Below are 114320 nucleotides of genomic sequence, written 5' to 3' on the forward strand. Positions count from 1 at the left end.
CCCGAGGGCTCGTTCGCCGTCGTGCCCCTCGAGGAGTCGACCGAGGCGCTGGTGCGCGTCATCCGCGAGTTCCGCCCGCACGTCATCACGACGTACGACGAGAACGGCGGCTACCCGCACCCCGACCACATCCGCACGCACGAGGTGTCGATGGCGGCGTGGGACGCGGCGCCGGACCCCGACCGCTTCCCCGACGCGGGCGAGCCGTGGCAGCCGCTGAAGCTCTACTACATGCACGGCTTCTCGCGGTCCCGGATGGTGCTGTTCGACGAGGCGCTCAAGAAGGCCGGGCTCGAGTCGCCGTACACCGAATGGCTCGCGAAGTGGGACCCGGACAAGGCCGATGTGATGGAGCGGGTGACGACCCGCGTCGAGTGCGGTGAATACTTCGAGGTGCGGGACGAGGCGCTCAAGGCGCACGCCACGCAGATCGACCCCACCAGCCGCTGGTTCGCGGTGCCGCGGGAGATCCAGCGCGAGGTCTGGCCGACCGAGGAGTACGAGCTGGTCAAGTCGCTGGTGGACAGCACGTTGCCGGAGGACGACCTGTTCGCCGGCATCAAGGAGAAGGTGAGTACATGAGCTTGACGCTGCCGGCCGGCGTGGCGCTTCCGGTGACCGCGTCGGCCCTGGTCCTGACGCAGCAACCGGGCAACGGCGACAACGGCGGGCAGGGGGAGGACTTCGGCAAGTCCTCCCCGGTCGGCTTCCTCGTGCTGATCCTGTTCCTCATCGCGGTGGCGTTCCTCGTCCGCTCGATGACGAAGCACCTCAAGCGCGTCCCGGCCAGCTTCGACGAGCCGGCCGCCGAGGAGAAGCCCGAGGTCGAGGCCGCGGAGAAGGACGAACCGGAGGCGGCCGAGAAGCCCGCGAAGGACTCCTCGGCCACCAAGGCCGACTAGCTCAGAGCCGCGGGTCGACCGGGTCCGACTCCAGCGCGAGCACCGCGAACACGCATTCGTGCACGCGCCACAGCGGCTCGCCCCGCGCCCTGCGCTCCAGGGCCTCGAGCCCCAGCGCGTACTCGCGCAGCGCCAGCATGCGCTTGCGGTTGAGCCCGCGCTTGCGCAGCCGCTCCAGGTTCTGGGGGAGCGTGTAGTCCGGTCCGTAGATGATCCGCAGGTACTCGCGCCCGCGGACCTTCACCCCCGGCTGGACCAGCCCGCGCGGCCCCCGGGTCAGGTTCGCCGCCGGCTTGACGACCATGCCCTCGCCGCCCGCCGCCGTCAGCTCCTCCCACCACGAGACGCCCCGAGCCACTGACGCGGCGTCGAGCAGGTCCACCTCGAGCGTCCGGGTGCGCTGGAAGCGCGGGCCGGTAAGCCGGTCCAGCAGCGCGAGGTGCCACGAGTGCGGCCGCTCGTGGTACGCCGCTCCCTCGGACGCCAGCAGCTGGAACGGCGCCAGCCGCACCCCGTCCAGGCCGGTCGTCGGCCAGCAGTAGCGCCGATAGGCGGCCCGGTAGGACTCCACTGTGGACTCTCGGGTTGCCGTGCGCCGCAACAGGTCCGAGACGTCGATGCCGCGCGCGGCTGCCGTCGACAGGGCCGAGACCGCCGCGGGCAGCGCTGCCTGGGCCGCCGCGCCAACCGACGCGTACTGGTCCGTGATCAGCGAGCCCGCCTTCGCGCTCCACGGCAGCAGCTCCGCGTCGAGCAGCAACCAGCCCGTGTTCAGCTCCTCGAACAGCCCGGCCGCCGCGGTGCGCACGTCCGCCAGCAGCGAAGCGTTCTGCTCCGCCGAGAAGAACGGCCGCCCGGTCCGCGTGTACACCGCGCCGCCACCTTCGATGCCGAAGCGCTTCGAGGCGACGTCGTCGTCCCGGCACACCAGCACCACGGCCCGCGAGCCCATGTGCTTCTCCTCGCACAGCACCGACTGCACGCCGGCCGCGCGGTACTCGGCGAACGCCTCCTCCGGGTGCTCCAGGTAGTCCTCCCGGGACGACGTCGAGCACGGCGCCATCGTCGGCGGCAGGTAGGCCAGCCACCGCGGGTCGACCGCGAACCGGCTCATCACCTCCAGCGCCGCCGCCGACTGCTCCGCCGAGACGCCGACGCGGCCGTGGTGCGCGGTCTGCACGATCCGCTTCCCGGTGACGTCGCCCAGCTCCAGGACCGCCGGCTCCCGCCCGCCGAGCGGCCGCGACGCGTCGAGCGGCTTCGACGGCTCGTACCAAACGTGGTGCGCCTTCACCGAGACGACCTCGCGCTCCGGGTAGCGCAGCGCGGTCAGCTTCCCGCCGAACACGGCGCCGGTGTCGAGGCACATCGTGTTGTTGACCCACTCCGGCTCGAGCGTCGGCGTGTGCCCGTAGAGGACCATCGCGGACCCGCGGTAGTCGCGCGCCCACGGCAGCCGCACCGGCAGGCCGTATTCGTCGGTCTCGCCGGTCGTGTCGCCGTACAGCGCCATGCTCCGCACCCGCCCGGACGCGCGCCCGTGGTACCGCTCGGGCAGCCCGGCGTGCGCGACGACGAGCTTGCCGCCGTCGAGGACGTAGTGCGCGATCAGGCCGTCGCAGAACTCGTGCGCCTGACGGCGGAACTCCTCGCTCTCCGCGCCGAGCTGCTCCAGCGACTCGGCGAGCCCGTGCGCGACGTTGACCTTCCGCCCGTGCAGTGCGCGCACCAGCTTCTGCTCGTGGTTGCCGCAGACGACCAGCGCGTTCCCGGCTTCGGCCATCGCCATGACGCGCCGCAGCACACCCGGGGTGTCCGGGCCGCGGTCGACGAGGTCGCCGACGAACACCGCGGTCCGCCCGTCCGGGTGGACGCCGTCGACGTAGCCCAGCTCGGCCAGCAACTCATCGAGCTCGGCCGTGCAGCCGTGGACGTCGCCGATCACGTCGAACGGCCCGGTCAGCCCGCGCTTGTCGTTGCGCAGCGGCTCGACGACGATCTCCGCTTCGGCCACCTCGGCCTCGGACCGCAGCACGTGCACGCGCCGGAAACCCTCGCGCTCCAACGACTTCAGCGAGCGCTGCAGCTCACCGCGCTGCCGCCGGATCACGTGGTCGCCGAAGTCGCGGTCGGGCCGCGTCGCGTTGCGCGCCGCGCAGACGCTCACCGGCAGGTCGAGCACGATAGCCGTGGGTAGCACGTCGTGCTCCTTCGCGAGCTTCACCAGGCTCGCCCGCGAAGCGCGCTGGACGTTCGTCGCGTCGATGACAGTCGTCCGCCCAGCCGCGAGCCGCTTGCCCGCGACGAAGTGCAGCGCGTCGAAGGCGTCGGCCGAGGCCGACTGGTCGTTCTCGTCGTCGGCGACGAGCCCGCGGAAGAAGTCGCTCGAGAGCACCTGCGTCGGCGTGAAGTGCGTGCGTGCGAACGTCGACTTGCCGGAGCCGGAAGCGCCGACGAGCACGACGAGCGCCATGTCGGGGACGGTCAGCTTCACGCGGCCACCTCCTTTTCGGTCGTGAAGACCGCCAGCTGGGTCGGCGGTCCCGATTCCTGGTCCTCCGGTCCGATCGGCAGATACCGGACGTCGTAGCCGCGCCGGGTCGCGACGCCGTCCGCCCAGGCGCGGAACTCGGCTCGGGTCCATTCGAACCGGTGGTCGGCGTGCCGGAAATGCCCCATTGGCAGGAACTCGAACAGCCGGTTGTACTCCGCGTTCGGCGTCGTGACCAGTACCGTCCGCGGCGCCGCGACCCCGAACACGGCGTGTTCCAGCGCCGGGAGCCGTTCCTCGTCGACGTGCTCGACGACCTCCATGAGCACGGCGGCGTCGTATCCGGCCAGCGCCGGGTCGGCGTAGGTGAGCGCGGACTGCCGCAGCGTGACGCGCGAGCCGTCCTTCAGCCGCTTCTCGGCGATGTCCAACGCGCTCGCGGAGACGTCGACGCCGACGATCTCGGTGAACGACCGGTCTTTCTCCAGGACGCGCAGCAGCGCACCGCTCCCGCAGCCGAGGTCGAGCACCCGCCGCGCGCCCGCGGCCCGCAACGCGGCGAGCACACTGCCGTGGCGCTGCGTGGCCAGCGGCTCCGGCCGGTCGGGCACCTCGGTGACCAGCGCGTCGGCCTCGGCCGGGACGTCGTCCGCCTCGGCCAGCCGCGAGAGGGCGTAGGTGACGACCGGGCGGCGCCGCTCGAGGTAGCGGTTGGTGATCAGCGTCCGCTCGGGGTGCCCGGCGAGCCAGCCGTCGCCGGCGCGCAGCAGCTTGTCGGCCTCGTCCTGGCCGACCCAGTAGTGCTTGCCGCCGTCGAGCGCGGGCAGCAGGACGTAGAGGTGGCGCAGCGCGTCGGCGACGCGGTGGGTGCCGCTGAGCGTCAAGTCGACATAGCGACTGTCGCCCCACTCGGGGAACTGCGGGTCGAGCGGGATCGGCTTCGCCGAAACGCGCCAGCCGAGCGGCTCGAACAGCTTGTGCACGACCTCGGCCCCGCCGCGCGCGGACAGCGACGGCACGCGGACTTCCAGGTCGAAAAGCTCGTCGACGAGGTCGGGACGCGTGGCGCAGCGGCCCGCGAGTGCCGTCGTGAAGGCCGCCCGCAGCGCGACCGCGAGGTACGAGCCACCGGCGTAGGGCCGGTCGTTGACGTACTGCGTCAACGACGTCCCGCCCCCGCGCACGAGGTCGATCGGGTCGATCTCGGCGAACAGCGCGACGGTGCACCGATCCGGCGCCGCCTCCGGGTAGAAGACGTGCGCGATCCCGGCCGACAACGCGACCGACTGCGCTTTCTCCGGGTGCTTGTGCAGGAGAAAACCCAAGTCGGTGGCGGGGTTCCGGGTCGTCGTGATGGTCAGCAGCACCGGCCCAGTGTGGCGGAGCGGCCGCTGACCGCGCGCCCGATTTTCCCGGGTGCGACCCTGGACGCATGAACCGTCTCGCCAGTGCGACCAGCCCGTACCTGCTCCAGCACGCGGACAACCCGGTCGGCTGGTGGCCGTGGGGCCCCGACGCGCTCGCCGAGGCGCGGCGGCGGAACGTGCCCATCCTGCTCTCCGTGGGCTACGCCGCATGCCACTGGTGTCACGTCATGGCGCACGAGTCGTTCGAAGACGCCGAGACCGCCGCCGTGATGAACGAGCACTTCGTCCCGATCAAGGTCGACCGCGAGGAGCGGCCGGACATCGACGCCGTGTACATGGCCGCCACGCAGGCGATGACCGGGCAGGGCGGCTGGCCGATGACGTGCTTCCTGACCCCGGACGGCGAGCCGTTCCACTGCGGCACCTACTACCCGCCGACGCCGCGGCCGGGCATGCCGTCGTTCCGGCAGCTCCTGGCGGCCGTCGCCGAGGCGTGGCGGGAGCGCCCGGACGAGCTGGTCGACGGCGCCAAGCAGATCGTCGCGCACATCGCCGAGCAGACCGGGCCGCTGAAAGAGTCCGTTGTGGACGAAGCCGTGCTCGCCGGTGCGGTCGCGAAGCTGCGGCAGGAGGCGGACCCGGTCAACGGCGGGTTCGGCCGCGCGCCGAAGTTCCCGCCGTCGATGGTGCTGGAGTTCCTGCTGCGCCACCACGAGCGGACCGGGTCTCCGGAAGCACTGTCTCTCGTGGACCGGACCGCCGAGGCGATGGCCCGTGGCGGGCTGTACGACCAGCTCGCGGGCGGCTTCGCGCGGTACTCCGTGGACGCCGAGTGGATCGTGCCGCACTTCGAGAAGATGTTGTACGACAACGCTCTCTTGCTCAGGTTCTACGCTCACCTCTGGCGCCGCACCGGCTCGGCGACGGCGTTGCGCGTCGCCACCGGTACCGCGGAGTTCCTCGCTTCGGACCTGCGTACGCCTGAGGGTGGCTTCGCGTCTTCGCTGGACGCGGACACCGAAGGCGTCGAAGGCCTGACGTACGTCTGGACGCCGTCGCAGCTGCGTGAGGTGCTCGGCGACGGCTCCGCGGCGGAACTGTTCGGTGTCACCGAAGAGGGGACGTTCGAGGAAGGCGCGTCGACGTTGCGCCTCTTCGGCGAGCTGCCGGAGGAGATGCGCGTCAAGCTCCTGGAGGCACGCGCGAAGCGGCCGCAGCCGGGCCGCGACGACAAGGTGATCGCGTCCTGGAACGGCCTGGCGATCACGGCGCTGGCCGAAGCCGGGGTCGCGCTGGATCGTCCACAGTGGATCGGGTGGGCGGTCGGCGCGGCCGAGCTGCTGCTGCGCGTGCACGTCATCGACGGCCGGTTGCGGCGCAGCTCGCGCGACGGCGTCGTCGGGGAGTCGGCCGGGGTGCTGGAGGACTACGCGTGCGTCGCCGACGGGTTCCTGGCACTGCACCAGGCGACCGGTGAGGCGAAGTGGCTCACCGAAGCGACCCGGCTGCTCGACCTGGCTCTGACGCACTTCGCGTCCCCGGACGTCCCGGGCGCGTACTTCGACACCGCCGACGACGCCGAGACGCTGGTCCAGCGCCCGGCCGACCCCGGCGACAACGCGAGCCCGGCCGGGGCGTCGGCGCTGGCCGGCGCACTGCTGACAGCGTCCGCGCTCGCCGGCCACGAGCGCGCGTCGCGGTACCGCGAGGCCGCGGAGCAGGCGCTGCGGCGGGTCGGCGTGCTGGCCGCGCGGGTGCCGCGATTCGCCGGGCACTGGCTGTCGGTCGCCGAGGCGTTGCAGGCCGGTCCGGTGCAGGTGGCGGTGGTCGGCGCGGATCCGGCGTTGCGCCTGGCCGCGGCGCGGGGCGTGCACGGCGGCGGCATCGTGCTGGCCGGCGAGCCGGATGCGCCGGGCGTCCCGCTGCTGGCGGACCGGCCGCTGGTCGGCGGTGCCGCGGCGGCGTACGTCTGCCGCGGGTACGTCTGCGACCGGCCGGTGACGACGGCCGAGGCGCTGGCCGCCCAGCTCTGATCGCCCTGGGTGAACGCCGTGCTCAGCCGCTCGATTTCCGCGTAGCGTGAGTAGCGTTGTAATCATGTAATCGCGGAGGTGGAGTCATGGGACGAGGCTGGAAGGGCGGCCGCGGCTGGCAGCAGGCCGAGGTGCCCTCGGCGGACGACGCGGCGGCCTGGTTCGGCGGGCGCCTGCCCGACGGCTGGTTCACCGGCGCGCCGGAGATCACGGTCGACCGCGAGGAGATCATCGTGGTCGGCGAGCTGCCCGCGTTGACCGAGGAGTACGCCGACGACGCGGCCCGCGCGGCCGCCGAAGAGGGCCGGATCAGCCGCTACCGCGAGGAGACGCGCGACGAGCGCATCGAGATCGCGCGTCAGGCGGAGCACCGCTACCAGCGCAAGGTGGCGTGGGGCGCGAAGCTGGGGAGCACGACCGCGCTGTTCACGACGCATTCGGCCCCGGTGATGACCCGGCTGCGCCAGCCGGAGCGCCTGATCCTGGACACGCTGGTGGACGCGGGCGTGGCCCGCTCCCGCTCGGACGCGCTGGCGTGGGCCGTGCGCCTGGTGGGCCAGCACGCGGACACGTGGCTGGGCGAGCTGCGGGAAGCGATGAGCAAGGTCGACGACCTGCGCTCGAAGGGCCCCGACCTGGCCTGAGCGACTCCGCCGCGGCCGGTCGTGAGTGAGAAACAGGGCCAGAACGCTGTTTCTCACTCACGACGGTCTTGGCCCGCGCCGGTCGTACCCGAGTTCTCAGGTCTGGACCTGGAGCCGCGTTCACGCCTAGAGTGCGTCGTGCCCACGGTCCACACCGGGGGTTCCGCCGTCGCACAGGGTCTTTCACGTGAAGGAACGCGCCCATGGACGGCAGGTTCACCCGGCGGCAGCTCATCAAAGGCGGGCTCGCGGTGGCGGCGGTGCCGCTGCTGCCCGGCATCGCCTCGGCGGCGCCGCGCTCGTACCGCGTCGACGTCCCGCCGCTCCCGTGGCCGGCGGCGAACGACATCGTCGCGAACACCACGATCCCCACCTTCCCCGACCGGAGCTTCCCGATCACCGGCTACGGAGCGAAGAACGACGGCAAGACCGACAACACCGCGGCGATCAAGAAGGCGATCGACGCGTGCGCCGCGGCCGGCGGCGGCCACGTGGTCGTTCCCGCGGGCAGCTTCCTCACCGGCGCCGTCTACCTCAAGAGCAACGTCGACCTGCACCTGGAAAAGGGCGCGGTGCTCAAGTTCAGCGGGGACGCGTCGAAGTTCCCGAACGTCCTGACGCGCTACGAAGGCATCGAGTGCATCAACCACTCGCCGATGATCTACGCGTACCGGGAGAAGAACATCGCCCTCACCGGCAGCGGCACGCTCGACGCGGCGGCGACGTCGTCGTGGAACAAGGGCAGCGACCGCGCGTACCTGGACACGCTGGTGGCCAAGGGAACCCCGCCGGAGAAACGCGTCGTCCCCGGCTCCGGGCACACGATGCGCTCGACGTTCGTCGAGCCGTACGCCTGCGAGAACGTGCTGATCCAGGGCGTCACGCTGAAGAACTCGATGTTCTGGCAGCTGCACCCGACGTTGTGCCGCAACGTCACGGTCGACGGCGTCAGCACCGATCCCAGCACCGCGCACTCCAACACCGACGGCTGCGACCCCGAGTCGTGTGACCACGTCGTCATCGCGAACTGCAGCCTGGGCGCGGACGACGACAACATCGCGATCAAGTCCGGCCGGGACGCCGACGGGCGCCGCGTGAACGTCCCGTGCCAGAACCTGGTCGTCGTGAACTGCGTGATGAACGGCAACTGGGGCGCGATCACCTGCGGCAGCGAGCAGACCGGCGGCATCCGCAACGTCTACGCGTACAAGCTGACCGTGAAGGGTGACACGAAGTTCGCGCTGTACGTCAAGTCGAACACGTTGCGTGGCGGGTTCTCGGAGAACATCAACCTCGACAGTGTGGCCGGCACCTTCGCGCGGAACTTCGCGTACGTGACGTCCACGTACAACAGCCAGACCGGAAGCTACGTCCCGTCGTTCGGGCCGTTCACCATCAGCAACTGCTCGAGCACGAAGGTCGCGGGCAAGACCTTCGACGTCAGCGGGCTTTCCGGCGCCCACGTGCACGGGCTGACCGTGGTGAACTCCACGTTTGCGGGCGTGTCCGACACCTCGAACACGCTGAAGTACGTGGACAACGCCAAGTTCACGAACGTGACGGTGAACGGCAAGCCGATCTGAACCTGCGGGATCGGCGCGGCTGCGGCAGGCTTACTACCAACGAGTAGGAAGCCTGCCGCAAGTCCTTTCCGGAGGTAGTCGTGGACGTCCCCGAAGTGCCCTCGAAGGTGGATCCGGACGCGCTGACCACCGTCCTCGACGGCCGCTGGGCCGAGCTGCGCCGCGGCGTGCGCGCCGAGATGAGCGACGCCGAGTTCCGCGACCCGGTGGACCTCGGCATCGAGGCGCACCGCGCCCAGGTGCTCGACCAGCTGTGCGCGCTCGCCGAGACCGACCGTCCCGGCCTGGGCTTCGACCCGGCGTACGGCGGCGGGGGCGACGTCGGTGGCTCGGTGACGTCGTTCGAGCTGCTCGGCTACGGCGACCTGTCGCTGATGGTGAAGGCCGGTGTCCAATGGGGACTGTTCGGCGGCGCCGTCCAGCTGCTGGGCACCGAGCGCCACCACGCGGCGCACCTGCGCGCGATCATGAACCTGGACCTGCTCGGCTGCTTCGCGATGACCGAGCACGGCCACGGATCCGACGTCCAGCACCTGCGCACCACGGCGACCTTCGTGGACGGCGGGTTCGTCGTGCACACCCCGGATGCCATGGCCACCAAGGAGTACATCGGCAACGCGGCCCGCGACGGCCGGATGGCGGTGGTGTTCGCGCAGCTCGTCACCGGCGGCGAATCGCGCGGCGTGCACGCTTTCCTGGTGCCGATCCGGGACGACTCCGGTGCGCCGCTGCCGGGAGTGTCCATTGAGGACTGCGGCCCGAAGGCGGGCCTGAACGGTGTCGACAACGGACGGTTGAGCTTCGACGACGTCCGGATCCCGCGCGAGGCCCTGCTGAACCGCTTCGGGGACGTTTCCGAAGACGGGACGTACTCGAGCCCGATCGAGAGCGACAGCCGCCGGTTCTTCACCATGCTCGGCACGCTGATCCGCGGCCGGGTCAGCGTCGGCGGAAGCGCGGGGAGCGCGACGAAGCGCGCGCTGGCCCTGGCGATCCGCTACGGCGAGCAGCGCCGTCAGTTCATGACGCCGGACGGCGAAGAGGTCGTCATCCTCGACTACCTCGGGCACCAGCGGAAGCTGCTGCCGGCGCTGGCGAAGACGTACGCGCTGCACTTCGCGCAGGAAGAGCTGGTGTCGAAGCTGCACGACATCGACTCGTCGGCGCCGGAAGAGGAGCAGCGTGAGCTGGAGTCGCGCGCGGCCGGGCTGAAGGCGCTGAACACGTGGCACGCGACAGCGACGATCCAGGCGGCGCGCGAGGCGTGCGGCGGCTCGGGGTACCTGGCGGAGAACATCCTGCCGGGCCTGAAGGCCGACACCGACGTCTTCACGACGTTCGAAGGCGACAACACCGTGCTGCTGCAGCTGGTCGCCAAGGGCCTGCTGACCAGCTACAAGCAGGACTTCGAGGACCTCTCGCCGCTGGCCACGGCCCGGTTCTTCACCGACCAGGTGGTGAGCGCGATCCTGGAGCGGACGTCCGTGCGCAAGGCACTCGAGTCGCTCACCGAGGGGTCCGACGCGGACGTCTTCTTCCGCCGCGAGTGGCAGCTGAGGCTGTTCGAAGACCGCGAAGAGCACGTCGTCGAGGGCGTGGCGAAGCGCCTGCGCAAGGCGGCGTCGGACCCGTTCGGGGTGTTCAATTCGGCCCAGGACCACGTGTTGCGCGCGGGCCGCGTCCACGTGGAGCGGCTGGTGCTGGAGGCGTTCGCGGCGGCCATCGAGCGGTGCGAGGACCCGGACGCCCGCACGCTGCTCGACCGCGTCTGCGACCTCTACGCGCTGTCGGCGATCGAAGAGGACCTGGCGTGGTTCCTCGGCCACGGGCGTCTGACGGCGTCGCGCGGGAAGGCCGTCACGGCGGCGGTGAACAGCCTGTGCGCCAAGCTGCGCCCGCACGCGCGGGCGCTGGTGGACGCGTTCGCCATCCCGGAGCAGTTCCTGGCGGCGCCGATGCTGCGGGCCTGATCTACGCTTGCGCGTCAGCTCCCGCTCCCCCGAAGGACCACCATGGGCTCACGCCGTGACAGACGCGTGCTCGAACTCGCCGCGCCGATGATGCAACCGGGCGAAACGCCCGAAGTGATCTCGATGGCCAAGGTCGGCTCGGTCCGCCAGGTCTTCGGGGAAAGCGTCGCCCTCGGGCTGGCCACGGCCGTCCTCAGCGGCGGCACGATGTTCTCGATCACCGCCCAGCGCGAGCTGTACCTGCTGCTGACCGACCGTCAGCTGATGTTCTTCGAAGCGGACCCCTCGACGGGCGGCCCACGCAAGGCCCTGCTCGGCGTGCCGCGCGGGCAGGTGGCGATCACCGAGCCGACCGGCGGCTTCCTGGTGAAGTTCGAGCTGCACGTCCACGGCTGGGACCGCGCGCTGACGCTGTCGATGCCGCCGATCCCGCCGTCGATGCGGAAGAAGGGCCTGCGGCTGCTGGCGGGGCTGCCGCGCCTGCAGGCCGCTCCCGCCTGAACCCGGGGGCGGCCGGGGTCGGGGCCCGGCCGCCCGCTCCGGGCGGTCAGGACTTGCGGCGCTTGCCGTCGTCGTCGGTGACCTCGAACTGCTCCTTGCGGACCTTGCCGGAGACGGTCTGCTCGTCGGCGACCGTCTCGGTCCGCAGGCGCGCCCGCTCGACCGGCACGGTTTCCTTGCGCACCACGGGCTTCTCCGCGTGGAGGACGACGTCCTGCTCGGCCTCGCCGATCTCGGCCTGGCCGCGGCCGTCCTTGATCGGCTCCCGCTCGACGCGCACTTCCTCGTGCCGCACCGGAACGGTGACCTGCTGCTCTTCGGTGACGACGTACTTGCGCAGCCGCACGTGCCCGGTCTCGACCTGCTCGGTGCCGACGTTCAGCCGTTCCTCCGACCGCGTCATGCTGTCCTTTTCGGACTTCCCGCGCCGCGCACTGTCCATTCCGGACCGACCGCGGTCGCCGCCCATGGCCGGGTCGCGGCCCTGCGTCCGATCACCCGTCCGGCCGGCCATCCGCTCGTCCATCCGCCCGTCCGGCGAGGTCCGCGGCATGGGCAGGCCGTAGTGCTGGTAGAGCTGGGCGCTTTCCTCGGGGGAGAGGTGCCCGTCGGCGTCGATGCGAGGCGCGTCGGAGACGGCGTCCTTGTCGACCCGGACGTGCACGCCGTCCTTGTCGGTGTGCGCACCGGAGAGCGGGACGAAGCTCTCCTTGGTGCCGAACAGGCCGGTCTTGACGGTGATCCACTCCGGCTGGTGCGTCGCGTCGGCGAGGTAGACGTTGCCGACCTTCCCGAGCTTGTTGCCGGCCGGGTCGACCACGGCACTGTCGATGAGCTCCTGGGGCTGCATGGTCTTGGCCATCGCGGTGCTGCTCCTTTCGCGCGTCGGTGTCTTCAGGAGCCACCGTGGGCCGCGCTGATGATCACGGCAACCGTCGTGGTGCTCCGGTGGGTGACCCCGGAAAGTGGTGGTTTGAAGCGCCGTCCGCTGGCGAGATCACCCGGGTTCCCGCAGGTCGCGCCGGGTGCGTTCGCCGTGATCGGCGGCGTGGGGGATGGCGCGAAGGTGTACATGTGACCGGCGCCACGTCCCGGGCTGTCACACCGGCTCGGCGCACGTCGTCAAGGCAGTGACACCGACGAAGGGAACGGTCATGGAACCGCGGTTGAACATGTTCGAGAACGAGGTCGCCGGCAAGTTCGTCAAGCGCCTGATCGCGGCGGCCCGCCCGGTGGAGGAGACGAGCCTCCCGATGGCGACGCAGGAACTGGTGAAGATCCGCGCGAGCCAGATCAACGGCTGCGGAATGTGTCTCGACATGCACACGAAGGACGCGGCGGCGGCCGGCGAGACGGCGGTCCGCCTGGCAATGGTGGCGGCGTGGCGCGAAGCGGTGGTGTTCACCGAAGCGGAGCGCGCGGCCCTGGCCCTGGCGGAGGAGGGAACCCGCCTGGCGGACGCCCACGAAGGCGTTTCGGACGAGACGTGGGCCCAGGTCCGCAAGCACTACGACGACGAGCAGATCGGCGCACTGATCTGCCTGGTGGCGATGATCAACGCCTGGAACCGCCTGAACGTGATCACCCGCACCCCGGCGGGCGAGTACCAGCCGGGCATGTTCGGCTGAGCAGCTTCGCTGGGGACTTCCAGGGGGAGGTCCCCAGCGGCGGCCTACGCGTACATGGCCAGCCAGATCGCGACGATCTGCTCCGGGGGTCTGCTTCACCTCGGCGTCCCTGCCTTTTAGGTGCGCTGAGCTGCGGTTTTGTCTGCCATCAGTTCTCACGGGTGGTGGCCTGTTCCTGACCTCTGACGGCCTGGAGGCGGCCTGGCGACCGACGCCACACCCCGCCCTGCATCCCGATACGAAGCCTCCACGCGGCCGGTGGTGCCGGGTCAAGACACGCTTCACCGTCTTGACGCGGTGCTACCGGCCGTTGTCACGATCAGGCGTCGGGATGGAGGTCTCCTACGACGGTGCGTAACAGAGATCGAGTCACGAACGACCCGAATGTCACCACCGCTCGTAGCTCGTCGAGGAGGCCGGGATGGCTGAGGGTGACTCGCGTGCCGCCGCCGCGCGGCGCTGCGCCGGGTGACCCGCTGGCGGCCGCACCGCCCGGCCGGCGGACGAAGCGGAGCGGCAGCCCGCCGTGTCGGAAGCGGATGCGGCCGCCAAGGCGAGGGGCTACGTAGGCGACAGGCGCGCCGCCTGAGGCGGCGCGCCCTTGATCCCATAGAGCTGAATTCGGCAACAGTATTGTTCTCGACCTCTAGGTGAAGACAACGATATGGCAGACTCTCCACTTGAGTGGCTGACAGATGATGTGCCACTTCCTCGGCGGCTTATGCAAGCACTCGAAGAAGATCGTCTGGTCTTCTTTGCTGGTGCCGGGGTTTCTATTCCTCCGCCCTCTTCGTTGCCTAGCTTCATCGGTTTGGCTAGAACAATCGCCGATCAGATTGGATATCAAACGCCTCTCGGTGATGATCAGCGAATTGACGAGTATCTCGGTATTCTCGAAGAGGCTGGCGGTCAAGTCCACCTTCGAACTCAAGCGCTTCTACTGCGGCCCGATGCCGAAGACAATGTCTTGCATCAAGGTATTGCGACGCTAGCGAACTCGGTTACGTCGCGTATTGTCACGACAAACTATGACCAGCACTTTGAGGGAGCATTCACGCGAATGAGCGTTCCCGTCTCGACTTATGCTGGCCCCGCGCTCCCCCTCGGAGATTCATTCGAGGGGATCGTGCACTTGCATGGCGTCGTGCCCATGTCGTCAAATCAATCTATAGTTCTTACTGATCGCGACTTTGGAAAAGCCTATATAACCTTAGGCTGGGCGGCAAGCTTCCTGGTTAGGATGTTCGAAAAATATACGGTTCTGTTTGTCGGGTATAGCGGCGACGACACTGTAATGAGGTATCTTACACGTGCGCTGCCTCCAAAAACTGAGGCGTACGCCTTCGCTGAAGTTGGCAAAGAAGAGGGTTGGCGGCGTTTGGGCATCACGCCCGTGACTTACCCGCCAGTGGATAACCATCGTGCTCTGCCGGAGGCGATTAATGCCTGGGTGAAACGGGCAACCGCGATGCCGTTGGAGAAACAGCGGCGAGTCAGCTCTATCGCTGCGAGGACGCCTCCTCTGGGGCCGATAGATAGCACTTATATTGACTGGGCGCTTTCCAGGCCGGAAACCCTGCGCTATTTTCTAGATGCAGCAAAACCGCATGTCTGGGTTAACTGGTTGTCAGATAATGGATACCTGACCAGTGTCCTGTCAAGTCGTGAGCCGGATGACTGTGCTCAATTGTGGTCATCATGGCTTGCTGAAATGATGAAGACTGAGCATGCTGGAGATTTGCTCGTCCTATTGCAGAAAAGCGAAGTAGCGTCAGGATCGCTGATATGGTGGGACGTCTGGCGAAGTCTTGCAAGTTCTTATTCGGACGTGCCTAACGCGCGTCAGTATTTGCTCATGCTTATTTCGACTGCTGGCGACGAGTATGCGGAGCGACTGTCATCAATGTTGCCTGAGCTTGTTGAAGCGGACCGATTTGCAGGCTTGCACGCATTTGAGTTTCTTCTTCAGGTAAAAAGTGTCGTTTCCAAAGGGTATTCATTCCTTGTCGAAGGCTGGCCTGTTCAGTTGAATGTCAGCGTTCTTGGTGAGACGTACTGGCTACGGCAAGCTTGGGAGATACTGCGGGCGAGCTTGGAAGACGATGCGGAAAGGCTTATTAGCTGCACATTATTCCAAATCGTATCGGCGGTAAATGCTCACCGCCTATTCGATGGGGTGGATGGTCGAGATGCGATATCGCGTCACCGGCAGGTCGTCGGTGTCAATGTCGATGATGACCAATTCGCTGACAGTGGCGGTATTGATATATTGATCGACGTTGCGCGCGATGCACTTCGTGCGAAAGTTGAAGCTGGACCTTCCAAGACGTTGCACTATCTAGATGAGTTGCTTGGTCATGACTATGACATAGTGCGTAGGCTTGCTGTAGATGCTCTCGGTTACGGTGAGGCCTATCAGTCTGATAAGGCTATTGGTCTGATTCTGAAGCATCGACTGCTTTTTGATCATGAGTTAAAGCCCGAGATTTTCGCGCTTCTCAAGGCCAAGTATGGAAGCGCGAGTCCTGCCGTGAGGCAACGGGTTATTCGAAAGGCCCTGACGGGCCGCGTGGGCTACGATAGGCCGAGCAGTAATCGTTATGTCAGATTCAACTTGTTGTATTGGCTCACTACATGCGCACCGGACGACCGCACCACAAAGATTTCGTTTGAAAAGATTCAAGAGCAGAATCCTACCTTCCTGCCGCGCGAACATCCGAACCTGCACTCATGGATTACTGCAGGTGCCTGGGCGCGAGATGACTTTCAAGCTACAGGTGTTCTTCGGGGTCGAGACTCGTCGGATGCTGTGGATTCCTTTCCTGCTGAATCTGCAAACAGTGTGTCAGGTGACATCGCTGTCATTAATTGGACGAAGGAAGTGCTTTTAGCTTGCGCTGACCGGCCCTTGGGGTTCGTTGTGGAGGTCTTAATCGAACTTTGTCGACGTGAAATCTGGAATATTGATGCTTGGTCTTCTTTGTTGAACTTGCTGGCTGATCGAGAAGGTCTCGAAATCTCGACTGAAGTTCTCGAGTTAGTTTTGCGGAACCCCAACTCTCCAAAGCTTTCCACTCAGGTTCGGAGGATGCAGGAAAAGTATTGGTCGAGTCTGCAAGAGAATTCATCGACGGATGACGAGCTTAGACGTCAACTGCAGATGATATTCTCGCTTTGGGAGGAGGCTTCGGACAATGATCCGCCGCGCGACGCCAGTCTTGGTCCAACGCTTGACTGGGCAATTAATGAGCCTCGGGGTGACCTGACTCTAACTTACCTGAATGGACTTATAAAGCTCGTAAATCGACTAGTTGAAGCTAACGTTGATGCAATACAGAAGTCTGCGCTGGAGGAGATGATAAAAACTTCCAGTTTGGTCGGTGATCCAAGTGCAGTGATTCTAGGTGGGCAGCCATCTTGGTTGCTCGCCATGGAGCGCGACTGGTGTGTGTCACATCTTGTGCCACGCTTCGATTGGTCTCGCTCGGGCGAATACAGTGCTGCGAAGTTCTGGGAAGGGTTTCTGCATTGGGGACGGTGGACTCCGGACTTGGCTGATTTGCTAGCGGGAATTATGCGGGTTTCGCTGCCGCAGATTAGGAGGAATTTGCCTAAGTCCGTTCATGCATTTATCCGACATCATGCAGCGTTGTTTATGTTCTTTCCGAATGATGTTACCGACGTTCACTGGCCAGATGCGCTGATTAATGCAGCGCATTCGAGGGAGTTGACTCAGTGGAATGAGGCTTTGGTTCGACTGCTTGAGTCTGATGATGAACCACGTCAAGTGGAGGTTTGGAGTAAGTTTTCTGGGTATTGGCGTCGAAGGATAGACGGGCTTCCGAAGCCCCTCAAGGCTGACGAAGTTTCGATCCTCGCTAAGTGTCTTTTCGCTAAGGGTGTGAAGGTGGCAGAAGTTGCCGACCTGCTCATGGATAGTCCGCTGTGTGCGCCATCGAGGTCGGGGCATACGCGCCATAAGATTTTTGAAGCTCTGCCGGTCGATGCTGATCCTGCCAGTTCGGCGACAATAATCGCACGTCTGCTAAGAGCGGAGACGCATGCTGGCTACAACGATACGTCTCTTATTGCAATCGCGCGTCGACTTCACGAACTCAAGGCTCCGGATGCTTCGAAGGTTGTTCAAGAGTTGATCCGGTTGGGAGTTTTTGGGGCTGTGGAGTTGGCGGCGGAGATTGAGAACGGTGAATCCGACTGAGGACTAACTGAAGAATACGGGTTGTTCTTCAAGTCCGTGTGCAATCCGTAGTCTAATCGTTGAGTGTATCTTCAGTTCACTGACCGAATCGACCCGTGTCCATAAGGCTTCTTTGCTTTCGCTGCTTGTTTGAAGCTTCCCTCCGGTCGGCTTTGCGCGAAAGCAGATTGAGAACTCCTGCCGGACTTCGCCGTCGTCGTAGGCGATGACGTGCTTGGGGTCTGAGTACAGGCCGATGACCTCTGTGACCTCACATTCGATGCCGGTCTCCTCTCGGACCTCCCGGACCGCCGCTTCGGCCAGGGTTTCGCCGAGTTCCAGTTGTCCGCCGGGAATGGAGTACAGGTCGTTGTCGGTGCGCCTGATCATCAAGATCCGGCCTTCGTCGTCCTGGATGAACGCTGACACTGCTACCGCGATGCTGTTCGCTTTGGGTGCGTTCGGGTCGTTGTAGTAGTCGACTCGGGTCATGCTGCCTCCTAGAAAGTGGCCGGCTTGGCGAGGTTCCAGACTGACTCGAAGCTTTCCGAGTACGTCTCGAAGAGGTCTCCGGCGGACAGTCTCCGCAGGTGAAGGGACGGGGCGTGGGCTCCCTGAAACCCGTACACGTGCGTGTTGATGATCATCTCGTCGTCGAACCGGAAGATCGAGTTGTAGAGCGTCGTGTTGTGGAACCGCATCTCCACGCCGTCGACGCCGACCAACGGCCGGTAGGACGCCAGCGCGTTGCGGATGCGCGCTGCAAGCGTCCCGTCGCCCAGCTGCTCTTCCTCGCCGCGCAGAGCGACGCTCTCCCCCTCGGGGTCTCCGAACACCAGCCGAATTTGAGCGCCGGCCGCTGCCTTGGCCGTCAGGTCCTTAATGAACCGCGGGCGTTCCACCAGGAACAACGCCGCGTGGACCAGGATCTCGACGGTCTCCGCTGCTTCCTTGATCAGCCTGTCCCACAACTCGACGGGAACGGCGTTGCGATGCGGGAAGACCTGCACGATCTCGGCGGCGGCGGTCTCGGCCTTGCGCTCCGGAGCCACCGAGTCCGGCCACAGGTAGGTCTCTGACTCGCGTGCCATGGCGGCGATCTTGTGCCGGTGCTTGGGGTAGGGCGTCCGGTTTTTGGTGATCCAGCGCTCGACGGTCTTCTGATCGACGCCGACCGCCTTGGCGACCTGCTCCAACGTCAGACCGTTGCGCAGCAGCGCGTCACGCAGGCGTTCGTTCGGCATCGGCACCCTCGGGACGTGTAGGGACGTCTTCGACGGTACCAGGGACGTCCCGAGATGTCCTGCCACGTGGTGATCACGTCCCGCGTCTTGGCGGAGATTGGGTGTCAGGTTGCCGGGGCAGGCCCGGTGCCAGGACACCGAGGAGGTAGGCGCGACCATTGCAACCGCCGTTCGGCCGGCTGGCTCGGACAAGTGGGCGGTACCTCGCCGACGTGTGGCGTAGGCGCGGCGTGGCATGCGCGACACGGTTCAGGTCCACGTCACGGCTGGTCTGCCGATCCGTGCCAGGGCGCTGACGTACGCAAACCGCGCGGAAGTCCGGTTCGGCAAGGCGTTCCCGGTGGTCCTGCTCGTGGACTCGGACGCCATCGCCGTACTGCGCAGGGAACTGGACAAGGCGAGCGCGGCATTGGACGCCGCAGCGGCACGAGGCGGAGAGCCGCCAGAAGCTACCAACTAGCAGACGACACAAGGGATTTAGCATGGCTATCGACAAGGGACACCGGTTCGGCATCGACTTCGACGACGCGTTCACTCAGGGCTCGTCATGGTGGGCGAAGTGTCGCCCGACAACGAGTACCAGTCCCGTGAGGACCGGGCGGCGAATTCGTCCGGTGCGGCAGTGGGTGGACGAGGTGACCGGTAAGCGGCAGTGGAAGGTCATAGTCACCGACCCGGCCGAGACGCGGGCGAAGCGGGCGTCGTTCGAGATCACGCTGCCGGTGCCGACCACCTCAGAGGCGCTGCCCGGGATGCGACAGATCGAGCTGGAAGGGCTCACGGCGGAACCGCGCGTGGCGGGGCAGGGCGGTGGGGCCGGTGAGACGCCGAAGGCCGCGTGACAGCGATGAGCTTCCGCGAGCAGGTCGAGGCGTGGGAGCGGGCGTATCGGGACTACATGGCCGCGTGGGAGCACGGCCGTGCGGTGCTGTCGCCGATGAGTGCGACGAACATGGCCAACGCTGCTCGGCGGGTGTCGCGGGCGTGGCACGAGCTGGCGCAGGCGCGCGGGTTGCCGTGGTGGTGCGTGGCGGCACTGGAGTCGGCGTCCGAAGGGTTCGCCGACCTGGCCAGGGAATGGGAACAGCATGACGGCAACGTGGGACGGGCTGGGGCTGCGGTCGACAGTCGGCGTGGGTACCGAGGTGACGGTGGAGGAGACCGGGACGGTCGCGTCACATCCGCCGGTTCTGGTGTTGGCGGGTGGGCTGTGCGTGGTGACGCTGGTACCGCCGGAGGACCAGACCGCCTGGACGGGGTGCGCGGCGTTCCTGCGCAGTCTCCGCGACCACACCGAGGAACTGGCGACGCTGCTGGAAGCCCGCGCGGGGACGCGTGACCGTGCGCAAGGTTGAGCTGAAGACGCTGCGAGACGCCCACGAGGTCGTGATGGACCGCCGGCCGCCGAAGGATGCGAACCCGTCGGTGTGGCTGGCGTTCCGGCTCGGCAACGCGCGGTTGTACAAGGCGATCGCAGACGTCGACCGGGGTCATCACCACGAGGCGCTGTACTGGGCCGGATATGAGGAACGGCAGGCGGGTGAGATCTCGGCGAAACTGCAAGCGGAAGGGAAGCCCGCTGATTGGTCGCATGTAGACGAGCAAGGTCCAAAACCACAAACCCGCAGCTAGGCGTACATCGCCAGCCAGATCGCGATGTAGTGCGAAACCGCCGCCAGCACGGTGCAGGCGTGGAAGTACTCGTGGTACCCGAACGTCTCCGGCCAGTGATTCGGCCACTTCACGGCGTAGAACACCGCCCCCAGCGTGTAAAACAGCCCGCCCACGCAAAGCAGGACCAAAGCCGCGACTCCGGCGTGCGTCAGCAGCTCCGGGAAGACGAACACCGCGACCCAGCCCAGTGCGATGTAGATCGGCACCCCGAGCCAGCGCGGTGCGTGCGGCCACAGCATCTTCAGCGCGACACCGGCGATCGCGCCGCCCCAGACGATCGAGAGGATCACGTAGCCCGTCGGCTTGGACATCGCCAGCAGGGTGAACGGTGTGTACGTGCCGGCGATGAACAGGAAGATCATCGAGTGGTCCGCGCGCTTCATCCACTTGTACGCGCGGGGGCTCCAGAAGCGGCGGTGGTACAGCGCGCTCACGCCGAACAGGCCCAGCACCGTCAGGCCGTAGACCGACGTCGCCAGCGCGGCGATCGGGGACACTGTGGACGCCGCCAGGCTGATCAGCGCCGCGGTCGCCGCGAGGGCGCCGAAGAACGTCCAGAAGTGGATGTGGCCCCGCAGGCGAGGGCGGAGGTCCACTACGGGCTCGGGTGGTTCCGTCTTCAGGCTCACCCGTCCAGGTTACGGGACCGTAGGTTCCCGGGCAGCGGTCGAGTCACGCGCCTCACACCGGGTGCGTACTCTTCCTGGACGTGAGTGTTCGCTCCTTCTTGTCCGACGTCGTGTACAGCGCCTACGGCCGGCGCCTCATCCAGCAGGCCGCCGGGCGGCATCCCCGGCACATCGCCATCATGCTCGACGGCAACCGCCGTTGGGCCCGTGAAGCGGGCTTCGCGGACGTTTCGGACGGCCACCGCGCCGGGGCGAAGAAGATCGCGGACTTCCTGAGCTGGTGCCAGGAAGCCGACGTCGAGGTCGTCACCATGTGGCTGCTCTCGACCGACAACCTCAACCGGGACCCGGACGAGCTCACGCCACTGCTGAAGATCATCACCGGTGTCACCGACGAGCTCGCCGCGCCCGGCAAGACCTGGCAGCTGCGCATCGTCGGCGCGCTCGACCTGCTACCCGCCGACGTCGCGAAGCGACTCAGCGAAGCCGCCGCGCGCACCGAGGGGCGGACCGGCATGGAGGTCAACGTCGCGGTCGGTTACGGCGGGCGCCAGGAAATCGCGGACGCCGTGCGCAAGCTGCTGCTCCAGCACGCCGACGAGGGCACGACCATTCACGAGCTCGCGAAGATCCTCGACGTCGACCACATCTCCGAGCACCTCTACACGTCGGGGCAGCCGGATCCGGACCTCATCATCCGCACCTCCGGCGAACAACGGCTTTCCGGATTCCTGCTCTGGCAGTCCGCGCATTCGGAATTCTGGTTCACCGAAGCGTATTGGCCGGCATTCCGCCGGGTCGATTTCCTGCGCGCCATCCGCGACTACGCCTGGCGGCACCGGCGGTTCGGCTCTTAAAAGGCCCGAAAAACGCCGAAGGGCCCCGGAGCACGCTCCGGGGCCCTTCGCAAGCCACACTCAGCCGTGGTGGTGCTCCAGCGAGTGCAGGATCAGCGCCGGGGTGGTGGCGATGCCCGTGTAGGCACCGGCGACCAGGGAGGCCGCACCGTAGCCCAGGGCGCCGCCGCCTTCGATGAACGTGGCGTAGGCGTCGCCGAACGTCGGGTCCGGGGTGCCGCCGTGGTCGCCCGTCGCGGCGAACGCGGTGCTGCCGATCATCATGAGACCCGCAGCGGTGGCGGCGACGAAACCAGCCTTCTTCAGCACTTCGCACACTCCTAGGTAGAACTATTGGGATCCGGGGCACCGGAGGACCGGTGGTGTGTCCCGCAGTGAGAAAATTACCCGTCTATCAGGCATCTCGTACGGCTTGTACGCCCATTGTGTGAGCCTGATGCAGGCGCTTTCACTCGGACCGGTTCTCTCTTGGCGGCGCGAACTGCGCGGCGCTATCGAACGTGGTACAAGCTGTGCAGTCGATCTTCTGAATACAACGGGTCAGCAATTCTTCCAAGATCATTCCGACGTGGGTGTACCGATCGAGAGATCGATGACGCAGCGTGAGCGTCACCCGACGTCGATGTCAGACGACCGACAGTGAGGTGACGATCTGGCGAATCACCGTGTTGGCTCCCTGCGCGATCCCGCATTCGTGGGTACCTTCCGAGATGAGGGCACGCGTTCCGTGCGGGTCCTCGCGGGAGGCCCTGGTCGTGACGGTGATCGAGGGGGCGGCGCAGCCGCCCACGAGACGCACGAGGGGGCCGGCACCCGGCCCTCGTGGCCGCGCCGACTGACCCACCAGGTCAGGAGGAACGGTCCAGCCAGGGAGGTGCCCGGCCCAGCGAGTGCGGGCGTGAGGTGCACACGCCCTCGAGGGAGATGCCGTCGTGACTGCGCAGCGTTTGCCCCGTAAGGCCTCTGGCCGTTCTTCGACCGGTGCCGTTCCTGGCCCGGAGAAAGCCTCGACCTCGCCCGAATCCCAGCAGCACATGTACGTGCTCGACACGTCGGTCCTCCTTTCGGACCCGTGGGCGGTCACCCGCTTCGCCGAGCATGCTGTCGTGCTTCCGCTGGTCGTCATCAGTGAACTGGAGGCGAAGCGCCACCACCCGGAGCTGGGCTGGTTCGCCCGGGAGTCCCTGCGCATGCTCGACGACCTGCGCCGGCAGCACGGCAGGCTCGACGCGCCGCTCCCCATCGGGGACCACGGCGGCACGCTGCAGGTGGAGCTGAACCACTCGGACCCGTCGGTGCTCCCGTCCGGGTTCCGCACCGACTCCAACGACCACCGGATCCTCGCCTGCGCGCTGAACCTCGCGGCGGAGTTCCCGGCGGTCACGCTGGTGACGAAGGACATCCCGCTGCGGGTCAAGGCCGGGGCCGTCGGCCTCGAGGCGGACGAATACCGCGCGCAGGAAGTGACGCCGTCCGGCTGGACGGGCATGGCGGACGTCGACGTCCAGCAGGACGTGCTCGACGCGCTGTTCGGCGGCAGCACCGTCGACCCGGTCGAATGGGGCATGGACGAGCTCGCCGAGCTGCCCTGCCACACCGGGCTGCGGCTGCTCGCGGGCACCTCCAGTGCCCTCGGCCGGATCACCGCGGACAAGCGCATCCGGCTGGTCCGGGGCGACCGCGAGGCGTTCGGCCTGCACGGCCGCAGCGCCGAGCAGCGCGTCGCGCTCGACCTGCTGCTCGACTCCGACGTCGGCATCGTCTCCCTCGGCGGCCGGGCAGGCACCGGCAAGTCGGCGCTCGCCCTCTGCGCCGGTCTCGAGGCCGTGATGGAACGCCGTCAGCACCGCAAGGTCGTGGTGTTCCGGCCGGTCTACGCGGTCGGCGGCCAGGACCTCGGCTACCTGCCCGGGTCCGAGAGCGAGAAGATGCAGCCCTGGGCGCAGGCGGTGTTCGACACGCTCGGCGCGCTGGTCAGCCAGGACGTCCTCGACGAGGTCTTCGACCGCGGCATGCTCGAGGTGCTCCCGCTGACCCACATCCGCGGCCGCTCGCTGCACGACACGTTCGTCATCGTCGACGAGGCGCAGTCACTGGAACGGAACGTCCTGCTGACGGTGCTCTCGCGGCTCGGCACGGCGTCGCGGGTGGTGCTCACGCACGACGTCGCCCAGCGCGACAACCTGCGCGTCGGCCGGCACGACGGCGTCTCGGCGGTGATCGAGAAGCTGAAGGGGCACCCGCTGTTCGCGCACGTGACCCTCACCCGCTCCGAACGCTCGCCGATCGCGGCCCTGGTCACCGAGATGCTGGAGGACCACGGCTAAGACTCCATGAAGGGCACCCGCATGGCCGTCAAGTCCATGAGGGTGCCCTTCATGGCATTCACCAGCCCGAGGGGAGCGGACGGCCTTCGGCGAACCCGGCCGCCGACTGGACGCCCAGCAGCGCCCGCTCGTGGAACTCCTCGAGAGTGCGCGCGCCCGCATAAGTGCAGGACGATCGGACGCCCGAGCCGATCGAGTCCAGCAGGTCCTCGACGCCCGGTCGCTGCGGGTCGAGGGCCATCCGCGACGACGAGATGCCCTCCTCGAACAGCGCCTTGCGCGCGCGGTCGAAGACGTTGTCGGTGCGCGTCCGCGCGCCCACCGCGCGCTTCGATGCCATGCCGAACGACTCCTTGTAAGGCCGGCCCTGCTCGTCGAACCGCAGGTCACCGGGGGATTCGTAGGTGCCGGCGAACCACGAGCCGACCATCGCCGCGGACGCGCCGGCGGCCAGCGCCAGCGCGACGTCGCGCGGGTGGCGGACGCCGCCGTCGGCCCAGACGTGCTTGCCCAGCTCACGCGCGGCGGCAGCGCAGTCGGCGACCGCGGAGAACTGCGGGCGGCCCACGCCGGTCATCATCCGCGTCGTGCACATCGCGCCCGGCCCGACGCCGACCTTGACGACGTCCGCGCCGGCCTGGATCAGGTCGCGCGTGCCCTCGGCGGTGACGACGTTCCCGGCGACCACCGGGACCTGCGGCGACACCGACCGGACGGCCTTCAGCGCGGCGATCATCTTCTCCTGGTGCCCGTGCGCGGTGTCGACGACGAGCACGTCGACGCCGGAGCCGAGGACGGCTTCGGCCTTCGCCGCGACGTCGCCGTTGACGCCGACCGCGGCCGCGACGCGCAGCTTCCCGTCGCCGTTGACGGCCGGGGTGTAGATGTCCGCGCGCAGCGCGCCGACGGCGGTCAGCACGCCCGCGAGGCGGCCGTCGGCGTCCAGGCCCAGCGCCAGGGACGCGCCGTGGCTGTGGAGCTGCTCGAAGACTTCCCGCGCCGGCGTCGCCAGCGGGACCGCGACGGCGGCAGGCTGCGCGACGTCGGCGAGACGCGCGAAGCGGTCGACGCCCGCGCAGGCCGCTTCGTCGACGATGCCGACCGGGCGGCCTTCGCCGTCGACGACCACGACGGCGCCGTGTGCGCGCTTGTGGACCAGGTTGAGCGCGTCGGCCACGGCGTCACCGCCGGTCAGCACCAGCGGCGTGTCCCACACCGTGTGGCGGCTCTTCACCCAGCCGACGATCTCGGCGACCGCGTGGCTGTCCACATCTTGAGGGAGCACCACCAGCCCCCCGCGGCGGGCGACGGTCTCGGCCATCCGCCGTCCGGCGACCGCGGTCATGTTGGCGACGACGATCGGGATGGTCGCGCCGGTGCCGTCCGCGGTGGCGAGGTCGACGTCGAAGCGGGACTCCACGTCCGAACGGTTCGGCAGCAGGAACACGTCGTCGTAGGTCAGGTCGTGGGCGGGCCGGTGGCCGTCGAGGAAACGCACGAGTCCCCAGGCTACGTGGCCGGGTCGCGGACCGCGAACGTGGGAGTATCGGGGCATGAGCCGCCGCGACCGGGACACCGAAGGACGGGCACGCAACGCACGGCCGCGCGACGGCCTCGGCCGGCCGTTGCCGTACGGCGCCGACGGGGTCGAACGCCAGCCGGAAGGCATCGCGAGGACCCCGGCGCAAACGCTTGCGGAGGCCCAGGAGCTGCTGGACGACGGCAAGCCGTTCCACGCGCACGAGGTCTTCGAGGACGCGTGGAAGACGACCGACGGGCCCGACCGCGAGCTGTGGCGGGGGCTCGCGCAGCTCGCGGTGGGGCTGACGCACGCGGCGCGGGGGAACAACGTCGGCGCGGTGTCGCTGCTGGAGCGCGGGGCGGCGAACATCGAGCCGTTCCGGGACGAGCCGCCGCACGGCATCGACGTCGCGGGGTTGCAGCAGTGGGCGCTCGCGCTGGCCGAAGAAGCGAAGCAGCGAGTCCGGGTGTCGCCGGCTTCGCCGCGGCTGACGTGCTGACAGCGGTCGGTGCCGCGGTGATCGCGGCGGTCGCGTCACTGGTGGGGGTGACGCTGGGAGCGCTGGTCGAGCCGCTCAAGCTCAACGCCGCCCGGCGCGCGAAGCTGCGGCAGGAAAGAGCCGACCGCTGCGCCGGGTTCATCGAGGCCGCCGTCCGCGCGCGGCAGCACAACATCGACCTGAACGTCATCCACCGCCGGCGCGAGATCGGCGAACTCGCCGAGGCGGACGCCGAGCGCACCGCCGGGTACGAGGATTCCTACTACGCCGCCCGCGCGCAGATGCGGTCCTTCTTCGGGCTGCTCGTGCTGAGCGGCCCGGACGACCTGGTCGCCCAGGCCCGCGTGGTCCGGCAGCGGGACTTCGACCTGCACGTCGTCCGGCTCGAGGTCGACGAGGACGGCGGGTTCGACCGGATGAACCTGCCGCCCGTGGTGCGGAAGGCCACCGGAGCGGCGGACCGGGCGATCGAGGAGTTCGCCCTCGTCGCCCGGAAGCACACGTCCTAAGCCTCCTCCCAGCCGCTCGAGGCCGCCTTCTCCGCGCCCAGCGTCGTGCCTTCGCCGTGGCCGGTGTGCACCTTCGTCGCGTCCGGGAGCGTGAACAGCTTCTCGCGGATGGACTTCACGATCGTCGGATAGTCCGAAAAGGACCGTCCGGTGGCACCAGGGCCGCCGTGGAACAGCGTGTCGCCGGTGAACAGCACGCCCAGCTCTTCCGCGTACAGGCACACCGCGCCCGGCGCGTGCCCCGGCGTGTGGACGACCTTCAGCGCCGTGCCCGCGATCGTGATCGTCTGGCCGTCCTCCAGCCCGCCGTCCGGCGCGCGGTCCGGGTGCGTCTGGTCCCAGAGGACGCGGTCGTCCGGGTGCAGCAGGATCGGCGCGCCGGTGGCCGCGGCCAGCTCCGGGGCCGCGTTGACGTGGTCGTTGTGCGCGTGGGTGCAGACGATCGCGGCCAGCTTCCGCTCGCCGACGACGTTCTCGATCGCCTTCGCGTCGTGAGCGGCGTCGATCACGATCACTTCCGCGTCGTCGCCGACGATCCACACGTTGTTGTCGACGTCCCAGCTGCCCCCGTCGAGCTGGAAGGTGCCGGACGTCACCAGGTTCTGCACGATCGCCGTCATGGGCCCGACCCTAACGCGGTCAGCCAGGTCCTCGCGGGGCGGCAGGCGACGCTACGGCTTTGTCGCCGAGATTGCCAACGATTTCTTGGACAGTGGGCGATCCAGGAGGAGCGCGCCGATGGCGAGCGCGGTGAAGAACAGGCCGATGGCGACGCAGTTGAGCGTCACGCGGCCGTAGCCGAGCGCGCCGGCGTCGACGAACGGGTAGGGGTAGAAGCCGGTGACTGCGCCGCGCGGCAGCGTGAAGGCGAGCCAGGCCAGGGGATAGAGCAGCGACCACCAGACCGTCCGCCAGGTCAGCGCGCCGCGCGGGCCGGCGACGAGCCAGCCGAGCACGAACAGGATCGGCGTGACCTTGTGCAGCATGGTGTCGGAGAACAGCGAAAGCCCGTGCAGGTCGTACAGGCCGGCGAGGGCGACCTGGTAGACGATGCCCGTCACGATGATGCCGACCAGCGCGTCGAGCCAGAGCACGGCGAAGAGCTTCTTGCGGGTCACGCCCAGCGCGACGGCCGCCGAGATGGCCGCGACCAGCAGGTTCGAGTCGATGGTGAAGAAGGAGAGCAGGTTCGCGACGCGGCCGCCGGGGTCGGTCGCGGTGGCGACCACCTGCGTGACGAGGCCGGTCAGGGCGACCAGCGTGGTGACCGCGAACCAGGCGCGGGTGAGCTTTTCGCTGCGCATCCCCGGAGGATAGTTCCACTGTGGACCACTCGATCGAGTCCGACCCGTCGAACAGTGTCCCGTACGCGATCCAGCCGGATCGCTGCTGCTGAACCCGGGTGCGTCCCGGTGCTCGTCGGCACCGGGACACACCCGGTGGCCTACTTCAGCGCTTTGACCAGTGCGGGGACGAAGACCGACGCGTCGACCGTGCCCCAGCCGCTTGCGACGTCGAAGCCCTTCGCCGCGGTGAAGCCGACGACGCCGTCCTGGCTGTTGTCGCCTTCGGTCACGTCGACGATGCCCGCCTTGGTGCCCGCCGGGCCCAGCTTCGTGTACAGCACCGGGTTGATCTGGCCGAGCTTGCCGTGCTTGGCCTGCACCGCGAGCGCGAGCACGCCGGCGAACAGCGGCGCGGACTGCGAAGTGCCGTGCACGCCTTCCATGCTGATGTCCGGGAACGAGCGCATCTTGCTGCCGGTGATCTTCTTGACGCCGTCCTGCCAGTTCGGCCGCGCGTACGCCTTCGACAGCCCGGCGCCCTCGGCGAACCCGTCGTCGGCGACGTTCACCAGGTCGTCCGCCTTGGTGCGGGTGCCGTTCGCGTCGAGGTGCAGCTGCGTGCCGCCGAGCGTCGTGACGCGCGGGTCGGACGCCGGCCAGCTCGCGACGCGGTACGGGTAGTTGCCCGGGCCGTAGAGGTAGCCGCCGGTCGGGCCGTCGTCGCCGGAAGAGGCGACCATCGTGATGCCCGCCTTGCTCGCGCGGTCGAGCGCCGGGTCGAGCGTCTTGATCGAGTCGAACGACGGGAAGTTCTCTTCCGTCGTGCCGAAGCTCATCGAAATGACGTCGACCAGCTTGTGCTCGGTCATGTAGTCGACCGCGTGCATCATCTCCGGCAGGCCGGTGAAGCCCTGCGTCTCGGCGACCGGCGTCGCCGCGACGATGATCTTCGCGTTCGGCGCCATGGCGTGCATCATCGTGACGTCGAGGTCGGTCTCGCCACCCCAGCCCTGGCAGGTGGCGGTGTCGACGCCGGGGTCGGTGCACGCGGGCACCGGACCGGACGGCTGGATGACCTCGACGTTCGCCGGCGGCAGGCCGTGGTTCTTCGAGTACGTGTCGAGAACCTGCTTGACCTGGTCGTCACCGAAGGACACCAGCGTCGCGACGGTGCTGCCCGCGCCGGTGATGCCGGCGTTCCACAGTTTCGTCGCGTTGTACGCGGTGCTCTCCTTCGGCAGCGACGCCATCGCCGCTTCGAGCTTCGCGACGCGCTTCTGCACGGTGTCGGCGCCGACGAACGACTGCGCCGCCGGCGAGAAGTGGTGCTTCGAGGGCTGGTGCCCGGCGTTCGGCGTGCTCGGCACGGGCGTCGCGCCGGCGGGCGCGGCGAACGCGGTGACGAGCAGTGTGGCGCTCGCGAGCAGGCCCGCGGTTGCGCGCAATCTCATGCTGTTCTCCCCGGGAGTCGTGGAAACTCCACCCTGGCGAGACCGGCGGGCGCGCAACATCGACTTTCGTCTTTCCTTTTAGGAGGAAAGCACCCCCGACGCGCGAGATGTCGTGATCAAGACTTTCGTCGTCAACTCCCTTCCGAGCGGTCGCCGTGCAGCAGGCCGCGGACCGTGTCGATCGTGTCCGCTTCCGCCGGGTCCTTGTCCGGGCGGTACCGGACCACCCTGGCGAACCGCAGCGCGAGGCCGCCCGGGTAGCGCGTGCTCACCTGGGCGCTGTCCAGCTCGATCTCCACCACGACCTCGGGGCGGACGTACACCGTCCAGTCGTCGCGATGGGTCTCGATCTCCTGGAACGTCCTCGTCTGCCACGCGAGGATCTCGTCGGTCATGCCCTTGAACGTCTTGCCCACCATGATCGGCGGCCCGCCGTCCGGGTCTCGGGCGCCCAGGTGCAGGTTCGACAGCGTGCCCGTGCGCCGGCCGTGGCCCCATTCCGCCGCGAGCACCACCAGGTCGATCGTGTGCACCGGCTTGACCTTCAGCCACGCGCGCCCGCGCCGGCCCGCCGCGTACGGCGACGCCAGGTCCTTCACCATCACCCCTTCGTGCCCGGCCTCCATCGCCGCTTCCAGCACGACGGAAGCCCGCGCGGTGCCGATCTCGCCGGGGATCACGTGCGCGCCGGCGACCTCGCGCAGCGCCGCGTTGCGTTCGGACAGCGGCGCGTCCAGCAGGTCGACGCCGTCGAGGTGCAGGCAGTCGAAGAAGTACGGCCGCAGCAGCAACGCCTTGACCTGCTCCTCGCGCGTGCTGCCGAACCGGCTCATCGTGTCCTGGAACGGCCGCGGCCGACCGGCGTCGGTCAGGGCGAGCGTTTCGCCGTCCAGCACCACCGACTCGCACGGCAGCGCCCGCACGAGCTCGACCAGCTCCTGGACGCTGGAGGTGATCTCGCGCAGCGTCCGCGTCCAGACGTGCACCTCGTCGCCCTGGCGGTGCACCTGGATCCGGGCACCGTCCATCTTGTACTCGACGATCGCCTCGGCGTGCTCGGCGACGGCTTCATCCAGCGACTCCGCCGGGGACGCCAGCATCGGCTTGATCGGCGTGCCCAGCGTCAGCCGGAACTCCGCCAGCGCCGCCTGCCCGCCGGTCAGCGCCGCGACGCCGGTGATGCCGAGCTTCCCGGACAGCATGAACGCGCGCCGCACGTCCTCGGCCGGCACCTCGGCCGCCGCCGCGATCGCGTCGACCATCACGCCCTCCAGGGCGCCCTGCCTCAGCTCGCCGGTGACCAGCCGGAACAGGAACTGCTGCTCCTCCTCGGTGAGCCGGACGAACAGCGCCCGCAGCACGTCCTGCCGCCGCGTCGAGGAGCCCGTGCCCGCCGCTACGCCCGCGGCCTCTGTCAAGGCCGCGTCCACCTCCAGCACCGTGATCACCGGCGATGCGGCGGGCGACGCGCCGAGTCCGGCCAGGGTGCGCCAGCCCGCACCCAGCCGGTCCTGTGCCGTCTGCCCGGTCAGGTACGCGATCACCGTGGCCAGCTCGGTGAACTCGGCCGCGCGCAGCAGGGCGGCCAGGACGGCGATCTTCGCCTTCCTGGACCGCGTCGCCGCCAGTTCGGCGGACGCCCGGACTATCTCGCTCAGCAACACCCGGACATCATGACCCGCACCACCGACAATTTCCGGATGACTAGATGTCGGGCCTGGTGCAGTGGGGGTCGAGCAGGCCGTCCTTGGCCACGCACGGCGTGTACCCGGCGTCCTGCAGCTCGGCCCGCGCGGTCGGGCTCGCCAGGTAGTCGAGGAACCGCTTCAGCACGCTCCCGTTCGACGGCACGCCCTTGGTGTAGAGGTACTCGACGGTCCAAAACCGGTATCCGGCGTCCACGGTCGTGACGTCGGGGTAGTGGCCGTCGAGCTGCACGATCGTCACCTGCTGGTCGCGGGCGGCTGCTGTCTTGGCCGCCGGGACGTCGGCGTACCCGATCGCGCCCGGTACCGCGCCGACCTCGGTGAGCACCTCGGCGGTCGTGCCGCGCTCGCAGCGCGTGGTCGCCGCCGCCGGGTCGCGCTCCGGCTTGCGGCACGAATCCGACGTCAGCCGGTCCTCCGCGCCGCCGAGGACCTTCTGCTCGAACGTCTTGCGCGTGCCCGACTCCTGCCCGCGCCCGACGATCCCGATCGGCACGGACGGGCCCGGCCGCAGCTGGTCCCAGTTGCGCACCCGGCCGCTGAAGATGTCCTTGACCTGCTGGGTCGTCAGCCGGTCGATCCCGGCGGCCCGGTTGACGACCAGGCTGTACACGACCACCGCGACGGCCTTCGTCTCCAGGTCGGGGCCCGCTTCGCCGGAGCGGCCGTCCGAGAGCACCGCCAGCTCGTCCTTGCCCGCCGCGTCGACCGGGGCCAGCGCGCGGACGCCGGTGACGCTGCCGGTCGCCCGGGTCGTGATGGCCGCGCCGTCGCACTGGCCGTGGTACTCCGCGGCGATGCTGTCGATGATCGGCACGAACGCGCTCGACCCCTCGACCGCCAGCTTCCCGGTGGCGCACTGCGCCGAGTCGCTCGGCCGGGACCACGAGACGAGCAGCGTCGCGAGCAAGGCGCCGGTCAGGAGCACGCCGACCGCCGTCGTGATCACCGGCCAGCCGAACCGGCGCTGCTTGCGGTCGTCCTTGATCCGGCCGGCGGCGAGCCGGGCGTGGTGGCGGATCTCCTTGCTGATCTCGCCGTCGTGCCCGTCGGACTCCCGCAGCACGACGACCAGCTTGAACTTCTCCTTGCGCTTCAGGGAAAGCCGTGCGAACCGCACGCCGTGCCACTCGGGTGCTTCGGGCGGCGGGGCATCGGCGGCGGCCAGCCCGGCGAGCCGTTTCGGCAGCAAAGCGCGCACTCGGGACAGCTTCACGCCTTCGACCGGCCGTTGCGGCGTGTCCCGCGTGAAGAACTCGAGGCCGTCGCGGACGTGCTGGCGCAGGCCGTCGTCGGTCGCGTCGGACACGCGCGCGTCCCAGACGATCCGGCTGCCGAAGGTGAACGACAGCGGGATTTCGAAGTCGCCGGGTGCGATGTCGAACCCGCCGGTGTTGTGGATCCGGATCACCACGACGCTCATCCGGTTCAGCAGCCGCGCGGTCCGCTCCAGCTGCGGATCCGCTTGCGCCGAGCCGTTTTCGCCGTCGTGCAGGTCGATCGGGGAGAGCCCGATCTTGGAGTTGTAGAGCACCCGGAACGTCAGCCGGCGCCGCCGGATGAAGTAGCGGTCGATGAACGGCGCGGCGATCGCGACCAGCGCGGCGATCCCCAGGACGAGGCTGCCCGAGTCCGAGCTGAGGATCTCGGCGAGTGACTGCATCGTCGCGCCGACGCCCACCGTGCTGCTCCTCTACCCCCGGCTCCCCAGGTCCAGAAGCCTAGGCAGGCTTCACCCGGTGTGGGGTTGCGACGACCGAGTGTTCACCGGTCGTTCATCGGCGGCGATCCAGCTGGCCAGCAGGCCGAGCGCGCGTTCGGTTTCGGACCCCGGTTCGGCGTGGTAGACGACCAGGCCCTGGTCGGGGTCCTGGGGCAGGCGCAGCGTCTCGTAGCGCAGCCGCAGCTCGCCGACGACGGGGTTCATCAGTACCTTCCAGCCCTGCGCCTTCTCCTGCACCGCGTGCTCCGCCCACAGCTTCCGGAACTGCTCGCTCGCCAGCGAAAGCTCGCCGATCAGCTGGGCGAACCCCGGGTCGCCGGGGTGCCTGCCGCTCTCGGCGCGCAGGTTCGCGACCAGCTCGCGGCACACCGCGTCGTACTCCGGGTGCAGCCGTTTCGCCCGCTCGTCGAGGAAGATCAGCTTCGGCATGTTGGGTTCGTCCAGCTCGGCGAAGGCGAACGCGACCGCGCCGCCGAGCGCGTTCCAGGCCAGCACGTCCAGGTACCGCCCGAAGACGAACGCCGGTGCCTGGATCGCGTCGAGCAGCTGCTGCAGCTCGGGCCGGATCCGCTGCGGCGCGCGCTCGTCGCGGCGCTTCGGCGCGGCCAAGTTGCGCAGGTAGGACTCCTCGCCGGAGTTGAGCCGCAGTGCCCGGGCCAGCGCGTCGAGGACCGCGTCCGAGACGTTCCTCGCGCGGCCCTGCTCCAGCCGCGTGTAGTAGTCGACGCTGATCCCGGACAGCTGCGCCAGCTCTTCGCGGCGCAGGCCCTTGACCCGCCGCTGCGTGATTCCGGGCGGCAGGCCCAGGTCGGCGGGGTCCAGTGCGGCGCGACGCGCCTTCAGGAAGGCGCCCAGCTCGGCTGCGTCACTCATGCCATCAGTATCCCCGGCCCGCGGATTCCTGCCTGGTACTGCCGGACCCAGGTTGAGCGTGACCTGGTCCGGCGCTCTGGCCGCTTCCAGAGTGGTGGCATGGAACGACGAATTTTGGGCGGCACGGGGATTTCGGTCAGCGAGTACGCGTTCGGCGCGATGATGCTCGGCGAGTGGGGCAACCCGGACCACGAAGAGGGCGTCAGGATGCTGCACACGGCGCTCGACGCGGGCGTCAACTTCTGGGACACCGCGGACATGTACTCGCACGGTGAGAACGAGCGGATCGTCGGCAAGGCCCTGAAGGGCCGTCGCGACGAGGTCGTGCTGGCCACCAAGGGCTTCTTCCGGATGGGGGCCGACCCCAACCAGGGCGGGCTTTCGCGGCGCTGGCTGACGCGGGCGCTGGACGACAGCCTGCGGCGGCTCGACACCGACCACGTCGACCTCTACCAGGTCCACCGGCCCGACCCGGCGACCGACATCGAGGAAACGTTGTCGGTGCTGACGGACTTCGTGCGCGCCGGGAAGGTGCGCGCGATCGGGTCGTCGGACTTCCCGGCCGAGCAGATCGTGGAAGCCCAGTGGGTGGCGGAAAAGCGCGGCCTGGCGCGGTTCCGTGCCGAGCAGCCGCCGTACTCGATCTTCAACCGGGCGATCGAGGCCGCGGTGCTGCCGACCGCCCAGAAGTACGGCATGGGCGTCCTGACGTGGAGCCCGCTGGCCAGCGGCTGGCTGTCCGGGAAGTACGTCAAGCCGTCCGATGTGGACCTTTCCGAGGGCCGCCGGACGTTGCAGGCGCACAAGTTCGACCCGGCGCTGCCCGCGAACGCCGGCAAGTTCGAGGCGATCGCGCGGCTCAAGAAGATCGCCGACGACCTGGGCCGCCCGCTCACGCACCTGGCGACGGCGTTCGTCCGGGCGCACCCCGGCGTGACGTCCGCGATCATCGGCCCGCGCACGCCCGCGCAGCTCGACGACCTGCTGGCCGGCGCGGACCTCGTCCTCGACGACGACGTGCTGGACCGGATCGACGAGATCGTCCCGCCGGGCACGGACCTCAACTCGGCCGAGAAGGACTACACGCCGCCGGCGCTGGCGGACAAGCGCCTGCGCCGGCGGTAGCGGTCACTTGCCGCCGCGGGCCATGCGGAGGACGTCGAGCGCCTCGTCGAGCTGCTGTTCGGTGAGCTTGCCGTCCTTCACGTAGCCGCGCTCGATGACGACCTCGCGGATCGTCTTCAGCTCCTTCAACGCCTGCTTCGCGACCGCGGCGGCTTCTTCGTAGCCGATGTACTTGTTCAACGGCGTCACGATCGACGGCGAGCCCTCCGCGTAGGTGCGGGCGCGGTCCACGTTGGCTTTGACGCCGTCGAAGACCTTGTCCGCCAGCAGCCGCGAGACGGCCGCGAGCAGGCGCGCCGACTCGAGGACGTTGCGGGCGATCACCGGCAGGTTGACGTTCAGCTGGAAGTTGCCCGCGGCGCCCGCGAACGCCACCGCCGCGTCGTTGCCGATCACCTGCGCGACGACCTGCAGCGTCGCCTCCGGGATCACCGGGTTCACCTTGCCGGGCATGATCGACGAGCCGGGCTGCAGGTCCGGCAGCGCCAGCTCGGCCAATCCGGTGCGCGGGCCGGAACCCAGCCAGCGCAGGTCGTTCGCGATCTTGTTGAGCGACACGGCGATCGTGCGCAGGTGCCCGGACGTCTCGACGACGCTGTCCTGCGTCGCCTGCGCCTCGAAGTGGTCGCGGGCCTCGGTCAGCGGCAACCCGGTCACCGTCGCGAGTTCGGCGGCGACGCCGGAGCCGAAGCCGTCCGGCGCGTTGAGGCCCGACCCGACGGCCGTGCCGCCGATCGGCAGCTCGCCGAGGCGCGGCAGGCCCGACTTCAGCCGCTCGACGCCGAACCGGACCTGCGACGCCCACGCGCCGGCCTCCTGGCCGAGCGTGATCGGCACGGCGTCCATCAGGTGCGTGCGCCCGGACTTCACGACGTCGGCCCACTCCGCGGCCCGGACCTCGATCGCGCCGGCGAGGTATTCGAGCGCGGGGATGACGTCCTTGAGGACGGCTTCGGTCGCGGCGACGTGGATGGTCGTCGGGAAGGTGTCGTTCGACGACTGCGACGCGTTGACGTGGTCGTTCGGGTGCACGTCCCGGCCGAGGGCCCGGGTGGCGAGGGTCGCGATGACCTCGTTGGCGTTCATGTTCGACGACGTCCCCGAGCCGGTCTGGAAGACGTCGATCGGGAAGTGCGCGTCGTGCGCGCCCTCGGCGACCTCGTCGGCGGCGGCCGCGATGGCGTTCGCGACGTCGGCGTCGAGCACGCCCAGCTTGAGGTTCACCCGCGCGGCGGCGGCCTTGAGCAGGCCGAGCGCACGGATCTGGGCGCGCTCCAGGCCCCGGCCGGAGATGGGGAAGTTCTCGACGGCCCGCTGGGTCTGCGCGCGGTAGAGCGCGTCGGCAGGCACGCGGACCTCGCCCATGGTGTCGTGTTCGATCCGGTATTCCTGATCAGCCATGACACCGATTCTGGACCTGTTCGCGGGTCACCGCGTGGTGGCGTTGCGCACCCTGCGCCGTTCGCCGAGCACCGCCGTGACGACGATCGCCGCCACCAGGCTCGCCACGCCCAAGCACGCGAACACCAGCGGCACCGTCGGGTCCTGCCGCCCCGGGAGCTGGGTCGCGACGAGTCCGTCAGGATCCTCGACGACAGTCACCCGGCTGCCGACCGTCAGGCGCGTACCCACCCCCGGGTCGAGTGAACCCGGGCTCCCGTCCGGGTTCCGCAGGTCGTACGTGTAGTCGATCCCGGCCTTCAGGCGCTGCGCGGACTCCGCGGTCACCAGCACTTCGACCGGCTTTCCCCGCGAAAGCAGGACTTCGTCGCCCGCCGCGAGCCAGCCGCCCTGCAACGCGGCGAGCACCGGCAGCAGCCCGAGCAGCGCGAGCGGGAGCCCCGTCCGGGCCAGCCAGCGGCCGAACGCGACCAGGGCCGCGAAAGCCACGAAGACGAACGGGAGAAAACCCACCGGCGAAGCCGACGGCAGCCCGAGCCACACCGCGAGAACGAGCCAGCCGTGCAGCACCACTGTCGCCGCGGTCGCGCTCAGCAGCGTCCGCCGCACACCCCACGGCGGGCGCCGGTCGTCCGGGCGCCTGTGTCGCACCCCGTCGAGTGAACTCCGATCCGGCTAGGATCGGCTGTGTTCTCGATCACCGCCATCCACCACTGGCTGGAGCGAGCATGACTGAAGCTTCTGGGGACTCCTACGACCTCGTGATCATCGGCGCGGGCCCGACCGGGCTGTTCGCCGCCTACTACGCCGGGTTCCGCGGCCTTTCCATGGCGGTGGTCGACTCGCTGCCCGAACCCGGTGGCCAGGTGACGGCGATGTACCCCGAGAAGATGATCTACGACGTCGGCGGGTTCGCCGAAGTCCGCGGCCGCGACCTGGTCGACGGCCTCGTGCAGCAAGCCGCGCCGTGGAAGCCGAAGTACCTGCTGGGGCGCAAGGCCGAAAAGCTGGAGACGCTCGAAAACGGCGTCGAGCTCACCCTCGACGGCGGCAAGACCCTCAAAGCCGGCGCGGTGCTGATCACCGCGGGCATCGGCGAGTTCACCCCGCGCCCGCTGCCCGCCGGCGACGGCTGGCTCGGCCGCGGCATGGTCCACTTCGTCCCGTCGCTGCAGGCGCACGCGGGGCAGCACGTCGTGGTCGTCGGCGGCGGCGACTCGGCGTTCGACTGGATCCTCGCGCTGCACCCGGTCGCTGCGAGCGTGACGCTGGTGCACCGCCGCGCCAAGTTCCGCGCCGCCGAGTCGATCGTGCGGCAGGCGCGCGAGCTTGGCACCCGGATCATCACCGACGCCGAGGTCACGCGGTTCGTCGAGAACGAGAGTGGCGCGCTCGAAGCCGTCGACGTCTCGATCAAGGGCGCCGGCGACGAGCGGCTGCCGGCCAACGCCGTCGTCGCGGCGCTCGGGTTCACCGCCGACCTCGGCCCGATCGAAAGCTGGGGCCTGGAAATCAGCCACCGCGCCATCGCCGTCGACTCGACGATGGCGACCGCACGCGAACGCGTCTACGCCGCCGGCGACGTCGCCGCGTACCCGGGGAAGGTCAAGCTGATCGCGACCGGCTTCGGCGAGGCCGCGACAGCCGTCAACAACATCGCCGTCGCGCTCGACCCGGACGCCCACCTGTTCCCGGGCCACTCGAGCAACGCAGAGTAGTAATCCGGCCAAAAGTAGGCCGCCCCCCACGCGGCACGTGACCGTTGCTACGAAGTCGTTCGGCCGTGACTGTGGTCGGATTACTGCTCATCGGCACAGTAGGGTCAGGCCTTCGTCTTCTCCGCGATCCACGGCGCGTACGCGACGGCGGACGTGTAGATCGACGGCGCCGACGCGCACACCGGGTCGTTGTTGCCCGGACGGCTGGTGACCCCGGCGAGCAGCCAGTGGTCGCCGTCGCGGACGATCTCGGGCCCGCCTGAGTCGCCGAAGCACGCTCCGGCCTTGCCACCGGGGTTGTCCGTGCACAGCTCGGCCGTGCCGTCGAAGACGGACGTGCACTTCGAGCCCTCGACGATGTGCGTGTCGAGCTGCTGCAACGTCGTCGGGATCCCGCCGCAGCCGACCTTCGGGCAGGTCTGGCCCCAGCCGAGGATCCGGGTCGCCGTGCCCGGTGCCGCGGCCGTCGCCAGGCCGATCGGTGCCGCCTCCGCAGGCGCCGCCAGCCGCAGCAGCGCGATGTCGCCCGCCGGGCTCTGCGTGTTGAACGCCGGGTTCACGATGATGCCGGCGACCTGGGCGACCTCGCCGCCCTGGCCCACGTCGTTCGTGCCCGCCCGCACGGAGATCGCCGCCGGGGTCTTGTCGAACGCGCAGTGCGCGGCCGTCACCACCCAGGTGGGGGCGATCAGCGCGCCCGCGCAGAAGAGCTTGCCGGTCGGGGAGTGCAGCGACACCGCGAACGGGTACGGCTGGTCCGCGTCGCCGCCCCCGACGATCACGGGGTCGGCCGACGCGGTGGCGGGGACCGAGGCGAACAGCAGGACCAGCAGGGCCAGTAGTCGCCTGGGCACGGGTCTCCTTACGGCAGCGGGGGAACGACGTCGTCGTCGGGCGCGTCCAGGTGGCCGTCGAAGTTGACCGAGGAGTACGCCCGCAGCTTGTTCAGCCGGTGGTAGCCGTCGATCATTCTGACGGTTCCGGACTTGGACCGCATCACGATGGACTGCGTCGTCGCGCCGCCCTCGCGGTAGTGGACGCCGCGCAGCAGGTCACCGTCGGTGACGCCGGTGGCGCAGAAGAAGACGTTGTCGCCGCGGACGAGGTCGTCGTTCAGCAGCACGCGGTCGAGGTCGTGCCCGGCGGCGATGGCCTTCTCGCGCTCGGCGTCGTCCTTCGGCCACAACCGGCCCTGCAGCTCGCCGCCGAGGCACTTCATCGCGCAGGCCGCGATGATGCCTTCGGGGGTGCCACCGATGCCGATCAGCATGTCGACGCCGGTGGTCGGGCGGGCCGCGGCGATCGCGCCCGCGACGTCGCCGTCGGAGATGAACCGGATCCGCGCGCCGGCGTCGCGGACCTCCTTGATGATCTGCTCGTGGCGCGGGCGGTCCAGGATGCACACGGTGACGTCGCCGACGCTGCTGTTCTTCGCCTTGGCCACGCGCCGGATGTTCTCCGCGATCGGCGCGCCGAGCTCCACCTTGCCCGCTGCCTCGGGGCCGACGGCCAGCTTCTCCATGTAGAACACCGCGGACGGGTCGAACATCGCGCCGCGCTCGGCGACCGCGAGCACCGCGAGGGCGTTCGGCATCCCCTTGGCCATCAGCGTGGTGCCGTCGACCGGGTCGACCGCGACGTCGCAGTCCGGCCCGTCGCCGTTGCCGACCTCTTCGCCGTTGAACAGCATGGGCGCTTCGTCCTTCTCGCCCTCGCCGATCACCACGACCCCGCGCATCGACACCGTCGAGACGAGCTGGCGCATCGCGTCGACGGCCGCGCCGTCCCCGCCGATCTTGTCGCCGCGGCCGACCCAGCGGCCGGCGGCCATCGCGGCGGCTTCGGTGACCCGGACCAGCTCCATCGCGAGGTTGCGGTCGGGCGCTTCACGACGACTCTCTGCGGCGGACATCAGGCCTCCCGGATCGTGGAACTGGCGGGCGTTCAGTCTGTCAGATACCCGCCGTGTTTCCAGATACCGTCGGCATGGCCTACCTCACTGCTCGGAGTCGTCCTCCACGGACGCCAGAGCAGCCTCGATCCGCTCGCGCGCGCCTTCGAGATGGCGCTCACAGACCTTCGCGAGCTTCTCGCCCTTCTCCCACAACGCGAGCGACTGCTCGAGGGACAGACCGCCGGCTTCGAGCTCGCGGACGACCTCGACGAGGCGGTCCCGGGCCTGCTCGTAGCCGAGTTCCTCGCTGGCTGCTTCACTCACGCTGGGCGTTCTCCGACCTTCCGGCTTGGGCTGTGCGCGCACACTACCGCGCTGGCCATGGCGTGGTCGTACCCGACGAACGCCAGGGCGAACTCCTGCCCGTCACCGTCCGCGATCGCCTCTTCGAGGTTTTCCTGCGCGCCGGCGACGCGCTTGCGGTGCCCGGCACCCTCGGCGAACCACCAGCGCGAGCCGACCTGCGTCGACGTCGCCTCGGACAGCCGCCGCAGCTGTGGGCCCAGGTCTCGGCGGGCCGCGGTGCCGCAGCCCGCCAGCAGCGCCGTCCAGCACTCGGCGGCAGCCCGGTCGGTGCGCATCGCCTGGTCCAGCAGCGGACGCGCGCCCAGGCGCCGGGCCGCGTCCACGGTGAGCGGGAGGAACGTCGCTCTCACCCCTGCTCTCCTTCCGCCACCGCGCCGATCGCGCCATCACCCACCCGCACACGCAGCTGGGCACCGGCCTCGACTTCGGAGACGGAGCGGAGTACCTGGAGGTTGCCTTCGGCGTCGAGGAACTGCACGACCGCGTACCCGCGGGCCAGCGTCGCGGCCGGGCCGAGCGCGGTCAGCCGGGCCCGCGCGCTCACCAGCTCGGCCTGGTCCTTGGCCAGCAGCGTCAGCATGGCGCGGCGCGCGCGTTCGCGGTGGACGTCGACGTCGTCCTGGCGCCGCTGGACCGGGCCGAGCGGATCGGCCAGCGACGGACGGCTGCGGATCTGCGTCAGCAGCCGGGTCTGGGTGTCGACCCAGCCGTGCAGCGCCCGGCGTCCGCGGTCGCGCATCTGGCGGACGCGTTCGGTCTCCTCGCGGAGGTCCGGGACGATGCGCTTGCCGGCGTCGGTCGGCGTGGAACAGCGCAGGTCGGCGACGTGGTCGAGCAGCGGAGTGTCCGGCTCGTGTCCGATTGCGCTGACCACCGGCGTGCCCGCGGCCGAGACCGCGCGGCAGAGCGCCTCGTCGGAGAACGGCAGCAGGTCTTCGACGCTGCCGCCGCCGCGCGCGATGACGATGACGTCGATCTCGGGGTCGGCGTCCAGGATGCGCAGCGCGCGCATGACCTGCGGGACGGCCTGCGAGCCCTGCACGGCGGTGTTGATGACCTTGAACCGGACGTGCGGCCACCGGGTCTGGGCGTTGACCAGGACGTCCCGCTCGGCCGCCGACGCGCGGCCGGTGATCAGCCCGACGCCCGTCGGCAGGAACGGGACCGGCCGCTTGCGTTGCGGCGCGAAGAGGCCCTCGGCGGCCAGCAGCTTCTTCAGGCGTTCGATCCGGGCGAGCAGCTCGCCGATGCCGACGGCGCGGATCTGGTCGGCGCGCAGGCTGAGCGTGCCGCGGCCGAAGAAGAACGACGGCTTGGCGTGCACCACCACGCTCGCGCCCTCGCGCAGCGGCGGCTCCATCTCGCGGATCAGCCAGTTCGGGCAGGTCACCGACATCGAGACGTCGGCCGACGGGTCACGCAGCGTCAGGAACGCGGTCTGCGTGTTCGGCCGGGAGCTGACCTGCGTGACCTGGCCCTCGACCCAGACGCTGCCGAGCCGGTGGATCCAGTCGCCGATCTTGCGCGCGACCGTGCGGACGGGCCACGGCTTGTCCGCGGTGCTCGTTTCGGTTTCGGTCACTGGCCGTTCTCTTGGCCGTCTTCCCCGGCCTGCTCGGCCTTGCGGGCGTTGGCGATCCGGCGGGACAGCATCCCGGTGAAGGACGAGCGGTCGGCGTTCGCGCGCTCGTACTCGAGGATCGTCTCGAGCTGGGGGATCGAGAGCTGACGCAGGCGGGCCCGCAGCTGGGGGAGGGTGAGCTGGTCGTAGCCGGTCAGCCCGGCGGGACCGTCGTACCCGGCGGCGCTGGTCCGCGGGATGTCGCTCTTGGCCTTCTTGTCGATCTTGGGCGTGCCGGGCTTGGGCTTGGTTTCCTCCGGGGCGTCGTTCTCGCCCTCGGCGTGGTCCTCGGCGAGCGCGCGCTCCTCTTCGGCCCACGGATCGCCCAGTTCCGCTTCGAGTTCGGCCACTGACGGAACGTGACCGTTGATTTCCGAACGGGGCTCCGGCACGTCGGCGACCGGCGTGCGGCTCGGCTGCGGCGCGGCGTCGAGGTCTTCGTCGAAGGTCGCCCAGCTGGGCGTGTCCTCGACCGGGCGCAGGCTCGACAGGGCGTTGTCGCCCTTGATCGCCAGCTCGGTGACGTGCTGCTGGACCCGCATGGAGGCCTGGAGCACCTGGCTGACGACGGTGACCGGAAGCCCGGCGAGCTGCCGGGGAAGCTCACGAACCCGCTCGGCGGTGCTGACGGCGAGGCCCGCGGCGACCCGGAGGGGGAGCGGGAATGGCTTCATGCCTCCAGCCTGCCGCATATCCGCCATTGTGCCCAACCGAACGGGTGGGTTCGGGCGCGTTGCGTGACCCCCCGCACACCGCGGAAGGGGGACGAAGCTCACCCGAACGGGACTTCGAGTTCGTCTCGGGACTGCCCGTACCCTGGGTGCCATGAGTTCAGCGAGTCCCGGAATCGAGCCCGCGGGTACCCCGACGATCACCGGCACCGCTTCCGGCAAGCGGGTGCTGCTCGCCAAGCCCCGTGGTTACTGCGCCGGCGTCGACCGCGCGGTGATCGCCGTCGAGAAGGCTCTCGAGGTCTACGGCGCCCCGGTGTACGTCCGCAAGGAGATCGTGCACAACAAGCACGTGGTCGAGACGCTGCGCGAGCGCGGCGCGATCTTCGTCGACGAGACGTCCGAGGTGCCCGAGGGCGCGCTGGTGGTGTTTTCCGCCCACGGCGTCTCGCCGATGGTGCACGCGGAGGCGGCCGACCGGAACCTGCGCACGATCGACGCGACCTGCCCCCTGGTGACGAAGGTGCACAAGGAGGTCAACCGGTTCGCGAAGGACGACTACGACATCCTGCTGATCGGCCACGAAGGCCACGAAGAGGTGGAGGGCACGGCCGGCGAGGCGCCGGACAAGGTCCAGCTGGTCGACACGGCCGAGGACGTCGACAAGGTCGAGGTCCGCGACCCGTCGAAGGTGATCTGGCTGTCCCAGACGACGCTGTCGGTCGACGAGACGATGGAGCGCGTCGACCAGCTCCGCGAGCGCTTCCCCGGCTTGGCGGACCCGCCGAGCGACGACATTTGCTACGCGACGACGAACCGCCAGGTCGCGGTCAAGGCGATGGCGGCGGAGTGCGACCTGGTCCTGGTGGTCGGCTCGACGAACTCGTCCAACTCGAAGCGCCTGGTCGAGGTGGCCCTGAAGGCGGGTGCTCGGGCGTCGTACCTGGTCGACTTCGCGCACGAAGTCGACGAGGCGTGGCTGTCCGGCGTGACGACGGTCGGGGTGACCTCGGGAGCGTCGGTGCCGGACGAGCTGGTGATGGACCTGCTGGCGTGGCTCGCCGAGCGCGGCTACGGCGACGTCGACGAAGTGACGACGGCGAACGAGAAGATCACCTTCGCGCCGCCGAAGGAGCTGCGGAAGGTCTGAGGCTGGCCGGTTTCGGTCGCGGCTCGCGCCGTCGCCTCCACCGTGTTGGGGGGGTCCGTCGTGCTGGGTTTGCCGGCGTCCCCAGTCGAGCTGTCGCCGAATCCTGTGTAGACGAAGAGGCGGTCACCTTCCGCGGAAGGTGACCGCCTCTTCGCTGGTCGTCAGCGCTCTTCGTCGTCCCAGGGACGGTTCCGGCGCGGCGGGGCACCCCGCCCACCGGACGGGCGGCGGGGCGGCGGCGTGTCACGGCCGTCTTCCGCGGGCGGGCGCGGACGCCGCCGCGGTGCGTCGCCGCGCCGGCGGGGGTCGCTGTCCGCGGGGGGCGGGGTGCGCCGGCCGGCCGGCGGAGGCTTGCGGGCGCCGCGGTCGCGTTCGGCAGGCGCGCCGGCGCGTGGCGCTCGGCGTTCGCCATCCGCGGGCGGGCGCGGACGCCGCGGCGGTTCGCCTTCGCGGCCACGGCGGTCGCTCGGGGGCACCGGCGTCTGGCCCGTGCGGTTCGACCCGGACGGCCGCGGACGCCCGCCGACCGACGTCGCCGCGGCGCGCGTGGACGGCTTTTCGTCGTCCTCGTCCGCCCGGCGGCGGTCGGCCTTGCCCTTCTTCGGGGCGTCGGGGTCGCGCTCGCGGAACATCCGGACGAAGCCGATCAGCAGCGTGAGGCCGGTGGTGATCGCCATGGTCGGGAAGCCGTTGATCAGCGGGGTGCCGATGTTCAGGGCCTTGGACAGCATGTCGTCGCCCTGGGACCCCGAGGTCAGCAGGATCACACCGGGCACGGTCACGGCCAGCACCAGCGGCGGCATCACCATCGGCCCGAACAGGCCCCGCCGCCGCACCGCGCAGACCGCGATGACGGCCCCGGCGATGTAGCAGACGGTGAAGATCACCGGGATGCTGCCTTGGCTCGGCTTGCCGATGAGGGCGCCTACGACCGCCAGGCCGAGGCCGACCAGGACCGCCGCCCACCACGGCAGCCCGCGCCTCGAACCGACGACAGGACGCTCGTCCCACGGCACGGGGACGTCGTCGGCATCTGGATCGCTCTGGCGATCGCGAATCGCGGTCACAGCACAACACCGTATCTCGTGGTTGTGAAGATCTTGCCAGCACCGCCGCCGACGTAGGTGTACCGCCACCCGGCGGCGTGACCCGAGTGGCCCCGCCGGGTGCTGCTGTGGTGTGGTCCAGTCCTTTGGATGCGCTCCCGGTTTGTCTCCTTCCTGGTACGAAGGCGCACGGATCGTCGCAGGTGACAGGCCTGCGTGCCGGTCGACCTGCTGGACCGGGCCAGGACCCGGATCCGGCGGACGCGCCTGCTCGCAGCCGCTGCTCGTGGCGTCGGCGATAGTGACGAGGCCAACTCTCCGCCACCGGCCGGCGATCGCCTCCGACGACCCGAGTGCGCGACCCGTCGGTCAGGCACGCACCGACCCGCAGATCTCGCCCGGCCCGCTGCCGCGGTCAGCTCGCGCATTTCCCGCCACGAAGTCGCCGCCGAGCCTCGCCCAGCCAGTCGCGCCCCGCCGGGCGCAGCACGCGCACCTCTGGCTGCGAAGTCGCCGCCGCTGAACCTCGCCCGGCCAGTCGGGCTCGGTTAGCCGCAACCCTGTGCACATCCGGCTGCGAAGTCGCCACCGCTGAGCCTCGCCCGGCCAGTCGGGCCTCGGTCGAGCGCAGCCCGCGAGCCTCCCGCCGCGGAGTCGCCGCCGAGCCCCGCCGGTAGCCGGGCGTGAGTTGCCGTCGGCAGCCGCTCGCCGGTTGGCCGAGCCGTAGCCCGGCAATCCTCCGCCGTCCGGCCGCTCCGCGCGCCTGAGAATCGAGCCGTCAGCTGGCCGCCAGTTCGTCCCCCTTCCGTACCTGGGGAACCGCCGCCGGGCTGCCCGCCGCGTCCGTCAGCGGGGCCACCGTCGCCCGGAACGTCTCCAGCGCCTCCAGTTCCCGCCGTCGCGCCGACAGGAACCGCTGAAGGTGCGTGCTCGACAGGTTCAGCGCCTCCACCGCGCCGCCCGCCGCCCGGTGCGCGGCCGCCGCGCCGGCTCGCACCTGCTCGACGTCGGCCTCCAGCGTCCGGTCGCTCGCCGCGAACAACGCCGCCGAAGCCAGCACCCCGAACCCGGTCGGCCCGCACAGGAACACCCGCCGGTCGATGAGCCAGCGCAGCAGCTCCGGATCGGTGTCCAAGGCCGCGACCACCGCGGCGTCGGACGGGACGAACATGATCGTTCCGTAGATCGCGTCGGCCCAGCGCTGGTACCCCTTGCCCGCCAGCTCGGCCGCCCGGGAACGGACCTGCCGCACGTGCGCTCGCAACGCGTCGATCCGCTCGTCGGGGTCGTTGGTCTCCACCGCCTCCGCCCAGATCGCCATGCTGGCCTTCGCGTCCACCGGCACCGTGCGGTCGCCGCCCACCCGCAGCACCATGTCCGGCTTCGCCGAGCCGCCGCCGCCCACGTCCGTCTGCAGGGTGAAGTGCAGGTTCTCGCGCAGCCCGAGCGCCCGCGCCGTCTCCACCAGCACCTGCTCGCCCAGTTCGCCGCGCCCGCTGATCGAGGCGAACGCGACCTCGTAACGGCGCAGCGCCAGCTGCTGCTGGTCCGACTTCGCCCGCTCGGCCGCCACCAGCCGGGCCGCCGCGTCCGCCCGGCGCATCCCGTCGTTGTAGAGCCGCCACAGCACCGCGACGGCGAACAGCAGCAGAACCGCGAGCACGATCGCCGCGGTGGTCAGCACTGTCGCCACTTCGCCTCCTCCCTCCGGGCCGCCTGGATCCGACCGCGCAGACATCATGGCGGACCCCACCGACAAAAACCGCGTCCGATCCGTCGCTCTGGGTAGCTGACCTGCGAACAAATCGAATCCACGCAGGGCGTGTCCGAACCGGCACTCTCGTGTTAGTACACACGTTCGAGTGAGGAGTCGGCGAGCCTTCGCCTTTTCGTCGGGGCCGGGTCGTACCTTGGCCCTCGTGAGATTCCTGCACACCTCCGACTGGCACGTCGGCCGCACGTTCCACGGCGCCGACCTGCTCGCGGAACAGGAAGCGGTGCTCGGGCACCTCGCCGACCTCGTGGCCGGCGAGGCGATCGACGCCGTCCTGGTGGCAGGCGACATCTACGACCGCGCGGTGCCGTCGGCCGAGGCCGTCCGGGTGGCCACCGCGGCGGTAGCGCGGATCCGCGCCGCCGGCGCGCAACTGGTCGTCACGCCCGGGAACCACGACTCCGCCCCGCGGCTGGGCGCCTTCGCGGAGTTCGCCGCGGCGGGCGGCCTCCACCTGCGCACCACCGTCGGCGGGCTGGCCGAGCCGGTCCTCCTGGACGACGACCACGGCCCGGTCGCCGTCTACGGAATCCCTTACCTGGAGCCGGAACCCGCGCGCCACGCGCTGGGCGTGCCGGACGCGCGCGGCCACACCGGCGTGCTCACCGAGGCCATGCGGCGGATCCGTGCTGACCTCGGAACCCGGCCGGGCGTCCGGTCGGTCGTGCTCGCGCACGCGTTCGTCACCGGCGGCGAGCCGACCGACTCCGAGCGCACGATCGCGGTCGGCGGCGTCGAACAGGTACCCGGCTCGGTCTTCGACGGCGTCGACTACGTCGCGCTCGGCCACCTCCACGGCCCGCAGACGCTGGCCGAACACCTGCGGTACTCCGGCAGTCCGCTGGCGTACTCGTTTTCCGAGGCGCGGCAACGCAAATCGGTCTGGCTGGTCGACCTGGACGCAAGCGGGCTCGCCGAAGTCCGCCGCCACGAGCTGCCGGTGCCGAGGGCGCTGGCCACCCTCCGCGGCCCGCTCGAAGACCTGCTCGCCGACCCGGCGCACGACCGGTTCCTCGAGCACTTCCTGTCGGTCACGGTCACCGACCCGGTCCGCCCGGTGGACGCGATGCGGCGCCTGCGTGAGCGGTTCCCGCACGCGGTGCACCTGGAGTGGGAGCCCGAGGGCGGGTACAGCGGCGCCCCGCTGCGCTACTCCGACGCCGTGCGCGGCCGGTCGGACATCGAGATCTCGCGCAGCTTCCTCGACGACTGCCGAGGTTCCGCGCCGACCGAGAGCGAAGAGCAGCTTCTGTTCAAGGCCCTGGAAGCGGCCGACCGGGGGGCGCTCGCGAAATGAGGCTGCACAGGCTGGAGGTCGAGGCCTTCGGGCCGTACAGCGCACGCGAAGTGGTCGACTTCGACGTGCTCGGCGCCGACGGTCTCTTCCTCCTGCACGGCGAAACCGGCGCCGGCAAGACCACGCTGCTCGACGCGATCGCGTTCGCGCTGTTCGGCGTGGTTCCCGGCGCCCGCAACGAGGCCAAGCGGCTGCGCTGCGACCTGGCCGAGCGCGACCAGGTCACCGAGGTCGCGCTGGAGCTCACCGTGCAGGGCCACCGGCTGAAGATCGTGCGCAACCCGGAGTACCAGCGGCCGAAGCGGCGCGGCGAGGGCACGACGACGCAGCAGGCGCGGGTGTCGTTGAGCTGGGTCGGCACCGCGCCGGCCGGGCTGGCGCCGGAGGGCCTGATCCGGATCGAGGAGGTCGCGCGCACGGTCGAGCGGCTGCTCGGGATGACCGCGGCCCAGTTCTTCCAGGTGGTGCTGCTGCCGCAGGGCGAGTTCGCCCGGTTCCTGCGGTCGGACACCGCCGAGCGCGAGAAGCTGCTGGAGCGGCTGTTCGGCACCGAGCGCTTCGCCGACGTCGAACGCTGGTTCGCCGACCTGCGGGCCGAGCGCGGCCGGGAACTCGAGTACCAGCAAGGGAAAGTGCGCGAGCTGCTGGCGAGGTACGCGCAGGAAGCGCAGCAGGACGCGCCCGAGGCGGACGTGGCGGAGTGGGTCGACGTCGTGCTGGCGGCGTCCGGAGAACGCGTCCGACAGGCGACCGCGGAGGAGGAGCGGGCGCGCGCCGCGGCTCAGCGCGCGGACGTCTACCTGCAGGAGGAACGATCCGGCGCGGAGAAGATCCGGCGGGTCCGCACCGCGCACCTGCGGCTCGTCGAGATCACCGAGCAGGCGCCGCAACGCGCGGAGTGGGCCCAGGAGGTCGCGGCCGCGCGGCGGGCTGCCGGCGTCGCAGTGGAGGCCGACCTGCTGGATCGGCGCGCCGCCGAGCTGACCGAAGCGGAGCAGGCAGAAAAGGAACGCGGCGCGCGGTTGCGGGAGTTCGGCACCCGGGCGACGGGCGACCTCAAGGCCCGCGCGGCCACCGCGCGGGAAGAGGCCGGTGCGGTCGCGGAGCTCGTCGCCGAGGCCGAACAGCAGCAGCTCGACGTCATGCGGCGGGACGACCGGAAGCTGGCCGCCGTCACGGCCGGGCAGCAGGTCGAAGAGCTGACCACCGAGCTGGCCGCGATTCCCGGTCAGCTGGCCAAACTGCGGGCGGACGCGCTCGAAGCGGCCGAGGCCGAAGCCAAGCTCGACGGCGCGCGGGCACGTGTCGATGAGCTGCGGGCCTTCGCGCGCGATGCGGCCGAGCTGCCGGAGGCTCGGGCGAAGGTCGAGCGTGGCGAGGCGAAGCTGCGCGAGGTCGTCGACGCGCACCAGGCGGCCCGGCAGCGTCGGCTGGACCTGCGCGAGCGGCGGCTCGACGGGATGGCGGCCGAACTGGCCGCCGCACTGCCGGAGGGCGCGCCCTGTCCGGTCTGCGGGTCCGCCGAGCACCCGGCGCCCGCCAACCGGGACGTCGAACTCGTCGACCCAGCCGAAGAACGGGCGGCCGAGGAAGCCGAGCAGGCCGCCGACACGGTGCGGCAGCGGGTCGTCGTCGCATTGGAAGAGGCGAAAGCGCGGCTGGCGGGCCTGCTGGAACGGCTCGGCGAGCGCACGGCCGAGTCGGTCACGGCCGAGCTGGTCGAAGCCCGCGCGACCGTCGCCTCGCTGACGCAGCAAGCGGCCGGGAAGGCGAAGCTCAGCGAGCAGGTCGTCCTCCTCGAACGTGATCTCGAGCTGCGAGCCGAGCGGCGTCGCCAGGCCGAGCAGGCGGCGACCGAGGCCACGACCGACGTCCGGGCCCTGGAAGAACGGCTGGCCGAGCGCGAACGCCGGCTCGTCGCCGGGCGCGGCGAGTTCGCGGACGTCTCGGCCCGGCGGGAACACCTGCTCGGGCTGGCCGAGGCGCTCGAAGGGGTCGCCGAGGCTCGGACGGCCGTCGTGGGTGCCCGGGAGCGGGTCGCCCAGCAGCGCGCGCTGGTCGAAGCGGCGGTCAAGGCGAAGGGGTTCACGTCGCTGAAGAAGGCGCGGGCCGCGATGCTGCCGGACGAGCAGATCGAGAAGCTGGAGCAGGGCATCGCCGAGGCCGAGGCGGCCGCGGCGGGAGCGCGGGCGTTGCTGTCCGAGCCGGACCTGTTCGGGATCTCGCCGGACGACGTCGCGGACGTCGACCGGGCGGCCGACTCGGCCCAGCTGGCGCGGGCGCGGGCAGACTCGGCGTACGCGGCGCTGCGGGTGGCGACCGCTCACCACGAAGAGCTGACCCGGCTGGCGGCTCTGCTGCGCAAGGCCCTCGCCGGCCTCGCCCCGGCCGAAGCGGCGTACGCCGAGTTGCGCGCGCTCGCGGACGTCGTCAACGGGCGCGGGCAGAACAGCCGGAAGATGTCGCTGCGCTCGTACGTGCTGGCGGCGCGGCTCGAGGAGGTGGCGGTCGCGGCCACCCACCGGCTGCGGACGATGAGCCAGGGACGGTACTCGTTCGTGCACTCGGACGCGGCGGGCGCGCGCGGCACCCGAGGTGGGCTCGGCATCGACGTGCTGGACGACTACTCGGGCACCATCCGCCCGGCGAAGACGCTGTCCGGGGGTGAGTCGTTCCTCGCGTCGCTGGCCCTGGCGCTGGGGCTGGCGGACGTCGTCGCCGGGGAGACCGGCGGCGCGCTGCTGGACACGCTGTTCGTCGACGAGGGGTTCGGCACGCTGGACGCCGAGACGCTGGACGTCGTGATGAACATCCTCGACGAGCTCCGCGCGGGCGGCCGGGTGGTGGGCCTGGTGTCGCACGTCGAGGAGCTGCGGCAGCGCATCCCAACGCGGCTGAGGGTCCGCAAGTCCCGAACGGGTTCGACGGTGGAGGTGCGCGCGGGCTGACGACTCGGACAAGATGAGGTCATGACGGACCAGCCGCCGAACGGCCTGCCCCGCTACCGCCTGCTCACCGGCCCGGACGACGCGAAGTTCTGCCACCGGGTGAGCGAGGCACTGGACCTCGGCTACCGCCTCCACGGCTCACCGGCCGCAACCTTCGACGGCACCCAGGTGATCGTGGCGCAGGCCCTCCTGTGGCACGGCGAGCAAGGCTGACACGGATCCGGGAGCGGCCGCACGGAGTGAGCCGGGCGGGCTCCTCGCACTGCCAGGCGCGAACCCTGCCCCAGGAACCCTGACCCAGGAACGCCGGCGCGCGGCCGGGGCGCGAAGGTGAGGGCAGCGCACGCTGTCGGCCGAGTCGCGGGTGTCGTGACCGCGGCGAGAACGCTGGTGCCCGGCCCCTGCGGTCAGCACGCCAATGTCAGCTGAGCCCGGCCGTCGCCGCGTGGCGGAGGTACATCCCGGCGTACGAGCACCACGGCGTCCACGCCCGCGCGCGCTCGGCCAAGGACTCCGGCGCAATGCCCAGCGCCTCCGCACCTCGCTGGACCGCGGCGTCCTCCGTCAGCAAGACGTCCGGGGCGCCGAGGACCCGCATCAGCACGTAGTCCGCCGTCGCACCGTCGACGCCGGGGCACGCCAGCAACTCCTCCCGCAGTTCGGCCGCCTCCCGGCCCACGTGCACGTCCAGCGTTCCCTCGGCCAAGGCCGCGGCGACGGGATGATCGGCCGCGAACTGGGTCGCGGTCGGGAACAGCCGCGTCACGCCCCACTCGCCCGGGACCTCCTCGCCGAGCGAGGCCGGGATCCGGTCGCCGAGCAGGGCCCGGAGCACCAGCTCTTCACCGTCGACCGTGCCGGGGACCCGAATCCCGGGCACGGCCGCCACGATCGGCGCCAAAGCGGCGTCCGCACCCAGGACCCGGGTGACCGCCGCCGGGTCGGCGTCGAGGTCGAGGAGCCTGCGGACACGGCTGACCGCGCTGCCGAGGTCGCGCAGGTCGGACAGTCGCAGCTCGCAGCGGACGTGGTCCGGCTCGGGCGTCAGCCGCACGGCGCCGGTGCCGTGGGCGAGCCGCAGCGTGCGTGCGTAGGACACCGAAGTCACCTCCTCGACGCCCGGAACGGCGTGAGCGGCGAAGAAGCGAAGCAGCCCAGCAGCGTCGAACGGCGGCCTGAACGGCAACCGCAGGCTGAGGCGCGTTCCGCGCACGTCGCCGTGCCGTCCACGTCGCGAAGCAGCGAAGGCGCGAAGCTGCGACGGCGTCGTCGCGAACACTTCGCGGATCGTCTCGTTGAACTGCCGGACGCTCGAGAAGCCCGCCGCGAACGCGACGTCCGTGAGCGGCAGGCCCGACATCTCGATGAGCAGCCGGGCGGAGTGCGCGCGGTGCGCCCGGGCGAGCGCGAGCGGACCCGCGCCCAGCTCGGCGGTCAGCACCCGGCCGAGCTGGCGTTCCGAGTAGCCGAGGCGGCGCGCGAGGCCGGGGACGCCTTCGCGCTCCACCGTCCCGTCCGAGATGAGGCGCATCGCCCGCGCGGCCAGGTCGGCGCGCACGTTCCAGTCCGGCGAGCCCGGCACGGCGTCCGGCAGGCAGCGGCGGCAGGCGCGGAAGCCGTTGGCCTGCGCGGCCGCCGACGTCGGGAAGAAGCGGACGTTCTGCACCTTCGGCGTCGACGCCGGGCAGGACGGCCGGCAGTAGATGCCGGTGGTGCGGACGGCCATGATGAACTGGCCGTCGAAGCGCGAATCGCGGGCGGTGACCACGCGGTAGCAGCGCTCGGCGTCCCGCCAGAGTGCGAGCGTTTCGGTGCCCATGGATCCGAGCATGCCAGCAGGTCAGCGCCGTCGCTGGCGGAAATCCGACGCGGCGTTGGGCGCGTGGGCCCGGGCCGGACGAGACACGTAGACTGCGGGGTCGTGAGCCTCACCCTCGGTATCGTCGGCCTGCCCAACGTCGGCAAGTCCACCCTGTTCAACGCGCTGACCCGCAACGACGTGCTCGCCGCGAACTACCCGTTCGCGACGATCGAGCCGAACGTCGGCGTGGTGCCGCTGCCGGACCCGCGGCTGGACAAGCTCGCGGAGCTGTACAAGTCGGAGAAGACCGTACCGGCTGTGGTGTCCTTTGTGGACATCGCGGGCATCGTCAAGGGCGCGTCCGAGGGTGCCGGGCTGGGCAACAAGTTCCTGGCGAACATCCGTGAGGCCAACGCGATCTGCCAGGTCATCCGCGTGTTCGACGACCCGGACGTGATCCACGTCGACGGCCGGATCGACCCGTCGAGCGACATCGAGACCATCAACACCGAGCTGATCCTCGCCGACCTGCAGACCTTGGACAAGGCGCTGCCGCGGCTGGAGAAGGAAGCGCGGACGAAGAAGGAGAACAAGCCCGCGCTGGACAACGCGCAGAAGGCGAAGGAGATCCTCGACGCCGGGCGCACGCTCTTCCAGGCACAGAAGGAAGTCGACTTCGACGCGCTGCGCGAGCTGAGCCTGCTGACGACGAAGCCGTTCCTGTACGTCTTCAACGCCGACGAGTCGATCCTGACCGACGACGCCCGCCGCGAGGAGCTGACCAAGCTGGTCGCGCCGGCGGACGCGGTGTTCCTCGACGCGAAGGTCGAGTCGGAACTGCTGGAACTGGACGACGAGGAGTCGGTGCGCGAGCTGCTCGAGTCGGTCGGCCAGCCGGAGCCGGGCCTGTATTCCCTGGCCCGCGCGGGTTTCCACACGCTCGGCCTGCAGACGTACCTGACGGCGGGCCCGAAGGAGTCCCGCGCCTGGACGATCCCCCAGGGCGCGACGGCCCCCCAGGCGGCGGGCGTGATCCACACGGACTTCGAGCGCGGTTTCATCAAGGCGGAGATCGTCTCGTACGACGACCTGATGGCGGCCGGCTCGATGGCGGCGGCCCGGGCCGCGGGCAAGGTCCGCATGGAAGGCAAGGACTACGTGATGGCCGACGGCGACGTGGTCGAGTTCCGACACGGTGCAACCTCAAGTCTCACCAAAAAGGCGTAACCGTGTCGGAAGCCCGCGAGGCTTCCAGCACGTGATGCGCCTGGCCGAGCGGGCCCGACTTCAGGTCGGCCCCGGCCAGCGCTGAACCGCCAACCGGGGCCTCCGACGGGATGGAGCCCCGCCGTGAGCCACCAGTCTCTCACTCCGCACGACATTCCATCGCTGTCCCTCAACGCGCTGGTCGAGCGCTGGTCCGCTGCTCGCAGCCGGACCTTTCTGGCCCAGCACAACAGTCGTGAGGCCGACCCGCGCGATCTTTTCGCCGAACTTGCTTATGGGGTCCGGATCGCGGAGGAAGCCACCGCAAGCCGGTGGTGCGTAGTCGCTGACCTGCTCCGTTTGGGCGTGATCGATTCCTGGTACCAAGCCGCCGACGCGATGGGGTTGACTGAAACCGAGGCCCGGGATGGGTTTCACGCGTGGATCGTTGGCCAAGTCGACCTTCGGCGCCGGACGGGCACGATCGGTATTGCCGAGGCTGAAGCAGCGGAGCTGTATGCGCTCTCCGAGGCGGTGGCCTGGTGAGCATCGAAGTGATCAACTGGGCCCTCACCCGGGCTCCGATACCCCGGGATCGGCGCGATGCGTCGAGCCTCGCGGTGGTCCTGGTTGGACTTGCCAACCACGCAGATCCCGACGGGCGCAACGCGTTCCCCTCGCTTGCGAGGCTGTCGCGGTACACGCGACTGTCCGAGCGGTCGGTTCGCTATGCCCTCCGTGCGCTGGAAGAACTCGACCTCGCCGGTCTCGGGCAACCGACCCAGCTCTCGAGTCTCCTCGGCTATCCGGCTGAGGTTCTCGGCCTTCGTTCCGGACCATGGCTCGAATCCTGGATCGTGCTCGGTCAGGTTGCCGGGGACCGCGCCGCGATCGATCAGGTCGCCGATGATCGACAACATGGCCGAAGTGAGCTCATCAAGCGTCGCGTCCTTGCCCGCCATGGCTCCTGCGATACCGGTGACGACGGACAGGCCAACCCAGTCTTGTCGCGCGTAGTCGAGCAAGTAGTCAAGGTCGGCCTAGTAGGTGCCGCGTGAGGTCACTGCTCGGACTCACCAGGTGCTGACGAGCGACCTGGCTGCAGTGTCGGCATCCTGGCCGGAAAGCCGCGCCGCGATGGCGGTCTTCAGCACTGCCGCGGTCTGACCGAAGATCATCTCGGACGAGTTGATCAGGTCGAAGCCTGCGCGGTCGATCGTGAGTAGCCCCGCTGGGAGACTGGGGCCTTCGGCGAGCGCATTGGCCACTGCTCGGGCGAACTCGCTGGGTAGCCCGACCGTGAACGGTTCCTTCCACAACACGCTCGGGCAGGTTGGCTCGTCGTCGGCGTCGAACAGCCCGAAGGTTGCCACCGCAACCGCGAACTGTGTCTGACTGCCCTGGCCAGGCACGAACTGTGCGCCGAGAAGGGCGCGTGGGGCGAGACCGCCGAATCGCCGCAGGACTTCGACGTGCATCCGGATGGGGTTCGCCGGGGCAGCGATGGCCGGTAGGGACGAGCGCAGCCACTCCGCTGCCTGGTAGGCCGCTGAGTGATCGCCTTCGCCGATCGCGGCGAGGCCATGCCGTTCCACTTCAACGATCGTCATCGTGGTCCCAACCCGTTCATCTTCCGCCACCACGGACCGAACAGGGGCTCCTGGTCGATCACGTCAGGATCATAATTCTTGCCGGGTGGATGGGTCTGCAAAGCCTCCGCGTGCGCTTCCTCGTAGCTCATCCCACCATCCATCAGCTTCGCCTCGAGTGATTCGTGGCGCATGAAGTTGGTCTGCGCCTCCGACAACGGCTTTCCATCGGCCAGAGCCTTCCCGATTCGGTCCAGCATCACGTCGTTTGGTCCGAAATGGTCAAGGCCGGGCCGGGAAAGATGGTCCTTGACCTTGGATACGTCGGTCGGCGCGAAGCTGGTGGGTACGTCCGGGCTGCCGCTCTCGCCCGGGACGTGGCCATCCGAATCGGGCTCGTGGTCGCCGTGCCCTGGCGCGCGCTCCTTCAGGAGCTTTCCCGCGCCGAACGCGGTGAACCCGAGCAGCATGTTGCCGGTGATCTTGCCCAGTGCGCGGTCGCCGTGGCCGTTGGCCCAGTCGTCCCAGGCGACCATCTCTTTGAACGTGTCGACCGGATGCGCGATGTTGTGCGCCATCGACGCGACGACCTCAGCCGGATCCGCAAGGAGCTGGTACAGACCCTCGCCTGCGCCCTTGATGCTGTCCCAGATGCCGCCGAAGAAGTTCGCGTCGGCTTGCTTTCGGGAGTCCTGCGGCGCAACGGCTCCCTCATAGCGGAGTGCGTCAGCCGTCAGGTTGCCTACGTTCGCCAACTGCTGGCGAGCACGATTGAGAATGTCTTGTGCGGCTTGGCGCTGGGCCTCGCCGGGGTCTGCGAAGGGCGGGGCCTGCACCACGGTCGGGTCACCGTGTTGTGCGTTCGCCCTGGTCCTCGCGTCGGCGTCGGCAACAGTGCGATCATGGTCTGCCCTGGCTTGCTGGGTAGCGTTTTCGCCCTGCTGCCACTGGGCGATGGCTTCGGCTGCCTGCCCCTGGGCCCAGGAAAGACAATTTGCGAAGTCCGTCAGTGCGAGAGCGGCGTTGTCCAGGGAGTCGCCGGCCTGCCCCCAACGAGGCACCTCGGTCTGATGGTCCTCGTGAAACTTGTCCGCTGCCGGCCCCTGCCAGGCTCCGGTGTCGATTCGCCTCAGCGCGTCCCCGACTGCGTGGGCTGACTTCGCCCGTTCGCTCATTACCCGGGCGTTCTCGAACACGGCGGGCGGGTCGCCGGGTACCAGGGCCTTCGGATCGGCCGTCTGGCCGAGCTCCGCCATCAGACGGCGCCAATCGTCGGCTCGTCGGGCGAGACCGCGTCCCACCCGGGATCGGACTTGAGGGCCGCTGTGTTGCTGTGCTCGATCGCCCGGTACGCAGAAGCCGCCTTACCCAGCAGGTCCCCGAGGTCACTGGCGCGATCGGACAGCGCGTCGAGCCCGACACTCCATCGGCCACATAACTCCGCGAGCGCGTCGTGAACGCCGTTGTGGCCGTACAGCCCCGGTTCGCCGCACAGTCCGCGTAGCTCGAAGCTGTCCTGGTCGTGTGCGACGGCGCTCATGTTCTTCGATGCGCTCTCCAGCACGTCGACGTCGACGTGAAAGCCTGGTCCATCCACCCCTCTTCGCCCCCTCTGCGCCTTGCGTCAGGCGACTACTCCGCCTTTGCGTCTCCGCTCTCCCACTTGTGCCCACGCCCGCGCGATCAGTTCCGGTGGCGCCATCCGAGACAGGACCGGGAACCGATGCGCGTCGTCGGGGTCAACCATCAGACCCACGCCGGGCGGTACCAGTTCCATCAGATCCGCGCCCGTTGTAGTGAAGTAGTCGCACTCGCCCGCGTGTGCGGCCAGCCGTTCGAGCGTCGTGAACACGGGCGTCCACTTGCCGCGTCCGCCAAGGTCGGTCACCAGGAGTGCTGGTTGCTCCGGCCGCTGCGCGTAGACCAACGCGCTCGCGAATGCGTCGACGAAGTCACCTGGACCCCGGCTGCCGCTCCAGACCTGCTGCGCGACGATCGCCAGTCGAGCTTCAGCGGCCCTTCGTCACGTTTCACGCTCGGTACCATACTTGCCGTAACCGACCTGCTCAACGAGTGAACGCGACGTGACCGCAGTTGTCAGTCCGGTCGTAAGTGCCGTCGTCGTGGTCGCCAGCCTTGTCGAGTAGGCAAAACGATGCCTGCAGCAACTCGTCCAAAACGCCCGCCTGGCTAGTCTCTGGTTTCATGGGCGCACCCGATCTCATCGCGATCGACCACGACAACTACCACGCCGAGCATGTCGGCTGCACGGCTGACGGTCGGCAGTTCTTCCTGACCGCGCCGTTTGAATCGGCTGCGAAGGGACAGGGCAACGAGTTCGTTGCTCTGTTCCTGTTTGATCAGTCCGGACGGTTCCTGGAAGCCAGGATCGACGAGTTCGGGCCGCGGGCCCATGTGGACCGGGACCGCCGTCTGAGCCGGTATGAGGCCAGATTGCGGGAGCTCGGCGAGGTCACGTTCACTCGAATCGAGGTCGCGCCCTTCGCCGTCGAGCGGTTCGGCACCACCTTCGGTCTCATCCCTCGGCCGGGCGACGACGAGGACGCTGCGTGGTGGGTGGAGCTACGTCCAGGCAACTACATGGCGTTCACCGAGCCCTGGGACAGCGGCAGGTACGACACCTGAGCGACGAGGCCGTTGAGGTGCGGTCACAACAGACAAACATCTGCGGTCACGTCACACCAGTCACAGCGGCGAGCGTCTGGCTCATGCCGCCTTCCATCGTGGTTGCGTGGGTCGCGACGGCGGCCGGTGTGCGGTCAACAGAGCAGCCAGCCGGTCCCGTTGTCCGGGTGTCAGCGGTGGTGCTGCGTCGACGAGCGCGCGAGCGTGTGCGTCTAAGTCCGGCGCAGCCGTGCGCGCGGCGGAAATCGAGTTGTCGTCAGCCACGGTGTGGCCCTTCCGAACAGGAAGGTCGACGACGGGTCGTGGGACTACAGCGCTCCCCCGAACGCGCACGGCCCGACGCGACCCTCGCTGCGTAGGACAGCAAGGGGCCCGACATGTCCCGGGGCTCTGGCAACGTGGGGCTTTGCTCGAAGGTCGCGGCCCGGAGGCCGTAGGACACGTTCGGTGGTTCGCCTGCCGCCCTCAGGTGAGGCGGGGGCATGCAACGCCGGAAGGGTTTCGAGCAGGAGGAAGAGCAGCAGCGGAGTCAACGTGGTGAGGAACGTGCGCCGGCTGACCGACGACAGGACGAGCAGAAGCTTGATCAGCTGAACCAAGGTTCCAGCTTTGACGAGGTCCGCTGCCCGGACGTCCGGTGGCCCTCCTGGATGCCAGTCGGCGATCAAGTCGCTCTCAGCCGAAGCGGCGGTAGTCGTCGCTGTGTGGCGAAGTAGCGACGCATACGCCAGGAACGGTAGGCCTTCTGCGCTTTTCAGGAGCTGAAGCCGTTGGCGATGATTTCCGGCCAGCCGTTCCTGTTCTGCATGGAAGCTTGCAGCGAATGACTCGTACCCCTTGGCGTGACCGCGAGGAAGCTGAGCGAGGACTGCGGCCTGTTCGTGGGCCGGGAGACTTGCTCGCATCTCGCGGAGTGCCGCGGCGCGATCCAGGATCTCTCCGGCCGAGAACGACTCGGCGTGTGCGGCCGGCCGAGTCAGCCTGTCGATGAAGTGACTTATGGTCACCGTACCTTCGGCGTCTTCCCCCATGGTGACCAGCGTAGATCGTTCGGCGTCGCATGTCGATCTGCTCGGACAACTACGGTGCGTTGCCGATTCTCGGCTCAGTCCAGGTCCTCGCGCCACTTGATGGACACCGAATTCGGATCGAACGTCTTGCGCCCGCGTGGCGTCGGCGCGATCTTCACGATGGACACTGCGTCGACGACGTTCCGACGGATCATCAAAGGTGCGGCGTCGAACGCCGCCACCGGGTCGGGCGCGGAGAGCGTCGAAGCGGCGGCGCTCCGGGTGCTCAGCCGGGCCAAGACGCGCTGTGCCTCCGCGAGTTCCGCCTTGACCTTCTGCGTCGAGACCTTGTACCGCGGGCCGTCGATGTCCCCGGAGTCGTAGTCCGCCTCGATGCGCTCCAGCCTCTTGGTGAGCCGTTTGAGTTCCGCGCTCGCCGCCTCGGCTCGCTTGGATTCCTTCGGTGTGATCAGGTCGGCGAGGTCAGCGCGGCCGAGCCGTTCCCGGATCGTCTTGATCACCAGGTCGTCGATGTAGTGTTGCGCGCGCGTCAGACAGCCGTTGGGGCAGCGGTAGCGGTCGCCTGACCAGGATCGGACCTTCGCGTCGCACTTGCCACACTCGAACAGGCCTGCCCCGAGATGCTTGCGGTCCGTCCCCTGCTGGGTCTTGCGTCGCGGGTCAGCCAGCTTGGTCTCTACCAGTCTGAACACGTCATCGTCGACGACGGCCTTCCAGGTTCCTAGCTTTCCATTGGTCTTGCCCTGGTAGACCGCGTGCCCTGCGTATCGCGGGTTGGTGAGAATCGTGCGGACGCTCGACGGGTTCCATGGACGGCCGTGCCGGGTAGAGACGCCGGTTTCGGTGAGCCAAGCCGCAAGCGCGCGGAGGGAATCCCCGGCAGCGAACCGATCGAAGAGCTGGCGCACGATGGCGCCTTCGGTCTCGATGACATCACCCGAGGGGGTGTAGCCCGTCAGCCGGACGCCGAGCGGAGGTTTGCCGTGCTCTGCGCGTTGGAGAGCGGCGGCACGCTGTCGTGCAGACTTCCGCTCGATCTCGCTGCGAGCGACGGTCGCCTTGATCCGGGCGAACATCCGGCCGCCATCGTTCGACAGATCGGCTTCGCCGTTCGCTGTGACCAGCAGCAGGCCACGTTCTTGCGCCGCGTCGATCCAGTCTTCGAGCTGGCGCGGCTGGCAGGTCAGTCGATCCAGGTCCCAGCACACCAATGCGTCGAACTCGCCGGCTTCGTACGCGGCGACCAGCTGGTCGTACTCGGGGCGGGCCTTGTGCTTGTCAGATGCCGAGACCGAGTTGTCGACGAACTCGCCGACGACGTTCCATCCGCGCTGGTCAGCGATCCGCAGGCAATCCGCGCGCTGCCGTTGAACGGCCAACTGCTCGCCGGTCGCGTCTAAGCTGACTCGTAGGTAGATGGCGCAGCGCCGGGGCGTCGTCACCTCCCAAGTGTTGCACGGCGTGGTAATCTGGTGGAATTCCGCTTCAACGTCTGAGTCGCCCAGGCCGGCCAGGTGACCGACGACCTGGCCGCCGTCGCTTGGAGGCGTGATCACCCGATCGACGAGCCGCCCGTTGACGCCGGCCGAGCGGGAGGTGCTGGACTTCCTGCTCGACGGCGGCTTCCACGGGGCAGCTGCACTGCGCGCTCAAGCGAAAACCGCGCGGGTCACCGGCCGATGTGGCTGCGGCTGCCCGACGATCGACCTCGAGGTCGACGTCTCCCTGCCGGTCGCGCACCTCGACGAGCCGGTCGAAGCCGATGCACCCGGCGGTGGGCTCATCGTGTTCGCCGACGGCGGGCGTCTGTCCTGCCTCGAGTACTGGACCACCGGCGACGACGTTCCGGCGGAGTTCCCGCCGCTCGACCGGATCCAGCGGTACCGGTAGCCGCCACCCGGGGGCGACGGCGCAGGCCGGGTCAGCCGAGAAGGCCCAGCAACGCGATCGCGATCAGCACCACGGCGGGGGCGAGGGCGTTGATCCAGGCGCGCTGGGCGGGGGTGAGGGCGGCGGTGCTGTTCATGGCTTTTCCTAGGGCCGAAACCGATGCTTCCGCCCTGCTCAGCGCGCTGATCATGCCCTTTGTTAGCGGCTGTGATCGAACTCACGGGCATCCGGGTGACGGCGGCCCCGGGCCGTGAACCAGAGCACGCCGCCGGCCGCTGCCACCATTGTTGCGAATGCTGCCGTGCCCACCACGATCGCCTGCGTCATCGCCGTCCCTCCTGGCAAAGTCGTTTACCGAGAGACGTCGAAACGGCGGGAAAGTGCACTGAGCGTAACCAGGATCACAGGGCGTCGAGCACCGAGTCGATCTCGGCCGCCAGCGAGAAGTCCTTCTCCGTCAGCCCGCCCGCCGAATGCGTCGAGAGCCGGAACGTCAGCGTGCGCCAGCGGATGTCGATGTCCGGGTGGTGGTCGGCCGCCTCGGCCAGGACCGCGACGCGGTCCACCACTTCGATCGCCTGCGGGAAGCTCGCCAGCTCCACCTCGCGGGAGATCACCGCTCCCGACCTGGTCCAGCCCGGCGCGAGCCGTTCGTCTGCCGCGGAGTCGCTCAAGATTTCCGTCATGTCTCCATGGTCGTACGTCCTGGACTACGCTGCACGGTTGCCACGGGAGTCCGGTCAGCCGGGCTGAGAGGCGGGGTCACCCGCGACCGTTCGCACCTGACCGGATCATGCCGGCGTAGGGAGGGCTTTCCCTCCTCGTCGGCGAAGTGCAGGAGGGGTAGATGAAAAGCAGGGCTGTGCGCGCCGCGACGGCCATCGCCGCTGTCAGCGCCGTCGCCGCGGGGTGCTCGCTGTCGGACGGTGACGGTGGCCCGCAGCAGACGCCCACCGTCACCCTCGTGACGCACGACTCCTTCCTGGCGCCGCAGGAGGTGCTCGACGCCTTCCAGAAGCAGTCGGGCATCAAGATCTCCGTGCTCAAGCAGGGCGACGCCGGTTCGCTGACCAACAAGCTCGTGCTGACCAAGGCCAACCCGATCGGCGACGTCGCGTACGGCGTCGACTCGACCTTCGCCTCCCGCGCGCTGGCCGAGGGCGTCTTCGAGCCCTACACCAGCCCGGAGGCCGACCGCGGCCCGCAGCGCTACGCCGTCGACCCCGAGCACCGGCTGTCCGCGGTCGACGTCGGCGACGTCTGCGTCAACGTCGACACGAACTACTTCACGAGCAAGGGGATCGCGGCGCCGGCGTCGTACGAGGACCTCGCCGACCCGAAGTACAAGGACCTGCTGGTCGCCGAGGATCCGGCGACGGCGTCGCCCGGCCTGGCGTTCCTCCTCGGCACCATCGCGAAGTACGGCGAGGCCGGCTGGAAGGACTACTGGACGAAGCTGAAGGCCAACGGGCTCAAGGTGGACAGCGGCTGGGAAGAGGCCTACACCAAGGACTTCTCCGGCTCGTCCGGCAAGGGGCCGCGGCCGATCGTCGTCTCGTACGCATCGTCGCCGGCCGCCGAAGTCGGCGACGACGGCAAGCCGCGCACCAAGGCGCTGCTCGACACCTGCTACCGGCAGGTCGAGTACGCCGGCGTGCTGGCGAACGGCAAGCAGGCCGACAGCGCGCGCAAGGTCGTCGACTTCCTGCTCTCGCAGCAGTTCCAGGCGACGGTGGCGGCCAACATGTACGTCTACCCGGCGCGCCAGGGCGTCGACCTCCCCGCGGGCTGGGCGCAGGTCGCGCCGCTGCCGCAGAAGCCGCAGGCGCTGACGGCGGACCAGGTGCAGGCCGGACGCGAGAAGTGGATCGGCGAATGGCGCACGCTCGTGCAGTGACCTCCGGGGCTCCGGCCCGGAGCCTCCGAAGGGCGACAGCCCCGCCGCGAACCGCCCGCGGACTCGGCCTGGCGCTGCTCGGGCTGGCGCCGATCGGGTTCCTGGTGGTGTTCTTCGCCTGGCCGGTCCTGGCGATCGTCGGCCGCGGGTTCGCCGCGGGCGGGCTCGACGTCGTGCTCGGCGACCCGCGGACCTGGCAGCTGGCCGGGTTCACGGTGGCGAGCGCGGCCGCGTCGACGCTCGTGGCGGTGCTGGCCGGGCTACCGGTGGCGTTCCTGCTCGCGCGGGTGCGCCTGCCCGGCGTCGGCCTCGCGCGGACGCTGGTGCTGGTGCCGTTCGTGCTGCCGACCGTCGTCGTCGGCCTGGCGTTCCGGGCGCTGTGGCCGGACGGCGGCGTGCTGCCGATCGTGCTGGCCAACGCCTTCTTCAACGTCGCGGTCGTGGCGCGGACGGTCGCCGGGCTGTGGGCGCGGCTGGATTCGCGCACCACGGACGCCGCCCGCGCGCTGGGCGCGTCGCCCTGGCGGGCGTTCCGGTCGGTGACGTTGCCCGCGCTGGCGCCCGCCATCGCGTCCGCCGCCGCCGTCGTGTTCCTGTTCTGCGCCACCAGCTTCGGCGTCGTGCTGATCCTCGGCGGCGCGCGCTACCGGACGCTGGAAACCGAGATCTACCTGCGGACCGTCGACCTGCTCGACCTCTCGGGCGCGGCGGCGCTTTCGCTGATCCAGTTCGCGGCCGTCGTCGCCGCGCTGGTGCTCGGCGGACTGGCGCGGCGACGCAAGGACGGCGCCCGGATCGGTTCCGGCCGGGCCGGGCGGCCGGAAGGCGGAGAGTGGTGGGTCGTCGGTGCCGCGGGCGGGGTCCTGGCCCTGCTGGTGACGCCGATCGTCGCGCTCCTCGCCGAGTCGGTGTCCACTTCGGACGGCTGGAGCCTCGACGGCTACCGCGCGCTGAACGGCACCGGCGAGAAGGGCGCGCTGCAGGTGTCCGGTTGGGACGCCGCGGTGAACTCGCTGAAGGTGGCGGTCGACGCGACGCTGCTCGCGATGGTCGTCGGCGTGCTCGCGTCCGTCGTGCTGGTGGCGCTGCGCCGGTCGCCCGCGAAAGCCGCGCGCGGGCTCGGCGAGACGATGGACGCCGTGCTGATGCTGCCGCTCGGCGTGTCCGCGGTGACCGTCGGGTTCGGCTACCTGGTGACGCTCGACGCGCTGCCCGGCGACCTCCGGACGTCGCCCTACCTCGTGCCGCTGGCCCAGGCACTCGTCATCATCCCCCTGGTCGTGCGGATGGTGCTGCCGGTGCTGCGCTCGGTCGACGTCCGATTGCGGCAGGCAGCGTCGACGCTCGGCGCCGGCCCGCTGCGGGTGTGGCGCGAGATCGACCTGCCGTTGACGCTGCGGCCGCTGGTCGCCGCGGCCGGGTTCGGGTTCGTCGTGGCACTCGGCGAGTTCGGCGCGACGAGCTTCCTCGCCCGGCCGACGGCGCCGACGCTGCCGGTCGCGATCGCGTCGCTGATGGCGCGCCCGGGGGAGCTGAACAACCAGATGGCGTACGCCGCGTGCGCGCTGCTGATGCTCGTGACGGTGCTGGCGGTCGCGCTGATCGACCGGCTCGGGCGCGGCGGAGTGGGAGAGTTCTGATGGCGCTGTCGGTACGAGACCTGACTGTCCACTATGGATCGTTCACGGCGGTTCGCGACGTTCGGCTGGACATCGCCGACGGCGAGGTGCTGGCGCTGCTCGGCCCGTCGGGGTCGGGGAAGTCGACGCTGCTGCGCGCGATCACCGGGCTCGAGCCGTCGGCGCGTGGCGCGGTGAGCTGGGACGGCGACGACCTCGGCGCGGTGCCGGTGCACCGGCGCGGGTTCGGGCTGGTGTTCCAGGACGGCCAGCTGTTCGGCCACCGTGACGTCGCCGCGAACATCGCGTTCGGCCTGCGGATGCACGGCGTGCCGCGGTCTTCGTGGGCTTCGCGCGTCGCCGAGTTGCTGGCACTGGTGGGGTTGTCGGGCTTCGAGCAGCGGCGGGTGACGGAGCTGTCCGGCGGCCAGGCGCAGCGAGTGGCGCTCGCCCGGGCGCTGGCGCCCGAGCCGCGGCTGCTGCTGCTCGACGAGCCACTGTCCGGTTTGGACGCCGGACTGCGCGAGCAGCTGGCGATAGACCTGGCGGACCTGTTGCGCCGCAGCAAGATCACGACGCTGCTGGTGACGCACGACCAGGAGGAGGCGTTCACGCTGGCCGACCGGGTCGCGGTGCTGGACGCCGGAGAGGTGCGCCAGGAGGGCGCGGTCCGGCGGGTCTGGCGCAATCCGGCGGACGACGACGTGGCCCGGTTCCTCGGGGTGACGACGTTCGTGGACGGCGTCGTCGCGGGCGGAGTGGCGCACACGTCCCTGGGTGACGTCGGATTGCCGGACGTGGACGACGGCCCGGTACGGCTCGGGCTACGGCCGCACGCCCTGCGTGTGGCCACCGAAGGCGTGCCGGGCGAGGTCGTCGCCGCCGTACACCGGCGCGAGCACGTCCGGCTGGTCGTGCGGCTGACGGAGTCCACAGTGGACGCCGTCGCACCGGCGGCGTCCGACCTGCGGGCGGGTGACGCGGTGCACCTCGTGTTCGACCCCGACGGCATCGCGGTGGTCGGCCGGTCGTGAGTGAGAAACAGGGTTAGAACACTGTTTCTCACTCACGACGGCGTCAGCCGTCGCGGGTGGACAGTCGTGCGTAGGCCAGCGACAGCCCGATCACGATGTAGCACGCCGCCCGCAGTGCGCCTTCGCCCAGCAGCTGGCCGCCCATCGGGTCCTGCAGCACCTCCGCCGGGGCGGCCGACCAGTTCTGCGTCAGCAGGAACGGGTGCAGCCACTTCAGCGACGACAGGAAGCCGAGGATCGTGAACACGATGTCGGCCGCCAGGACCGAGGCCACCACCAGCATCGGGTGCTCGGTCCAGCTGGAGATCGCCAGCGCCACCGCGCCGACCGCCCACAGCTGCAGCACCACCCAGCCCGCCACCAGCAGGATCCGCGCCAGCGCGCCGCCCACGGACAGCGTGGTGCCCGACAGCGTGAACAGCGAATCCGTGCCGTTGATGATCAGCCCGGTCACCACGCCCGTCACGCACATCGCCAGCACCGAGACCACCGACACCGTCGCGACGCCGAACGCCTTGACCGCCAGCAGGCGACCCCGCCCGACCGGCGCGATCAGCCAGCCGCGCAGCGTGCCGTGGGACGTCTCGCCCGCGATCGCGTCCGCGCCCGCCATCGCCGAGGCCAGCGGGAGCAACAGCGCCAGCGACATCACGATCGCCGCGATCGGGAGGACGAACGCGTTGCTCACCGCGGACGCCAGCAGCGCGCCATCGGGGTTCGGACCGCCGGCGTCGGGGGCCCCGTTGTCGCTCACCAGCGTCAGGCCGATGCCGATGACGATCGGGATCAGCGCCAAGAGCCCGAGCACGGCCAACGTGCGCGGCCGCCGGAAGATCCAGCGCAGCTCCGCGGTCAAGAGCCGCGGCAACGGCACCGTGTCGTGGCCCGTGCGGGCCGCCGGTGCCTCCAGGACCGCCGTCATTCCGCCCCCTCCGTCAGCCGCGCGAACAGATCTTCCAGCCCGGTGCGGGCCCGCGTCGCCTCGTGGACCGCGACCCCCGCGCCCACCAGGACCTGCAGCACCCTCGGCGCTTCCGTCGCGGTGAGGTCGGCGCGGACGCCGTCCGGCGTCAACCGGGCGCCGATCCGGTTCTCCCGCAGCACTTCCACCGCCTGTTCCGCGTCGGGCGTGCGGACCAGCAGGGCCGCGTTCCCCGACTCCAGCAGCTCGGCCAGCTCGCCCTGCCCGACGACGTTCCCGGCCTGCAGCACGGCGACGTGCGTGCACGTCGCCTCCACCTCGGCCAGCAGGTGCGACGACACGAGCACGGTGACCCCGGCCGCGTGCAACTCGGCGACGATCCTGCGGATCTCCCTGGTACCCGCAGGATCGAGGCCGTTGGTCGGCTCGTCGAGCACGACCATCTTCCGCGGCACGAGCAACGCCGACGCGAGCCCGAGCCGCTGCTTCATGCCGAGCGAATAACCCTTGTACCGCCGTCGTGCCGCGTCGGTCAGGCCGACGCGCTCCAGCGCCGAGTCCACCGCGAGGGGGATCCCGGACGACGCGAGCCGCGGTTCGGCCGCGGCGAAGCGCAGCAGGTTGTCGCGCCCGGACAGGAACGGGTGGAAGCCCGGCCCCTCGACCAGTGCGCCGACGTCCGGCAGCGCGTGCGCGGCGGCGTCGGGCATCTTGCGGCCGAGCAGCTCGACCTCGCCCTCGGTCGGGCGCACCAGGCCCAGCAGCATCCGGATGGTGGTCGTCTTGCCCGAGCCGTTCGGCCCGAGCATCCCGACGACCGCGCCCTGCGGGATGTCGAGGTCGACGTGGTCCACCGCGACCGTCCGGCCATAGACCTTGCGCAGTCCCCGTGTGCGCGCGGCCAGTGCAACCGCCGGGGCGGACGTCTCCGAAGAAACGTCCGCCCCGGACTCGACAGCTGTGCTGGTCACTTCGCGCCCAGCGCTTCGTAGAGGACCTGCTCCGGCACCGCGCCGGCGGCGAACCGGCCGTCGTCGGTCAGCACCGCGCTGCCCACCTTCGTGGTGACGAGGTAGCCGCTGCCCCAGGTGCCGCTGACCTTCTTGGCGAACCGCTCGAGCAGCGCCTTCGGGTCGGCGTTGCGACCTTCACGGCCGGACTGCTGCTTCGGCGCCGCGTTCAGCGCGTCCGCCGGGACCTTGCCCGTGACGACGGTGTCCCAGCCGTCGCCGACGACCTTGGTGTCCTGCTTGGCCTGCTCCGCGAGGTTCTTGTCCTGCTGGTCGACCGTCGGCGTCTTCTCCTGCACCTTGGCGCCCTTCGGCGGGGTGAAGGTGAAGAGGTCGGCCGGCTGCTGGGTGAACTCGATCTGGCTGAACGCGACCTCGAGCGCCGGCGTCGACGTGCCGTTGCTCAGCACCGACACCCGCAGCGGCATCCGCGTCTGCGAGTCGACCGCGACGCGGATCTCGCGCAGCAGCGTCCGCTCGGTCGGCTTCGGCGTCAGGACCAGCTCGTAGGCCGGGCGATCGGCGACCGTCGCGGTGCCGTCGACCGACACCGTGCTGCTCTCGCGCACCTTCGCGAGCAACTCGGTCGAGGCCGCGACCGGGTCGGGCGTCTTCTCGCTGCCCGCGCCCTTCTGCTTGGCCACGTCGGCCGGGACGGTCACCTTCGTCGCGGTGTTCGTCTTGGAGCTGTAGTCCCAGACGGTCGTGCCGTCGTGGACCACGGTCTCCTGGCTGGCCCCCTGCGTGGCGGCCAGGCGGCTCTTGCCCGCGCCGTCGCTGAAGATGTGCGCCGAGTCGATGTTCAGCACCGACGCCCCCGGCAGCGCATTCCCCACCGACGGCAGCCCGAGGTCGTTGCTGATCTTGACCGTGCCGTCGAACGCGCCCGGCTTGGCCTTCATGACCGACTGCACCAGGTCCTCGGCGCTCACCTGCGGCAGCGCCGGCTTGGCGTCGGCGCTGGCCGGCATCGCGATGAACGCGAGCCCGCCCGCACCGAGCGCGGTGCCGACGACCGCGGCGGTGATGCCCTTCGTCTTCGGTTTCATGCATCTCTCCCTGTGGTGTCCCGGGCTCGAGTGTGCCCGGCTCCCTGGCCACGACGCTTCCCTCTCGAGGCTGAGATACCCCTGAAGGTTCGCCCCCTCCGGCTGAGATCGTGCTGAGAGATCCCCCGGGACCTGCGCGAACCGGCCATGATGGGTCTCGTGAAACCTCGGGTGCTGGTGGTCGACGACGAACCGGGCGTGCGCAAGGCGCTGCAACGCGGCCTGCGCGCGGAGGACATGGACGTGGTCACCGCCGCGGACGGCCCCACCGGGCTGCAGCTGGCGAGCACCGGCTCGTTCGACGTCATCCTGCTCGACATCATGCTGCCCGGGTTGTCCGGCTACCGCGTGCTGGAGCGGCTGCGCAAGGACGGCGTCACGACGCCGGTGCTGCTCGTCTCGGCCAAGGACGGCGAGATCGACCAGGCCGACGGCCTCGACCTCGGGGCCGACGGCTACCTCGTCAAGCCGTTCTCCTTCGTGGTGCTGGTCGCGCAGGTCCGCGCGACCCTGCGCCGCGCGGGGCCGGAAGCCGGCCGCGGGACGCTGCGGCTCGGCGCGCTGGAGGTCGACCGCGGGCTGCGGCAGGTGCACTGGAACGGCGAAGAGGTCGGGCTGAGCCCACGCGAGTTCGCGCTGCTCGACGTGCTCGTCGGCCGGGCCGGGACGGTCGTCACGAAGGACGAGCTCCTGCGTGCGGTCTGGGGCGAGGAGCAGGCCGTGACGCGCAACCTCGTCGAGGTGTACGTCGGGTACGTGCGGCGCAAGCTCGACGCGGTCGGCGCCGGCGCGCTGCTGCGGACCGTGCGCGGCCACGGCTACCTGGCGTCGGACGCGCAGCTCGACGAGGTCATCACGCCGTGATCGCGTGGTGGCGGGGCCGGTCCCTGCAGGTCCGGATCACCGTGCTGGCCGCGACGATCACCCTGGGCTGCCTGCTCGGGCTGGCCGCGCTGGCCGCGGCGAAGCTGTCGCCGCTGCTCATCGACTCGGTCGACCGCGAGCTGACGAGCGCGCTCGGCCCGGCGGGCGCCGAGGTGAGCGCCGGACGGCCACTGTCCGGCGCGGCGCCGGTGACGCTGCGGGTGCTCGACATCGCGGGCACGCCGGTGGACGGCGGCACACCGTCCGGCCTCGCCCCCGCCGACATCTCGACGCTCAAGGCGGGGCAGCCGGTGCAGCGCGACGGCGCGCGGTACCTCGGCACGGTCGTCACCGCGCCCGACGGGTCCCAGCGGCTGGTCGTCGCCGCGGCCGGCCTGGTCGGGTTCTCCGCGGCGGTGCACTACGGCGGGGTCTGGCTGGTGGTCGTCGCGTCGGTCGGGGCGCTGGTGGCGGGGCTCGCGACGTGGCTGGTGGTGCGGCTGTCGCTGCGGCCGGTGGCGCGCATGCGGGGTTCGGTGCGCGCGCTGCCGCCGGGGGCGCGGCTGGCGCTGCCGGACTCCCACGACGAGCTGCGCGCGCTGGCCGAGGAATTCAACGCGCTGCTGGAGCGCCAAGAGCAGGCCAGTGACCGGCTGCGGCGCTTCACCGGCGACGCCGCGCACGAGCTGCGGTCGCCGGTCGCGTCGATCCGGGTGCAGGCCGAGGTCGCGGTGACCAACCCGGATCCGGAGCTGGCCCAGGAGACGCTGTCGGACATCCTGACGGAGGCCGAGCGGCTTTCGTCGCTGCTCGACGGGCTGCTGTCGCTGGCCCGCTCGGACGCGGGGGAGGTGCCGCCCGCGTCGCCGGTCGAGCTGGTCAGCGAGGTGCGCGCGGCGGTGGCGCGGCTGCCGACGGGGGCGCCGGAGACGCGGGTGAGCAACGCGGTCCCGCAGGCCTGGGCGTCGTCCGCGCACGCCGAGGTGGAGCTGGTGCTGGACAACCTGCTGCGCAACGCGTGCCGTTACGCGCGCGGCGAGATCGTGGTGTCGGTGCTGGCGTCGCGCTCGTCGGTCCGGGTGGTGGTGGACGACGACGGGCCCGGCATCCCGCCGGAGCACCGCGAGAAGGTGTTCGACCGGTTCTACCGCATCGCGGACGACCGGGCCCGGTCGTCGGGCGGGACGGGCCTGGGCCTGGCGATGGTGGCGGAGACGGTCCGGCGGCGCGGCGGCCGCGTGCAGGTGGGGGAATCGCCGGACGGCGGGGCAAGGTTCGTGGTCATCTGGCGCGCGGCCGAGGGCGGCGAGGCGTGATCGGAGGGTCGACTCGCGTGCTTGGCGGGGCATCGCGCGTGTCTGGTGGGGCATCGCGCGTGTCTGGTAGGGCATCGCGCGTGTCTGGAGGGTCGGCTCGTGTGTCTGGTAGGGCATCGCGCGTGACTGGAGGGGCATGGCGCGTGTCTGGAGGGTCGGCTCGTGTGTCTGGAGGGTCGGCTCGTGTGCTTGGAGGGTCGGCTCGTGTGACGGAACGGTCGGCTTGCGTGGCTGGAGGGTCGACACGGCGCGGCCGGTGGTGGGCTTCCGGGTAGATTCCGGGGCTGTGAACGGTGTGATCGTGGGTGCCGCCCTGGTGCGGGACGGGAAGCTGCTCGCCCAGCAGCGGGCCTGGCCCCCTGGGCACGCGGGGCAGTGGGAGCTGCCCGGCGGCCGGGTCGAGGAAGGCGAGTCCGAAGCCTTCGCGCTGGCCCGGGAGTGCAGCGAGGAGCTCGACGTCGTCATCGAGGTCGGGAAGCGCGTCGGGGACGACGTCCCGCTGCCCGGCGAGAAGGTCCTCCGCATCTACGCCGCGAAGCTCGTTTCGCCCGGTGAGGAGCCGAGGGCCGTCGAGCACCTGGCCGTGCGCTGGCTCGGGCTCGACGACCTCGACGACGTCGACTGGCTCCCCGCGGACCGGATCCTCCTTCCCGCTTTCCGTGCGCTGCTCAGTTAGCGCCGATCATCCGCAGCGCCGCGTCCAGCCGGTGCGAGCCGCGTTCGCGAGCGCGCTCCGCGCCTGCCTTGCGGACCCGGTCCAGCTCGGCGGTGTCTTCCAGCAGTGTTAACGCGCGTTCACGCAACGGCCGTAGCTCCTCGATCACGGCGTCGGCGACGGCGTCCTTCACCGCGCCGTACGACGTGAACTCCTCCGCCAGGTCCGCCGGCGAGCCGCCCCGGCACGCGGCGAGGATCTCCAGCAGGTTCGCCATCCCCGGGCGGGTGTCCGGGGCGTGCACCGGCACGGAGCCGCCGTCGGTGACCGCGCGGCGGATCTTGCGGCGGATCTGGTCGGGCTCGTCGAGCGCGAACACCACGCCCACCGCATCGCGCGCCGACTTCGACATCTTGCGCGTCGGGTCGGCGAGGTCCTTCACCCGCGCGCCCGCCGGCGGGAGCACCGCCCGCGGGATGGTGAACACGTCGCCGTACGTGCTGTTGAACCGCTTCGCGAGCGTCCGCGTCAGCTCGACGTGCTGGCGCTGGTCTTCGCCGACCGGCACCTCGTCCGCGCCCTGCAGCAGGATGTCCGCGGCCATCAGCGCCGGGTAGGTCAGCAGCGACAGCCGCACCCCGGCCTGGCCCTTGGACTTCTCCTTGAACTGGATCATCCGTGCGGCCTCGCCGTAGTTGCAGGTGCACTCCAGGACCCACGTCAGTGCACCCAGCTCGCGGGCCAGGTCGGACTGGACGAACACCCGCTCCGGATCGATCCCGGCGGCGATCAGCACGGCGAGCTGCTCCCTCGCCAGGGATCGGAGTTTCGCCGGGTTGTGCGGGGTCGTCATGCCGTGCAGGTCGGCGACGAAGTACAGGTCGTCCGCGCCGCCCTCGCGGGCCCAGCGGCGCACGGCACCGAGGTAGTTGCCGAGGTGGACGTGACCGGAGGGCGTGATGCCGGACAGCTTGCTCATGTGCTTCCCTTCGACGGGGACCAACCCGGGGGAAGGCAGGAAAAAGGCCGCCCGTCCGGGGCGGCCGCAGCTGGTTTCAGCGCAGGGTCAGTGGGCCGCCGAGGGCGGCCACCACTGGGACGTCTGCGCACGCATGTAGCGACTATAGCCGAGCGGGTCTACGGTCGTGACCATGTTCGTCGTGCTGCTGACCTACACCGCACCGATCGAAGAAGTCGACCTGGCGCTGCCGGACCACGTCGAGTGGCTGGACCGGCAGTACGAGCGTGGCTTCTTCCTCGCCTCCGGGGCGCGGAAGCCGCGGACCGGCGGCGTGATCATCACGCGCCCGATGGCCCGCGGGAAGCTCGACGCCATCCTGGCGTCCGACCCGTTCGCGGTGAAGCACCTCGCGCAGTACGAGGTGATCGAGTTCTCGCCGACCAAGACCGCGCCCGAGCTGCGGCAGATCAACGAAGCGGTGACGCGCTAGGCCGCGAGGTCCAGCTTCGCCTTCTTGAGGGCGAGCACCGGGCACTTCTTGCAGCGCGGCTTCGACCGGCAGCACTTCTTCTTGACCTTGCCGGCCTTCATCAGCTTGCGCACGACCTTCCGCGGGTCGTCCGGCTTCTTGCCCACGCGCACGCACCTTCCGGGATCGGCGACGGTCACCGGGTTTCCACGTTAGGTCAGCCTAACCGATGTGGGGGCGTGGGGCCGCTCACACCGGGGCGGCAGGTATCCTGGGTGAGGTCCGCGTGTGACCAGAGCCGGTCACGGGATGCCTGACGGGCTTACGCGGCCATCCAACCCTTGAAGTTCAGGAGTTCTCGCGTGCCCGCAGCCAGCGCTACCGTCGAAACCGGCCGGCCGACCGGTAAGACCCGGCCCGACCTGCGCAACGTCGCGATCGTCGCCCACGTCGACCACGGCAAGACGACGCTGGTGGACGCGATGCTCCGCCAGTCCGGCGCCTTCGCCGAGCGCGCCGAGCTCGTCGACCGCGTCATGGACTCGGGCGAGCTCGAGCGTGAAAAGGGCATCACGATCCTGGCGAAGAACACCTCGATCCACCGCCAGACGCCCGAGGGCTCGGTGACCATCAACGTCATCGACACCCCCGGCCACGCCGACTTCGGCGGCGAGGTCGAGCGCGGCCTGGCCATGGTCGACGGCGTCGTCCTGCTGGTCGACGCGTCCGAGGGCCCGCTCCCGCAGACCCGGTTCGTGCTGCGCAAGACCCTCGAGGCCGGCCTGCCGGTGATCCTGCTGGTCAACAAGACCGACCGGCCGGACGCCCGGATCGCCGAGGTCGTCGAGGAGACTCACGACCTGCTGCTCGAGCTGGCCAGCGACATCGAGGACGCCGACCACGACGCGATCCTCGACCTCCCGGTCGTCTACGCCTCCGCGCGCGCCGGCAAGGCGAGCCTGGAGCAGCCCGCCGACGGCGAGATCCCCGAGAGCGAGAATCTCGACCCGCTGTTCGACACGCTGCTCCGGCACGTGCCGCCGCCGGCCGCCGACCTCGACGCGCCGCTGCAGGCGCTGGTCACCAACCTCGACGCGTCCAACTTCCTCGGCCGCATCGCGCTGATCCGCATCCACGCCGGCAAGCTGCGCAAGGGCCAGACCGTGGCCTGGATGCGCGAAGACGGCAACGTGCAGAACGTCCGCATCTCCGAGCTGCTGGTCACCGAGGCGCTGACCCGCGTCCCGGCGACCGAGGCCAGCGCGGGCGAGCTCGTCGCCATCGCCGGTATCCCCGACATCACCATCGGCGACACCCTCGCCGACTCCGAGAACCCGGTGGCGCTGCCTCGGATCACCGTCGACGAGCCCGCGATCTCGATGACCATCGGCGTCAACACCTCGCCGCTGGCCGGGCGCAACGGCGGCGACAAGGTCACCGCGCGGCTGGTCAAGGCCCGCCTCGACCAGGAGCTGATCGGTAACGTCAGCATCCGCGTGCTGCCGACCGAGCGCCCCGACACCTGGGAGGTCCAGGGCCGTGGCGAGCTGGCGCTGGCCATCCTCGTCGAGCAGATGCGGCGCGAGGGCTTCGAGCTGACCGTCGGCAAGCCGCAGGTGGTGCTGCGCACGATCGACGGCAAGCTGCACGAGCCGTTCGAGCGCCTGTACATCGACTCGCCGGAGGAGCACCTCGGCGCGATCACCCAGCTCCTGGCCGCGCGCAAGGGCCGCATGGAGGACATGAGCGGCAACGGCAGCGGCCGGATCAAGCTGGAGTACGTGCTCCCGTCCCGCGGCCTGATCAGCTTCCGCACCGACTTCCTGACCGAGACCCGCGGCACCGGCATCGCGAACCACGTGTTCGAGGGCTACTTCCCGTGGGCGGGCGAGATCCGCACCCGGCACAGCGGCTCCCTGGTCGCCGACCGCACCGGGCCGGTCACCGCGTACGCGATGATCCAGCTGGCCGACCGCGGCACCTTCTTCGTCGAGCCGGGTGCCGAGGTGTACGAGGGCATGGTCGTGGGCGAGAACCCGCGCTTCGAGGACCTCGACATCAACATCACCAAGGAGAAGAAGCTGACCAACATGCGTCAGTCCTCCGCCGACGTGATGGAGACGCTGGCCCGCCCGCGCAAGATGGGCCTGGAAGAGGCGCTCGAGTTCTGCTCGGTCGACGAATGCGTCGAGGTCGCGCCCGAGGTCGTCCGGGTCCGGAAGGTCACCTTGGACGTCAATACCCGCGCGAAGGAGCGTTCGCGCGCGAAGAGCCGCGACAACGGCTGATCGCGAATAGCACGTAAAAACCTCCCGGCGTATCGCGCCGGGAGGTTTTTCTGTTGCCCGTTCGTCACCCTGGGTGGATAATGGACCGACGGGACGTCACGAATTCCGCTGTTCTTCTCCTTATATCTTTATAGGGGCTTTCGCGGATTCGAAGCCTGGTGTTCACCACCGGGTGGAACCCGTCCCGTGTCCCGGGCGTGTTCGTTCCGCCGTTCCGGAACGGTCCGGGAACCCGGACGGTCCGTCGCGCGTCCTTCCCGATAGCGGCACCACGCGGTGCCGGGCCCGGCCGATCCGGGTACGGGAATCCCGGTTCCGGCCGCGGCCGCGGTCGTGGGAGCATGGCTGACCCGATCGGCGGACTTCTGGGGAGGAACGGGGCGTGCGGGTGAATCGCAAGGCGGTGCCGGTGCTGGCGCTCACGGCCGTGCTGGTCACCGCCTGCTCGAACACCCCGCCGCCACCGGTGGTGTCCTCGTCGGTCCCGCCCGCGTCGACCACCGGGAAGACGCCGTCGCAGATCGTCGTCGGGGTCGACGACGTGCTCGGCGGGTACAACCCGCACAACCTCGCCGACTCCTCGCAGGTCACCTCCGCGCTGTCGCAGCTGCTGCTGCCCTCGGTGTTCCGCCAGAAGGACGACGGCAGCACCCAGCTCGACAAGGACCTGATGAAGTCCGCCGAGGTGATCTCGCAGCAGCCGTTCGTTGTCGCCTACGAGATCCGGCCGGACGCGTCCTGGTCCGACGGCGCGCCGATCGCCGCCGAGGACTTCGACTACCTGCGCACCCAGATGCGCGACCAGCCCGGCGTGATCGAGCCGGCCGGCTACCGGCAGATCACCGACCTGCAGTCCCGCGAGGGCGGCAAGCGCGTCGAGGTCACCTTCGCCAAGCCGTACCCCGGCTGGCAGACGCTGTTCTCCGACCTGCTGCCCGCCCACCTGCTCAAGGACGCGCCCGACGGCTGGCGCGGGGCACTGGCCTCGAACTTCCCGGCCATCGCCGGCCCGTTCTCGATCAAGAGCCTCGACACCGCCCGCGGCGAGGTGATCCTCGAGCGCAACGAGCGCTACTGGGAGAAGCCCGCCGCGATCGACCGGATCGTGCTGCGCCGCTCGGACCAGACCACGCTGCTCGCCGCGCTGCGCAGCGGCAACGACCAGTTCGCGCTGGCCAGGACCACCGGCGCCGAGCTCAAGCTGCTCGGCGAGCTCGGCCCGGCCGTGCAGCTGCACACCGTGGCCCGGCCGCTGGTCGCCGACGTGCTGCTGCGCCCGGTCAGCGCCACCCTGCAGGACGCCCAGGTGCGGGCCGGCATCGCCGCCCTGATCGACCGGACCAAGCTGATCACCGAAGGCGTCAACGGCGGCCCGTCGTCGCAGCTCCACGCCGACGCGCAGGTCAAGGCGCCGTCGGTCGGCGGGTACACGGCGACCATCCCGCCCGGGCCGCCGACCGCGCCCGACGTCGCGAAGGCCGAGGAGTCGCTGAAGGCGGCCGGCTACGCCAAGACCGCAGGCACCTGGCGCAAGAACGGCAAGGCGCTTTCGCTGGTCATCGCCTCGCCGGGCACGCAGGAGCCGTACGCGACGATCGCCAAGGAGCTCACCAGCCAGCTCGTCGCGCAGGGGGTCGAGGTCAACGCGATCACGCCGCAGCCGCGCGACCTGTTCAGCGGCCTGCTCGCGATGCCGGTCGCCTCCGGGGTGCAGCAGCCGACCGGTGACTCGGCGGGCAGCGTCGGCGTCGACATCGCGGTGGTGCCGCAGGCAGTCGGCGGCGACTCGGCGTCAGTGCTCGCGTCGACCTTCGGCTGCCGCCCGGAGCAGACCGCCGCCGGCGCGGACAAGACGAAACCCGTCGTTCCGGGCAATTCGGCGGGGTTCTGCGATCCGGCGCTGCAGCCGTCCATCGACGCGGCGCTGTCCGGGGCCACGCCGATCGCCGAAGCGCTGACCACCCTGGAGCCTGAACTTTGGCGTCAGAACGTGGTGATCCCGCTGTTCCAGCTGGCGGACACCCTGGCGATCGGTTCGGGTATCTCGGGCGTCACGCCGGGTCCACCGATGGTGGGCCCTTTCGGGTCCGCCGTGAACTGGACGCGCGGCCCGAAGTAATCGCTCGGCTACGCATTCAGTACTACCGGGTGATCTTGACGTACGCCTTCGAGTGGGACCCGGTGAATCCGTGAGGTAACCGTCGTATTTCTGGATGTCGGCTGGAAGTCACCCTTTGGTCACGATCGACCCTGAACTGGTGACTGTCGGTGCTTTTCCTTTCTAGCGTGCTCCCGCAGTGCGCCAGTTGAGTGTCGCTTGGCGTGTCGTAGGCTCCGGCACCAAACCGGAGCGGTGTGGGTCCTTGTCACAATTCAAGGACTCAGTGCTAGGAGGGCACACTTCATGAGGAGAACCAAAGCAGTCTCCGCCTTGTCGCTCGTCGCAGGCGCCTCGCTGCTGCTGAGCGCCTGCAGCGGTGGCGACTCGGGCTCGGGCAGCACCGACCAGAACGGCTCGTCGACCGACGTCAAGTCGATGGCGGTCGGCAAGGCCGAGCAGGGTGACTCGTTCAAGCTCGCGGACGTCAAGGGCTGGGACGGCACGGTCACGGTCGGGATCGACGACGGGTACTCCGGGTACAACAACCAGACCCCGGACACCAACAGCTCGTACAACACCTACGTCTTGACCGCTGTCCTCGAAGACGCGTTCGTCCTCGACGGCAACAACAAGCCGCTGCTCAACAAGGACATCCTCGACTCGGCCGACGTGACCTCCAAGGACCCGCAGGTCGTCACGTACAAGATCAAGCCGAACGTCAAGTGGTCGGACGGCGCGCCCTTCGACTGCAAGGACTTCTACCTGGCCTGGCTGTCGGAGAACGGCATGGCCAAGGGCACGGACGGCAAGAATCCGTTCAACGCGGCCTCGACCACGGGCTACGACAAGATCAAGACCGCCACCTGCAAGGACAACCTGACCCTCGAGACGGACTTCAGCGAGCCGTACCTCGACTACAAGGGCCTGTTCAGCGGCGTCCAGATCCTGCCGGCGCACATCCTCGAGAAGCAGACCGGCATCGCGGACATCACCAAGCTGGCGCCGACCGGCGACCCGGCCCAGCTGTCCAAGGCCGGCGACTTCTGGACGAACAAGTGGAAGGGCTTCGACAAGTCGCTCATGCCGGCCTCGGGCCCGTACATGATCGACGCGTTCGACGCCAACCAGAAGGCCGTCACGCTCGTGAAGAACCCGCAGTGGGCGGGCGGCAAGGGCGGTCCGTCGAAGATCGTCGTGAAGGCCATGGAAGACACCAAGGCCATGGCGACCGCGCTGCAGAACGGTGAGATCGACGTCGCGGCGTCGACCCAGCCGGACGCCACCGCGGCCACCACGATGAAGGGCCTCGCCCCGCAGGGCGTGACCTACGGTTCGGCTCCGCAGCTGACCTACGAGCACCTTGACCTGCAGTTCAACCGCATGTTCAAGGACGACGCGCTGCGCAAGGCGTTCTTCGAGGTGGTCGACCGCAAGGCCATCACCGACAAGCTGCTCAAGGAAGTCCAGGCCGACGCGGCCCCGCTGAACTCGATCGTGTTCTTCCAGGGTGAAGAGGGCTACACCGACCTGTACAGCAGCAAGGCCGGCCTGGGTGCCGAGGCGGCGGCCAAGACCCTGTCCGACGCGGGCTGGGTCAAGGGTGCCGACGGCATCTTCGCCAAGGGCGGTGTGCGTGCCTCGTTCAAGATCACGCACAACCAGAACGCCCGCCGCAGCCAGACCGTCGAGATCATCATCTCGCAGGCCAAGGCGGCCGGCATCGAGGTCAAGGACGAGACCGACGCCAACTTCCTCAAGGGTGGCCGCGTCTCGACCGGTGACTACGACGTCGCGCTGTTCGGCTGGTCGTCGGCTCCGTTCAAGTCGCAGTCGCGTTCGATCTACGTCTGCCCGAACAACGGTGGCGACCAGAACTACCAGAACCTGTGCGACTCGAAGATCGACGACGCGTTCAAGACCGCGGTGAGCGCGACCGACGAGCAGGTGAAGCTGCAGGCCTACCAGGCGGCCGACAAGGCCATCGCGGACAAGTACGCGACGATCCCGCTGTTCCAGACGCCGAGCATGTGGGCGTTCAAGGGCATCGACCGCGTGTACATGCAGTCCTACAACGGTGTCCTGTGGAACGCCGGCGAGTGGGAGCAGAAGAAGTAGGGTCCGCCCCGCCTCTTCTTTCCCCTCGCTCCAGATGACCTGGGAGGTACCGAGGTCCGGCCACGAGCCGGGCCCCGGTACCCACCGGAAGTAGCTGTTGACCGTAGGGTTACCCCCACTACGGTAGACAACCGGGTAGCGGTCCAGCGCACTTCTGACGACCAGGCCCGGATGAGGAGCAGTTCGTTGAACCTGGTGATCTACATCCTTCGCCGTCTGGCGATATCGATTCCCGTCCTCCTGGTCGGGACCTTTCTGTCGTTCGTGATGGTCGCCGCGACCGGTGACCCGCTGGGCGAGCTCCGCCACAACCCGCAGATGAGCAAGGACGCCATCGACGCCCTCGCGCACAAGATGGGGCTGGACCAGGGCATCGTGCCGCGGTACTTCTCGTGGCTCGGGCACTTCCTCTCGGGTGACTGGGGCACGTCCATCGCGCAGGGCAACGCGCTCGCGCCCGTCGCGCCCAAGGTGCTGGCGGCCTTCGCCGTCACCTTCAAGCTGGTCGTCGGCGCCGAGATCCTGGCGCTCATCATCGGCATCATCGTCGGCGTGCTCGCCGCGGTGAAGCAGTACTCGATCGTCGACTACATCGCCACCACGCTGGCCTTCCTGCTGTTCTCCATGCCGATCTTCTGCATCGCGATCGTGCTGAAGAACTACGCGATCGAGATCAACGGCTGGGTGCGCGACCTCGGCCTGCAGGACGTCCTGGGCAATCCGTGGTTGCGCACCACGAGCCCGGAACAGCTCAAGACCGACGGCGTCGGTGACTTCATAGCCAGCACCATCGGCGCGTACCTGCTGCCGGTGCTGTCGATCATGGCGATCAGCTTCGCCGCGTACAGCCGGTTCCAGCGGGCTTCGATGCTCGAGGTCATGAACTCGGACTACGTGCGCACGGCGCGGGCCAAGGGCCTCCCGAACAGCCGGGTCATCTTCCGGCACGCGTTCCGCAACGCGCTGATCCCCGTGACGACGCTGTTCTCGGTGAACTTCGGCTCGGTGCTCGCCGGTGCGATCATCACCGAGACGGTGTTCAACTGGCACGGTATGGGCACATTGCTGGTGGAAGCCGTCGGCAAGAACGACACTCAGGTGATGATGGGCTGGCTCGTGGTGATCGCCACCAGCGTGATCGTCGCCAACCTGATCGCCGACCTGATGTACGGCATCCTGGACCCGAGGATTCGCGTTGGCTGACTTGAACTCCCTTCTCGCGAGCGAAACCGCGACCAAGGACGGCACCCTCCCGCCGGAAGCCCTGCCCGAACCCCGGAGCCAGGGCAAGCTGGTGCTCCGGAAGTTCCTGCACCACAAGCTGGCGATGGCCTCGACCGCGGTGCTGGTGCTGATCGTCCTGCTCAGCATCATTCTGCCGATCTTCTGGAAGCACAACTACGAGGACAGCTCGTTCCCCTCGTTCGCCAAGCCGAGCGGTGACTTCCCGCTGGGCACCACGCAGGTCGGCAAGGACATGGTGTCGCAGATCCTGCGCGGGACCCAGTTCTCGCTGCTGATCGCCCTCACGGTGTCGGTCCTGTCGACATTCGTCGGCGTCGTCCTCGGCGCCATGGCGGGCTACCTGCGCCGGTTCACCGACTCGGCGATCTCGCGGGTGACGGACCTGTTCCTGATCATCCCGCAGATCGCCGCGGCGGCCATCCTGGCGAAGGTGTTCGGGAGCGGTTCCTGGTACATCGTCGCACTGGTGCTGGCGGCGTTCGGCTGGATGCAGGTCGCCCGGATCACCCGCGCCGAAGCGATGTCGCTGTCCCAGCGCGAGTTCGTCGACGCGGCTCGCGCTTCGGGTGCCGGCACGTTCCGGATCATCTTCAAGCACCTGGTGCCGAACATGGTCGGCAGCATCACGGTCAACGCGACCCTCGCGGTCGCGCAGGCCGTGCTGGCGGAAGCCGCGCTGTCGTTCATCGGCCTCGGCGTCCAGCTGCCGGACACCTCGCTCGGCCGCGTCATCCTGGAGAACTACGCCCAGCTGCAGACGCGGCCGGCGCTGTTCTTCGGCCCGTTCATCGTGCTCGTGCTGATTTCACTGACGATCAACTTCATCGGTGACGGTCTTCGCGACGCCTTCGACCCGCGCCAGCGGAGAATGAAGGCCTGAACGCGCACCGCGGGGGTGACCGGATTCCGGTCACCCCCGCGGTCGTTTCCGCGAGGATCGCCGGACCTGGGGGTTTCGGATGAATCTCGTGCTCTACGTGCTGCGCCGGCTGGCCATCTCCGTGCCGGTGCTGCTGATCGGCACGTTCCTCTGCTTCGTGATGGTGGCCAACACCGGTGACCCCCTCGGGGAGCTGCGGAGCAAGCCCGGGATCAGCGCCCAGGCCATCGCCGACGCCGAGCACCGCCTCGGTCTCGACCAGAGCGTCGTCGCGCGCTACTTCACCTGGCTCGGCCGCTTCCTGAGCGGCGACTGGGGCATCTCCATCGCGCAGGGCAACGCGCTCCAGCCGGTGGCCCCGAAGGTGCTGGCGGCGTTCCGCGTGACGCTCGAGCTGGTGCTGGCGGCGTCCGTGCTGGCGCTCGTCTTCGGTGTGCTGGTCGGGGTGCTCGCGGCGGTCAAGCAGTACTCGATCTGGGACTACCTGGCGACGACGCTGGCGTTCCTGATGTTCTCGATGCCGATCTTCTGCATCGCCATCGTCCTCAAGGGCTACGCGATCCGCCTCAACGTCTGGGTCCGCGACCTGGGCCTGGCGGACGTCCTCGGCAACCCGTGGCTGCGCACGACGAGCCCGGAGAGCCTCTCGGCGACCGGAGTGGGCGACGCGCTCGCGAAGTACGTCGGCGCGTTCCTGCTGCCGACGCTGTCCATCATGGCCATCACGTTCGCCGCGTACAGCCGGTTCCAGCGGGCTTCGATGCTCGAGGTCCTGGGCGCCGACTACGTGCGCACCGCGCGTGCCAAGGGGGTGTCCAATACCCGCGTGATCTGGCGGCACGCGTTCCGCAACGCGCTGATCCCGGTGATGACGCTGTTCTCGGTCAACTTCGGCGCCACGGTGACGGGCGCGATCATCACGGAGACGGTCTTCAACTGGCACGGCATGGGCACGCTGCTGGTGGAGGCGGTCAACAAGAACGACCCGCAGGTGCTGATGGGCTGGCTGGTGGTGATCGCGGCGAGCGTCGTGGTGGCGAACCTGGTGGCCGACCTGATGTACGGCATCCTCGACCCCCGCATTCGCGTCGGCTGAAAACGGCTGGGGACCCGGGAACGGCGAAGGGCCCGTACCCAGCCGGGTACGGGCCCTTCAACGCGGTGGAGAAGCCTCAGTCGGCGACGGGGGCCAGCTTGCCGGCCTCCCAGGCCGCGCGGCGCTCGGCCTGCAGCACCGGGTCCGCGACCGGCGCCGCCGACAGCAGGCGCTTCGTGTACTCCTGCTGCGGCGAGTGCAGCACCTGGTCCCGCGTGCCGACCTCGACGAGCTTGCCGTGCTGCATCACCGCGACGCGGTCGGCCAGCAGGTCGACCACCGCCAGGTCGTGGCTGATGAACAGGCACGCGAACTGCAGCGACTGCTGCAGGTCGAGGAACAGGTCCAGCACGCGGGCCTGCACCGACACGTCCAGCGCCGACGTCGGCTCGTCCGCGATGAGCAGCGCCGGGTCGAGCGACAGCGCCCGGGCGATCGCCACGCGCTGGCGCTGGCCGCCGGACAGCTCGTGCGGGTAGCGGTTCATGTAGTGCCCGCCCAGCTCGACCTTGTCGAGCAGCGAGCGGACGCGGGCCGACAGATCCTTGCCGGACAGCACCTTGTGCAGCACCATCGGCTCGGCGATCGACTCGCCGATCGTCATCTTCGGGTCCAGCGTGGACGCCGGGTCCTGGAACACGATGGAGAAGAACCGGCGAAGGGGGCGAATCTCCTTCGCGGACATCTTCGTGATGTCCTTGCCGGCGATCGCGATGGTGCCCTCGGTGGCCTGGAGCAGGCCGACGGCGCAGCGGCCGACGGTCGTCTTGCCCGAGCCGGATTCGCCAACCAGGCCGACGATCTCGCCCTTGGCGATGGTCAGCGAGACGTCGTCGACCGCGCGGTTCTTGCCCTGACCGCGACGGCCGGGGTACTCGAGCACCAGGTTCTTGATCTCGAGGGCCGGCGCGGCCTCCTCGATCACGGCCTCCAGCTCCGCGTCGGCCAGCCGGATCTCCTCGGCGATCTTGGCCGCCTCACTGCTGTCGGAGGCGATCCCGGCGTCGTCGAGCAGGCGGCGGCCCTCGGGACGCTGGCCCAGCACCGGCACCGCGGCGAGCAGCCGCCGGGTGTAGTCCTCCTTCGGCGACGCGAACAGCTCGCGCACCGGCGCCTCTTCAACGATCTCGCCCTGGTACATGACGATGACCCGGTCGGCCATGTCGGCGACGACGCCCATGTCGTGGGTGATCAGCACGATCGCCGTGTCGAGGGTGTCGCGCAGCTTGCGCAGCAGGCCCAGGATCTCCGCCTGGACGGTGACGTCGAGCGCGGTGGTCGGCTCGTCGGCGATGATGACCTTCGGGTCGCAGGCGATCGCCATGGCGATGACGACGCGCTGGCGCAGGCCGCCGGAGAGCTGGTGCGGGTACTGCTTGAACCGCAGCGACGGGTTCGGGATGCCGACCAGGTCGAGCAGTTCGACGGCCCGCTTGTCCGCGGCGGCCTTGGAGATGTCCAGGTGCGAGCGCAGGGCCTCGCGCAGCTGCCAGCCGACCGTGTAGACCGGGTTCAGCGCCGTCATCGGCTCCTGGAAGATCATCGCGACCTGGTTGCCGCGGATCTTCTGCATGTCCTTCTCTTTGAGGTCCGCCAGGTTGCGCTCGCCCAGGCGGAGCTCGCCGGCGATCCGGCTGGTCTTGGGCAGCAGGCCCAGCACCGACATCGACGTGACGGACTTGCCGGACCCGGACTCCCCGACCACGGCGACGATCTCGCCCGGCTGCACGTCGAACCCGATGCCCTTGACGGCGTCCACGACGCCGTCCTCGGTCTGGAACGACACGCTCAGGTCGGAGATCGACAGAACGGATCCGGACACGCCGGCGACGTCCGCCGAAGTTGCTTCAGTGCTCACCAAGATGCCCTTCGTGGGGGTACAGACGATCGCGACGCGGCGGTGTTTCTCCTACGCCGCGACTCGCGCGAGGATAACCGAGGGTGTCCCCGACGAAGGTCGGACCACGGGAATTACGCTCAACCCGTGATCTCCCCGGTACCGCGCAGGCTGCTGCTCGTCCACGCCCATCCCGACGACGAGAGCATCACCACCGGCGCCACGATCGCACGATACGCCGCCGAAGGCGCCGAGGTGACCGTGGTGACCTGCACGCTCGGTGAGGAGGGCGAGATCATGGCCGGCCTGCCCGAGCTGGCCGGCCTGGGCGCGTGGGCGGCCGACCAGCTGGGCGGCTACCGCGTCGCCGAGCTGAAGGCCGCGTGCGCTGCGCTGGGGGTGTCACGACATCGTTATCTCGGCGGGATCGGCCGGTGGCGCGATTCGGGCACGGCGGGCACGCCGTCGGCGGCGCACCCCCGGGCGTTCACGGGCGGTGACGCCGAGGAGCAGGCCGCGCAGCTGGCCGGGATCCTCGACGAGGTGCGCCCCCAGGTGGTCGTCACCTACGACGCGTTCGGCGGCTACGGCCACCCCGACCACATCCGCGCCCACGAGATCACCATGGCCGCGGCGACGCGCGCGGAGTCGGTGACGCGGGTGTTCCACACCGTGGCGTCGGCGAACGCGGTGCGCGCCGGGTTGGCCGCGCTGCGTGCCGGGAAGCGCGAGTACGCGGTCCCGCCCGACGACGAGCTGCCGGTGACGCCGGACGAAGAGATCACGACGATTCTCGACGTCGCCGCGTACGTCCCGGCGAAGCTGGCGGCGCTGCGAGCCCACGCGACGCAGCTGGCCGTGGTCGACGGCGACGTCCCGTACTTCGCGCTGACGAACGAGGTCGCCCAGCCGATCCCGGCGCACGACACCTTCGTCCTGGCCCACGGCCCGGCCGAGGGCGCGGCGGACGACCTGTTCGGTGGGTTGTGACCGTGCCCGAGCCGCTGACCTGGGAGCAGAGGCTGTTCCTGCTGCTGCTCGCGTTCGACACCGTGCTGCTGGCCGTGCTGGAGCTGTTCTTCCTGCCGCTGCGGATCGGCGTCGTGCCGCTACCGGTGACGGCCGTCGTCGGCGCCGTCACCACGCCGTGGCTGGTGTCGACGACGGCGAAGCTGGTGCGGCCCGGGCTTTCGTGGGTACCCCTGGCGGTGTGGGTGGTCGTCGTGTTCGGGTTCGGCCTGCTGGGCCCCGGCGGCGACCTGGTGCTGATCCAGGACTGGCGCGCGCTGGTGCTGCTCGGCGCGAGCGCGCTGCCGGGCGCGCTGGTGCTCGGCGGCGGGCTGGGCCGGGCGGCGGGAAGGAACTCGGGACGTGGCTGAAGCGATCTCCGACAAGCAGGTCGTGGCCGTGCTGCGGCCGTTCGTGCGGGCGTGCGGGCCGATGCTCGACGCGCTGCGCGAGTCCGACCCGTTCGGCCTGCAGGCGCGCGCGGCCGACGACCTGGCCGAGGTCGAGTCCGGCCTGAAGGCGAAGCTGATCCACGGCGTGACGTCGGTGAAGGTGCCCGGCACGGCCGCGTGGGCGCGGATGACGGGCTACGACCGGTCGAGCTGGTGGATGAACCGCGTCGGCCGCTTCACGGCGCTCCTGACGTCGATCCCGGGCCTGGGCGGCGCACTGGCCGACCGCCTGCCGGTGCAGGACACGCTGGGGGCGGCGTCGCAGGGTCTGCTGCTGTGCGCGATCGCGGGCGAGTACGGCGTGACGGACGTGGGCACGCGGGTGCGCCTGATCGCGTCGGTGCTGTTCGAACGCGAGATCGACGCCGACCTGGCGGCGGGCAAGCACCCGGAGCACGACGAAGCGGCCGAGGCGGACGAAGCGGCGAAGCTGACCGAAGAGCTGACGGCGTCGGAGAAGAAGCACGGCAAGGCGACGGTGAAGGCGGCGGCGGGGACGCTGTGGCGGCTCGGGCGCGCGCTGGTCGGGATCACCGGGGAGCTGGAGAAGCGGCCGCGGGGGAACCTGCTGCACCGGGCGATCGGGCTGCTGCCGGTCGTGGGCGCCGCCGGCGACTACTTCGGGGAGCGGTCGGGGTTGCGCGAGGTCTGGAAGCGGGCGCACGTCTGGCTGACCGAGCACCGCACCTGATCTTCCCGTGCGGCGCCCGGCTCAAACCTCAGTTCCAGAACTGGAAGACGCTGAACCCGATCTGGGCACCGTCCGCGTAGCCGCCGAACGAGCCGAAGATCGCGTACGCGCCTTTCCACAGCGCGTTGTTCGCCGGCTTGAAGAACCACAGGATCCCGAACAGGATGATCGGCGCCCACGGGCGCACCTTCGCGCCCAGCTCGCGGGCCTGAGGCGGCAGGTACGGCTCGATCGCGCCCCAGCCGTCGAGGCCCGGGATCGGGAGGATGTTGAGGATGAACGTCACGATCTGCAGCAGCGCCAGGTAGGACATCGCGATCACCAGGCCGCCGGCCATCGGGACCAGCGAGACCACCAGTGCCAGCGCCGCGCCGACCGCGAGGTTGCTCAGCGGGCCGGCCAGCGACACCCACGACGACGTCCCGCGAGACCGCAGCGCGCCGCGGTTGATCCACACCGCGCCGCCCGGGAGCGGGATGCCGCCGATGATCAGGAAGACCAGCGGCAGGACGATCGACAGGACCGGGTCGGTGTACTTGCGGACGTCGAGGGTCAGGTAACCCTTGTGGGCGACGCTGTAGTCGCCGCCGCGGTAGGCGACCATCGCGTGGCCGAACTCGTGCAGCGACAGCGACGCCACCCAGCCGGCGGCGACGAAGATCACGACGCCGGCGATGAGCAGCGGATCGCGGTCGCGGACGAAAACGGTGTTGATGTCCCCGAACGCCGCCATCACGCCACCGGCGACGGTGAGCGCGAGGATGCCGAGGAAGACCGGGCTGGGGCGCACTGCTGACTTCTGCACGCTTCCAGTCTTCCGTATGCCCGGTGTGAAGTTACCGGCGTGTCCCCTTGCGCGATCGGGCCCGAACGTCCCCCGAACTCGCTACTCCGCTTGACCTGACCGCACTACACGGGTGTAATCACAGTGATGTCATTCGTCGTCGAGGGGACGGCGAGTGTCGTTTCACCACCGCCAGCCTGGGGAGTGCTAGGGAGCGAGGAGGCGGACGTGCGGTTGGAAGCCGATGGGAAGGAATGGGGGCACGTCATGGGTTGGGGCGAGATCCCGGAGCAGGCTCTGGGAGATCTCACCGAGCTCATCGATGCCACCGAGGAAGAGCAGGATTGGCAGGAACGCGCTCTGTGCGCGCAGACGGACCCGGAGGCGTTCTTCCCCGAGAAGGGCGGTTCCACCCGCGAAGCCAAGCGGATCTGCCTGGGTTGCGAGGTCAAGGACGAGTGCCTTGAGTACGCGCTGGCCCACGACGAGCGCTTCGGCATCTGGGGCGGTCTGTCCGAGCGGGAGCGCCGCAAGCTGAAGAAACGCGCCATCTGAAGCCTGCTCGGGGGCGATTCGGGTTCGCGGAACGCGCGAACCTTGGTCGCACTTCAGGTGTTCTCTGGGGGGTACCCCCAGGCCCCCGGAGGGGGAGTCGCCGGTGATGCGTGGCATCACCGGTGATTCCACGAGGTGAACACTCGGCGTGGGTTCACCACCGGGTGACGGACCGGGGCCGTAGGGTGGCTGCACCGATCCGCCGCCTGATCTGGAGCAGTCGTTGCCCCGCACCGCCGCGCCGCCCGCCCTGCGCACCGCACCCGTTCTGGCCATTGTGGTCTGTCACAACGGCGAAAACTGGTTGCCGCTGGCGCTTTCTTCGTTGCGCCGCAGCACGGTCCGGCCGCGGCACGTGCTCGCCGTCGACACCGGATCCACCGACGCGACGCCCCGGCTGCTCGCCGAAGCGACCGCCGATCCCGGCCCGGATTCGTCGCCCGTGCTCTCCGGGGTCATCACACTTTCGGGCGACACCGGCTTCGCCGCCGCGGTCGCCGAAGCCGTCGCGCACGCCACCGAGCGCTGGGGCGACCCCGGATCCTGGCTGTGGCTGCTGCACGACGACTGCGCGCCCGAGCCCGACTGCCTCGACGAACTCCTGCGCGTCGCCACCAAGAACCCGTCGGCGACGGTGCTCGGCGCGTTGGGGCTCGACTGGACCGATCCGCGGCTGATCGTCGAAGCGGGCCTGTCGACCGACGCGTCCGGCCACCGCCAGCAGATCGCGGCGCTCGGCGAAGAACCCGCCGAAGTGCTCGCCGTGCCCAGTGCGGGCTCGCTCGTGCGCCGCGACGCCTGGGACGACCTCGGCGGCTTCGATCCGGATTTCCCGTTGCTGCGCGAGGATCTCGACTTCGGCTGGCGCGCGAACGCTGCCGGCGGTCTCGTCCTCTCCGTGCCGACCGCGCGGGTCCGGCACGCGCGCGCCGTCACCACCGGGCAGCGCGCGGCGGACGCGGTCGGCACTCCGCTCGTGGCCGCGAACCGCGCCCACGGGCTGCGCGTGTTCCTCGTGAACTGCTCGCCGTTTTCCTTCTGGCTGGGCATGATCCGGCTCCCGGTGCTTTCGGTGCTGCGCGCGCTCGCCTTCGTCCTGCTGCGCCGCACCGGGGAAGCGCGGGCCGAGTTCGCCGCCGCGACGTACCTCCTCAGTGGACGCGGCGGATTGCGCGCCGCACGCGCCCGCCGACGGCGGAATCCGCGGCCGGGCACGGTTCGCGGGCTCTTCACCGGACGCGTGACGCGGCTGCGCAACGCCGTCCGCGCCGGCATCGTCGGGCTGGTGCGCCGCGGCGTCGAGGAAGACGTCGCGCTCGGGCGCGTGCCCGAGACCGTCGAAACCGAGTCGGCGTGGGTGACGCCGGAAGCGCTCGACGCGCGCGAGACGCGTCCGGTCGGTCCCGACGCGCTGCCCGCGGGCGCGCTGCGCGGGCTCAGCTCACGCGGGTCCGGGCTGCGCCGTCCGGGCACGCTCGTCGCCGTCGCCTTGCCGGAAACCCCGGCGCCCGAACCGGTCTCCGAGTCCGCCGAAGAGGCCCCGGCCGCGGTCGAAGAGCCGGAAATCGTCTTCGTCGAGGTGAACCGCCGGCGCGTGCTCGCGGCGACGGTCTTCGCGCCGCCGGTGGTGCTGCTCGTCGTGATGACCGCGCTGGGGCTGGTGGTCAACCGCGCCCGGCTCGGCCTCGACCTCTTCGGCGGCAAGCTCCTTCCGGTCGGCGGGCTCGGCGAGATCTGGTCGTCGTACCTGACGCCGTGGCACGCGGTCGCCGGCGGCACCGGCGCGCCCGCGTCGGCGACGCTGCCGGTGCTCGGCACGCTCGGTGCGGTGTTCGCGCCGCTCGGCGGACCGGCCGCGCTGGTCGCGATCCTGCTCCTCGGCGACATTCCCTTGGCGGCGCTGAGCGCGTACGCGGCGACGCGGCGGCTTCGCGTGCGCCGGTGGGTCCGCGCGGTCGTCGCCGCGGCCTACGCGCTGCTGCCCGCCGCGACCGCCGGGGTCGCGCAGGGCCGGCTCGACGTCGTCGTGGTGCACCTGGTGCTGCCGCTCGTCGCCGCGGGCATCGCGGGACTGCTCGTCCGGGCGGACACGCGGTGGCTGCACGTGTCCGCGCTGTCGGCGTTCGGCGTCGCGCTGCTCGGCGCGTTCTCCCCGCTGGCGCACGGGCTCGCGCTCGCCGGGCTGCTGATCGGGTTCGTGGTGCTGCCCGCGCCGACCGGGCTGGCGCGGCGGATCGCGTCGGTCGGCATCGTGGTGCTGCTGCCGCTGGCGCTGCTGCTGCCGTGGCCGACGGTGCTGCTGCGCCACCCGGAGCTGCTGGTGCAGGGCCTCGGCGGCGCGGCGTCGGCGGTGTCCGGCACCGACCTCGCCGGGCTCGACCCCGGCGGGCCGGGCGCGTGGCCGATCGGCGTCGCGGTGATCGCGGCGGCCTTGGTGGCGCTGGTCGTCCGCCCGACGAAGCTCGCGGCGGGCGGGCTCGCGCTGGCCGCGTTGGGAGCCGGCGGCCTGGTGCTGGTGCGGCTGGTGACGGCGACGCCGATGCAGGGTGGCTCACCCGCGCACGGCCACGCGGGCGTGCCGCTGCTGATCGTCGGCGCCGGGCTGCTGTGGGTCGTGCTCGGGTCGTGGCAGCGCGGCGGCTCGGCCGGGGTGCCGTCGCCGTGGCTGCCGAAGGTGTTCGCGGTCGCCGGGGTCGTGGTGTTCCTCGCGCTGGCGGCCGGCGCGCTGGTCGTCGGCGGCCAGGGGCCGCTACGCGCCGGCGAGCGGCCCGCGCTCGCGCCGGAGGTTTCCGCCGAGCTCGCGGCGTCCGGCCGGTCGGTGCTGGACCTCGCCCCGGACGCGACCCGCCAGATCGGCGGCCGCCTGCCCCACTACGGCGACGACGAGCTGGCCCCGACGCCCGGCACGCCGGCCCGGCTGGCTTCCTGGCGCCGCGACCTCGGCCAAGGCGACGCGGCGGCGGTCCAGCGCGCGTTCGCCGCCGCAGCCGCCGCGGGGGTGCAGTTCGTGGTGCTGCCGGCCGGGGTCGACTCGCAGGCGTACGTGCCGCTGGCTAAGGACCTGGTCTCGGTGGCCGCGCCGACGTCCGATGGCCGTGGCGTGCTTCGCCTGCTCCCACCGGCCGGCCAGGTGATCTTGATCTCGCCGGAACAGGCGAAGGCGGCGGTGACGGGCGGCGGCGCGCCCGGGAACGCGCCGGGCGTGGCACCGGTCCAGGCAGGGCTGCCGGACGTGCGGGTGCGCGTGTCGGACGGCCCGACCGGGCGGCTGCTGGTGCTCGCGGCCGAGCAGGAAGCGGGCTGGAAGGCTTCGGTGGGCGGCAAGAGCGTGCCGATCGTGCCGGCCTGGGGCCACCAGGTGGCGGTGTCGGTGCCGCCGGCGACGTCCGAGGTGACGGTGGAGTTCCCGGGGACGGAACGGAACCTGCTGCTGCTGGCCCAGCTGGCGGCGGTGCTGTTCACGCTGCTGACGGCGGTCCCGGCCCGGCGCCGCCCCTGACTCGAAGCGGCACTTTCCCTATGAAAGTGCCGCTACTCGCCCTCGATGACGTCCGGCTCGACGCCGAGGTACCCCGCCACCTGCTCCACCAGCACGTCGTGAACCAGGTCGGCCAGCTCGGACGGGTCCTTCGCCCGCGCCTCCAGCGGCCGCCGGTACAGCACGATCCGGGCCCGCGTCGGCATCCCCGTGCGGTCCACCCCGGCCGGCACCAGCCGCGACAACGGCACCGCGCCGTCGTGCAGCACGCCGTCCGAAGGCGCGCGGCCGTTCTCGCGGACCTCGGGTACGTCGTCGACCGCCACGTCGAGCTTCGTCAGCTCGTGGCGCCAGCGGGCTTCGATCGGCTCCAGCGCGTCGAGCACCAGCGCGTCGAACCGCTCCGCGCGGCTCGCGGCGGCGGGCAGGGTCGCCGGGTACAGCGTCCCGCGCAGACCCCGGCCGTGCCGGTCCCGTCGCGAGCGCCGCCGCTGTCGGTAGTCACGAGCCGTCGCCACCCCGGAAGTCTATGCGGTCGGCACGTCCCAGCGCGTGTCGCTCCTCCTAGCTTGCGGCGACGCGCTATCGTTTCGGATCGTGCGGAGCGTACGGAAGTGTTCGCGTACCGGCTGTCTCGAGCCGGCTGTGGCCACGCTGACGTATGCCTACAGCGACTCGACCGCCGTCGTCGGCCCCTTGGCCACCGCCTCCGAGCCGCACTCGTACGACCTCTGCGAAGCCCACGCGCTGCGGCTGACCGTCCCCAAGGGCTGGGAAGTCGTCCGGCACGAAGGCGCCTTCGCCGCGCCGGACCCGTCGGCCGACGAGCTGACGGCGCTGGCCGAGGCCGTGCGCGAGGCCGGCCGCCCCGGCAAGCCGGCCCCCGCGCCCGAGCCGGAGGGCCCGTCCGGGCGCCGCGGCCACCTGCGGGTCCTGCCCGGCCGCGCCTGAACGCGTAACCCACCTCCGTCGCCGGTAGGCTTTCCGCGCGGCGCAGCGGGCGCCGGGACGACTAATCGCGGGGAGACGGCGTGCCAGACCTTTCGGGCATCGTGAAGGCCTACGACATTCGCGGCGTGGTCGGCGAGCAGCTCGACGCGGACCTCGTCCGCGACTTCGGCGCCGCGTTCGCCCTGCTCATCAAGCCGGAAGCGCCGGCCGTGGTGATCGGGCACGACATGCGGGACTCCTCGCCGGGACTGGCGGCGGCCTTCGCCGAGGGCGTCACCTCGCAGGGCCTCGACGTCGTGAGCATCGGGCTGGCCAGCACCGACCAGCTGTACTTCGCCTCGGGTTCGCTGAACCTGCCGGGCGCGATGTTCACCGCGAGCCACAACCCGGCCAAGTACAACGGCATCAAGATGTGCCGCGCGGGCGCGTCCCCGGTCGGCCAGGACACCGGGCTCGCCGAGATCCGCGACACCGTCGAGCAGGGCGTCCCCGGCTTCGAGGGCCAGCGCGGCACCGTCTCCGAGCGGGACGTCCTCGCCGACTACGCGGCCTACCTGCGCAACCTCGTCGACCTGTCGGGCAGCCGGCCGCTGAAGATCGTCGTCGACGCGGGCAACGGCATGGGCGGGCACACCGTCCCGACCGTCTTCGACGGGCTCCCGATCGACGTCGTCCCGATGTACTTCGAGCTCGACGGCAGCTTCCCGAACCACGAGGCCAACCCGCTCGACCCGGCCAACATCGTCGACCTGCAGGCGAAGGTGCGCGAGGTCGGCGCGGACGCCGGGGTGGCCTTCGACGGCGACGCCGACCGCTGCTTCATCGTCGACGAGCGCGGCGAGCCGGTTTCGCCGAGCGCGATCACCGCGCTAGTGGCCGTCCGCGAGCTGGCGAAGGACCCGGGCGGCACGGTCATCCACAACCTGATCACGTCCAAGGGCGTCCCGGAGATCGTCGCCGAGCACGGCGGCAAGCCGGTCCGCACCCGCGTCGGGCACTCGTTCATCAAGGCCGAGATGGCCCGCACCGGCGCCATCTTCGGCGGCGAGCACTCCGCGCACTACTACTTCCGCGACTTCTGGCGCGCCGACACCGGCATGCTGGCGGCGCTGCACGTCCTCGCCGCGCTCGGCGAGCAGAACGGCCCGCTGTCCGAGCTGACCAGCGCGTACTCGCGCTACGCGGCGTCGGGCGAGATCAACTCGACCGTGGACGACCAGGTCGCGAAGATGATGGCCGTCAAGGACGCCTTCGGCGTCCGCACCGGCGTCGAGATCGACGAGCTGGACGGCCTGACCGTGCAGTTGCCCGGCGGCGCCTGGTTCAACCTGCGCCCGTCGAACACCGAACCGCTGCTGCGGCTCAACGTCGAAGCCGCGAACGCCGAGGCCGTGCAGGGGCTGGTGGACGAAGTACTCGCGATCATCCGCACCTGACCGTCCACGATGAAGGGCCGTAACCGTGTCCTGAAGGTGCCCTTCATCACACCCCTCTGCGTGGTATGGAGGAACCATGGCCATCACGCTCGACGCCCAGCTCCTCGAGATCCTGGCGTGCCCGTCGCCCGATCACGCCCCGTTGCGCCCCGGGGCGCCGGGCGACCCCGAGGCCGACGCACTGACGTGCACCGAATGCGGCCGGGTGTACCCGGTCCGTGACGGGATCCCGGTGCTGCTCCTCGACGAGGCCACCGAGCCGGCGGACAACGGAAAATCCGATGCCGACAGTGCTTGACGACTCGCTGCTCGACGACCCCGCGCGGCTGGCCGAGGCCGACAGCGCGGGGCTGCTCCGGGCGGCCGCGATGGCCGGCGCCCAGGTGCGGGCGGCCGCCGAGCTCGCCGCCGACATGGAGCTGGCCGAGCGGCTCGACGTCGGCCGCCCGCGCGCCGTCGTCCTCATCGACCGGCCAGGGGTGAGCCGGACGCTCACGCGGCTGCTCGCCGCGCTGCTCGCGCCGACGTGCCCGGTGCCGGTCGTGATCGCCGAAGTCGTGCCGAGCTGGATCGGCGCGCTCGACGTCGTGTTCGCGCACACCGACGACCCCGGAGACCGCGAACTCGCCGCGTCGCTGGAACGTGCCGCGCGCTTCGGCGCGTCCGTGGTGCTCTCCGCGCCGGCCGAGGGCCCGGTCGCGGCCGCGGTGGCGGGCAAGGGCCTGCTGCTGGCGCCGCGCATCCCGGTGCCGCCGGAGCTGGCGTTCCCGCGCGGCCTGGCCGCGGGGCTGCTCACCGCGAACGCGCTGGGCCTGCTGGTCTCCGACGTCGAGGTGCTGGCCGACCAGCTCGACCTGGAGGCCGAGAAGGACTACTTGGCCCGGGACTCGTTCGCGAACCCGGCCAAGGCGCTCGCCCTGCGGGTCGCGGACCGCGTGCCGCTGCTGTGGGGGCTGGACCCGGTCGCGGTCGCCGTCGGCGAGCACGCTGCGCACGCGTTCGCCGCCCATGCGGCTACTGTGTGTGACGTTGAAGACTTTCGTCAGGCTTTGGCGCGCCCCGCGTTGCGGCGGGCGGCGCAATCGAGTGGCGCGGAGCGTGACATCTTCGCCGATCCGGACGATCCATCAGGTGACATCCCCACCCGGGTGCTGCTCCTCTCGGTGCGGACCGGTCCGGCGACGGACGCGGCCCGCTTCCAAGCGGAGGAACTGCTACCCGGTGCGGAGGTCATCGCCCCGGCCGAGGAGATCGAGGCCGACGAAATCGTGCGGGCCGCGGTGCTGGCGCTGCGGTTCGAACTGGCGGCGGTCTATCTCGGGCTGGCGGCGGGCAGCATCGGCGGCGCGGGCCGCTTCGCCCCCGCGACGGCGTGAGACCCGCCGAGCACCGGCCCCGGCCGGCGCCGAAGGAGTGGAGTTGAGGTGACAGTGGAGCTGCTGCGCAACGCGGTGCGGCCCTACGCCTGGGGATCGCGGACGGCGATCCCCGAGCTGCTGGGCCGTCCGGTACCCGCGCCGCACCCCGAGGCCGAGCTGTGGATGGGTGCCCACCCGGGTGACCCGTCGCACGTCATCGGCCCCGACGGGACCGAGCGGAGCCTGCTCGAGCTGGTCGACGCCGACCCGGTGACCCAGCTCGGCGAGCGGTGCGCGAAGCGGTGGGGCGGGCGGCTGCCGTTCCTGCTGAAGATCCTCGCCGCGGAAGAGCCGCTGTCGATGCAGGCGCACCCGTCGGCGGCGCAGGCCGCGGAGGGGCACGCCCGCGAGGAGCGGCTGGGCATCCCGCGTGACGCCGCGAACCGCAACTACCCGGACCCGACGGCGAAGCCGGAGCTGGTCTGCGCGCTGACGGAGTTCCACGCGCTGGCCGGCTTCCGCGCGCCGGACCGCACGGTGAAGCTGTTGAAGGCGATCGAGACGCCGGGGCTGGCGAAGTACACCGGGCTGATCGAGGCGCAGCCGGACCCGTCCGGGCTGCGGGCGCTGTTCACGACGTGGATCACGCTGCCGCAGCCGACGCTCGATTCGCTGTTGCCGGAGGTGCTGGACGCCTGCGTCCGGCACGTGCAGGAGCACGGCGAGTTCGCGGTCGAGTGCCGGACGATCCTCGAGCTGGGCGAGGCGCACCCGCGTGACGCGGGCGTGCTGGCGGCGTTGCTGCTCAACCGGCTGACGTTGCGCGCGGGCGAGGCGATCTACCTGCCGGCCGGCAACCTGCACCTGTACCTGCACGGCACGGCCGTGGAGATCCTGGCGAACTCGGACAACATCCTGCGGTGCGGGCTGACGCCGAAGCACGTGGACGTCCCGGAGCTGCTGCGCGTGGTCGACTTCGCGTGCGGCGAGATGCCGGTCCAGTGCGGCGACGGCGGCGACCGTCTTTCGGTCTACCGGACGGACGCGCCGGAGTTCGAGCTGTCGCGCGTCGAGTGGGCCGCGGGCCAGGACGACGAGATCGCGGTCGACAGCATCGGCCCGCAGATCCTGCTGTGCACGGCAGGTGACCTGCTCGTGACGGCCGACGACGGCGAGAAGGTCGAGCTGCGGCGGGGCCAGTCGGTGTGGCTGCCGGCGGCGGATCCGCCGGTGCGCGTGCGTTCCGTGGGCGGCGTGCGGTCCCAGCTGTTCCGGGCGACCGCGGGGACCTGCGAAGACTGACGGGGTTTGTCCGAAGGCCACCACCGGGGTTCCGGTGGTGGCCTTCGTCGTTTTGGGCGCGGTCGTTTGTTTTTGGGCGCGGTCGTTCTGGGTGCCGGTCGTTCCGGTGCGGCGGGTTCTGTGTGCGTTCCGTGTGGCGGCTTCGGCCACGATCGACCCAGAGGGATGACCCTGGTGCGGTGCTGCGCGTCACCGGCCCGCTGGGGGTGGCGCCGGTCGGGCAACGCCCGGCGCCCGTGGGCTGGGGGTGGTGCCGCGAGGGGGCGGCACCACCCTGCGCTGCCGTGGGGATGCTGGGCGGGGGTGGCTCGCCGGTCGGGCGGGGAGGGCCGGCCGGCGGGGCGGCGCGCGAGAGCTGCCCTCGGTGGTGATCGCGGACGGATGTCGCGTGATTGAGGGCGGGTCTCGCGTGACTGGAGGCGGATTTCGCGTGATTGGAGGCGGATTTCGCGTGATTGGAGGCGGATTTCGCGTGATGGGGGCGGATCTCGCGTGACCGGAGGCGACCTCGCGCGGTCGGCCGGGCGTTTCGCGTGATTGGAGGCGGGTCTCGCGTGGCCGGGGCGGATCTCGCGTGACCAAGGCGACCTCGCGTGATCGGCCGCGGGTCTCGCGTGATTGGGGGCGGATGTCGCGTGATTGGGAGCGGGTCTCGCGTGATTGGAGGGGGATCTCGCGTGATTGGCGGGGCATCTCGCGTGATTCGAGGGGCATCACGCTTGATTGGCGGGACGACACGGCTGGGCCGGGAGCGCCGGGGTCAGGCCGGCCTCGTCAGCGCGAGCAGCGCTCGCCGCAAGACGGCCGCGCTTGCGTCGCGGGGGTCGGCCAGGCCGGCCGCCGCGGATGCCGCCTCCAGAGCCGATGCCGAGTCGCCCACTTCTTCGCATGCTCGGCTCAGTACCAGCCACGTCAGGCCCGTCGCCGAGCGGCCGCCCATCTCGCGGAACTCGTCCAGGCACGCGCGGAGCACCGGGATCGCCTGCTGCGCGCGGCCTTCGCCGATCCAGCTCGCCGCCAGGGCGCGGGTGCAGGACAGCTCCCGGGGCCGCTCGTCGAGGTCGCGGGCCAGGTCTCGGGCCTCCTCGAACGCCGCCGTCGCGCGGTCGCGCGACCCCGTCGCGGCCGAGATCGCGCCCAGGGTGCGCAACGACTTCGCCAACGCCGAACGGGCCATCGTGCCGCGGAGCAGCGCCACCGACTCGGTGATCGCCGTCGCCGCCTGTGCGCCGTCGCCCGTCAGGAGGGACGACCAGGCGAACCCGTGCAGCGCAGTGCCGATGCGGCGCGGGTCGGCGGTGGCCCGCGCCGAGGCCAGGGCGGCGCGGTCGACCTCCCGGGCGTCCGCCACCCGGCCCAAGCGCAGCAGCGCCGCCGATTCCGCTTCACGGACGAGCAGCGCCTCGGGCTGATCGTCCATAGTGGACAGAGCGCGGACGGTGTGCAGCGCCTCCGAAGCGCGGCCCAGGCCGACCAGGCAGTGCGCCAGGTTCGCCGAAACCCACGCGTGCGTCCGGCGGTCGCCGTGGGCTTCCAGCTCCTTCGCGCACTCGCGGTACGCGGCCGCCGCCTCCTCGTACTGCCCGCGCGCGTGCCGCAACAGAGCCAGGTTCGCCTCGGCGATCGCCGCCGTCGGGCGGTCGTCCGTCGTCGCCAGGACCGTTTCGTACGCCGCGCGCATGTCGGCGTAGTGGCCGTGCAGGTACAGGTAGACGCTCAGCTTGTCCAGCAGCAGCAACGCTTCCCGCGCCCCCAGCGACCCGATCAGCCGCACGAGGTTCGCGCGCTCGGCCGCGAACCACTCGTCCGGCCGCGCGAGCAGCCGTTCGACCAACGAGCTCGGCAACGGCTGCACGAACGGCTCGTGCGCCATCGCCGGCATCGGCACCGTGCGCGGCAGGCGGGCCGCGGCAGCGTCGGCGAGCGCGAGGGTCGCCGCGAGCACCGTCGAAGCGCCGCCCTCGACCGGTGGTCCCTCCGCCGCGTACAGGCGGACGAGGTCGTGCATCCGGTAGCGGCCCTCGCCGGTCGCGTCCGGTTCGCGCGCCTCCAGCAGGCTCGCTTCGACAAGCTCCTCGACCGCCTCGTCGGCGTCCGCGCCGATCAGCGTCGTGACCGCCCACGCCGGGAGATCGACGAGCCGGCACCGGCCGAGCAAGCTGAACGCGCGCCGCGCCGGCGGGCTCAGGCCGTCGTGGCTCAGCGCGATGCTGCTCCGGACGGCCAGGTCGCTCACCGTCAGCTCGTCGAGCCGGCGGACCTCGTCCTCCAGCCGGTCGGCCAGCTCGCCGAGCCGCAGGTGCGGGCGGATGGCGAGCCTGCTGCCCGCGATCCGCAGGGCCAGCGGCAACCGCGCGCACGCCGCGATGATCCGGCCGGCGTCCGCACGCTCTCGCGTTACCCGAGCTCCGGCGAGCCGGTTCAGCAGCTCGGCGGCTTCGGCGTCGGACAGCGGGCCGAGCGGCAGCCGGTACGCGCCGGCCAGCCCGCTCAGGCGCTGACGGCTCGTCACGAGCACCGCACAGCCCGGCGTGCCCGGCAGCAGCGCGCGGACGTGCTCGGGGTCGACGGCGTCGTCGAGCACCACCAGCACCCGCCGATCCGCCAGCCGGCCGCGGAACGCCGCCGCGCGGGCGCCGACGTCGTCCGGCACCGCCGGGCCGGGCACGCCGAGCGCGCGCAGCAGGTCGGCCAGCACCTCGCCGATGGCACGCCCGCCCAGGGGCACGTACAGCTGGCCGTCCGGGAAGCGCGGCCGCAGCCGATGTGCCGCGCGCACGGCCAGGGTGCTCTTGCCCGCTCCCGGTTCGCCGGTGAGGACGGCGATCGGGACGCCGACGCCGCTGCCCAGCACGCCGGCCAGCCCGTCGAGCTCGGTGTCGCGGCCGGTGAAGTCCGCGATGTCGGGCGGCAGCTGGCACACCGGCCAGACCGGCGGCGGCATGCGCGGCACCGGGTCCTCACCGCGCAGGACGGCGGCGTGCACGCGGCGCACTTCGGCGCCCGGTTCGACGCCGAGTTCCTCGACGAGCGTGGCCCGCAGCCGCCGGTAGATCTCCAGCGAGTCGCCCTGCCGCCCGGCCCGGTGCAGCGCGATCATCAGCTGCGCGGCCAGCCGTTCCCGCAGCGGGTGCTCGGTGATCATGGCCTGCAGCTCGCCGGTCAGTTCGTCGTGGCGCCCGGCGGTCAGCTCCGTGTCGACGCAGTCCTCGAAGACGGCGAGGCGTTCGGACTCCAGCCGCGCGACGTCGGCGTCGAGCCGCGGGACGTGCAGCCCGGCCAGCACCGGCCCCCGCCACTGCGCGAGCGCCCGCCGGTAGTGCCCCGACGTGGCGACGGCGTCCCCGGCCCGCTGCCCCTCGGCGACTGCCGACCGGAAGACGAGCAGGTCGAGCTCGTCCGGCTCGACGCGCAGCCGGTAGCCGAGCGGCCCGTGCTCGACGCGCAGGCCGTCGATCCGCTCGCGCAGCCGCGAGAGGTAGGTGTGCAGGTTCGAGGCGTAGGACTTCGGTGGCCGCTCCGGCCACAGCGCTTCGACCAGCACGTCGACGTGGACGTGCTGGTTGGCGTTGAGCAGCAGCACGGCCAGCAGGGTGCGCTGCCGCTCGCCGCGCAGCGCGACCCAGTGCCCGGGCGGGCTCTCGACGGCGAGCGGCCCGAGCACGCCGAAGTGCGCCATGTCCACCTTCCCCAGTGCCGGAGCGGCCACCGTAGCGAAGGGGTCCGACAAAACCGGGCGGTGCGGCGCGGCAACCGATCAGGGTCCTCTAGGCTCCAAACCGGCAATTCGGGAACTTCGGCAGGGGAGCGGTCGTGTCAGCTGGAGGCGGAACCAAGGCGATCATCGCCGCGCTCGGGGCGAACGCCGGGATCGCGGTCGCGAAGTTCGCCGGCTTCCTCGTCACCGGGTCGTCGTCGATGCTCGCGGAGTCCGTGCATTCGCTGGCCGACACCACGAACCAGGGCCTGCTGCTGCTCGGGCAGAAGACGTCGAAGCGCGCGGCCGACAAGGAGCACCCGTTCGGCTACGGCCGCGACCGGTACTTCTACTCCTTCATCGTCGCGCTGATGCTCTTCACCCTCGGTTCCGCCTTCGCGATCTACGAAGGCGTCCACAAGGTCGGGCACCCCGAACCGCTCGACTCGCCGATCGTCGCCGTGATCATCCTCGTCGTCGCGATGTGCCTGGAGGGCTACAGCTTCTCCACCGCCGTCGGCGAGTCGCGGAAGATCAAGGGCGACGCCACCTGGTGGGGCTTCATCCGCCAGGCCAAGGAACCGGAACTCCCCGTAGTCCTCCTGGAGGACGCGGGCGCGCTGCTCGGCCTCGTCTTCGCGCTGCTGGGCGTCGGGCTGTCGGTCATCACCGGCGACCCCGTCTGGGACGGCGTCGGCACCCTCGCGATCGGCGCGCTGCTCGGCGTCATCGCGATCATCCTCATCGTCGAGATGAAGAGCCTGCTCATCGGCGAGGGCGTCACCGAGCCGGTGCTCGCGACGATCGTCGACGAGCTCGCCGCGGGCAAGGTCGAGCGGGTCATCCACATCCGGACCCAGTACCTGGGCCCGGACGAGCTGCTCGTCGCCGCGAAGCTGGCCATGGTGCCCGGCCTCGACACCGCCGAACTGGCCACGGCCATCGACGACGCCGAGGCCCGCGTGCGCGCCAAGGTGCCTGTTGCCAAGTTGATCTACCTCGAACCGGATCTCGACCGCAGTCTCGCCAGGTAGGTTCCGGCGCTCGGCGAGCCGTCACGCGTCTGACCCGATAGGGTGACCTACTGCGATACATGCAGGCCAGCCACAGGAGGTCAACGGTGCCGGGAACGGGATTGTGGCGCACCAAATCCATCGAGCAGTCCATTTCGGACACCGACGAGCCGGACACGAAGCTCCGGCGGAACCTGAGCGCGTGGGACCTCACGGTGTTCGGGGTCGCGGTCGTCATCGGGGCCGGCATCTTCACGCTCACCGCGCGCACGGCCGGTGACTACGCCGGCCCGTCGGTCTCGCTGGCCTTCGTCTTCGCGGCGATCGCCTGCGCGCTGGCGGCCCTGTGCTACGCCGAGTTCGCCTCGACCGTGCCGGTCGCGGGCAGCGCGTACACGTTCTCCTACGCCACGTTCGGCGAGTTCATGGCGTGGATCATCGGCTGGGACCTGATCCTCGAGCTCGCCGTCGGCGCGGCTGCGGTGTCCAAGGGCTGGTCGGTCTACCTCGAGACGGTGCTCGGCTACCTCTTCGGCAAGGGCACGAAGACGACGTTCGGCATCGGCAGCGTGACCGTCGACTGGGGTGCCCTGCTCGTGGTGGCAGTCCTGACGACGCTGCTGGCCGTCGGCACCAAGCTGTCGTCGCGGGTGTCGATGGTGATCACCGGCATCAAGGTCGCCGTCGTGCTGTTCGTGATCATCCTCGGCCTCTTCTACATCAAGGGCGCCAACTACTCGCCGTACATCCCGCCGGGCTCGACCGGCGGCTCGGGCGAGACCGGCATCGACCAGTCGCTGTTCTCGCTGATCGCCGGCGGCGCGAGTAGCTCGTTCGGTGTGTTCGGCCTGCTGGCCGGCGCGTCGCTGGTGTTCTTCGCGTTCATCGGCTTCGACATCGTCGCGACCACCGCCGAGGAGACGAAGAACCCGCAGAAGGCCGTCCCGCGCGGGATCATGGGCTCGCTGGCGATCGTCACCGTGCTGTACGTCGCGGTCTCGCTGGTGGTCGTCGGCATGACGTCGTACAAGAACCTGGCCACCTCGGCGGGCGACGGCAGCCACAAGACCCTCGCCACGGCGTTCTCCGCGAACGGCGTCGACTGGGCGGCGAACATCATCTCCTTCGGCGCGCTGGCCGGCCTGACCACCGTCGTCATGGTGCTGATGCTGGGCCAGGTCCGGATCATCTACGCGATGTCGCGCGACGGCCTGATGCCGCGCGGGCTGGCCAAGACGGGCGAGCACGGCACGCCGAAGCGCGCGACGCTCATCGTCGGCGGCCTGGTCGCGCTCGCGGCCGGCTTCTTCCCGGCGGACAAGCTCGAAGAGATGGTCAACGTCGGCACGCTCTTCGCGTTCGTGCTGGTCTCGGCGGGCGTGCTGATCCTGCGCCGGACGCGGCCCGACCTGCCCCGCGCGTTCAAGGTGCCGCTGGTGCCGCTGATCCCGATCCTGGCGATCCTCGCGTGCCTGTGGCTGATGCTGAACCTGACCGTGCTGACGTGGCTGCGGTTCGTCGCCTGGATGATCGTCGGCGTGCTGATCTACTTCGGCTACAGCCGGGGGCACTCGCTGCTCGGCAAGCGGCAGGCCAGCGGACTCGAGGAGCCGGTCAAGGAGGCCTAGCGCGTCACTCGTACGGGTAGCCCCGCCGACCGGCGTTCGCGCAGGTCGGCGGGGCTTTTTCGCGCAACTTCACAGGGGACGATCTTGCTGTTCGTGCCTAAAAGGGGACCCCGTGTAGCGGGTCGAGTGACGTGCGATACCTTTCGATCCTTCGCGTGCCACTGACGGGTGAATTACAGCAGCGTGATTCACACGATCGGTGGCTTCGCGACCCCAGATTTCGCAAGTGCTCTCTCCCCGCCGGTATCAGGAGATCTGAATGCGCAGACGTACCTTCCGCGGCGCCGTCGCGATCATGGCGCTGACCACCGCCACCCTCATCGGAACCGCTGGTTCCGCGTTCGCGTGCCACACCGACGACAACCGCGCCACCCCGACGCCGAAGCCGGTGACCTGCGATGGCCTCAAGCCGGCCGGCGACAAGCTCGACAAGGGGCTTTTCACCCTCGGCGAAAACACCGACCACGGCAAGTCGATGACCATCACCGCCGTCGACAAGAGCGTCCGCTCGGTGACCGCGATCGTGGTCAAGGGCGGCGACGGGTGGAACGTCTACGTGCCGGAAGGCCCGCAGGGCATGCGGGGCGAACTGCCTTGGGAGAACATGCGCTCGCCGTTGGACGGCCAGGGTCAGCGCGCGAAGATCACCGACTGGTTCGCCTGCGGCATGCTCTCGGTCGCTCCGCCGACGGGTTCCACGGCGCCGACGAAGCCGCCGGTCGAGACCACGAAGCCGAGCGCCCCGGCGACCTCGGACACCTCGGTGGCTCCGACCAGCACGACCGCTCCGGCCGTCGTCCCGGCGGGCAACGAGTCCGGCACCGGTGGCGGCCTGGCCAACACCGGTTTCGACAACAGCTGGCTGATCTGGGTCGCGGCCCTGCTGCTCGTCGCGGGTGGCGGCCTGCTCGCGCTGCTGAAGTTCCGCCGCAAGGCTTCCGAGTGACGTTCTGACCGGTGAAGGCCCTTCGCTTCGGCGAGGGGCCTTCACTGTTTCGGCGGGAAGTCCCCGAAGAGCAGGCCCTGCTCGCCGCCGGACGGCTTGCCGAGGCCGGCCGCCATCGCGACCGCGTGGTCCCACTCCGCGTCGACCACGTAGTCCTGGTGCTTGAGCACGCCCGGGGCCCAGCGGTGCCGCCCGGTCGGGCCGCGCAGCGGGTCCGGCAGCCAGTGGTCGCCGCCGAGGATGAGGACGCCGTTCTCGTCGGCCTTCGCCTTCAGCGGCCCGATGCCGCCTTCGGGCTGGTAGCCGACGCCGTAGAGCTGCCGGTCGGCGACCTCGTGCCGCCAGGTCGTCACGCCGCCGCCGAAGATGTCGGTGCCGCGGCACAGCGCGCGCCAGCGGCCGTCCAGGTCGGCGAAGAGCGTCTCGAGGGCTTCCTGCGGGAGCAGCGCCGGGAACGCGCGCTGGTAGCCCCACTGCAGCGGGGAGCCGGCGGTGAGCACGCCGACGCGTTCGAGGTCGGCCTCCGGCAGCTCGGCCGCCAGCCGGGCGGCGGCCATAACCGTGAGCAGGCTGCCGATGTTGTAGCCGGAGAGCACCACCCGGGTCCCCGGTTCGGCGAGGTGCTCGCGCGCCCGCGCGGCCAGTTCCGGGACGACCTTCAGCGCGTAGCACGGCGGCACGGTCGGGTGCGCCGCCCGCGGCCAGAAGCAGACCAGGTCGGCCAGCGCCCCGAGGTGCCGGCTGCGCTGCGGCGTCCGCGCGGCCGTGTAGACGACGCGCAGCAGGCCCGCGGCGAGTGCGGCGAGCGCGACGACGCCGATCGCGGACAGCGGCCCGAACCAGCCGGGGACCAGCCCGAACCCGAACCGCAGCACGAGCAGTGCCGCGCCGCCCGCGGACATCGCGGACGCGACCGTGAGGGCCAGGTGGTGCAGGTGCCGCCGCTCCCACGCCGAGCGGGCCCACGCCGCCGCGGCCTGGGCCTCCTGGCGCTCGTCGTGCTCCATCAGCTCGACGATCGCGGGGATGCCGCGGCGCAGCCGGCGCAGCGGGACGGCGACCGCGAAGCCCAGCACGGCGAGCACCGCGGCCAGCGCCAGCCCGGCGCCCCACAGGACCGTGACCAGCAGGTACGTGTCGGGCACCCGGAGCAGGTCCGCGCCGGACAGCCGACGGACGGCTTCGGTCAGGCCGGCGCCGAACCCGCCGCCGAGCAGGCCGGCGAGCGCGAGCACCGGCGCGGCCGCCCAGCCGCCCAGCCACGGCCGCAGCCGTCGCGGCTTGTGCACCCAGCCCGGCCGGGCCAGCAGCGCGGCCGGGACCAGGAACCCCGCGAACAGCACCGTGACGGCGACCAGGGCTGCGCCCAGCCCCTCGACGACGCCGTTGGTCCCCGGCAGCGGACCCGGACCGGGGCGCAATCGGACAGCGGCCAGTACGACGAGCGCGACAGCCAGCGCGATCACGCCGGGGCGGGCGAACCGGCCGGTGTCGACGCCGATCGCGGCCGCGACGACGATCGCCAGTACCAGCGCCAGCGTGACGATCCAGGCCACCAGGTCGAAGACGTTCGCCGGCACCCGGAACGGCCCGCCGAGCAGCAGCAGCGCGACCGAGGCCAGCGCCGCGACGGTGTGCAGGCAGCGCAGCGCCGGCGTTTCCGGGTCGGCGCGCATCCGCAGCGGACCCGCGGTCAGGTCGCCGTCGGCGTGCACCGCCCACGTCGCCGACGAGATCCGGTGCAGCACGAAGATCACGACGAGCAGGGGCAGCACGCCGACCGCGATCCGGGCCGGCACCGAGCGGACGGCGTCGGGGACCGCGGGCAGGCAGCCGGACCCGGGCGCGAGGCACTGCGCGGCGACCAGGTCGAGCGCGATGGTCGCGAGCTGGCCCATCAGCAGCATCGTGAGCAGCAGGGCGCCGACCCGCAGCAGGCCGCGGCACACCGCGCCGAGCACGCGCGGGAGCCGACGGCCCGGCGGTGCCGGCGGCAGCATCCAGAACGCGACGTTGGCCAGCGAGAACGGGAACAGCAGCGCCCACGTCGCCTTCGCGGCGCCGCCGGAGGTCATGCCGTGCCACAGGTAGCCTTCGAGGGTCCGCGGGATCGACCGGCCCAGCGCCGGGAGCACGGGCCCGGGTGCCGGCCGTCGGAGCCGGTCGGCCGGGCGGATCACCCGACCCAGGCCGTCGCCGGCGACGTCGACGGTGGCGACCGCGTCGAGCAGCGTCTCGCCACTGGTGCCGACCAGGCCGGCGACGCGGATTTCGACGACGCGGGTGTCCGGGCCGGGCATGGGCACGGTAAGGGTCTCCTCAGTGTTCTAGGGAAGGTCGAGCGGACAACGGTAGTGTTCGGACGTCATCGAGTCTTGGAGGAATCGCCACTATGACCCCCGAAAGCGTTGCCAAGCGGCACGAGACCCGCAACGGCATCGAGTTCGCCGTCGCCGACCTCGAGGCCGCCGAGTTCGGCCGCAAGGAGATCCGCCTCGCCGAGCACGAGATGCCGGGACTGATGGCGCTGCGGCGCGAATACGCGGAGGTCTACCCGCTGCGCGGCGCGCGGGTCTCCGGCTCGCTGCACATGACCGTGCAGACGGCCGTCCTGATCGAGACGCTGGTCTCGCTGGGCGCGGAAGTGCGCTGGGCGTCCTGCAACATCTTCTCGACGCAGGACCACGCGGCGGCCGCGGTCGTCGTCGGCCCGCACGGCACCACCGAGGAGCCCAAGGGCGTCCCGGTGTTCGCGTGGAAGGGCGAGTCGCTCGAGGAGTACTGGTGGTGCACCGAGCGGATGCTCACCTGGGACGGCGAGGGCCCGAACATGATCCTCGACGACGGCGGCGACGCCACCATGCTGGTGCACAAGGGCACCGAGTTCGAGAAGGCCGGCGTGGTGCCGAACCCGGACGAGAACACCTCGGACGAGTTCCGCGTCTTCCTCGAGCTGCTGCGCGCCTCGGTCGCGGCCGACACCGGGAAGTGGACGAAGATCGGCGAGGGCATCCGCGGCGTCACCGAGGAGACCACCACCGGCGTCCTGCGGCTGTACCAGCTCGCCGCGGCCGGTGAGCTGCTGTTCCCGGCGATCAACGTCAACGACGCCGTCACGAAGTCGAAGTTCGACAACCGCTACGGCATCCGCCACTCCCTGATCGACGGCATCAACCGCGGCACCGACGTGCTGATCGGCGGCAAGGTCGCGGTGGTCTGCGGCTACGGCGACGTCGGCAAGGGTGCGGCGGAGTCCCTGCGCGGCCAGGGTGCCCGCGTGATCGTCACCGAGATCGACCCGATCTGCGCGCTGCAGGCGGCGATGGACGGCTACGCGGTCCGCAAGCTCGAGAGCGTGCTGCCCGAGGCCGACATCGTCATCACGACGACCGGCAACAAGGACGTCGTGCTGGTCGAGCACATGGCGAAGATGAAGCACCAGGCGATCCTGGGCAACATCGGCCACTTCGACAACGAGCTCGACATGGCGGGCCTGCAGCGCTACCCGGGCATCCGGCGCATCAACATCAAGCCCCAGGTCGACGAGTGGATCTTCCCGAACGGCAACACGATCATCGTGCTGTCCGAGGGCCGGCTCTTGAACCTCGGCAATGCGACCGGGCACCCGTCGTTCGTGATGTCGAACAGCTTCTCCAACCAGGTGATCGCGCAGATCGAGCTGTTCACCAAGCACGAGGAGTACGACAAGGAGGTCTTCCGGCTGCCCAAGAAGCTGGACGAGAAGGTCGCGAAGATCCACCTCCAGGCGCTGGGTGGCGAGCTGACGAAGCTGACCAAGGAGCAGGCCGAGTACATCGACGTGGACGTCGAAGGCCCGTTCAAGCCGGAGCACTACCGGTACTGAGGTAACTGAGTTTTAGCAGGTCAGGGCCGCCCCGAAAGTGTTCGGGGCGGCCCTTTGTTCTGCGCTCGGAACAGTGATAGCTCGAATGGGTGACGTGATATCATGGGCTGGTGAAACAGTTGATCACGAGGATCGACGACGAGCTGCACGCCCGGCTGAAGGCGAGAGCCGAAGCCGAAGGGCGCAGCATGAACGACCTGGTCACGGAAGCGTTGAGGGGCGTTGTGGCGAAGACCGAAACCCGAGCGGAATGGAAGCGGCGGCTGATCGCCGAAGGCAAGATCGTGCACGTGGAGCCGCCGGCCCGCGTGCCGACGCTCGACGAGATCGAGGACCTGTCCCGGGGTTGGGGCACGGCTGTGAGCGAAGCGCTCGACTGGACCCGAGGGGAGTGGTGACCGTGCTGTACGTCGACACCAGTGCGCTGGTCACCGCTTATCTGCCGGACGAGCCGGAGCACGACAAGTTCCGCAAGCTGCTTCTCGAAGGCGGCGGCCCGATCGTGAGCAGCGACTTCACCCGCATCGAATTCGCCGGGGCCATGACGGCCGCCACGCGGACCGGCCGCATCCCCGACCCCGTGGCGGTGCTGGCGCACTTCGATCACCTCGCCTCCCCGGACGGGGACCTGGTGCTCATCCCGTTCGATCCGGCCCGGGTGATTCCCGTCGCGCGACGGCTGGTCACGGAGAACTACCCGGTGCGCACACTCGACGCCATCCACATCGCGGTGGCGATGCACTCCACGGCCGAATTGACGGCCGGCGAGCCAGTCACTTTCGTGACCCGGGATCAGCGTCAGGCCGAAGCTGCCGAAGCCAACGGATTCGAGGTGCTGTGACGGACCTGTTCGCGGGGATCGCGGTGGCCGAGCGCGCGGGGGAGAACGAAGCCGCCCGCGTGGACGTGGCGTGATCAGTTCCACTCGACGGCGACGCCGGCCAGCCCCGGCCCGGCGTCGCTGAAGAACGCGCTGCTCACGCCGCCCATGTCGCACGCCAGCTCCTCCGCCACCACCGGCAGGGCGTCGTCGCGCGCCCGGACCTGACGGGTGCAGCGGGCCGGCAGTGCGTTGCGGTCGAAGCGCAGCTGGACCAGGTAGCTCGCGCACCGGTCGCGCAGCATCCGGTAGTACCCCGGCGACGCCGAGCCCGAGTCGTCGCGGACCTCGAAGCAGAACACGTGGATGTCGCCCTCGGCGAGCTTGCGGTCGAACAGCAGCTCGGTCGCCATCGTGTCCGCGTCCGGGTTGCGGCGCATCCGCCCGACGCGGCAGCCCTCGTCGGTGATCAGCTCGACGTCGTCGATGCGGCAGCCTGGATCGCCGTTGTAGACCGTCAGGTAGCGGTCCGGGCCGTGGCGGCGGGCGCGTGTGACCAGCCGCGTGCGCAGGCTGACCTGGCGGTGTTCCGCGTCGAACTGGATCGTGTCGTGGACCGACAGGAGCTCGAGGTCGGCGTTGTAGTGGTTCGACGACGGGTACGCGCCGAGCTCGGCCAGCAGGTCCTCGACGATCGACCCCATGTCACCGGAACGCAGGTCGTGGAACGACGCCGCCGGCTGGTGGCCGCGGCGGACCAGTCGCGGCCCGATCAGCACCACGAGCGCGTCCGCGGGCAGCTGGAGCACCGATTCCAGGGCCCGGACCGCCGGGAGCGCCTTGGGTACCTCGGGCTGGCGCAGCCCGCGTTGCCAGTAACTCAGCGTCGACTGTCCGATTTGGACGCCGCGCAGCGCGAGGTGCGCGCGCAGCCGCGCGAGTGAGAGGCCGCGGTAGGCGATCGCCAGTCTCAGTGCATGGTGGAACTCGCCGGTGCGGAGCGCCTCGGTCAGCTCTTTCGGCAGCTCGGCGACCGATGCCCGGGTCGTGCGGGCGCCATCGATGATCAGTGGAAGGTTCCCGTCTTGTGCCACCGCTCGTCCCTTCACCCGACCAGTGTGTGCGCTGGGCGTGAACACCGCGGAACGTTCACGTTAGCAGCGTAGGGTGGCAGTGCCGACCCCCGTTCAGGGTGGTTGGCCTCGTTGTGGTGACTGTTCCGCGTTCCGGCAACGACCCGGAACGGTCCGTTGAGCCAGATGGCGTTCTTGCTCCTTGTGACCGCGTTGTTCACCGTTGTGACCACCGCTGGTTCGCCCACTCCTCCGCAGGAGGCCGTCTGTGCAGGTGAAGTCGAGCCGGGTCCACGCCGTACTGGCCGTGAGCCTGATGTTGTGCCTGGTCGCCCCGGTCACCGCCGGAGCCGCGCCCGGAGTGCCGTCGACCTTCCAGACCCGCGTCACGATGCAGTCCCAGCAGCGGAGCCAGTGGTGCTGGGCGGCTTCGGGCGCCACCATCGCGGCCTTCCACGGCGTCGCCGTCAGCCAGGCGCGGTTCTGCGCTCTCGCGCACGGCGAAACCACGCAGGACTGCGCGAACCTCCCCGGCACCCTCGCCGACCCGCAGCGCGCCTTCGCCCAGCTCGGCTTCACGTCGCCGGGCCGCTACCTCGACCGCCGCATCTCCTACGCCGACGTCCGGACGCAGACCGCGGCGAACCGGCCGGTCGAGACCCGGGTCGGGTACCGCTCCGGCGGCGGCCACACCCACGTCCTCTACGGCTACGACACCAGCGGCAGCTGGGTGTCCTGGGGCGACCCCGGGCCCGCCAAGCGGTACAACTGGTCCACCTACGGCTACTACACGCACAATTCGTCGTTCACCTGGACGCACACGCTCACCGGGATCGCCCGATGAGCAGGCGGGCGCTCGTGCTCGCCGTGCTGACCGGCGCGGCGCTGCTGATGACGGCACCGGTGTCAGGCGCGGCCCAGGCCGCCGGCATCAGCAGCGCCGACGCCGTGGCCGCGCACGCCGCGGCGGCGAACCTCCAGGACACGCTGGTGCGGTTCTTCGCGCAGGCCCCGGACGCGAAGGGCCCGGTGACGGTCCAGGTCGAGCCGGGCGCGTACCCGGTCTACGAGCTTTCGCCGGACTTCGTCGTGGGTAAGCCGGGCGCGGCGCCTGGCGACTTCGCCTACTTCGCGGTGCCCGCCCGGGCCTCCGACGGCCGGACGGCGACGCTCTGGTCGGTCCGCGGTGACGACGGCGCCTGGCGGGTCGGCAACATCGCCTCGGGCGACGTCGAGACGGCGTTCGCCCGCACGCTGCCGGCAGGCGCCCAGCTGCTGCACGAACCGCAGGTCGACGCCTGGTACGCGGTCCGCGACGGTCGCGTCACGCCGCTGTCCGGGACCGCCGCGGCGGTCACCGTCGCCGACTACCAGCGCACGGTCTCGGCACGGTACGCGGACAAGCTCCCCGGCTCGGCGTACGCCCGTGAAGGCGAGGCGGGCGGCTACGACGCGACGTCGCAGGTGATGCCCCGCGGCGACGGCAGCCCGGCACCGTCCGGCAACGACACCGGCTGGGTGCCGCTGCTGATCCTCGTCGGCGTGCTGGCCGTCAGCGGCGCCGGCTACGTGCTGCACCTGAGGCGGATCTCCGCCTGAAGACGAACCGGCGGGCTCGGCGTCGATCCCCTTCCACCGAGCCCGCCGGTCCACCACCGTTATTGTGACGCCCGTGGGTCGACTGGTGGTCATCGAAGGACTCGACGGCGCGGGCAAGCGCACGCTCGCCGACGGGCTGACGGACGCGCTGCGCGCGCAGGGGGCGAGTGTCGCTTCGCTGGCGTTCCCGCGCTACGGCGTGAGCGTGCACGCGGACCTCGTCAAGGAGGCGCTGCACCGCGGGCACGGCGACCTCGCCGACTCGGTGTACGGCATGGCGGTGCTGTACGCGCTCGACCGCAGTGGCGCCGCGGACGACATCCGCGCGCTGCGGGACACGCACGACGTCGTCCTGCTGGACCGGTACGTCGCGTCGAACGCCGCGTACGCGGCCGCGCGCCTACGTCAGGACGCGGCGGGCGAAGTCGTGAAGTGGGTGTGGGAGCTGGAGGTCGGCCGGTTCGGCTTACCGCGCCCGGACGCGCACCTGTTGCTGCGAGTGGCACCGGCCGTGGCGGCCGAGCGGGCGGAGCGGCGTGCGGAGGCGGAGACCGACCGCGAGCGCGACGCGTTCGAAACCGACGACGGCCTCCAACGACGCTGCGCGGCGGTGTACGACGAGCTGGCCGCTTCGGGCTGGCTCGCGCCGTGGCACGTCCTGGACGGCGTCGCGGGCGTCGACCACGAAGCGCTCGCGAAGACGCTGCTAAACGCGTAGCCGGGCCGGATCGAACTTCGCGATCGGGTACGCCGTCGCGCCGTCGACTACCAGGTCGGCGACGATCTCGCCGATCACCGGCGCGAACTTGAAGCCGTGGCCGGAGAACCCGCACGCGAGCACCACCCGCTCCTCGTCCGGGTGCGGTGCCACGACGAAGCTCTCGTCGGCGGTGTCGGTGTACATGCACGTCGCCGCGCGGAGGAACGCTCCGGGCAGCGTCGGCAAGTGCCGCTTCACCACGGTCGCGATGTCGTGGACCTCCTCGGCGGACACCGTCCGGTCGATGCCGTCCGGGGTGCACGCGCGGCCGCCGGTGTGGAACGCGACCTTGACGCCGTCCGCGGCCGCGTTGTGCGCCGGGAAGCCGTAGAACGTGTAGCCGTCGCCCTCCCAGAGGTACACGGGGTGCCGCTGGAACGGCGCAACCCCACCCGACGGCGCGAACCAGTACTGCACCTGCCGCCGGACCGTGAACTCGACGCCGAAGCCGCGCAGCAGCTCGCCGGCCCACGCGCCGGGCGCCAGCACCAGCCGGTCGGCCGTGTAGTAGCTGTGCGACGTCCCCACTCGCACGCCGTCGGCCATCGTGCTCCAGGTGAACACCTTCTCCTCGTGGTGCAGCTCGGCGCCGCACCGCGCGGCGAGCTGCAGGTGCGCGGCGACGCTGCCCTCGGGCGACACCAGCCCGGCACCCGGCTCGTACAGCGCGACTTCGTCGGAAGACGGCGTCATGGTCGGGAACCGGCGTCGGATCTCCGGGGCGTCCAGCAGCTCGTGCGGGATGCCGAACGCCTCGGCCGAAGCCGTGCTGCCGGTGATCGTGCGCGAACCCGCCGTGCCGACCATGATCCCGCCGCAGCGGGTGAACAGCCGCCGTCCGCTGTCGCGCTCGAGGCCGTCCCACAGCTCGTGCGCGCGCAGCAGGAGCGGCACGTACTCGGGGCCTTCGAGGTAGGCCTGGCGGGTGATCCGCGAACCGCCGTGGCTCGACCCGCGGTTGTGCACCGGCGCGAACTGGTCGATGCCGAGCACCCGCTGCCCGCGCCGCGCCAGCCGGTAGGCCGCGGCGCTGCCCATCCCGCCGAGGCCGAGCACGATCACGTCGTAGTGCGTCATGCGACGCTCCCCGGCACGCGCTCGCCGAAGTACTCGACTTCCACCGGTGTCCCGGGCCGGCTGTACTCCACCGGGAGCCAGGCGTTCGCGAGGGCCTGGCCCACGGTGTAGCCGTAGCCGGCGCTGGTGACGTACCCGGCCGCGCGGCCGTCGACGTACACCGGTTCCTTGCCCAGCAACACTTTCCCGGTCGTCAGGCGGATCAGGCGCTGCTTCGCGGTCGCCTCGGACCGGCCCAGCAGCGCGTCGCGCCCGGCGAAGTAGCCCTTGTCCGGCCGGACGAGGGCGCCGAGGCCGGTCTCGTACGGGTCGTGCTCGGTGGTGAAGTCGACGCCGGGGGTGCGCGTGCCGGCCTCCAGCCGCAGGCTCGTGAACGCCTGGTGGCCCGCGACCGCGACCCCGCGTTCCCGGAGCGTGTCCCACAGGGCGCGGCCGAGGTCGGCCGTCGTGTGCAGCTCCCAGCCGGGTTCGCCCACAGTGGACAGTCGCAACGCGACGACCGGGACCTCGCCAAGGTGTGTCTCCTCGGCGGAGAAGTCCGTTGTGGACAGTTCCGGCAGCAGGTCACCGCTCGACGGTCCCCACACGCCGACGCAGCACGTCCCGGGCGTGGTCTCGTGGATCTGCACGGTCCCGTCGCCGGGCAGGTGACGCCGCAGCCAGGCGAAGTCCAGGCGCCCGCCGGCGCCGACGTGGAACCGCCCTTCGCCGAGCCGCGCCACGGTCAGGCACCCGCGCACCCCGCCGTCTTCGCCGAGCAGCAGCGTTTCCGTCGCCGTGCCCGGTGCCTTCGCGAGGTCGCCGGTGGTCATGGCCTGCAGGAACGGCAGCGCGCCCGGACCGGTGACCGCCAGGCGCGGCACCGGCGTCAGGTCGAACATCGCGGCGCGCTCGCGGGTGGCGAGCGCTTCAGCTTCGGCGTCGGCGTACCGCTCCGGCCGCGCCCAGCCCTCCGCCGGACCGAAGTGCGCACCCAGCGCGATCTGCCGTTCGTGGAACGGACTGGTCCGGACCGGCTCGGCGGTGAACCGGGCCGGGAGTGCGAACCGGGCGAGGTCGCAGCCGTGCAGGGCCAGCGACGGCTGCCCGTCGACGAGCCAGCGCGCCAGCTCGCGCGCGGCCCCGGCGGAGTGTTCGGCCCGGACGGCCTTCGCCACCCAGAAGCCGTCGAGGTCCGGTTGCTCGCCCAGCACCGGCATTCCGTCCGGCGTACCGGGGAGCAGGATCGTCGTGGTGGACTCGAGCGCGGCAGCGCGCAGCGCGGGCAGCAGCTCGGCGGCCGCGTCCCGGTCCGCGGCGCCGATGCCGAGCCGGTCGACGTGCTCGCGCGCGTACAGGCCGGTGCCGAGGTCGCGCAGCACCGGCAAGCCCGCCTGCACGTGCTCGTCGTTGCGCCCGGCCAGCTCCGGCAACGGCGACGTCCGGGCGTACCGGTGGGGCAGCCGCGGCGGTTCGGGCTCGCCGAAGCCGTCGCAGGAGACGACGACGTCGGCGCGCAGCCGCCCGCTCGCGGTGACGACGCCGGTGACGCGGCCGCCGGCCCGCTCGACCGCCACGACCTCCTCGGCGCTGAACCGCGCGCCACGGGCCTTCGCCCGCCGGGCCTGGGCTTCGGCCGCACGCCGCGCGTGCAGCAGCCCGTCGCCGGGGACGTGGAACCCGCCCAGCAGCCGGGTTT

Annotated in this window: 105 protein-coding genes, 1 pseudogene and 1 riboswitch (2 of these 107 only partly in view); of the genes and pseudogenes, 61 read left to right on the forward strand and 45 right to left on the reverse strand. The window is 70.4% G+C overall.

All coding sequences use genetic code 11. The annotated features are described in order from the left end of the window. Positions 1 to 582, forward strand: partial view of a mycothiol conjugate amidase Mca gene (mca, locus tag OG738_RS17725; RefSeq protein WP_329055269.1) — the 3' portion only. It extends 324 nt beyond the left edge of the window; only the last 582 of its 906 coding nucleotides appear in the window; its start codon lies beyond the left edge, outside the window; it ends in the stop codon at positions 580 to 582. Next, positions 579 to 902, forward strand: a complete 324-nt coding sequence (locus OG738_RS17730; RefSeq protein ID WP_329055271.1) for a hypothetical protein — start codon at positions 579 to 581, stop codon at positions 900 to 902. Before mca ends, OG738_RS17730 begins: the two co-directional genes overlap by 4 nt. A gap of 1 nt (position 903) precedes the next feature. Here OG738_RS17730 and OG738_RS17735 read toward each other — a convergent pair whose 3' ends face one another. Together OG738_RS17735 and OG738_RS17740 are read right to left on the reverse strand one after the other, a co-directional pair. Continuing rightward, complete coding sequence (locus OG738_RS17735) at positions 904 to 3396, reverse strand: polynucleotide kinase-phosphatase (protein ID WP_329055273.1); 2493 nt, start codon at positions 3394 to 3396, stop codon at positions 904 to 906. Continuing rightward, the gene (locus OG738_RS17740; RefSeq protein ID WP_329055275.1) at positions 3393 to 4760 is read right to left on the reverse strand and encodes a 3' terminal RNA ribose 2'-O-methyltransferase Hen1; all 1368 of its coding nucleotides are present in this window, start codon (positions 4758 to 4760) and stop codon (positions 3393 to 3395) included. The genes OG738_RS17735 and OG738_RS17740 overlap by 4 nt, the downstream gene beginning before the upstream one ends. A 65-nt stretch (positions 4761 to 4825) precedes the next feature. Between OG738_RS17740 and OG738_RS17745 the strand changes: the two genes are divergently transcribed. From OG738_RS17745 to OG738_RS17765, 5 genes are all read left to right on the forward strand, one after another. Further along, positions 4826 to 6793: a thioredoxin domain-containing protein gene (locus OG738_RS17745; protein ID WP_329055277.1), complete on the forward strand. Its 1968-nt coding sequence runs from the start codon at positions 4826 to 4828 to the stop codon at positions 6791 to 6793. Between the two features lie 86 nt (positions 6794 to 6879). Continuing rightward, complete coding sequence (locus tag OG738_RS17750) at positions 6880 to 7437, forward strand: hypothetical protein (RefSeq protein ID WP_329055279.1); 558 nt, start codon at positions 6880 to 6882, stop codon at positions 7435 to 7437. Positions 7438 to 7640: 203 nt separating this feature from the next. Continuing rightward, the gene (locus tag OG738_RS17755) at positions 7641 to 9020 is read left to right on the forward strand and encodes a glycosyl hydrolase family 28 protein (protein WP_329055281.1); all 1380 of its coding nucleotides are present in this window, start codon (positions 7641 to 7643) and stop codon (positions 9018 to 9020) included. Between the two features lie 80 nt (positions 9021 to 9100). After that, positions 9101 to 10990 (forward strand): acyl-CoA dehydrogenase family protein, encoded by a 1890-nt coding sequence (locus tag OG738_RS17760; RefSeq protein WP_329055283.1) that lies wholly within the window; start codon positions 9101 to 9103, stop codon positions 10988 to 10990. A 42-nt stretch (positions 10991 to 11032) separates the two neighbouring features. Next, positions 11033 to 11491: a hypothetical protein gene (locus tag OG738_RS17765; protein WP_329055284.1), complete on the forward strand. Its 459-nt coding sequence runs from the start codon at positions 11033 to 11035 to the stop codon at positions 11489 to 11491. Between the two features lie 46 nt (positions 11492 to 11537). Here OG738_RS17765 and OG738_RS17770 read toward each other — a convergent pair whose 3' ends face one another. Next, positions 11538 to 12353, reverse strand: a complete 816-nt coding sequence (locus tag OG738_RS17770; protein WP_329055286.1) for a PRC and DUF2382 domain-containing protein — start codon at positions 12351 to 12353, stop codon at positions 11538 to 11540. 57 nt (positions 12354 to 12410) lie between these two features. Between OG738_RS17770 and OG738_RS17775 the strand changes: the two genes are divergently transcribed. The 3 genes from OG738_RS17775 (at position 12411) to OG738_RS17785 (ending at position 17338) form a co-directional block, all read left to right on the forward strand. Beyond that, positions 12411 to 12569: a hypothetical protein gene (locus OG738_RS17775; protein WP_329055288.1), complete on the forward strand. Its 159-nt coding sequence runs from the start codon at positions 12411 to 12413 to the stop codon at positions 12567 to 12569. A 76-nt stretch (positions 12570 to 12645) separates the two neighbouring features. Then, positions 12646 to 13119, forward strand: coding sequence for a carboxymuconolactone decarboxylase family protein (locus OG738_RS17780; RefSeq protein WP_329055290.1), 474 nt, complete (start codon positions 12646 to 12648; stop codon positions 13117 to 13119). 664 nt (positions 13120 to 13783) lie between these two features. Beyond that, the gene (locus OG738_RS17785; protein ID WP_329055292.1) at positions 13784 to 17338 is read left to right on the forward strand and encodes an SIR2 family protein; all 3555 of its coding nucleotides are present in this window, start codon (positions 13784 to 13786) and stop codon (positions 17336 to 17338) included. A 3-nt stretch (positions 17339 to 17341) separates the two neighbouring features. Here OG738_RS17785 and OG738_RS17790 read toward each other — a convergent pair whose 3' ends face one another. Beyond that, on the reverse strand, positions 17342 to 17809 hold the full coding sequence (locus OG738_RS17790) for an NUDIX hydrolase (RefSeq protein WP_329055293.1): 468 nt from the start codon (positions 17807 to 17809) through the stop codon (positions 17342 to 17344). Positions 17810 to 17817: 8 nt separating this feature from the next. Next, positions 17818 to 18561, reverse strand: a complete 744-nt coding sequence (locus tag OG738_RS17795; protein WP_329055295.1) for a DUF5919 domain-containing protein — start codon at positions 18559 to 18561, stop codon at positions 17818 to 17820. 235 nt (positions 18562 to 18796) lie between these two features. On the opposite strand from OG738_RS17795, the gene OG738_RS17800 reads away from it, so the two are divergent. The 4 genes and pseudogenes from OG738_RS17800 (at position 18797) to OG738_RS17815 (ending at position 20193) form a co-directional block, all read left to right on the forward strand. Next, a complete protein-coding gene (locus tag OG738_RS17800; RefSeq protein WP_329055296.1) occupies positions 18797 to 19021 on the forward strand; it encodes a hypothetical protein in 225 nt (74 codons plus the stop codon). A 22-nt stretch (positions 19022 to 19043) separates the two neighbouring features. Next, positions 19044 to 19370 (forward strand): annotated as a pseudogene (locus OG738_RS17805) (hypothetical protein); the annotation flags it as partial. Positions 19371 to 19649: 279 nt separating this feature from the next. Beyond that, a complete protein-coding gene (locus tag OG738_RS17810) occupies positions 19650 to 19916 on the forward strand; it encodes a hypothetical protein (RefSeq protein WP_329055298.1) in 267 nt (88 codons plus the stop codon). Beyond that, positions 19897 to 20193: an AMED_5909 family protein gene (locus OG738_RS17815; protein WP_329055299.1), complete on the forward strand. Its 297-nt coding sequence runs from the start codon at positions 19897 to 19899 to the stop codon at positions 20191 to 20193. Before OG738_RS17810 ends, OG738_RS17815 begins: the two co-directional genes overlap by 20 nt. Here the strand turns inward: OG738_RS17815 and trhA are convergent. Next, on the reverse strand, positions 20190 to 20831 hold the full coding sequence (gene trhA, locus OG738_RS17820) for a PAQR family membrane homeostasis protein TrhA (protein ID WP_442875944.1): 642 nt from the start codon (positions 20829 to 20831) through the stop codon (positions 20190 to 20192). The two genes, OG738_RS17815 and trhA, sit on opposite strands and share 4 nt — an antisense overlap. A gap of 113 nt (positions 20832 to 20944) precedes the next feature. On the opposite strand from trhA, the gene OG738_RS17825 reads away from it, so the two are divergent. Continuing rightward, on the forward strand, positions 20945 to 21721 hold the full coding sequence (locus OG738_RS17825) for an isoprenyl transferase (RefSeq protein WP_329055302.1): 777 nt from the start codon (positions 20945 to 20947) through the stop codon (positions 21719 to 21721). 60 nt (positions 21722 to 21781) lie between these two features. Here OG738_RS17825 and OG738_RS17830 read toward each other — a convergent pair whose 3' ends face one another. Next, positions 21782 to 22030 carry a hypothetical protein gene (locus OG738_RS17830; protein ID WP_329055303.1) on the reverse strand — a complete coding sequence of 83 codons (249 nt, stop codon included), beginning with the start codon at positions 22028 to 22030 and terminating at the stop codon, positions 21782 to 21784. Between the two features lie 725 nt (positions 22031 to 22755). Here OG738_RS17830 and OG738_RS17835 point away from each other — a divergent pair. Further along, positions 22756 to 24048, forward strand: a complete 1293-nt coding sequence (locus OG738_RS17835; RefSeq protein WP_329055304.1) for a PhoH family protein — start codon at positions 22756 to 22758, stop codon at positions 24046 to 24048. A 58-nt stretch (positions 24049 to 24106) separates the two neighbouring features. Here OG738_RS17835 and OG738_RS17840 read toward each other — a convergent pair whose 3' ends face one another. After that, positions 24107 to 25546 carry a GuaB1 family IMP dehydrogenase-related protein gene (locus OG738_RS17840; protein WP_329055305.1) on the reverse strand — a complete coding sequence of 480 codons (1440 nt, stop codon included), beginning with the start codon at positions 25544 to 25546 and terminating at the stop codon, positions 24107 to 24109. Between the two features lie 55 nt (positions 25547 to 25601). On the opposite strand from OG738_RS17840, the gene OG738_RS17845 reads away from it, so the two are divergent. Together OG738_RS17845 and OG738_RS17850 are read left to right on the forward strand one after the other, a co-directional pair. Continuing rightward, positions 25602 to 26069, forward strand: a complete 468-nt coding sequence (locus OG738_RS17845; protein WP_329055307.1) for a DUF309 domain-containing protein — start codon at positions 25602 to 25604, stop codon at positions 26067 to 26069. Beyond that, positions 26063 to 26578, forward strand: a complete 516-nt coding sequence (locus tag OG738_RS17850) for a hypothetical protein (protein ID WP_329055309.1) — start codon at positions 26063 to 26065, stop codon at positions 26576 to 26578. Before OG738_RS17845 ends, OG738_RS17850 begins: the two co-directional genes overlap by 7 nt. Here OG738_RS17850 and OG738_RS17855 read toward each other — a convergent pair. From OG738_RS17855 to OG738_RS17880, 6 genes are all read right to left on the reverse strand, one after another. Further along, positions 26575 to 27198 (reverse strand): MBL fold metallo-hydrolase, encoded by a 624-nt coding sequence (locus OG738_RS17855; RefSeq protein ID WP_329055311.1) that lies wholly within the window; start codon positions 27196 to 27198, stop codon positions 26575 to 26577. The two genes, OG738_RS17850 and OG738_RS17855, sit on opposite strands and share 4 nt — an antisense overlap. Positions 27199 to 27249: 51 nt before the next feature. After that, on the reverse strand, positions 27250 to 27882 hold the full coding sequence (locus OG738_RS17860; protein WP_329055312.1) for a Pr6Pr family membrane protein: 633 nt from the start codon (positions 27880 to 27882) through the stop codon (positions 27250 to 27252). Between the two features lie 140 nt (positions 27883 to 28022). Next, on the reverse strand, positions 28023 to 29315 hold the full coding sequence (locus OG738_RS17865) for a S53 family peptidase (protein WP_329055313.1): 1293 nt from the start codon (positions 29313 to 29315) through the stop codon (positions 28023 to 28025). Between the two features lie 131 nt (positions 29316 to 29446). Then, positions 29447 to 30979 (reverse strand): ATP-dependent DNA ligase, encoded by a 1533-nt coding sequence (locus OG738_RS17870; protein WP_329055315.1) that lies wholly within the window; start codon positions 30977 to 30979, stop codon positions 29447 to 29449. A 40-nt stretch (positions 30980 to 31019) separates the two neighbouring features. After that, on the reverse strand, positions 31020 to 32702 hold the full coding sequence (locus OG738_RS17875) for a PstS family phosphate ABC transporter substrate-binding protein (RefSeq protein WP_329055316.1): 1683 nt from the start codon (positions 32700 to 32702) through the stop codon (positions 31020 to 31022). A 51-nt stretch (positions 32703 to 32753) separates the two neighbouring features. After that, positions 32754 to 33617 (reverse strand): helix-turn-helix domain-containing protein, encoded by an 864-nt coding sequence (locus OG738_RS17880; protein ID WP_329055317.1) that lies wholly within the window; start codon positions 33615 to 33617, stop codon positions 32754 to 32756. Positions 33618 to 33716: 99 nt separating this feature from the next. On the opposite strand from OG738_RS17880, the gene OG738_RS17885 reads away from it, so the two are divergent. Beyond that, positions 33717 to 34742: an aldo/keto reductase gene (locus OG738_RS17885; protein WP_329055320.1), complete on the forward strand. Its 1026-nt coding sequence runs from the start codon at positions 33717 to 33719 to the stop codon at positions 34740 to 34742. A 3-nt stretch (positions 34743 to 34745) separates the two neighbouring features. On the opposite strand, the gene OG738_RS17890 is transcribed toward OG738_RS17885, so the two are convergent. After that, complete coding sequence (locus OG738_RS17890) at positions 34746 to 36143, reverse strand: class II fumarate hydratase (RefSeq protein WP_329055321.1); 1398 nt, start codon at positions 36141 to 36143, stop codon at positions 34746 to 34748. 27 nt (positions 36144 to 36170) lie between these two features. After that, positions 36171 to 36794 (reverse strand): hypothetical protein, encoded by a 624-nt coding sequence (locus OG738_RS17895; protein WP_329055322.1) that lies wholly within the window; start codon positions 36792 to 36794, stop codon positions 36171 to 36173. Between the two features lie 77 nt (positions 36795 to 36871). Here OG738_RS17895 and OG738_RS17900 point away from each other — a divergent pair, with 77 nt between their 5' ends. Further along, positions 36872 to 37861, forward strand: coding sequence for an NAD(P)/FAD-dependent oxidoreductase (locus tag OG738_RS17900; RefSeq protein WP_329055323.1), 990 nt, complete (start codon positions 36872 to 36874; stop codon positions 37859 to 37861). A 104-nt stretch (positions 37862 to 37965) separates the two neighbouring features. On the opposite strand, the gene OG738_RS17905 is transcribed toward OG738_RS17900, so the two are convergent. From OG738_RS17905 to OG738_RS17930, 6 genes are all read right to left on the reverse strand, one after another. Then, complete coding sequence (locus OG738_RS17905) at positions 37966 to 38715, reverse strand: S1 family peptidase (RefSeq protein ID WP_329055324.1); 750 nt, start codon at positions 38713 to 38715, stop codon at positions 37966 to 37968. A gap of 8 nt (positions 38716 to 38723) precedes the next feature. Continuing rightward, a complete protein-coding gene (glpX, locus tag OG738_RS17910) occupies positions 38724 to 39773 on the reverse strand; it encodes a class II fructose-bisphosphatase (RefSeq protein ID WP_329055326.1) in 1050 nt (349 codons plus the stop codon). An 84-nt stretch (positions 39774 to 39857) separates the two neighbouring features. Then, on the reverse strand, positions 39858 to 40079 hold the full coding sequence (locus tag OG738_RS17915) for an exodeoxyribonuclease VII small subunit (RefSeq protein ID WP_013229792.1): 222 nt from the start codon (positions 40077 to 40079) through the stop codon (positions 39858 to 39860). Continuing rightward, positions 40076 to 40471, reverse strand: a complete 396-nt coding sequence (locus OG738_RS17920) for a hypothetical protein (protein ID WP_329055337.1) — start codon at positions 40469 to 40471, stop codon at positions 40076 to 40078. Before OG738_RS17920 ends, OG738_RS17915 begins: the two co-directional genes overlap by 4 nt. Beyond that, on the reverse strand, positions 40468 to 41703 hold the full coding sequence (gene xseA / locus OG738_RS17925) for an exodeoxyribonuclease VII large subunit (protein ID WP_329055340.1): 1236 nt from the start codon (positions 41701 to 41703) through the stop codon (positions 40468 to 40470). Before xseA ends, OG738_RS17920 begins: the two co-directional genes overlap by 4 nt. Continuing rightward, complete coding sequence (locus tag OG738_RS17930) at positions 41700 to 42416, reverse strand: lipid droplet-associated protein (RefSeq protein ID WP_329055342.1); 717 nt, start codon at positions 42414 to 42416, stop codon at positions 41700 to 41702. Before OG738_RS17930 ends, xseA begins: the two co-directional genes overlap by 4 nt. 151 nt (positions 42417 to 42567) lie before the next feature. On the opposite strand from OG738_RS17930, the gene OG738_RS17935 reads away from it, so the two are divergent. Beyond that, positions 42568 to 43563 carry a 4-hydroxy-3-methylbut-2-enyl diphosphate reductase gene (locus OG738_RS17935; protein ID WP_329055343.1) on the forward strand — a complete coding sequence of 332 codons (996 nt, stop codon included), beginning with the start codon at positions 42568 to 42570 and terminating at the stop codon, positions 43561 to 43563. A gap of 161 nt (positions 43564 to 43724) precedes the next feature. On the opposite strand, the gene OG738_RS17940 is transcribed toward OG738_RS17935, so the two are convergent. Then, positions 43725 to 44630 (reverse strand): DUF6542 domain-containing protein, encoded by a 906-nt coding sequence (locus OG738_RS17940; RefSeq protein WP_329055345.1) that lies wholly within the window; start codon positions 44628 to 44630, stop codon positions 43725 to 43727. 757 nt (positions 44631 to 45387) lie between these two features. After that, positions 45388 to 46302: a DNA recombination protein RmuC gene (rmuC, locus tag OG738_RS17945; RefSeq protein ID WP_329055347.1), complete on the reverse strand. Its 915-nt coding sequence runs from the start codon at positions 46300 to 46302 to the stop codon at positions 45388 to 45390. 226 nt (positions 46303 to 46528) lie between these two features. On the opposite strand from rmuC, the gene OG738_RS17950 reads away from it, so the two are divergent. Genes OG738_RS17950 through OG738_RS17960 form a run of 3 tightly spaced genes read left to right on the forward strand, consistent with a single transcriptional unit; the run spans position 46529 to position 50841 of the window. Next, the gene (locus OG738_RS17950; protein ID WP_329055349.1) at positions 46529 to 47680 is read left to right on the forward strand and encodes an exonuclease SbcCD subunit D; all 1152 of its coding nucleotides are present in this window, start codon (positions 46529 to 46531) and stop codon (positions 47678 to 47680) included. Further along, positions 47677 to 50628, forward strand: a complete 2952-nt coding sequence (locus tag OG738_RS17955; protein ID WP_329055350.1) for an SMC family ATPase — start codon at positions 47677 to 47679, stop codon at positions 50626 to 50628. The genes OG738_RS17950 and OG738_RS17955 overlap by 4 nt, the downstream gene beginning before the upstream one ends. A gap of 21 nt (positions 50629 to 50649) precedes the next feature. Then, positions 50650 to 50841, forward strand: coding sequence for a DUF1737 domain-containing protein (locus tag OG738_RS17960; RefSeq protein WP_329055352.1), 192 nt, complete (start codon positions 50650 to 50652; stop codon positions 50839 to 50841). 208 nt (positions 50842 to 51049) lie between these two features. On the opposite strand, the gene OG738_RS17965 is transcribed toward OG738_RS17960, so the two are convergent. Next, positions 51050 to 52447, reverse strand: a complete 1398-nt coding sequence (locus OG738_RS17965) for an AlkA N-terminal domain-containing protein (protein WP_329055353.1) — start codon at positions 52445 to 52447, stop codon at positions 51050 to 51052. A 102-nt stretch (positions 52448 to 52549) separates the two neighbouring features. On the opposite strand from OG738_RS17965, the gene ychF reads away from it, so the two are divergent. The 3 genes from ychF to OG738_RS17980 all read left to right on the forward strand — a co-directional run bounded on the left by ychF (position 52550) and on the right by OG738_RS17980 (position 54693). Continuing rightward, on the forward strand, positions 52550 to 53656 hold the full coding sequence (ychF, locus tag OG738_RS17970; RefSeq protein ID WP_329055356.1) for a redox-regulated ATPase YchF: 1107 nt from the start codon (positions 52550 to 52552) through the stop codon (positions 53654 to 53656). Positions 53657 to 53779: 123 nt separating this feature from the next. Further along, a complete protein-coding gene (locus tag OG738_RS17975) occupies positions 53780 to 54181 on the forward strand; it encodes a hypothetical protein (RefSeq protein WP_329055358.1) in 402 nt (133 codons plus the stop codon). Continuing rightward, the gene (locus tag OG738_RS17980) at positions 54178 to 54693 is read left to right on the forward strand and encodes a helix-turn-helix domain-containing protein (protein ID WP_329055360.1); all 516 of its coding nucleotides are present in this window, start codon (positions 54178 to 54180) and stop codon (positions 54691 to 54693) included. The genes OG738_RS17975 and OG738_RS17980 overlap by 4 nt, the downstream gene beginning before the upstream one ends. 15 nt (positions 54694 to 54708) lie before the next feature. Here OG738_RS17980 and OG738_RS17985 read toward each other — a convergent pair whose 3' ends face one another. The 4 genes from OG738_RS17985 to OG738_RS44675 all read right to left on the reverse strand — a co-directional run bounded on the left by OG738_RS17985 (position 54709) and on the right by OG738_RS44675 (position 57112). Continuing rightward, complete coding sequence (locus OG738_RS17985) at positions 54709 to 55245, reverse strand: hypothetical protein (RefSeq protein WP_329055362.1); 537 nt, start codon at positions 55243 to 55245, stop codon at positions 54709 to 54711. Next, positions 55242 to 56480 (reverse strand): putative T7SS-secreted protein, encoded by a 1239-nt coding sequence (locus OG738_RS17990; protein WP_329055364.1) that lies wholly within the window; start codon positions 56478 to 56480, stop codon positions 55242 to 55244. Before OG738_RS17990 ends, OG738_RS17985 begins: the two co-directional genes overlap by 4 nt. After that, positions 56480 to 56764 (reverse strand): hypothetical protein, encoded by a 285-nt coding sequence (locus tag OG738_RS17995; RefSeq protein WP_329055366.1) that lies wholly within the window; start codon positions 56762 to 56764, stop codon positions 56480 to 56482. The genes OG738_RS17990 and OG738_RS17995 overlap by 1 nt, the downstream gene beginning before the upstream one ends. 84 nt (positions 56765 to 56848) lie before the next feature. After that, complete coding sequence (locus OG738_RS44675) at positions 56849 to 57112, reverse strand: SseB family protein (protein ID WP_442875906.1); 264 nt, start codon at positions 57110 to 57112, stop codon at positions 56849 to 56851. Between the two features lie 317 nt (positions 57113 to 57429). Between OG738_RS44675 and OG738_RS18005 the strand changes: the two genes are divergently transcribed. Continuing rightward, complete coding sequence (locus OG738_RS18005) at positions 57430 to 57870, forward strand: hypothetical protein (protein ID WP_329055368.1); 441 nt, start codon at positions 57430 to 57432, stop codon at positions 57868 to 57870. Between the two features lie 1105 nt (positions 57871 to 58975). Here OG738_RS18005 and OG738_RS18010 read toward each other — a convergent pair. Then, positions 58976 to 60457: a recombinase family protein gene (locus OG738_RS18010; protein ID WP_329055370.1), complete on the reverse strand. Its 1482-nt coding sequence runs from the start codon at positions 60455 to 60457 to the stop codon at positions 58976 to 58978. Here OG738_RS18010 and OG738_RS18015 point away from each other — a divergent pair. Further along, a complete protein-coding gene (locus tag OG738_RS18015) occupies positions 60450 to 60791 on the forward strand; it encodes a hypothetical protein (protein ID WP_329055372.1) in 342 nt (113 codons plus the stop codon). The genes OG738_RS18010 and OG738_RS18015 overlap by 8 nt on opposite strands. A 198-nt stretch (positions 60792 to 60989) precedes the next feature. Here the strand turns inward: OG738_RS18015 and OG738_RS18020 are convergent, their stop codons facing one another. Both OG738_RS18020 and OG738_RS18025 read right to left on the reverse strand, forming a co-directional pair. Next, positions 60990 to 61118 carry a hypothetical protein gene (locus OG738_RS18020; protein WP_255482264.1) on the reverse strand — a complete coding sequence of 43 codons (129 nt, stop codon included), beginning with the start codon at positions 61116 to 61118 and terminating at the stop codon, positions 60990 to 60992. A gap of 74 nt (positions 61119 to 61192) precedes the next feature. After that, positions 61193 to 61477: a 4a-hydroxytetrahydrobiopterin dehydratase gene (locus OG738_RS18025; RefSeq protein ID WP_329055373.1), complete on the reverse strand. Its 285-nt coding sequence runs from the start codon at positions 61475 to 61477 to the stop codon at positions 61193 to 61195. Between the two features lie 32 nt (positions 61478 to 61509). Beyond that, positions 61510 to 61617, forward strand: a riboswitch (TPP riboswitch). 21 nt (positions 61618 to 61638) lie between these two features. Between OG738_RS18025 and OG738_RS18030 the strand changes: the two genes are divergently transcribed. From OG738_RS18030 to OG738_RS18040, 3 genes are all read left to right on the forward strand, one after another. Continuing rightward, on the forward strand, positions 61639 to 62688 hold the full coding sequence (locus OG738_RS18030) for a thiamine ABC transporter substrate-binding protein (protein WP_329055375.1): 1050 nt from the start codon (positions 61639 to 61641) through the stop codon (positions 62686 to 62688). A gap of 83 nt (positions 62689 to 62771) precedes the next feature. Then, entirely contained in the window at positions 62772 to 64328 is a 1557-nt protein-coding gene (locus OG738_RS18035) for an ABC transporter permease (protein WP_329056742.1), read from the forward strand. Further along, the gene (locus tag OG738_RS18040; protein ID WP_329055377.1) at positions 64328 to 65341 is read left to right on the forward strand and encodes an ABC transporter ATP-binding protein; all 1014 of its coding nucleotides are present in this window, start codon (positions 64328 to 64330) and stop codon (positions 65339 to 65341) included. Before OG738_RS18035 ends, OG738_RS18040 begins: the two co-directional genes overlap by 1 nt. Positions 65342 to 65384: 43 nt before the next feature. Here the strand turns inward: OG738_RS18040 and OG738_RS18045 are convergent, their stop codons facing one another. The 3 genes from OG738_RS18045 to OG738_RS18055 are packed head-to-tail and all read right to left on the reverse strand — an operon-like array spanning position 65385 to position 68322. Beyond that, entirely contained in the window at positions 65385 to 66263 is an 879-nt protein-coding gene (locus OG738_RS18045) for an ABC transporter permease (RefSeq protein WP_329055379.1), read from the reverse strand. Then, a complete protein-coding gene (locus OG738_RS18050) occupies positions 66260 to 67234 on the reverse strand; it encodes an ABC transporter ATP-binding protein (protein WP_329055380.1) in 975 nt (324 codons plus the stop codon). The genes OG738_RS18045 and OG738_RS18050 overlap by 4 nt, the downstream gene beginning before the upstream one ends. Next, positions 67231 to 68322, reverse strand: coding sequence for a LolA family protein (locus OG738_RS18055; protein ID WP_329055382.1), 1092 nt, complete (start codon positions 68320 to 68322; stop codon positions 67231 to 67233). The genes OG738_RS18050 and OG738_RS18055 overlap by 4 nt, the downstream gene beginning before the upstream one ends. 147 nt (positions 68323 to 68469) lie before the next feature. On the opposite strand from OG738_RS18055, the gene OG738_RS18060 reads away from it, so the two are divergent. The 3 genes from OG738_RS18060 to OG738_RS18070 all read left to right on the forward strand — a co-directional run bounded on the left by OG738_RS18060 (position 68470) and on the right by OG738_RS18070 (position 71178). Beyond that, positions 68470 to 69186: a response regulator transcription factor gene (locus OG738_RS18060; RefSeq protein WP_329055383.1), complete on the forward strand. Its 717-nt coding sequence runs from the start codon at positions 68470 to 68472 to the stop codon at positions 69184 to 69186. Continuing rightward, complete coding sequence (locus tag OG738_RS18065) at positions 69183 to 70502, forward strand: sensor histidine kinase (RefSeq protein WP_329055385.1); 1320 nt, start codon at positions 69183 to 69185, stop codon at positions 70500 to 70502. The genes OG738_RS18060 and OG738_RS18065 overlap by 4 nt, the downstream gene beginning before the upstream one ends. Positions 70503 to 70788: 286 nt before the next feature. Continuing rightward, positions 70789 to 71178, forward strand: a complete 390-nt coding sequence (locus OG738_RS18070; RefSeq protein ID WP_329055386.1) for an NUDIX domain-containing protein — start codon at positions 70789 to 70791, stop codon at positions 71176 to 71178. Here OG738_RS18070 and trpS read toward each other — a convergent pair. Further along, the gene (trpS, locus tag OG738_RS18075) at positions 71171 to 72136 is read right to left on the reverse strand and encodes a tryptophan--tRNA ligase (RefSeq protein ID WP_329055388.1); all 966 of its coding nucleotides are present in this window, start codon (positions 72134 to 72136) and stop codon (positions 71171 to 71173) included. The two genes, OG738_RS18070 and trpS, sit on opposite strands and share 8 nt — an antisense overlap. A 172-nt stretch (positions 72137 to 72308) precedes the next feature. Here trpS and OG738_RS18080 point away from each other — a divergent pair, with 172 nt between their 5' ends. After that, positions 72309 to 72608 (forward strand): YciI family protein, encoded by a 300-nt coding sequence (locus OG738_RS18080; protein ID WP_329055389.1) that lies wholly within the window; start codon positions 72309 to 72311, stop codon positions 72606 to 72608. On the opposite strand, the gene OG738_RS18085 is transcribed toward OG738_RS18080, so the two are convergent. Then, positions 72605 to 72754, reverse strand: coding sequence for a hypothetical protein (locus OG738_RS18085; RefSeq protein ID WP_020641186.1), 150 nt, complete (start codon positions 72752 to 72754; stop codon positions 72605 to 72607). The two genes, OG738_RS18080 and OG738_RS18085, sit on opposite strands and share 4 nt — an antisense overlap. 195 nt (positions 72755 to 72949) lie before the next feature. Here OG738_RS18085 and typA point away from each other — a divergent pair, with 195 nt between their 5' ends. The 6 genes from typA to OG738_RS18115 all read left to right on the forward strand — a co-directional run bounded on the left by typA (position 72950) and on the right by OG738_RS18115 (position 82312). Continuing rightward, positions 72950 to 74875: a translational GTPase TypA gene (gene typA / locus OG738_RS18090; protein ID WP_329055393.1), complete on the forward strand. Its 1926-nt coding sequence runs from the start codon at positions 72950 to 72952 to the stop codon at positions 74873 to 74875. Between the two features lie 382 nt (positions 74876 to 75257). After that, a complete protein-coding gene (locus tag OG738_RS18095; RefSeq protein WP_329055394.1) occupies positions 75258 to 76994 on the forward strand; it encodes an ABC transporter family substrate-binding protein in 1737 nt (578 codons plus the stop codon). Positions 76995 to 77279: 285 nt separating this feature from the next. Next, positions 77280 to 79091 carry an ABC transporter family substrate-binding protein gene (locus tag OG738_RS18100; protein WP_329055396.1) on the forward strand — a complete coding sequence of 604 codons (1812 nt, stop codon included), beginning with the start codon at positions 77280 to 77282 and terminating at the stop codon, positions 79089 to 79091. Positions 79092 to 79277: 186 nt separating this feature from the next. Further along, positions 79278 to 80294 carry an ABC transporter permease gene (locus OG738_RS18105; RefSeq protein ID WP_329055398.1) on the forward strand — a complete coding sequence of 339 codons (1017 nt, stop codon included), beginning with the start codon at positions 79278 to 79280 and terminating at the stop codon, positions 80292 to 80294. After that, complete coding sequence (locus tag OG738_RS18110; RefSeq protein ID WP_442875907.1) at positions 80287 to 81216, forward strand: ABC transporter permease; 930 nt, start codon at positions 80287 to 80289, stop codon at positions 81214 to 81216. Before OG738_RS18105 ends, OG738_RS18110 begins: the two co-directional genes overlap by 8 nt. 79 nt (positions 81217 to 81295) lie before the next feature. Next, a complete protein-coding gene (locus OG738_RS18115; RefSeq protein ID WP_329055400.1) occupies positions 81296 to 82312 on the forward strand; it encodes an ABC transporter permease in 1017 nt (338 codons plus the stop codon). Between the two features lie 76 nt (positions 82313 to 82388). Here OG738_RS18115 and OG738_RS18120 read toward each other — a convergent pair whose 3' ends face one another. Further along, positions 82389 to 84170: an ABC transporter ATP-binding protein gene (locus OG738_RS18120; RefSeq protein ID WP_329055401.1), complete on the reverse strand. Its 1782-nt coding sequence runs from the start codon at positions 84168 to 84170 to the stop codon at positions 82389 to 82391. A 126-nt stretch (positions 84171 to 84296) separates the two neighbouring features. Between OG738_RS18120 and mshB the strand changes: the two genes are divergently transcribed. From mshB to OG738_RS18135, 3 genes are read left to right on the forward strand one after another with little or no spacing between them, the layout of a single operon-like run. Further along, on the forward strand, positions 84297 to 85139 hold the full coding sequence (gene mshB / locus OG738_RS18125) for an N-acetyl-1-D-myo-inositol-2-amino-2-deoxy-alpha-D-glucopyranoside deacetylase (protein WP_329055403.1): 843 nt from the start codon (positions 84297 to 84299) through the stop codon (positions 85137 to 85139). Then, positions 85136 to 85528 carry a hypothetical protein gene (locus OG738_RS18130; protein ID WP_329055404.1) on the forward strand — a complete coding sequence of 131 codons (393 nt, stop codon included), beginning with the start codon at positions 85136 to 85138 and terminating at the stop codon, positions 85526 to 85528. The genes mshB and OG738_RS18130 overlap by 4 nt, the downstream gene beginning before the upstream one ends. After that, positions 85521 to 86300 carry a hypothetical protein gene (locus tag OG738_RS18135; protein WP_329055405.1) on the forward strand — a complete coding sequence of 260 codons (780 nt, stop codon included), beginning with the start codon at positions 85521 to 85523 and terminating at the stop codon, positions 86298 to 86300. Before OG738_RS18130 ends, OG738_RS18135 begins: the two co-directional genes overlap by 8 nt. A gap of 28 nt (positions 86301 to 86328) precedes the next feature. Here OG738_RS18135 and OG738_RS18140 read toward each other — a convergent pair whose 3' ends face one another. After that, the gene (locus tag OG738_RS18140) at positions 86329 to 87090 is read right to left on the reverse strand and encodes a site-2 protease family protein (protein ID WP_329056744.1); all 762 of its coding nucleotides are present in this window, start codon (positions 87088 to 87090) and stop codon (positions 86329 to 86331) included. Positions 87091 to 87351: 261 nt separating this feature from the next. On the opposite strand from OG738_RS18140, the gene OG738_RS18145 reads away from it, so the two are divergent. After that, on the forward strand, positions 87352 to 87639 hold the full coding sequence (locus OG738_RS18145) for a WhiB family transcriptional regulator (protein ID WP_257918562.1): 288 nt from the start codon (positions 87352 to 87354) through the stop codon (positions 87637 to 87639). A 223-nt stretch (positions 87640 to 87862) separates the two neighbouring features. Further along, positions 87863 to 91138 (forward strand): glycosyltransferase family 2 protein, encoded by a 3276-nt coding sequence (locus OG738_RS18150; RefSeq protein WP_329055406.1) that lies wholly within the window; start codon positions 87863 to 87865, stop codon positions 91136 to 91138. A gap of 32 nt (positions 91139 to 91170) precedes the next feature. On the opposite strand, the gene OG738_RS18155 is transcribed toward OG738_RS18150, so the two are convergent. Continuing rightward, positions 91171 to 91635, reverse strand: coding sequence for a metallopeptidase family protein (locus OG738_RS18155; protein ID WP_167379605.1), 465 nt, complete (start codon positions 91633 to 91635; stop codon positions 91171 to 91173). A 79-nt stretch (positions 91636 to 91714) separates the two neighbouring features. Between OG738_RS18155 and OG738_RS18160 the strand changes: the two genes are divergently transcribed. The 5 genes from OG738_RS18160 (at position 91715) to manA (ending at position 96164) form a co-directional block, all read left to right on the forward strand. After that, positions 91715 to 92068, forward strand: a complete 354-nt coding sequence (locus OG738_RS18160; RefSeq protein ID WP_026468546.1) for a DUF3499 domain-containing protein — start codon at positions 91715 to 91717, stop codon at positions 92066 to 92068. A gap of 80 nt (positions 92069 to 92148) precedes the next feature. After that, the gene (locus OG738_RS18165; protein ID WP_329055412.1) at positions 92149 to 93504 is read left to right on the forward strand and encodes a phosphomannomutase/phosphoglucomutase; all 1356 of its coding nucleotides are present in this window, start codon (positions 92149 to 92151) and stop codon (positions 93502 to 93504) included. Positions 93505 to 93580: 76 nt separating this feature from the next. After that, complete coding sequence (locus OG738_RS18170) at positions 93581 to 93802, forward strand: Trm112 family protein (protein WP_329055414.1); 222 nt, start codon at positions 93581 to 93583, stop codon at positions 93800 to 93802. Then, entirely contained in the window at positions 93786 to 94880 is a 1095-nt protein-coding gene (locus OG738_RS18175; protein WP_329055416.1) for a hypothetical protein, read from the forward strand. The genes OG738_RS18170 and OG738_RS18175 overlap by 17 nt, the downstream gene beginning before the upstream one ends. A gap of 54 nt (positions 94881 to 94934) precedes the next feature. Beyond that, the gene (manA, locus tag OG738_RS18180) at positions 94935 to 96164 is read left to right on the forward strand and encodes a mannose-6-phosphate isomerase, class I (protein WP_329056746.1); all 1230 of its coding nucleotides are present in this window, start codon (positions 94935 to 94937) and stop codon (positions 96162 to 96164) included. A gap of 760 nt (positions 96165 to 96924) precedes the next feature. On the opposite strand, the gene OG738_RS18185 is transcribed toward manA, so the two are convergent. Continuing rightward, positions 96925 to 99843 carry an AfsR/SARP family transcriptional regulator gene (locus OG738_RS18185; RefSeq protein WP_329056748.1) on the reverse strand — a complete coding sequence of 973 codons (2919 nt, stop codon included), beginning with the start codon at positions 99841 to 99843 and terminating at the stop codon, positions 96925 to 96927. 134 nt (positions 99844 to 99977) lie between these two features. Here OG738_RS18185 and OG738_RS18190 point away from each other — a divergent pair, with 134 nt between their 5' ends. The 3 genes from OG738_RS18190 (at position 99978) to OG738_RS18200 (ending at position 103448) form a co-directional block, all read left to right on the forward strand. Next, positions 99978 to 100895: a cation diffusion facilitator family transporter gene (locus tag OG738_RS18190; protein WP_329055419.1), complete on the forward strand. Its 918-nt coding sequence runs from the start codon at positions 99978 to 99980 to the stop codon at positions 100893 to 100895. An 86-nt stretch (positions 100896 to 100981) separates the two neighbouring features. Further along, entirely contained in the window at positions 100982 to 102502 is a 1521-nt protein-coding gene (locus OG738_RS18195) for an amino acid permease (protein ID WP_329055420.1), read from the forward strand. 259 nt (positions 102503 to 102761) lie between these two features. Then, positions 102762 to 103448, forward strand: coding sequence for an LPXTG cell wall anchor domain-containing protein (locus tag OG738_RS18200; RefSeq protein WP_329055422.1), 687 nt, complete (start codon positions 102762 to 102764; stop codon positions 103446 to 103448). A gap of 41 nt (positions 103449 to 103489) precedes the next feature. Here the strand turns inward: OG738_RS18200 and OG738_RS18205 are convergent, their stop codons facing one another. Next, positions 103490 to 105748: a hypothetical protein gene (locus OG738_RS18205; protein ID WP_329056749.1), complete on the reverse strand. Its 2259-nt coding sequence runs from the start codon at positions 105746 to 105748 to the stop codon at positions 103490 to 103492. Positions 105749 to 105840: 92 nt separating this feature from the next. On the opposite strand from OG738_RS18205, the gene ahcY reads away from it, so the two are divergent. From ahcY to OG738_RS18220, 3 genes are all read left to right on the forward strand, one after another. After that, entirely contained in the window at positions 105841 to 107313 is a 1473-nt protein-coding gene (gene ahcY / locus OG738_RS18210; RefSeq protein ID WP_329055424.1) for an adenosylhomocysteinase, read from the forward strand. A gap of 110 nt (positions 107314 to 107423) precedes the next feature. Continuing rightward, on the forward strand, positions 107424 to 107711 hold the full coding sequence (locus OG738_RS18215) for a FitA-like ribbon-helix-helix domain-containing protein (protein ID WP_329055426.1): 288 nt from the start codon (positions 107424 to 107426) through the stop codon (positions 107709 to 107711). After that, complete coding sequence (locus OG738_RS18220) at positions 107708 to 108154, forward strand: type II toxin-antitoxin system VapC family toxin (RefSeq protein WP_442875908.1); 447 nt, start codon at positions 107708 to 107710, stop codon at positions 108152 to 108154. The genes OG738_RS18215 and OG738_RS18220 overlap by 4 nt, the downstream gene beginning before the upstream one ends. Before the next feature lie 74 nt (positions 108155 to 108228). On the opposite strand, the gene OG738_RS18225 is transcribed toward OG738_RS18220, so the two are convergent. Further along, complete coding sequence (locus tag OG738_RS18225; RefSeq protein WP_329055429.1) at positions 108229 to 109227, reverse strand: hypothetical protein; 999 nt, start codon at positions 109225 to 109227, stop codon at positions 108229 to 108231. A 247-nt stretch (positions 109228 to 109474) separates the two neighbouring features. On the opposite strand from OG738_RS18225, the gene OG738_RS18230 reads away from it, so the two are divergent. From OG738_RS18230 to OG738_RS18240, 3 genes are all read left to right on the forward strand, one after another. Next, the gene (locus tag OG738_RS18230) at positions 109475 to 110050 is read left to right on the forward strand and encodes a papain-like cysteine protease family protein (protein WP_329055431.1); all 576 of its coding nucleotides are present in this window, start codon (positions 109475 to 109477) and stop codon (positions 110048 to 110050) included. Then, complete coding sequence (locus tag OG738_RS18235; protein WP_329055433.1) at positions 110047 to 110805, forward strand: hypothetical protein; 759 nt, start codon at positions 110047 to 110049, stop codon at positions 110803 to 110805. The genes OG738_RS18230 and OG738_RS18235 overlap by 4 nt, the downstream gene beginning before the upstream one ends. A 64-nt stretch (positions 110806 to 110869) precedes the next feature. After that, a complete protein-coding gene (locus OG738_RS18240; RefSeq protein ID WP_329055435.1) occupies positions 110870 to 111523 on the forward strand; it encodes a dTMP kinase in 654 nt (217 codons plus the stop codon). On the opposite strand, the gene solA is transcribed toward OG738_RS18240, so the two are convergent. Beyond that, positions 111512 to 112642 carry an N-methyl-L-tryptophan oxidase gene (gene solA / locus OG738_RS18245; protein ID WP_329055437.1) on the reverse strand — a complete coding sequence of 377 codons (1131 nt, stop codon included), beginning with the start codon at positions 112640 to 112642 and terminating at the stop codon, positions 111512 to 111514. The genes OG738_RS18240 and solA overlap by 12 nt on opposite strands. Then, on the reverse strand, positions 112639 to 114320 hold the 3' portion of the coding sequence (locus OG738_RS18250) for an FAD-dependent oxidoreductase (protein ID WP_329055438.1). 370 nt of this gene lie beyond the right edge of the window; 1682 of the gene's 2052 nt are visible here — the last part of the coding sequence; its start codon lies off the right edge, out of view; its stop codon occupies positions 112639 to 112641. Before OG738_RS18250 ends, solA begins: the two co-directional genes overlap by 4 nt.

It is taken from the genome of Amycolatopsis sp. NBC_01488, assembly GCF_036227105.1.
Taxonomy (GTDB): domain Bacteria; phylum Actinomycetota; class Actinomycetes; order Mycobacteriales; family Pseudonocardiaceae; genus Amycolatopsis.

Bases quoted from the DNA above. Each gene is read 5' to 3' on its own strand.
- OG738_RS17885 (WP_329055320.1), top strand. From the start codon at position 33,717: ATGGAACGACGAATTTTGGGCGGCACGGGGATTTCGGTCAGCGAGTAC.
- OG738_RS17745 (WP_329055277.1), top strand. From the start codon at position 4,826: ATGAACCGTCTCGCCAGTGCGACCAGCCCGTACCTGCTCCAGCACGCG.
- OG738_RS17960 (WP_329055352.1), top strand. From the start codon at position 50,650: ATGACGGACCAGCCGCCGAACGGCCTGCCCCGCTACCGCCTGCTCACC.
- OG738_RS18170 (WP_329055414.1), top strand. From the start codon at position 93,581: ATGGCCATCACGCTCGACGCCCAGCTCCTCGAGATCCTGGCGTGCCCG.
- OG738_RS18145 (WP_257918562.1), top strand. From the start codon at position 87,352: ATGGGTTGGGGCGAGATCCCGGAGCAGGCTCTGGGAGATCTCACCGAG.
- OG738_RS18030 (WP_329055375.1), top strand. From the start codon at position 61,639: ATGAAAAGCAGGGCTGTGCGCGCCGCGACGGCCATCGCCGCTGTCAGC.
- OG738_RS17765 (WP_329055284.1), top strand. From the start codon at position 11,033: ATGGGCTCACGCCGTGACAGACGCGTGCTCGAACTCGCCGCGCCGATG.
- OG738_RS18080 (WP_329055389.1), top strand. From the start codon at position 72,309: ATGTTCGTCGTGCTGCTGACCTACACCGCACCGATCGAAGAAGTCGAC.
- OG738_RS17890 (WP_329055321.1), bottom strand. From the start codon at position 36,143: ATGGCTGATCAGGAATACCGGATCGAACACGACACCATGGGCGAGGTC.
- OG738_RS17880 (WP_329055317.1), bottom strand. From the start codon at position 33,617: ATGAGTGACGCAGCCGAGCTGGGCGCCTTCCTGAAGGCGCGTCGCGCC.
- OG738_RS18025 (WP_329055373.1), bottom strand. From the start codon at position 61,477: ATGACGGAAATCTTGAGCGACTCCGCGGCAGACGAACGGCTCGCGCCG.
- OG738_RS18020 (WP_255482264.1), bottom strand. From the start codon at position 61,118: ATGACGCAGGCGATCGTGGTGGGCACGGCAGCATTCGCAACAATGGTG.
- OG738_RS18205 (WP_329056749.1), bottom strand. From the start codon at position 105,748: ATGCCCGGCCCGGACACCCGCGTCGTCGAAATCCGCGTCGCCGGCCTG.
- OG738_RS17780 (WP_329055290.1), top strand. From the start codon at position 12,646: ATGGAACCGCGGTTGAACATGTTCGAGAACGAGGTCGCCGGCAAGTTC.
- OG738_RS18185 (WP_329056748.1), bottom strand. From the start codon at position 99,843: ATGGCGCACTTCGGCGTGCTCGGGCCGCTCGCCGTCGAGAGCCCGCCC.
- OG738_RS17750 (WP_329055279.1), top strand. From the start codon at position 6,880: ATGGGACGAGGCTGGAAGGGCGGCCGCGGCTGGCAGCAGGCCGAGGTG.
- OG738_RS18200 (WP_329055422.1), top strand. From the start codon at position 102,762: ATGCGCAGACGTACCTTCCGCGGCGCCGTCGCGATCATGGCGCTGACC.
- OG738_RS17985 (WP_329055362.1), bottom strand. From the start codon at position 55,245: ATGACGATCGTTGAAGTGGAACGGCATGGCCTCGCCGCGATCGGCGAA.
- solA (WP_329055437.1), bottom strand. From the start codon at position 112,642: ATGACGCACTACGACGTGATCGTGCTCGGCCTCGGCGGGATGGGCAGC.
- OG738_RS17860 (WP_329055312.1), bottom strand. From the start codon at position 27,882: ATGCGCAGCGAAAAGCTCACCCGCGCCTGGTTCGCGGTCACCACGCTG.
- OG738_RS17995 (WP_329055366.1), bottom strand. From the start codon at position 56,764: ATGAGCGCCGTCGCACACGACCAGGACAGCTTCGAGCTACGCGGACTG.
- trpS (WP_329055388.1), bottom strand. From the start codon at position 72,136: ATGAGCAAGCTGTCCGGCATCACGCCCTCCGGTCACGTCCACCTCGGC.
- OG738_RS18115 (WP_329055400.1), top strand. From the start codon at position 81,296: ATGAATCTCGTGCTCTACGTGCTGCGCCGGCTGGCCATCTCCGTGCCG.
- OG738_RS17930 (WP_329055342.1), bottom strand. From the start codon at position 42,416: ATGAAGCCATTCCCGCTCCCCCTCCGGGTCGCCGCGGGCCTCGCCGTC.
- OG738_RS18005 (WP_329055368.1), top strand. From the start codon at position 57,430: ATGGGCGCACCCGATCTCATCGCGATCGACCACGACAACTACCACGCC.
- OG738_RS18175 (WP_329055416.1), top strand. From the start codon at position 93,786: ATGCCGACAGTGCTTGACGACTCGCTGCTCGACGACCCCGCGCGGCTG.
- OG738_RS17835 (WP_329055304.1), top strand. From the start codon at position 22,756: ATGTACGTGCTCGACACGTCGGTCCTCCTTTCGGACCCGTGGGCGGTC.
- OG738_RS17965 (WP_329055353.1), bottom strand. From the start codon at position 52,447: ATGGGCACCGAAACGCTCGCACTCTGGCGGGACGCCGAGCGCTGCTAC.
- OG738_RS17990 (WP_329055364.1), bottom strand. From the start codon at position 56,480: ATGGCGGAGCTCGGCCAGACGGCCGATCCGAAGGCCCTGGTACCCGGC.
- OG738_RS17795 (WP_329055295.1), bottom strand. From the start codon at position 18,561: ATGCCGAACGAACGCCTGCGTGACGCGCTGCTGCGCAACGGTCTGACG.
- OG738_RS17855 (WP_329055311.1), bottom strand. From the start codon at position 27,198: ATGACGGCGATCGTGCAGAACCTGGTGACGTCCGGCACCTTCCAGCTC.
- OG738_RS17800 (WP_329055296.1), top strand. From the start codon at position 18,797: ATGCGCGACACGGTTCAGGTCCACGTCACGGCTGGTCTGCCGATCCGT.
- OG738_RS18045 (WP_329055379.1), bottom strand. From the start codon at position 66,263: ATGACGGCGGTCCTGGAGGCACCGGCGGCCCGCACGGGCCACGACACG.
- OG738_RS17845 (WP_329055307.1), top strand. From the start codon at position 25,602: ATGAGCCGCCGCGACCGGGACACCGAAGGACGGGCACGCAACGCACGG.
- OG738_RS17790 (WP_329055293.1), bottom strand. From the start codon at position 17,809: ATGACCCGAGTCGACTACTACAACGACCCGAACGCACCCAAAGCGAAC.
- OG738_RS17770 (WP_329055286.1), bottom strand. From the start codon at position 12,353: ATGGCCAAGACCATGCAGCCCCAGGAGCTCATCGACAGTGCCGTGGTC.
- OG738_RS17935 (WP_329055343.1), top strand. From the start codon at position 42,568: ATGAGTTCAGCGAGTCCCGGAATCGAGCCCGCGGGTACCCCGACGATC.
- OG738_RS17755 (WP_329055281.1), top strand. From the start codon at position 7,641: ATGGACGGCAGGTTCACCCGGCGGCAGCTCATCAAAGGCGGGCTCGCG.
- OG738_RS18060 (WP_329055383.1), top strand. From the start codon at position 68,470: ATGATGGGTCTCGTGAAACCTCGGGTGCTGGTGGTCGACGACGAACCG.
- OG738_RS17785 (WP_329055292.1), top strand. From the start codon at position 13,784: ATGGCAGACTCTCCACTTGAGTGGCTGACAGATGATGTGCCACTTCCT.
- OG738_RS18055 (WP_329055382.1), bottom strand. From the start codon at position 68,322: ATGAAACCGAAGACGAAGGGCATCACCGCCGCGGTCGTCGGCACCGCG.
- OG738_RS17730 (WP_329055271.1), top strand. From the start codon at position 579: ATGAGCTTGACGCTGCCGGCCGGCGTGGCGCTTCCGGTGACCGCGTCG.
- OG738_RS17865 (WP_329055313.1), bottom strand. From the start codon at position 29,315: ATGAGATTGCGCGCAACCGCGGGCCTGCTCGCGAGCGCCACACTGCTC.
- OG738_RS17955 (WP_329055350.1), top strand. From the start codon at position 47,677: ATGAGGCTGCACAGGCTGGAGGTCGAGGCCTTCGGGCCGTACAGCGCA.
- OG738_RS18235 (WP_329055433.1), top strand. From the start codon at position 110,047: ATGAGCAGGCGGGCGCTCGTGCTCGCCGTGCTGACCGGCGCGGCGCTG.
- OG738_RS17775 (WP_329055288.1), top strand. From the start codon at position 12,411: ATGATCACGGCAACCGTCGTGGTGCTCCGGTGGGTGACCCCGGAAAGT.
- ahcY (WP_329055424.1), top strand. From the start codon at position 105,841: ATGACCCCCGAAAGCGTTGCCAAGCGGCACGAGACCCGCAACGGCATC.
- OG738_RS18040 (WP_329055377.1), top strand. From the start codon at position 64,328: ATGGCGCTGTCGGTACGAGACCTGACTGTCCACTATGGATCGTTCACG.
- OG738_RS17810 (WP_329055298.1), top strand. From the start codon at position 19,650: ATGACGGCAACGTGGGACGGGCTGGGGCTGCGGTCGACAGTCGGCGTG.
- OG738_RS18100 (WP_329055396.1), top strand. From the start codon at position 77,280: ATGAGGAGAACCAAAGCAGTCTCCGCCTTGTCGCTCGTCGCAGGCGCC.
- OG738_RS17900 (WP_329055323.1), top strand. From the start codon at position 36,872: ATGACTGAAGCTTCTGGGGACTCCTACGACCTCGTGATCATCGGCGCG.
- glpX (WP_329055326.1), bottom strand. From the start codon at position 39,773: ATGTCCGCCGCAGAGAGTCGTCGTGAAGCGCCCGACCGCAACCTCGCG.